The sequence below is a fragment of the Pseudomonas sp. GW821-FHT09C09 genome (genome assembly GCF_059418105.1).
On record NZ_JBWKPF010000006.1, the window covers coordinates 1 to 111780 of the forward strand.

113 protein-coding genes and 1 pseudogene are annotated in these 111780 nt (G+C 61.2%); 55 read left to right on the top strand and 59 right to left on the bottom strand.

Annotated features, from left to right (window positions below):
• Window positions 1-141: 141 nt before the first annotated feature.
• The 3 genes from hglS to AC07NR_RS19670 all read right to left on the bottom strand — a co-directional run bounded on the left by hglS (window position 142) and on the right by AC07NR_RS19670 (window position 4042).
• Window positions 142-1521 carry a 2-oxoadipate dioxygenase/decarboxylase HglS gene (gene hglS, locus AC07NR_RS19660; protein WP_495079217.1) on the bottom strand — a complete coding sequence of 460 codons (1380 nt, stop codon included), beginning with the start codon at window positions 1519-1521 and terminating at the stop codon, window positions 142-144.
• A 111-nt stretch (window positions 1522-1632) separates the two neighbouring features.
• On the bottom strand, window positions 1633-2571 hold the full coding sequence (locus AC07NR_RS19665) for an alpha/beta fold hydrolase (RefSeq protein WP_265815039.1): 939 nt from the start codon (window positions 2569-2571) through the stop codon (window positions 1633-1635).
• 16 nt (window positions 2572-2587) lie between these two features.
• Window positions 2588-4042, bottom strand: coding sequence for a flavin-containing monooxygenase (locus AC07NR_RS19670; protein WP_305837916.1), 1455 nt, complete (start codon window positions 4040-4042; stop codon window positions 2588-2590).
• A 185-nt stretch (window positions 4043-4227) separates the two neighbouring features.
• Between AC07NR_RS19670 and AC07NR_RS19675 the strand changes: the two genes are divergently transcribed.
• Together AC07NR_RS19675 and AC07NR_RS19680 are read left to right on the top strand one after the other, a co-directional pair.
• Window positions 4228-5301: a diguanylate cyclase gene (locus AC07NR_RS19675; protein WP_495079218.1), complete on the top strand. Its 1074-nt coding sequence runs from the start codon at window positions 4228-4230 to the stop codon at window positions 5299-5301.
• Between the two features lie 84 nt (window positions 5302-5385).
• Window positions 5386-6621, top strand: a complete 1236-nt coding sequence (locus AC07NR_RS19680; protein WP_495079219.1) for a M20/M25/M40 family metallo-hydrolase — start codon at window positions 5386-5388, stop codon at window positions 6619-6621.
• An 88-nt stretch (window positions 6622-6709) separates the two neighbouring features.
• On the opposite strand, the gene AC07NR_RS19685 is transcribed toward AC07NR_RS19680, so the two are convergent.
• The 8 genes from AC07NR_RS19685 to AC07NR_RS19720 all read right to left on the bottom strand — a co-directional run bounded on the left by AC07NR_RS19685 (window position 6710) and on the right by AC07NR_RS19720 (window position 14967).
• Window positions 6710-7579, bottom strand: a complete 870-nt coding sequence (locus AC07NR_RS19685) for an isocitrate lyase/PEP mutase family protein (protein ID WP_085708719.1) — start codon at window positions 7577-7579, stop codon at window positions 6710-6712.
• A gap of 160 nt (window positions 7580-7739) precedes the next feature.
• Window positions 7740-8774, bottom strand: a complete 1035-nt coding sequence (astA, locus tag AC07NR_RS19690; protein ID WP_495079220.1) for an arginine N-succinyltransferase — start codon at window positions 8772-8774, stop codon at window positions 7740-7742.
• Window positions 8775-8829: 55 nt separating this feature from the next.
• Complete coding sequence (locus AC07NR_RS19695) at window positions 8830-9846, bottom strand: arginine N-succinyltransferase (RefSeq protein WP_248738895.1); 1017 nt, start codon at window positions 9844-9846, stop codon at window positions 8830-8832.
• A 118-nt stretch (window positions 9847-9964) separates the two neighbouring features.
• Complete coding sequence (locus tag AC07NR_RS19700; protein WP_085708716.1) at window positions 9965-11314, bottom strand: APC family permease; 1350 nt, start codon at window positions 11312-11314, stop codon at window positions 9965-9967.
• Window positions 11315-11401: 87 nt separating this feature from the next.
• The gene (locus AC07NR_RS19705; protein WP_495079221.1) at window positions 11402-12154 is read right to left on the bottom strand and encodes an N-formylglutamate amidohydrolase; all 753 of its coding nucleotides are present in this window, start codon (window positions 12152-12154) and stop codon (window positions 11402-11404) included.
• Window positions 12138-13469 carry a type I glutamate--ammonia ligase gene (locus AC07NR_RS19710; protein WP_248738898.1) on the bottom strand — a complete coding sequence of 444 codons (1332 nt, stop codon included), beginning with the start codon at window positions 13467-13469 and terminating at the stop codon, window positions 12138-12140. Before AC07NR_RS19710 ends, AC07NR_RS19705 begins: the two co-directional genes overlap by 17 nt.
• Entirely contained in the window at window positions 13466-14110 is a 645-nt protein-coding gene (locus tag AC07NR_RS19715) for a cysteine hydrolase family protein (protein ID WP_114882193.1), read from the bottom strand. The genes AC07NR_RS19710 and AC07NR_RS19715 overlap by 4 nt, the downstream gene beginning before the upstream one ends.
• Window positions 14111-14112: 2 nt before the next feature.
• Window positions 14113-14967: a MurR/RpiR family transcriptional regulator gene (locus tag AC07NR_RS19720; RefSeq protein ID WP_085708712.1), complete on the bottom strand. Its 855-nt coding sequence runs from the start codon at window positions 14965-14967 to the stop codon at window positions 14113-14115.
• Window positions 14968-15286: 319 nt separating this feature from the next.
• On the opposite strand from AC07NR_RS19720, the gene AC07NR_RS19725 reads away from it, so the two are divergent.
• The gene (locus AC07NR_RS19725; RefSeq protein WP_305837901.1) at window positions 15287-15859 is read left to right on the top strand and encodes a histidine phosphatase family protein; all 573 of its coding nucleotides are present in this window, start codon (window positions 15287-15289) and stop codon (window positions 15857-15859) included.
• Window positions 15856-16611 carry a precorrin-6A synthase (deacetylating) gene (gene cobF, locus AC07NR_RS19730; protein ID WP_495079222.1) on the top strand — a complete coding sequence of 252 codons (756 nt, stop codon included), beginning with the start codon at window positions 15856-15858 and terminating at the stop codon, window positions 16609-16611. Before AC07NR_RS19725 ends, cobF begins: the two co-directional genes overlap by 4 nt.
• Here cobF and ftrA read toward each other — a convergent pair.
• Window positions 16580-17569: a transcriptional regulator FtrA gene (gene ftrA / locus AC07NR_RS19735; protein WP_495079223.1), complete on the bottom strand. Its 990-nt coding sequence runs from the start codon at window positions 17567-17569 to the stop codon at window positions 16580-16582. The genes cobF and ftrA overlap by 32 nt on opposite strands.
• Before the next feature lie 101 nt (window positions 17570-17670).
• Between ftrA and AC07NR_RS19740 the strand changes: the two genes are divergently transcribed.
• The 4 genes from AC07NR_RS19740 to AC07NR_RS19755 all read left to right on the top strand — a co-directional run bounded on the left by AC07NR_RS19740 (window position 17671) and on the right by AC07NR_RS19755 (window position 21163).
• Entirely contained in the window at window positions 17671-18105 is a 435-nt protein-coding gene (locus AC07NR_RS19740) for a rhodanese-like domain-containing protein (protein WP_248738903.1), read from the top strand.
• Window positions 18106-18360: 255 nt separating this feature from the next.
• Window positions 18361-19140: an ABC transporter substrate-binding protein gene (locus AC07NR_RS19745; protein ID WP_495079224.1), complete on the top strand. Its 780-nt coding sequence runs from the start codon at window positions 18361-18363 to the stop codon at window positions 19138-19140.
• Window positions 19141-19266: 126 nt separating this feature from the next.
• Window positions 19267-20379: a succinylglutamate desuccinylase/aspartoacylase family protein gene (locus AC07NR_RS19750; protein ID WP_305837893.1), complete on the top strand. Its 1113-nt coding sequence runs from the start codon at window positions 19267-19269 to the stop codon at window positions 20377-20379.
• 67 nt (window positions 20380-20446) lie between these two features.
• Window positions 20447-21163, top strand: coding sequence for an alpha/beta hydrolase (locus AC07NR_RS19755; RefSeq protein ID WP_495079225.1), 717 nt, complete (start codon window positions 20447-20449; stop codon window positions 21161-21163).
• A gap of 3 nt (window positions 21164-21166) precedes the next feature.
• On the opposite strand, the gene AC07NR_RS19760 is transcribed toward AC07NR_RS19755, so the two are convergent.
• Window positions 21167-21733, bottom strand: a complete 567-nt coding sequence (locus tag AC07NR_RS19760) for a DcrB/PsbP domain-containing protein (RefSeq protein ID WP_085708705.1) — start codon at window positions 21731-21733, stop codon at window positions 21167-21169.
• 86 nt (window positions 21734-21819) lie between these two features.
• The gene (locus AC07NR_RS19765) at window positions 21820-22593 is read right to left on the bottom strand and encodes a hypothetical protein (RefSeq protein ID WP_495079226.1); all 774 of its coding nucleotides are present in this window, start codon (window positions 22591-22593) and stop codon (window positions 21820-21822) included.
• Window positions 22594-22740: 147 nt separating this feature from the next.
• Between AC07NR_RS19765 and AC07NR_RS19770 the strand changes: the two genes are divergently transcribed.
• On the top strand, window positions 22741-23280 hold the full coding sequence (locus AC07NR_RS19770; RefSeq protein WP_495079227.1) for a chalcone isomerase family protein: 540 nt from the start codon (window positions 22741-22743) through the stop codon (window positions 23278-23280).
• Between the two features lie 76 nt (window positions 23281-23356).
• Window positions 23357-24676: an Nramp family divalent metal transporter gene (locus AC07NR_RS19775; protein ID WP_192560396.1), complete on the top strand. Its 1320-nt coding sequence runs from the start codon at window positions 23357-23359 to the stop codon at window positions 24674-24676.
• Here the strand turns inward: AC07NR_RS19775 and AC07NR_RS19780 are convergent.
• Window positions 24673-25566, bottom strand: coding sequence for a LysR family transcriptional regulator (locus AC07NR_RS19780; protein WP_495079391.1), 894 nt, complete (start codon window positions 25564-25566; stop codon window positions 24673-24675). The two genes, AC07NR_RS19775 and AC07NR_RS19780, sit on opposite strands and share 4 nt — an antisense overlap.
• A 114-nt stretch (window positions 25567-25680) precedes the next feature.
• Here AC07NR_RS19780 and AC07NR_RS19785 point away from each other — a divergent pair, with 114 nt between their 5' ends.
• Window positions 25681-26283 (top strand): NADPH-dependent F420 reductase, encoded by a 603-nt coding sequence (locus tag AC07NR_RS19785; protein WP_495079228.1) that lies wholly within the window; start codon window positions 25681-25683, stop codon window positions 26281-26283.
• Between the two features lie 107 nt (window positions 26284-26390).
• On the opposite strand, the gene AC07NR_RS19790 is transcribed toward AC07NR_RS19785, so the two are convergent.
• The 3 genes from AC07NR_RS19790 to AC07NR_RS19800 are packed head-to-tail and all read right to left on the bottom strand — an operon-like array spanning window position 26391 to window position 28972.
• Entirely contained in the window at window positions 26391-27572 is a 1182-nt protein-coding gene (locus tag AC07NR_RS19790; RefSeq protein ID WP_085733159.1) for an acetyl-CoA C-acetyltransferase, read from the bottom strand.
• Between the two features lie 11 nt (window positions 27573-27583).
• Window positions 27584-28249, bottom strand: a complete 666-nt coding sequence (locus AC07NR_RS19795; protein ID WP_085613539.1) for a CoA transferase subunit B — start codon at window positions 28247-28249, stop codon at window positions 27584-27586.
• A 24-nt stretch (window positions 28250-28273) separates the two neighbouring features.
• Window positions 28274-28972 (bottom strand): CoA transferase subunit A, encoded by a 699-nt coding sequence (locus AC07NR_RS19800; protein WP_085708698.1) that lies wholly within the window; start codon window positions 28970-28972, stop codon window positions 28274-28276.
• A gap of 221 nt (window positions 28973-29193) precedes the next feature.
• On the opposite strand from AC07NR_RS19800, the gene AC07NR_RS19805 reads away from it, so the two are divergent.
• A complete protein-coding gene (locus tag AC07NR_RS19805; protein ID WP_085708697.1) occupies window positions 29194-30072 on the top strand; it encodes a LysR family transcriptional regulator in 879 nt (292 codons plus the stop codon).
• On the opposite strand, the gene AC07NR_RS19810 is transcribed toward AC07NR_RS19805, so the two are convergent.
• Window positions 30056-30904, bottom strand: coding sequence for an NAD-dependent protein deacetylase (locus tag AC07NR_RS19810; RefSeq protein ID WP_495079229.1), 849 nt, complete (start codon window positions 30902-30904; stop codon window positions 30056-30058). The genes AC07NR_RS19805 and AC07NR_RS19810 overlap by 17 nt on opposite strands.
• A gap of 80 nt (window positions 30905-30984) precedes the next feature.
• Complete coding sequence (locus tag AC07NR_RS19815; protein WP_169429810.1) at window positions 30985-32031, bottom strand: class I SAM-dependent methyltransferase; 1047 nt, start codon at window positions 32029-32031, stop codon at window positions 30985-30987.
• Between the two features lie 1323 nt (window positions 32032-33354).
• Here AC07NR_RS19815 and AC07NR_RS19820 point away from each other — a divergent pair.
• Together AC07NR_RS19820 and AC07NR_RS19825 are read left to right on the top strand one after the other, a co-directional pair.
• Window positions 33355-34194, top strand: a complete 840-nt coding sequence (locus tag AC07NR_RS19820) for an HvfB family MNIO-type RiPP peptide maturase (protein ID WP_495079230.1) — start codon at window positions 33355-33357, stop codon at window positions 34192-34194.
• The gene (locus AC07NR_RS19825; RefSeq protein ID WP_495079231.1) at window positions 34187-34936 is read left to right on the top strand and encodes an HvfC family RiPP maturation protein; all 750 of its coding nucleotides are present in this window, start codon (window positions 34187-34189) and stop codon (window positions 34934-34936) included. The genes AC07NR_RS19820 and AC07NR_RS19825 overlap by 8 nt, the downstream gene beginning before the upstream one ends.
• A 60-nt stretch (window positions 34937-34996) precedes the next feature.
• On the opposite strand, the gene AC07NR_RS19830 is transcribed toward AC07NR_RS19825, so the two are convergent.
• Both AC07NR_RS19830 and AC07NR_RS19835 read right to left on the bottom strand, forming a co-directional pair.
• Window positions 34997-36304 carry an ATP-binding protein gene (locus AC07NR_RS19830; protein WP_495079232.1) on the bottom strand — a complete coding sequence of 436 codons (1308 nt, stop codon included), beginning with the start codon at window positions 36302-36304 and terminating at the stop codon, window positions 34997-34999.
• Window positions 36301-37041 carry a response regulator gene (locus AC07NR_RS19835; protein ID WP_085708690.1) on the bottom strand — a complete coding sequence of 247 codons (741 nt, stop codon included), beginning with the start codon at window positions 37039-37041 and terminating at the stop codon, window positions 36301-36303. The genes AC07NR_RS19830 and AC07NR_RS19835 overlap by 4 nt, the downstream gene beginning before the upstream one ends.
• Window positions 37042-37349: 308 nt before the next feature.
• On the opposite strand from AC07NR_RS19835, the gene AC07NR_RS19840 reads away from it, so the two are divergent.
• The 3 genes from AC07NR_RS19840 (at window position 37350) to AC07NR_RS19850 (ending at window position 39232) form a co-directional block, all read left to right on the top strand.
• Complete coding sequence (locus AC07NR_RS19840; protein WP_085708689.1) at window positions 37350-37610, top strand: DUF2790 domain-containing protein; 261 nt, start codon at window positions 37350-37352, stop codon at window positions 37608-37610.
• A gap of 32 nt (window positions 37611-37642) precedes the next feature.
• Window positions 37643-37939, top strand: a complete 297-nt coding sequence (locus tag AC07NR_RS19845) for a hypothetical protein (RefSeq protein ID WP_085708688.1) — start codon at window positions 37643-37645, stop codon at window positions 37937-37939.
• Window positions 37940-38017: 78 nt separating this feature from the next.
• Window positions 38018-39232, top strand: coding sequence for a cytochrome c biogenesis protein DipZ (locus AC07NR_RS19850; RefSeq protein WP_495079233.1), 1215 nt, complete (start codon window positions 38018-38020; stop codon window positions 39230-39232).
• Window positions 39233-39250: 18 nt separating this feature from the next.
• Here the strand turns inward: AC07NR_RS19850 and AC07NR_RS19855 are convergent, their stop codons facing one another.
• Window positions 39251-39712: a GNAT family N-acetyltransferase gene (locus tag AC07NR_RS19855; protein WP_495079234.1), complete on the bottom strand. Its 462-nt coding sequence runs from the start codon at window positions 39710-39712 to the stop codon at window positions 39251-39253.
• Window positions 39713-39940: 228 nt separating this feature from the next.
• Here AC07NR_RS19855 and AC07NR_RS19860 point away from each other — a divergent pair, with 228 nt between their 5' ends.
• Both AC07NR_RS19860 and AC07NR_RS19865 read left to right on the top strand, forming a co-directional pair.
• Window positions 39941-40213: a DUF4242 domain-containing protein gene (locus AC07NR_RS19860; protein WP_085708685.1), complete on the top strand. Its 273-nt coding sequence runs from the start codon at window positions 39941-39943 to the stop codon at window positions 40211-40213.
• A gap of 33 nt (window positions 40214-40246) precedes the next feature.
• Window positions 40247-41059, top strand: a complete 813-nt coding sequence (locus AC07NR_RS19865; protein ID WP_495079235.1) for a class I SAM-dependent methyltransferase — start codon at window positions 40247-40249, stop codon at window positions 41057-41059.
• Window positions 41060-41163: 104 nt separating this feature from the next.
• Here the strand turns inward: AC07NR_RS19865 and pcsA are convergent, their stop codons facing one another.
• Window positions 41164-41886 carry a phosphatidylcholine synthase gene (gene pcsA, locus AC07NR_RS19870; protein ID WP_085708683.1) on the bottom strand — a complete coding sequence of 241 codons (723 nt, stop codon included), beginning with the start codon at window positions 41884-41886 and terminating at the stop codon, window positions 41164-41166.
• 259 nt (window positions 41887-42145) lie between these two features.
• Here pcsA and AC07NR_RS19875 point away from each other — a divergent pair, with 259 nt between their 5' ends.
• Complete coding sequence (locus tag AC07NR_RS19875; protein WP_495079236.1) at window positions 42146-42889, top strand: tellurite resistance TerB family protein; 744 nt, start codon at window positions 42146-42148, stop codon at window positions 42887-42889.
• Window positions 42890-43011: 122 nt separating this feature from the next.
• Complete coding sequence (ligD, locus tag AC07NR_RS19880) at window positions 43012-45576, top strand: DNA ligase D (protein WP_495079237.1); 2565 nt, start codon at window positions 43012-43014, stop codon at window positions 45574-45576.
• Here ligD and AC07NR_RS19885 read toward each other — a convergent pair whose 3' ends face one another.
• Both AC07NR_RS19885 and AC07NR_RS19890 read right to left on the bottom strand, forming a co-directional pair.
• Window positions 45577-45978 carry a hypothetical protein gene (locus AC07NR_RS19885; RefSeq protein ID WP_495079238.1) on the bottom strand — a complete coding sequence of 134 codons (402 nt, stop codon included), beginning with the start codon at window positions 45976-45978 and terminating at the stop codon, window positions 45577-45579.
• Between the two features lie 114 nt (window positions 45979-46092).
• Entirely contained in the window at window positions 46093-46407 is a 315-nt protein-coding gene (locus AC07NR_RS19890; protein ID WP_114882220.1) for a DUF2388 domain-containing protein, read from the bottom strand.
• A gap of 247 nt (window positions 46408-46654) precedes the next feature.
• Here AC07NR_RS19890 and AC07NR_RS19895 point away from each other — a divergent pair.
• The 4 genes and pseudogenes from AC07NR_RS19895 to AC07NR_RS19910 form a co-directional block, all read left to right on the top strand.
• A pseudogene (locus tag AC07NR_RS19895) lies at window positions 46655-47413 on the top strand (MCP four helix bundle domain-containing protein); the annotation flags it as partial.
• Window positions 47414-47542: 129 nt separating this feature from the next.
• The gene (locus AC07NR_RS19900) at window positions 47543-48268 is read left to right on the top strand and encodes a methyl-accepting chemotaxis protein (protein ID WP_371856525.1); all 726 of its coding nucleotides are present in this window, start codon (window positions 47543-47545) and stop codon (window positions 48266-48268) included.
• Between the two features lie 470 nt (window positions 48269-48738).
• The gene (gene mqo / locus AC07NR_RS19905; protein WP_085708677.1) at window positions 48739-50388 is read left to right on the top strand and encodes a malate dehydrogenase (quinone); all 1650 of its coding nucleotides are present in this window, start codon (window positions 48739-48741) and stop codon (window positions 50386-50388) included.
• Window positions 50389-50551: 163 nt separating this feature from the next.
• Window positions 50552-51103, top strand: a complete 552-nt coding sequence (locus AC07NR_RS19910) for a hypothetical protein (protein ID WP_495079239.1) — start codon at window positions 50552-50554, stop codon at window positions 51101-51103.
• Between the two features lie 92 nt (window positions 51104-51195).
• Here AC07NR_RS19910 and AC07NR_RS19915 read toward each other — a convergent pair whose 3' ends face one another.
• Window positions 51196-51624 carry a nuclear transport factor 2 family protein gene (locus tag AC07NR_RS19915; RefSeq protein ID WP_495079240.1) on the bottom strand — a complete coding sequence of 143 codons (429 nt, stop codon included), beginning with the start codon at window positions 51622-51624 and terminating at the stop codon, window positions 51196-51198.
• Between the two features lie 452 nt (window positions 51625-52076).
• On the opposite strand from AC07NR_RS19915, the gene AC07NR_RS19920 reads away from it, so the two are divergent.
• Together AC07NR_RS19920 and AC07NR_RS19925 are read left to right on the top strand one after the other, a co-directional pair.
• Entirely contained in the window at window positions 52077-53288 is a 1212-nt protein-coding gene (locus tag AC07NR_RS19920; protein ID WP_495079241.1) for a helix-turn-helix domain-containing protein, read from the top strand.
• Window positions 53289-53319: 31 nt separating this feature from the next.
• Window positions 53320-53952, top strand: a complete 633-nt coding sequence (locus AC07NR_RS19925) for a Vgb family protein (protein ID WP_305837845.1) — start codon at window positions 53320-53322, stop codon at window positions 53950-53952.
• A gap of 1 nt (window position 53953) precedes the next feature.
• Here AC07NR_RS19925 and AC07NR_RS19930 read toward each other — a convergent pair whose 3' ends face one another.
• Both AC07NR_RS19930 and AC07NR_RS19935 read right to left on the bottom strand, forming a co-directional pair.
• A complete protein-coding gene (locus tag AC07NR_RS19930) occupies window positions 53954-54820 on the bottom strand; it encodes a CAP domain-containing protein (protein WP_305837843.1) in 867 nt (288 codons plus the stop codon).
• 140 nt (window positions 54821-54960) lie between these two features.
• Window positions 54961-55731: an alpha/beta hydrolase gene (locus AC07NR_RS19935; protein WP_495079242.1), complete on the bottom strand. Its 771-nt coding sequence runs from the start codon at window positions 55729-55731 to the stop codon at window positions 54961-54963.
• 112 nt (window positions 55732-55843) lie between these two features.
• On the opposite strand from AC07NR_RS19935, the gene AC07NR_RS19940 reads away from it, so the two are divergent.
• A complete protein-coding gene (locus AC07NR_RS19940) occupies window positions 55844-56788 on the top strand; it encodes an aldo/keto reductase (protein ID WP_495079243.1) in 945 nt (314 codons plus the stop codon).
• A gap of 9 nt (window positions 56789-56797) precedes the next feature.
• Here AC07NR_RS19940 and AC07NR_RS19945 read toward each other — a convergent pair whose 3' ends face one another.
• A complete protein-coding gene (locus AC07NR_RS19945; protein WP_305837837.1) occupies window positions 56798-57694 on the bottom strand; it encodes a LysR family transcriptional regulator in 897 nt (298 codons plus the stop codon).
• A gap of 148 nt (window positions 57695-57842) precedes the next feature.
• On the opposite strand from AC07NR_RS19945, the gene AC07NR_RS19950 reads away from it, so the two are divergent.
• Both AC07NR_RS19950 and AC07NR_RS19955 read left to right on the top strand, forming a co-directional pair.
• Entirely contained in the window at window positions 57843-58868 is a 1026-nt protein-coding gene (locus AC07NR_RS19950) for a zinc-dependent alcohol dehydrogenase family protein (protein WP_305837835.1), read from the top strand.
• A 192-nt stretch (window positions 58869-59060) separates the two neighbouring features.
• Complete coding sequence (locus tag AC07NR_RS19955) at window positions 59061-60257, top strand: MFS transporter (protein WP_085708668.1); 1197 nt, start codon at window positions 59061-59063, stop codon at window positions 60255-60257.
• Here AC07NR_RS19955 and AC07NR_RS19960 read toward each other — a convergent pair.
• Complete coding sequence (locus tag AC07NR_RS19960) at window positions 60254-61147, bottom strand: LysR family transcriptional regulator (RefSeq protein ID WP_495079244.1); 894 nt, start codon at window positions 61145-61147, stop codon at window positions 60254-60256. The two genes, AC07NR_RS19955 and AC07NR_RS19960, sit on opposite strands and share 4 nt — an antisense overlap.
• A 114-nt stretch (window positions 61148-61261) precedes the next feature.
• Between AC07NR_RS19960 and AC07NR_RS19965 the strand changes: the two genes are divergently transcribed.
• From AC07NR_RS19965 to AC07NR_RS19975, 3 genes are all read left to right on the top strand, one after another.
• Window positions 61262-62662, top strand: a complete 1401-nt coding sequence (locus AC07NR_RS19965) for an amidohydrolase family protein (protein ID WP_495079245.1) — start codon at window positions 61262-61264, stop codon at window positions 62660-62662.
• A gap of 13 nt (window positions 62663-62675) precedes the next feature.
• Window positions 62676-63155 carry a DMT family transporter gene (locus AC07NR_RS19970; protein WP_305837830.1) on the top strand — a complete coding sequence of 160 codons (480 nt, stop codon included), beginning with the start codon at window positions 62676-62678 and terminating at the stop codon, window positions 63153-63155.
• Between the two features lie 69 nt (window positions 63156-63224).
• Window positions 63225-64469 (top strand): OprD family porin, encoded by a 1245-nt coding sequence (locus AC07NR_RS19975; RefSeq protein ID WP_305837919.1) that lies wholly within the window; start codon window positions 63225-63227, stop codon window positions 64467-64469.
• A gap of 43 nt (window positions 64470-64512) precedes the next feature.
• On the opposite strand, the gene paoC is transcribed toward AC07NR_RS19975, so the two are convergent.
• From paoC to paoA, 3 genes are read right to left on the bottom strand one after another with little or no spacing between them, the layout of a single operon-like run.
• Window positions 64513-66711: an aldehyde oxidoreductase molybdenum-binding subunit PaoC gene (gene paoC / locus AC07NR_RS19980; protein ID WP_495079246.1), complete on the bottom strand. Its 2199-nt coding sequence runs from the start codon at window positions 66709-66711 to the stop codon at window positions 64513-64515.
• Window positions 66708-67664, bottom strand: coding sequence for an FAD binding domain-containing protein (locus AC07NR_RS19985; protein WP_495079247.1), 957 nt, complete (start codon window positions 67662-67664; stop codon window positions 66708-66710). Before AC07NR_RS19985 ends, paoC begins: the two co-directional genes overlap by 4 nt.
• Entirely contained in the window at window positions 67661-68302 is a 642-nt protein-coding gene (gene paoA, locus AC07NR_RS19990) for an aldehyde dehydrogenase iron-sulfur subunit PaoA (protein WP_085708662.1), read from the bottom strand. The genes AC07NR_RS19985 and paoA overlap by 4 nt, the downstream gene beginning before the upstream one ends.
• 283 nt (window positions 68303-68585) lie before the next feature.
• On the opposite strand from paoA, the gene AC07NR_RS19995 reads away from it, so the two are divergent.
• Complete coding sequence (locus tag AC07NR_RS19995; RefSeq protein WP_085708661.1) at window positions 68586-68795, top strand: hypothetical protein; 210 nt, start codon at window positions 68586-68588, stop codon at window positions 68793-68795.
• A gap of 42 nt (window positions 68796-68837) precedes the next feature.
• Here the strand turns inward: AC07NR_RS19995 and AC07NR_RS20000 are convergent, their stop codons facing one another.
• Window positions 68838-69110 carry a hypothetical protein gene (locus tag AC07NR_RS20000; RefSeq protein ID WP_096822863.1) on the bottom strand — a complete coding sequence of 91 codons (273 nt, stop codon included), beginning with the start codon at window positions 69108-69110 and terminating at the stop codon, window positions 68838-68840.
• A gap of 230 nt (window positions 69111-69340) precedes the next feature.
• Here AC07NR_RS20000 and AC07NR_RS20005 point away from each other — a divergent pair, with 230 nt between their 5' ends.
• On the top strand, window positions 69341-70405 hold the full coding sequence (locus AC07NR_RS20005; protein ID WP_495079248.1) for a hypothetical protein: 1065 nt from the start codon (window positions 69341-69343) through the stop codon (window positions 70403-70405).
• Between the two features lie 18 nt (window positions 70406-70423).
• On the top strand, window positions 70424-70777 hold the full coding sequence (locus AC07NR_RS20010) for a DUF1428 domain-containing protein (RefSeq protein ID WP_085708658.1): 354 nt from the start codon (window positions 70424-70426) through the stop codon (window positions 70775-70777).
• A 15-nt stretch (window positions 70778-70792) separates the two neighbouring features.
• Here the strand turns inward: AC07NR_RS20010 and AC07NR_RS20015 are convergent, their stop codons facing one another.
• Window positions 70793-70987, bottom strand: a complete 195-nt coding sequence (locus AC07NR_RS20015; RefSeq protein WP_007957125.1) for a hypothetical protein — start codon at window positions 70985-70987, stop codon at window positions 70793-70795.
• 107 nt (window positions 70988-71094) lie between these two features.
• Here AC07NR_RS20015 and thpR point away from each other — a divergent pair, with 107 nt between their 5' ends.
• On the top strand, window positions 71095-71634 hold the full coding sequence (gene thpR, locus AC07NR_RS20020) for an RNA 2',3'-cyclic phosphodiesterase (RefSeq protein ID WP_495079249.1): 540 nt from the start codon (window positions 71095-71097) through the stop codon (window positions 71632-71634).
• A gap of 124 nt (window positions 71635-71758) precedes the next feature.
• Here thpR and AC07NR_RS20025 read toward each other — a convergent pair whose 3' ends face one another.
• The 5 genes from AC07NR_RS20025 to AC07NR_RS20045 form a co-directional block, all read right to left on the bottom strand.
• Window positions 71759-72856, bottom strand: coding sequence for a polyamine ABC transporter substrate-binding protein (locus AC07NR_RS20025; RefSeq protein WP_085708656.1), 1098 nt, complete (start codon window positions 72854-72856; stop codon window positions 71759-71761).
• Window positions 72857-72958: 102 nt separating this feature from the next.
• Entirely contained in the window at window positions 72959-73843 is an 885-nt protein-coding gene (locus tag AC07NR_RS20030; RefSeq protein ID WP_085708655.1) for an ABC transporter permease subunit, read from the bottom strand.
• Window positions 73840-74721 carry an ABC transporter permease subunit gene (locus AC07NR_RS20035; RefSeq protein ID WP_371321054.1) on the bottom strand — a complete coding sequence of 294 codons (882 nt, stop codon included), beginning with the start codon at window positions 74719-74721 and terminating at the stop codon, window positions 73840-73842. The genes AC07NR_RS20030 and AC07NR_RS20035 overlap by 4 nt, the downstream gene beginning before the upstream one ends.
• A 29-nt stretch (window positions 74722-74750) precedes the next feature.
• The gene (potA, locus tag AC07NR_RS20040) at window positions 74751-75893 is read right to left on the bottom strand and encodes a polyamine ABC transporter ATP-binding protein (protein WP_007957110.1); all 1143 of its coding nucleotides are present in this window, start codon (window positions 75891-75893) and stop codon (window positions 74751-74753) included.
• A 220-nt stretch (window positions 75894-76113) separates the two neighbouring features.
• On the bottom strand, window positions 76114-76875 hold the full coding sequence (locus tag AC07NR_RS20045; RefSeq protein ID WP_114882239.1) for a gamma-glutamyl-gamma-aminobutyrate hydrolase family protein: 762 nt from the start codon (window positions 76873-76875) through the stop codon (window positions 76114-76116).
• Window positions 76876-77157: 282 nt separating this feature from the next.
• Between AC07NR_RS20045 and AC07NR_RS20050 the strand changes: the two genes are divergently transcribed.
• From AC07NR_RS20050 to AC07NR_RS20070, 5 genes are all read left to right on the top strand, one after another.
• Entirely contained in the window at window positions 77158-78534 is a 1377-nt protein-coding gene (locus tag AC07NR_RS20050) for a glutamine synthetase family protein (RefSeq protein WP_085708652.1), read from the top strand.
• Window positions 78535-78612: 78 nt separating this feature from the next.
• Window positions 78613-80103 carry an aldehyde dehydrogenase gene (locus tag AC07NR_RS20055; RefSeq protein ID WP_495079250.1) on the top strand — a complete coding sequence of 497 codons (1491 nt, stop codon included), beginning with the start codon at window positions 78613-78615 and terminating at the stop codon, window positions 80101-80103.
• A 52-nt stretch (window positions 80104-80155) separates the two neighbouring features.
• Window positions 80156-81439: an NAD(P)/FAD-dependent oxidoreductase gene (locus AC07NR_RS20060; protein ID WP_085686396.1), complete on the top strand. Its 1284-nt coding sequence runs from the start codon at window positions 80156-80158 to the stop codon at window positions 81437-81439.
• A 205-nt stretch (window positions 81440-81644) separates the two neighbouring features.
• Entirely contained in the window at window positions 81645-82193 is a 549-nt protein-coding gene (locus tag AC07NR_RS20065; protein WP_011333561.1) for a cupin domain-containing protein, read from the top strand.
• A 329-nt stretch (window positions 82194-82522) separates the two neighbouring features.
• Entirely contained in the window at window positions 82523-83578 is a 1056-nt protein-coding gene (locus AC07NR_RS20070; protein WP_495079251.1) for a PD-(D/E)XK nuclease domain-containing protein, read from the top strand.
• Between the two features lie 89 nt (window positions 83579-83667).
• On the opposite strand, the gene AC07NR_RS20075 is transcribed toward AC07NR_RS20070, so the two are convergent.
• From AC07NR_RS20075 to AC07NR_RS20085, 3 genes are all read right to left on the bottom strand, one after another.
• On the bottom strand, window positions 83668-83955 hold the full coding sequence (locus tag AC07NR_RS20075; protein ID WP_495079252.1) for a fructose-bisphosphate aldolase: 288 nt from the start codon (window positions 83953-83955) through the stop codon (window positions 83668-83670).
• A gap of 602 nt (window positions 83956-84557) precedes the next feature.
• A complete protein-coding gene (locus AC07NR_RS20080) occupies window positions 84558-84920 on the bottom strand; it encodes a hypothetical protein (protein ID WP_248738939.1) in 363 nt (120 codons plus the stop codon).
• A gap of 258 nt (window positions 84921-85178) precedes the next feature.
• Entirely contained in the window at window positions 85179-85460 is a 282-nt protein-coding gene (locus AC07NR_RS20085) for a fructose-bisphosphate aldolase (protein ID WP_248738940.1), read from the bottom strand.
• Window positions 85461-86050: 590 nt separating this feature from the next.
• On the opposite strand from AC07NR_RS20085, the gene AC07NR_RS20090 reads away from it, so the two are divergent.
• The 5 genes from AC07NR_RS20090 to AC07NR_RS20110 all read left to right on the top strand — a co-directional run bounded on the left by AC07NR_RS20090 (window position 86051) and on the right by AC07NR_RS20110 (window position 89629).
• The gene (locus AC07NR_RS20090; RefSeq protein WP_248738941.1) at window positions 86051-86476 is read left to right on the top strand and encodes a hypothetical protein; all 426 of its coding nucleotides are present in this window, start codon (window positions 86051-86053) and stop codon (window positions 86474-86476) included.
• Window positions 86477-86676: 200 nt separating this feature from the next.
• Window positions 86677-87066: a hypothetical protein gene (locus tag AC07NR_RS20095; protein WP_495079253.1), complete on the top strand. Its 390-nt coding sequence runs from the start codon at window positions 86677-86679 to the stop codon at window positions 87064-87066.
• A gap of 15 nt (window positions 87067-87081) precedes the next feature.
• A complete protein-coding gene (locus AC07NR_RS20100; RefSeq protein WP_495079254.1) occupies window positions 87082-87504 on the top strand; it encodes an HD domain-containing protein in 423 nt (140 codons plus the stop codon).
• Window positions 87505-87532: 28 nt separating this feature from the next.
• Window positions 87533-88552 carry an AbrB family transcriptional regulator gene (locus AC07NR_RS20105; RefSeq protein WP_495079255.1) on the top strand — a complete coding sequence of 340 codons (1020 nt, stop codon included), beginning with the start codon at window positions 87533-87535 and terminating at the stop codon, window positions 88550-88552.
• 291 nt (window positions 88553-88843) lie between these two features.
• A complete protein-coding gene (locus tag AC07NR_RS20110; protein WP_134827296.1) occupies window positions 88844-89629 on the top strand; it encodes a DeoR/GlpR family DNA-binding transcription regulator in 786 nt (261 codons plus the stop codon).
• A 51-nt stretch (window positions 89630-89680) separates the two neighbouring features.
• Here AC07NR_RS20110 and AC07NR_RS20115 read toward each other — a convergent pair whose 3' ends face one another.
• The 8 genes from AC07NR_RS20115 to AC07NR_RS20150 form a co-directional block, all read right to left on the bottom strand.
• Complete coding sequence (locus AC07NR_RS20115) at window positions 89681-90964, bottom strand: NAD(P)/FAD-dependent oxidoreductase (RefSeq protein ID WP_495079256.1); 1284 nt, start codon at window positions 90962-90964, stop codon at window positions 89681-89683.
• A gap of 34 nt (window positions 90965-90998) precedes the next feature.
• Window positions 90999-92363, bottom strand: a complete 1365-nt coding sequence (locus AC07NR_RS20120; RefSeq protein ID WP_085708642.1) for a glutamine synthetase family protein — start codon at window positions 92361-92363, stop codon at window positions 90999-91001.
• Between the two features lie 422 nt (window positions 92364-92785).
• Entirely contained in the window at window positions 92786-94132 is a 1347-nt protein-coding gene (gene chrA, locus AC07NR_RS20125; protein ID WP_423205371.1) for a chromate efflux transporter, read from the bottom strand.
• A gap of 71 nt (window positions 94133-94203) precedes the next feature.
• Window positions 94204-94665 (bottom strand): molybdopterin synthase catalytic subunit MoaE, encoded by a 462-nt coding sequence (gene moaE, locus AC07NR_RS20130; RefSeq protein ID WP_423205372.1) that lies wholly within the window; start codon window positions 94663-94665, stop codon window positions 94204-94206.
• A 3-nt stretch (window positions 94666-94668) separates the two neighbouring features.
• Window positions 94669-94920 (bottom strand): MoaD/ThiS family protein, encoded by a 252-nt coding sequence (locus AC07NR_RS20135; RefSeq protein ID WP_423205373.1) that lies wholly within the window; start codon window positions 94918-94920, stop codon window positions 94669-94671.
• Complete coding sequence (gene moaC, locus AC07NR_RS20140; protein WP_085698780.1) at window positions 94917-95402, bottom strand: cyclic pyranopterin monophosphate synthase MoaC; 486 nt, start codon at window positions 95400-95402, stop codon at window positions 94917-94919. The genes AC07NR_RS20135 and moaC overlap by 4 nt, the downstream gene beginning before the upstream one ends.
• Window positions 95399-96241 carry a formate dehydrogenase accessory sulfurtransferase FdhD gene (gene fdhD / locus AC07NR_RS20145; protein ID WP_423205374.1) on the bottom strand — a complete coding sequence of 281 codons (843 nt, stop codon included), beginning with the start codon at window positions 96239-96241 and terminating at the stop codon, window positions 95399-95401. The genes moaC and fdhD overlap by 4 nt, the downstream gene beginning before the upstream one ends.
• Window positions 96242-96349: 108 nt before the next feature.
• Window positions 96350-97249 (bottom strand): LysR family transcriptional regulator, encoded by a 900-nt coding sequence (locus AC07NR_RS20150; protein ID WP_085708636.1) that lies wholly within the window; start codon window positions 97247-97249, stop codon window positions 96350-96352.
• Between the two features lie 298 nt (window positions 97250-97547).
• On the opposite strand from AC07NR_RS20150, the gene moaB reads away from it, so the two are divergent.
• Complete coding sequence (gene moaB / locus AC07NR_RS20155) at window positions 97548-98087, top strand: molybdenum cofactor biosynthesis protein B (protein ID WP_085733108.1); 540 nt, start codon at window positions 97548-97550, stop codon at window positions 98085-98087.
• Complete coding sequence (locus AC07NR_RS20160) at window positions 98084-99289, top strand: molybdopterin molybdotransferase MoeA (protein ID WP_495079257.1); 1206 nt, start codon at window positions 98084-98086, stop codon at window positions 99287-99289. Before moaB ends, AC07NR_RS20160 begins: the two co-directional genes overlap by 4 nt.
• A 6-nt stretch (window positions 99290-99295) precedes the next feature.
• Here the strand turns inward: AC07NR_RS20160 and AC07NR_RS20165 are convergent, their stop codons facing one another.
• A complete protein-coding gene (locus AC07NR_RS20165; protein ID WP_495079258.1) occupies window positions 99296-100093 on the bottom strand; it encodes a MipA/OmpV family protein in 798 nt (265 codons plus the stop codon).
• A gap of 100 nt (window positions 100094-100193) precedes the next feature.
• Entirely contained in the window at window positions 100194-100682 is a 489-nt protein-coding gene (locus tag AC07NR_RS20170; protein ID WP_495079259.1) for a GFA family protein, read from the bottom strand.
• A gap of 209 nt (window positions 100683-100891) precedes the next feature.
• Between AC07NR_RS20170 and AC07NR_RS20175 the strand changes: the two genes are divergently transcribed.
• The 3 genes from AC07NR_RS20175 (at window position 100892) to AC07NR_RS20185 (ending at window position 104091) form a co-directional block, all read left to right on the top strand.
• Complete coding sequence (locus AC07NR_RS20175; protein ID WP_495079260.1) at window positions 100892-101776, top strand: LysR substrate-binding domain-containing protein; 885 nt, start codon at window positions 100892-100894, stop codon at window positions 101774-101776.
• A 99-nt stretch (window positions 101777-101875) separates the two neighbouring features.
• Window positions 101876-102991 (top strand): agmatine deiminase, encoded by a 1116-nt coding sequence (gene aguA, locus AC07NR_RS20180; RefSeq protein WP_248738954.1) that lies wholly within the window; start codon window positions 101876-101878, stop codon window positions 102989-102991.
• Between the two features lie 2 nt (window positions 102992-102993).
• Window positions 102994-104091, top strand: coding sequence for an extracellular solute-binding protein (locus tag AC07NR_RS20185; RefSeq protein ID WP_495079261.1), 1098 nt, complete (start codon window positions 102994-102996; stop codon window positions 104089-104091).
• Window positions 104092-104104: 13 nt separating this feature from the next.
• Here the strand turns inward: AC07NR_RS20185 and AC07NR_RS20190 are convergent, their stop codons facing one another.
• From AC07NR_RS20190 to AC07NR_RS20200, 3 genes are read right to left on the bottom strand one after another with little or no spacing between them, the layout of a single operon-like run.
• Entirely contained in the window at window positions 104105-104731 is a 627-nt protein-coding gene (locus AC07NR_RS20190; RefSeq protein WP_495079262.1) for a DNA-3-methyladenine glycosylase family protein, read from the bottom strand.
• Between the two features lie 3 nt (window positions 104732-104734).
• Window positions 104735-105532 (bottom strand): isocitrate lyase/PEP mutase family protein, encoded by a 798-nt coding sequence (locus AC07NR_RS20195; protein WP_495079263.1) that lies wholly within the window; start codon window positions 105530-105532, stop codon window positions 104735-104737.
• A 22-nt stretch (window positions 105533-105554) separates the two neighbouring features.
• Window positions 105555-106637 carry a bifunctional transcriptional activator/DNA repair enzyme AdaA gene (locus AC07NR_RS20200; RefSeq protein WP_495079264.1) on the bottom strand — a complete coding sequence of 361 codons (1083 nt, stop codon included), beginning with the start codon at window positions 106635-106637 and terminating at the stop codon, window positions 105555-105557.
• 109 nt (window positions 106638-106746) lie between these two features.
• On the opposite strand from AC07NR_RS20200, the gene AC07NR_RS20205 reads away from it, so the two are divergent.
• Window positions 106747-107160: a VOC family protein gene (locus tag AC07NR_RS20205; protein ID WP_493091688.1), complete on the top strand. Its 414-nt coding sequence runs from the start codon at window positions 106747-106749 to the stop codon at window positions 107158-107160.
• Here AC07NR_RS20205 and AC07NR_RS20210 read toward each other — a convergent pair.
• Window positions 107157-107777 (bottom strand): LysE family translocator, encoded by a 621-nt coding sequence (locus AC07NR_RS20210; protein ID WP_114882264.1) that lies wholly within the window; start codon window positions 107775-107777, stop codon window positions 107157-107159. The genes AC07NR_RS20205 and AC07NR_RS20210 overlap by 4 nt on opposite strands.
• Window positions 107778-108050: 273 nt before the next feature.
• Between AC07NR_RS20210 and AC07NR_RS20215 the strand changes: the two genes are divergently transcribed.
• Window positions 108051-108656, top strand: coding sequence for a biliverdin-producing heme oxygenase (locus tag AC07NR_RS20215; RefSeq protein WP_423205383.1), 606 nt, complete (start codon window positions 108051-108053; stop codon window positions 108654-108656).
• Window positions 108653-110890 (top strand): ATP-binding protein, encoded by a 2238-nt coding sequence (locus tag AC07NR_RS20220; RefSeq protein ID WP_495079265.1) that lies wholly within the window; start codon window positions 108653-108655, stop codon window positions 110888-110890. Before AC07NR_RS20215 ends, AC07NR_RS20220 begins: the two co-directional genes overlap by 4 nt.
• Here AC07NR_RS20220 and AC07NR_RS20225 read toward each other — a convergent pair.
• Entirely contained in the window at window positions 110868-111653 is a 786-nt protein-coding gene (locus AC07NR_RS20225; protein ID WP_495079266.1) for a type 1 glutamine amidotransferase domain-containing protein, read from the bottom strand. The genes AC07NR_RS20220 and AC07NR_RS20225 overlap by 23 nt on opposite strands.
• Window positions 111654-111780 lie beyond the last annotated feature (127 nt).

Consider the following 111780-nt stretch of genomic DNA (forward strand, 5'->3'; position numbering starts at 1 on the left):
AAGTTGCGCAGTACTGCGCAACTTCTTGCGCACTTGGCTGCAGCCCTTGATGTGCAAGGGCTGCAGCGATTCTGATGGGGTTTTTATTACGGGGAACTGCGCAACTTCTTGCGCAGTATGGCCAAGTGCTGCCTCGTCGCGTTATCGGGCAAGTGCCTTCAAACATTCCTCGATCGAACGCCGTTGAGTCTCTGCATACAAGCCCAGTTCATCGATGGTCGAACGTCCCAGCGACAGTTCGAACGACTGCCGGTTGGAGTGCTCGCCATAGTGCGTCTGCGCGGCGTCCCCCAGGTTCGACTGAAAAATCCCCGCCGCACTCACCGGCAGGAAATCTTCGTACACCAGCGGTTCGGCTTTCACATAGCCGTTGCGCAACAAAGCTTGCAGCGAAACCTCAGCGGGACGACCCGCCGCCAGCCCTTTGTCTGTCAGGAAATAACGGAAGTACGCCAATTCCTGCTCGCGCATGCCATCGAGGCTGTCAGGGAATTCGCTGAAGTGCCGGGTCATCAGCGCGTTGTAGCGTGAGGCATTGGCTTCGTTGGGAAAATCGCCCAATTCATCCCGCGCCGCATTCAGTAGACGGTCATACAACGCCCGGCCCTTGGGTGTCAGCGCCGCACCGCGTTGCTCGATTTCGCCAAACCGGGCGCTGTGGCTGCCGCGGGTTTGCGTCTGGTCGGTAAAGGCGATCGGCTCGTCCAGCGCCTTGAAACTGGTCTGGCGCAGGAGGATCGGATGCTGCCGGCGTGGTGGCCCTTCAATCACCGCTTTGGGCGTGATGCCATGCAGCGGCATCTGCGCCTGAACGATGTCGATGTCCAGGGTGCGCGGAGTCAGGTGGTTGATGTGCGGGCCCTTGAAGGCCACGACATCGGCGATCAGACGATGTTGGGCGCTGAGGGTCTGATACTGCGCGGCGGTGACGGTGGCGCTGTGGTGCCAGCGAAAAGTCTCCAGCGCCTGCAGGACAAATTCCCCGGCTTCGGATTCATTCAGCCCGCCAGCCGATTCGGCCAGCTCGATCAGGCGCAGCACGGCCGGGGTGAAGATCGAACGCTGATCCAGCACCGATTGAGCAAAGGCTCGCAGCTCAGGATCTTCGATCAATTCCAGTCTAAGCAACGAAGTGAACACCCGGAACGGGCTGACCTGCAGCGCATCTTCATGCACCGCGCGAAACGCCGTGGAATGCACCGGCACCCCGGCAGGCGTCAGGTCGTAATAACCCACGGGCTGCATGCCCATCACCGCAAACAGACGGGCGAGGGTGGCCAGTTCGGCGGCGGTGCCGACGCGGATCGCGCCATGGCGCTCCATGTCCAGCCGTTCGATTTCGCCGGTGCTGTGCAGTTGACTGGCGATCTGCGGTTCGCGGGCCAGCACTTCGCGGTTGGTCTGCTCCACCAGTTCCATCAGTGCGCCGTACAGCGGCACTTCTTCGCGGTACATGTCGGACATCGCTTTGGAGAAGCGTTGGCGGATCAGGTCGGGGCTGACGAACGGCTGCACGGTCATGAAAAAAATTCCTGGCACGGTCACGTAAAGGATGGAGGAAAAGATCGCAGCCTTCGCCGGCGCGGGCAAACGAAGAATCCTACGAACTTCATTCTGCCAACGACTGACCGTTTACCTGTCTGCGCGTGAGTTTTCCCCCAGGAACTCCCGATACAAACGCGCCGTGTTCGACGGCTGCTCGACCATCGGCATGTGCCCGACGCCATCCCACACATCCACCCGCAGATTGGCGATGCCCTTGCTCCACACCGGCACACTGCTGACATCGATCAACCGGTCCTTGCGGCCCCAGAGCAACAGCGCCGGGCATTTGATGTCCGGCAACTTCGGTTCCATCGGCGGACTTGCGCGAAAGTCCCGGAAGATCTCTTCCAGTTCGTCCCGTTGTTGCTCGTAGCGCTGGGCAATGGCGTCGAGTACCAGACCGGGCACCCACGGCGGCGAGGCCATGGTCATCGCATAGAAGTGTCGGAATTCTTCCCGGGAGTTGATCAGGAACGGATTGTGCCCACGAGCCAGGTGACGCTCCATGTCGCTGGCCTCGGGCGCGGTGACGCCGGCCGGGTCGATCAGCGCCACCGAAGCGATGCGATCCGGGTAGGTCGCTGCCAGCCACGCGGCGATGTAACCGCCCATGGAGTTGCCGATCACGTGGACCTTCTCGACGCCGCAGACGTCGAGCAACTGGATCATTCGTTTGGCCTGAACCGGAATGTCGTAGCCACCACCGGCCTTGAAGCCGGTTTCGCCGTGACCGGCCAGGTCCGGGATGATCACCCGGTACTGCCCGACAAAGTGCCGGGCGAAACGCAGCCACAGGTTCTTTTCGGCGCTGTAGCCGTGCAGCATCAGAATGCTGCTCGACGCCTCGTAAGGCCCGCCTTGCCAGGTCGACACCGTCATTTCGGCGATCGGCACTTCAATCTTGTGCAACCGGTACAGCCTGGCCTCCAAAGCTGCGCTCAGGTCGTAGAGCCAGTGACCGACCGCCGGGTAGCTCAACCAGCTCCAGGCCACGAAAACTGCGAGGGCGACAAACAGCAAAAGCATCGTGGGTCTTCCTTGTTCAAGACAGTATGTGGTCGGCCGGTTTCAGCGCCCGGGTCAAGCGGTGATAGCTGAAACTGAATCCGGGGAACATCGCGATCACATGACCGCTCCTGCTTTGATACCAACTGTGGCAGCCGCCGGTTTTCCAGACCGTGCGTTCCATTTCCCGATGAATCATCTGAGTGTAGGTACGTTCTGCTTCGGGGCGAACTTCGATGCTGCGCAGACCTTTGGCCTGTACGGTGCGGATGCAGTCGAGGATGTAGTTCATCTGCGATTCGATGATGAACAGCGCCGAGGTGTGACCGATGCCGGTGTTGGGCCCGGTGACGATAAACAGGTTGGGAAAGTCCGGCAGGCTGGTGCCGAGGTAGGCGCGTGGGTATTGCGCCCAGACATCGCGCAGTTTTACGCCGTTTTTTCCGCTGACCGGGTAGGAAATCACGCCATCGGTGGCGTCGTAACCGGTCGACCAGACAATCAGATCAACGTCGATGTGCTGGCCATCCGTGGTGACGATGCCGGTTTCATCAAGCGCGGCGATACCTTGTTCGCGGCTGTGCAAGGTGACGTTGGGCCGGGTCAGCGCCGGATAATAGGTGTTGGAGAGCAATACCCGTTTGCAGCCGATGGTGAAGTCCGGCGTCAGTTTTTTCCGCAACTCGGGGTCGGTCACCTGGCGTTTGAGAAATTTCAGCGCCTGGTTCTGCACCATGTGAATCGCCGGTTTCGAATATTTGAAGGCGATGATCCGGGTTTCGAACTGCCAGTAGATCAGCCAGCGCAGCAGCTTCCAGGCCGGTTTCAGCCCCAGCAGCCAGCGCTGGAAACGTCCGAATTTTCGGTCGGGGCGCGGCAGCACCCAATGGGGGGTGCGCTGAAAGACGTGCAAGTGCGCGACATCCGGTGCAATCGTCGGAATCACCTGCACGGCACTGGCACCGCTGCCGACGATCGCCACGCGTTTACCGCGATAGTCGTAGCTGTGATCCCAATTGTTTGTATGAAAGGTCTTGCCTTGAAAACGATCCCGACCGGGGAAGTGTGGGACGACCGGTTGACTCAGCGGCCCGGTGGCATTGATCACGAACTGCGCGTAATAGATGCCCTTGGCGCCGGTGTGTACGGCCCAGCGTTTTTCGTTTTCATCCCACTCGATGTGCTCGACATTGGCTTGCAGCTCCACCCGCTCGCGCAGGCCGAAACGCTCGATGACGTGTTCGGTGTAGCGATGCAGTTCGGCCTGTCCGGCGAACATCTGCGTCCATGGGTAGGGTGCGAACGACAGCGAATACAGAGGCGATGGCACGTCCACCGCCGCGCCGGGGTAGGTGTTCTGGCACCAGGTGCCGCCGAAAAAGTCCCGCCGCTCCAGCAAGCGAAAATCGTCGACGCCGGCCTTGAGCAAATTGACCGCAGCGCACTGGCCGCCAAATCCGCTGCCGATGATCAACACTTGATAGGTCTGCATGGGCCTCCTTCTTAGAGTCTTTTTTCCATTTTCCACCTTTCATGTATAGCCAATCATTTGCCTGCCGTGTGCCGGAAATGGCGGGCCGCGGGGTCGGAGACTGCCGGCCGCTGGCCGGTGATGGCTATTTAACGTTGCCCTGTTAGACTCCGAGCACATCCTTTTGCGGTGTACTCGAGGCCCTTATGGGAAGAACGGGAGGAAAGGGACTTTCACTGGCCAGGAGGCTTTACACATCGCGAACCCTGGGGCTGGTCCTGGGGCTTTTGTGCGTGAGCGTCGCGATGTATCCGCTCGATCCCCCCGCCTGGGTCTGGGCGCTGATGTTGTTCAACGGCCTGGTCTGGCCACACCTGGCGTATCAGTGGGCACGACGCTCGAAAGTCCCTTACCACGCCGAACACCGCAACTTGCTGATCGATGCCTTCCTTGGCGGCCTCTGGGTCGCGGCCATGCAATTCAATCCGCTGCCCAGTGCCACGACCATTTCGATGATGGCGATGAATAATGTCGCCATCGGCGGTCTGCGCTTTTTGCTCGCAGGGTCGGCGGCGCAGTTGCTGGGCGTCGGTGTCGGGCTGGTGGTGTTCGCCCCGGCCTTTATTCCGGCGACCACACCGGCACAGATGTATGCCTGTCTGCCGTTGTTGATGTTGTACCCGTTGGCGCTGGGCTGGATCTGCTTTCGTCAGGCCTACACCCTGGGCGTGCAGAAACGTGAATTGCTGGCCCTGAGCCGTACCGACAGCCTCACCGGACTGCTCAACCACGGCGCCTGGAAGGATCAACTGGACATCGAATTCCTGCGCTGCAAAGGCCAGCAAAAAGGCGCGGCGATTGCGCTGATCGACATCGATCACTTCAAGGCGATCAACGACACCTACGGCCATGTGGCGGGCGATATCGTCCTGCGCCAGTTGAGCAAGATGCTCAAGCAGAACCTGCGGATGGCGGACGTGGCCGGGCGTTACGGCGGCGACGAGTTTTGCGTGATCCTGCCGGACTTGCCGCTGTTCAATGCGGCGCAGGTGATGGAAGCCTTGCGCGAGCGTTTTTCCTTTCTGGTCTACGAGCAGAATCCGGCGTTGAAAGTCAGTCTGAGCATCGGCCTGGCCGCACTCGATCCGGCTCACGGCGATGCGACACGCTGGCTGAATGACGCTGACCAGGCGCTGTACGAGGCCAAGGCGACCGGGCGCAACCGGGTGATCTGTTGCAATGACGACAAGCCACGGCGCGAGGTGCTGGGTTCGGTTTGAACGGATGGGGTGTCGCATCCGGGATAGAGCCTTGCGGCGATGTCAGGTACGGTTCAGTACCCGACACGAAACAAGGATTGATTCATGACGTTCAAATTCCCTCGTTCTCTGCTGGCCGCCGGTCTCGGCCTGACCTTCTCTTTCGCAGCCGCTGACGCCTTTGCCGAACCACACAAACAGGTGCTGGCCGACGCCGAGCAATACAAACCCGAAGCCCTGAGACTGCTGGAGCGGCTGGTGAATATCGATTCCGGTTCCGGCGATGAAAAAGGCCTCAAGCAAGTCAGCGAAATCGCCATCGACGAGCTGAAAAAGCTTGGCGCGACTATTGAGTTGGTACCCAACACTCCTGAAAAAACCAACCACTTACTCGCCACGCTCAAAGGCACCGGCAAGGCCAAAATCCTGCTGATGGCGCACATGGACACGGTGTTCAAGGAAGGCTCCGCCGCCGAGCGTCCGTTCACGATCAAGGACGGCCGCGCCTATGGGCCGGGCGTGATGGACGACAAGGGCGGGATCGTCGCGGGCATCTACGCGCTGAAAATCCTCAAGAACCTCGACTTCAAGGACTACGCGCAAATCACGTTCCTGCTCGATGCCAGCGAGGAAACCGGCTCGGACGTCGCCACCGACCTGATCAAGAAAACCGCCAAACTCCACGATGTGACCCTCAACCTCGAACCGGGCCGTCCGGCCGATGGTCTGGTGGTGTGGCGCAAGGGCAGTGCCACCGCGTTGGTCGAAGTGAAGGGCAAAGCCGCCCACGCCGGCGTCGCACCGGAACTGGGGCGCAACGCGGCGATGGAAGCCGCGCATCAGATCCTGCAACTGGGCAAGCTCGGCGACGAAGCCAAGAAAACCACCATCAACTTCACTGTGCTCAAGGCTGGCGACCGCACCAACGTGATCCCGGATCAGGCCACGGCCAAGGCTGACGTGCGGGCGGCGGTGCCGGAAGAGTTCGACCGGATCGAGAAGGATCTGGCGCGGGTGTCGCAGGACAAGTTGATTCCCGATACCGAAGTGAAGACTTCGTTGCAACGCGGCTTGCCGCCGATGCCGCAGACGGCGGAGTCGGATCGTTTGATGGCGATGGCTCAGGGGATTTACGGCGAGATTGGCCGCAAGCTGACTGAAGAAGGCAGCGGCGGGGCGGCGGATGCCAGTTTGTCGGCCGGGGTGGGGACGCCGACGCTGGATGGGTTCGGGATTGTTGGCGGCAATATTCATACGCCGGAGGAGTATGCCGAGGTGGAGAGTGTGGCGCCGCGGATTTATCTGTTGTCGCGGATGATTATGGAGTTGGCGAAACACTAACGGCAGCTAGCGGTTTCGCGGCGGGCGCCATGCGAGTGGACTCGTAATGGCGTCGGGCCGCTCTGCCTCTTTGTAGCGTGGTGAGAGGTTACTCTTTGACGCTCATGTATTCCTTGGCCCAGAGGATGTATTCCTCAGGCTGGGTGTAGGTGTGAGTCAGTTCGGTGGCGCTCAGGTCCGAGGCCTGGGTGAAGATCTGGCGCTGTTCGCGCAGGCTGTCATAAGTGGCCTTGATCGCCGCGAAGTAAGCACCGTGGCCGTCGATGGTCACGCGCACACCCAGCTCGGCCAGACGTTTGTCGTCGCGCAGCGCCGGGTTGCCGTAGGTGACCAGCATCAGCGGGACGGTCAGGTGTTCGGCGATCTGCTCGAGCTGATCGAAGTCCTGGATGCCGACCATGCAGATACCGTCAGCGCCGGCGGCCTGGTAATGCTTGGTGCGGCTGATGATTTCCTGGTTCGGCAGGATGCCGGCGTTGGTCCGGGCGATGATCGCCATTTCCGAGTCGACCCGGGCTTCCAGTGCCGCGCGGATCTTGCCGACGCCTTCGGCGACGGTGATCAGGTCAGTGGATTTACGGCCGAATTGTGCTGGCAGCAGGGTGTCTTCGATGGTCAGTGCGGCGACGCCCGCGCGTTCCAGTTCGACGATGGTGCGCATCACGTTGAGCGCGTTGCCGTAGCCGTGGTCGGCGTCGGCGATCACCGGCAACTGGGCGACGCGGCCGATACGGGTGGCCTGCTCGGCGAATTCGCTGAGGGTGATCAGGGCAAAGTCCGGGGCGCCCAGCACCTGCAACGAGGCGACCGAGCCGCCGAGAATCCCTACTTCAAAACCCAGGTCAGCGGCGATGCGGGCAGACATCGGATCGAACACCGAGGCGGTGTGATAGCAGGTGTCGGAAGCCAGCAGCTGACGGAAGTTACGGCGCAAATCTTGATGAGAAAGCCTGGTCATACGAGTTCCACCAATACAAAGGAATGGAAAGGCTTGAGCAAAGGTGTCAACGCCGAAGGTGAAAAGGCTATCACGCCAATGGGTCAAGGATCATGACGAATTAACGAGGAAGTTAACCAGGAAAAACCTGTTCAGACTTTCTTGTAGCAGGCAGAGGCACTCAGGCCGCCACCGCCTGCTGCTGTTGATTGGGCAGCGGCACTGCCCGCACCGAGTTGCCCGGCTGCAACTGCAGGCGTTTGGCGGTGAGGCGGTCGATCACCAGACTGCTGCCGACCCGGCGGCCCGCAGCGACGGTGATGCGGCAGTTTTCCAGACGGCGGTTGTGGATCAGCCACAGTGGCGCCTGATCATCCGGCGCGCCAATGCTCAGGGTCAGTTCCAGGCTGTCGCGTACCGTGCGGATACTGCGGATCGGCGCCTCGATCACCGGGCCACCGTCAAAGATGTCGATGTAACCTTTGTGAGCGAAACCCTCGGACTGGAGGATTTTCAGCGCCGGCTCGGTGTTGGGGTGGGCCTGGCCGATCACGGCCTGAGCCTGTTCGGTGAGCAGGCAGGTGTACAGCGGCTGGCGTGGCATCAGTTCGGCGATGAACGACTTGTTGCCCAGCCCGGACAAATGGTCGGCATGGCTGAAGTCCATCTGGAAGAAGTGCCGGCCCAGACTGTCCCAGAACGGCGAACAGCCTTGCTCGTCGGCACTGCCTCGCAGTTCGGCGATCATCTTTTCGCCGAACAGGTGCGGGAACTCGGCGACAAACAGCAAGCGCCCCAGCGACAGCAGACGCCCATTGCTGCCGTGACGCTGGTCGTGGCGCAGGAAGAGCGAGCACAGTTCCGATTGGCCGGTCAGTTCATTGTTGAGGAACAGGGTCGGGATCTGCCGCTGGATGCCCAGATCCGGTGCCGAACTGACGGTCAGCCCAACCCGATAGTTGTACCAGGGCTCGCGCAGGCCGACGGCCCCCGCCAGGGCGCTGACCCCGACCACTCGCTGCTCGTCGTCTTCAAGCACAAACAGATAATCGGCATCGGCCCGCTCGACCTGCTCGGCGAAGGCGCGCTGCGCCCAGCGTACCCGGTGGGCCAGGCGATCTTCGTTGGCGGGCAGGGTGGTGAACCCCGGCCCGGCCTGTTGCACCAGCGTCATCAACGCTGGCAGGTCGCTGACTTGGACCGGACGGACAATCATGCTGCAACTCCTTTTGCGCGCCTGCTCGGGCACTGTCGTTGGGTGAGGGCGCGGTTCACAGGGCAATCACCCGGATCGAGTCGCCAGCGCCGACGTTCAGCGCCGCACATATCGCCGGGGTCAGCGCCAGGGGCTGACCGGGCTGGTAATCCAGCTCGGCGACCACCGACCTGAAGCCGTGCAGTGCGTCGTTGCTCACGAGATAACGACCGCGGGCGTCGATCAGAGGTTCCTCTTTAACCGTTGCGATCTGGCTCTGCACGATCGAGCGGATGTTGGCGGTGCGCGCGTACAAGGTCGGTCCGGCATCGAACAAATCGATGTAGCTGTTGGTTTCAAAGCCTTCGCGCTCAAGGATGTCGAACGCTTCCTGACCGTCCGGGTGGATGCGGCCGATGCACTCCTGCGCCGCCAGCGGCAGCATCGGCACGTAGATCGGGTATTGCGGCATCAGTTCGGCGAGAAACGTACGGCTCTGCAAGCCGCACAGGCGCTCGGCCTCGACGTAGGGCAGGTCGAAGAAATGTTTTCCCAGCGCATCCCAGAACGGCGAGTGGCCCTGAGCGTCGCTGTAGCCGACGATTTCGGTAATCACCGCTTCGGCAAAACGTGACGCATGGGCGGCGATGAACAGCAGGCGCGCCCGTGACAGCAACTCGGAAAACGGCGTGCGCACCAGCGCTGCGTCGATGTGAAAACCGCGCAGCAGCGTGTGACCGCTGAGGTCGTGACACAGCGACAGCGCCGGAACGCCATGTTCGATGTTCAGTTCCCGCGAAGCGCTGGTGAAGTGGCGGTTGCGCAGGCTGTAGAACGGCTCGTTATGGCCGGCCGTGGCGAGAATTTCCGAGCAGCCGACCAGGCGACGGCTGTCCAGATCTTCCAGCACGAAAAAGTAATTCTCCGGGCCCTGGGCCGCGACATTCGTGTCGAACGAGGCGCAGGACGCGACGATCTTTTCGCCCAGGTGCTGGCTGTCATCCGGCAGGGACGTGACGCCCACCAGGCTGTCGCGAGCCAGTTGTTGCAATTGAGGCAGGTCGTTTGGCTCGACTGGACGTAAGACCAGCATGGATGCACTCCTGTATCAAAAGGTTCGGCCCATTCGCCGAACCTGACTATCACTGTCGGTTTCCACGCGTTAAAGCGGCGGTCGCCTGAATTCTTGTCAGACGCCGCCCTTTTTCTTGTCAGCCATTGCTCGGGTCAGGCAGCGCGGTACTGGCGCCGAGCTTGTTCAGGAAGAACAGGTACACCAGACCCAAGGCGATCCAGATCAGGCCGAGCTTCTGCGCATCGACGCCCATGTTGTACATGATGGCCGCGACGATGCCGAAGCCGATCACCGGGCAGATCAGGTGACGGATCACCTGGCCGGACTTCTGTCGGCGCCAGTAGTAATTGATCACGGTCAGGTGCAGCAGCATGAAGCCGCTCAAGGCGCCGAAGTTGACCAGCGAGGTCAGGGTGTCCACCGAGTTGATGAACAGGTAACAGATCACCAGCGACAGCACGGCCACCAGATAAATGCTCAGGTAAGGCGTGTTGTGTTTCGGGTGAACCTTGGCCAGCACTTTCGGTAGCTTGCCGTCGCGGGCCATGCCGAACAGCAGGCGCGAGACCGCCGCTTGCGAAGTGATCGCCACCGCCACGCCCCAGGCCAGAGCCGTGGCCACGCCGGTCAGGGTCGCGAGCCAGCTGCCGGCAGCGATTTCGGCGATTTCATAGAACGCGGTGTCGGCGGACTTGAAGCCCATGCCGGCGGCCAGATCGGTGGCGATCCAGGTCTGTACGACGAAGATCGCGCCCATCACCACCAGGGTGATCAACGCCGCTTTGCCGACGCTGCGGCCCGGATCGCCCTTGATCTCTTCGGCAAGCGTGGAGATCGCATCGAAACCGAGGAAGGACAGCACCGCAATCGACACGGCTTGCATCAGCAGGGCGAAATTGAAGGTTTCCGGGTGATACAGCGGCGCCAGGGTCAACTGGCCGTTGCCGCCACCGTTGTGCAGGGCGTTCCAGGCGTAGAACAGGAAAATCCCCAACACAACCAGCTGCGCCAGCAGGAACAGGATGTTCATACGGGCGGTGAAGGTGATGCCGCGCAGGTTGACGAAGGTCGCGCTGACGAGAAAGGCGAGGATGAATCCGACTTTCGGGATGTCCGGATACAAGTGGTTGAGCGCCATCGCCGCATAGACGTAGAGCAGCGGCGGAATCAGCAGGTAGTCGAGCAGCATCAGCCAGCCGGCGAGGAAGCCGACGTGTTGATTCAGGCCCCGTTGCGCGTATGAATAAACCGAGCCGGCAATCGGAAAGGCCCGGGCCATGCTGCCGTAGCTCAGCGCGGTGAAAACCATTGCCACCATGCCGATAATGTACGCCAGAGGCACCATCCCCGGTGCCTCGGCGTTGACGTAGCCATACACGCCGAACGGGGCGATGGGGATCATGAAGATCATCCCGTACACCACCAGGTCGGTCAGTGTCAGGCTACGTTTCAACTCCTGTTTGTAGCCGAACTCTTCTATTTCCATGAAGCGCAACTCCTTGTCAGCCAATCGGTCGTTTTAGTTGTTATGTCGGTCCGTCGTTTACAGCGTCAGCAGTGTTTACAGCAATGTTCAAAGCAGTGGAGCCAGATGATTTGCCCAGCGGGAAACCGCTTCCGGGCTGCGCAGCAGGTCGTTGCGCACCTCGATCAATACCGATTCGAGGCCTCGGGCATCGCCGTGCACCGGCACGGTCATATCGCCCAGCGGGTCGATTTTGTACGGCTGGTTGCCGGCGACTTTCAGCGGATGCTGACCGAGCCCGTCGAGCAGGCGCTGGGCGTATGCCTTGGCCTGACCGAACAGCACGCCGGCTTCCAGCTCACGCGGCTGGCCGTAATAGATCGGGGTGAAACTGTGAATCCCCACCACCCGCACTGGCCGGCCTTCGGCCAGACGTTCGTCGATCAGTTGTTGCAGCCGGGTGTGAAACGGCTTGAACAGGCACTGGCGACGGTATTCGCGGGTGGCTTCGTCGAGCTCGCGATTGCCCGGCACCTGGTAGATTTCGCTCTGCGCCGGAATGCTGTCCGGGGCATGGCGTGGCCGGTTGAGGTCGATCAACAGTCGCGAATAATTGGCACTCAACAGCGTGGCGCCGATCTTTTCCGACAGTTGTTCGGCCAGCTCCAGCGCACCGATGTCCCAGGCAATGTGTTCACGCGCAGCCGTGTCATCCAGTCCCAGATTGTTCAGGGCATCGGGGATGTAGCGGCTGGCGTGTTCGCACACCAGAATCAGCGGGTGCGTCGAATCTTCACGGGTCAGGTTGTAGACCGGTCGGGTGTACAACCCAAGCTCGGCGGATTCAGTACAGGCGTGCATAGTGCTCACACAGGTCAGCGGGCGAGAGCTGTTCCGTCAGCGCCAGTTCCTCGGTTTTAAGGGCGAAATACGTGTCGAGCAACGGTGCCGGCAGCGCTGCCATCAGCGCTTCGCTGCGACGCAGGCAATCCAGTGCCTGAGCCAAAGAGGCGGGCAGGGCGACGATGCCCCGCGCCTCGCGTTGTTCGTCGTTGAGTGCATCGGGGATTTCATCGGTGATTGCGTTCAGCGCCAGACGCTGTTCGATGCCCAGGCGTCCGGCGATCAGCAGCGCAGCCATCGCCAGGTGCGGCGAGGCGGTGGCGTCCATGGCGCGGAATTCCAGGTTGTACTGCTTCGCCACGGGTTTGTTGCCCAGGCTCACGGTCGGGCAGATGCGCAGCGCCGCTTCGCGGTTCTGTTGGCCCAGACAGGCGTAGGACGCGCTCCAGTGATGCGGTTGCAAACGCTCGTACGACACTGGTGTCGGTGCGGTGAACGCACACAGTGCCGGCAAGTAATGCAACACGCCCGCCGCCCAGTGCTGGCCCAGCGTGGACAAACCATTGCTGGTGCCGGCGTCGTAGAGCATCGGCTGCCCGGCCAGATCAAGCAGACTGACGTGCAGGTGCACGCCGTTGCACACTGCGTCGGCGGCGGTCTTCGGCGCGAAGCTCAAGTCCAGGCCCATCTGCCGGGCGATTTCACGGGTGATTTCGCGCACGTTCACCGCTCGATCCGCCGCCGCGACACCCAGAGTCGGTCGGCAGGTGATTTCGTATTGGTGCTTGCCGTATTCAGGCAGGAACATTTCCGGCTCGACACCGCCGGCGCGCAATGCGCTGAGCAGCCAGCCGCCGAATTCAGCGCCTTGGCGCTGGGATTCGAGAGAAAACGCCAGGTGTTCGGCAAACCCGGCGTGCAGGTTGAATTCGTGTTCGAACGCGGCGTTGACCTGTAACCCGAGCTGATCGCGATAACGCTCGATTTCATCGCTCAGCAGTGTGCGCGGGCAGGCGCCCCACGGGCGGCCGTCGGTCTCGCGGATGTCGCCGTGGATGAAGTCCAGCGCCGGGGCGGCGGCGTCCGGGCCGTTGCCCACCGTGACGCGGCTGGCGAGGTCGGGAATCAGCCGCAGATCGCCGTAGGCGCCCCACGGGTTGGTCGAAGCGATGATGTCCTGCGGCGTCAAAGCGCTGTTGGCCGGCACCCAACCGCAACCGGCCGCTTGATAGTGCTCCAGCTCATCACTGGGAAACGAACGGCCCCGGGTGATGCCGATAAGGTCGGTGGTGACGATGGTGGTCATCGGTAACGGCGACAGGCGCTCGCTCATGGCTGCATCTCCCGCAGACGACCGAGGACGGTATCGGTGTCGGTGATCCAGCAGTAGCCCTTGATCGCGTTCAGGCAGGCATCGTGGCGTGCCTCGGTGTAGGTCGCGCAGGCGTCCGCCACAAGGGTGACCAGATAGCCACGGTCGGCGGCGTCGCGCACGGCCATGTCCACACATTGGTCGGTGACGATACCGGCGATGATCAGATGACGGGTTTCAAGGTTGCGCAGCACGTAGTCGATGTTGGTCGAGTTGAAGACCCCGGAGGAGGTCTTCGGCAGCACGATTTCGTTTTCTGCCGGGGTCAGTTCGGCGATGACCTGTGCCTGCGGGCTGCCCTTGGGCAGGTGCATGTCCGACAGTTTGTGATCCAGCGAGCGGTCGCGGCCGTCGGCGGTCAGGCTTTCGATCAGGGTGTGCAGCACATTCTGCCGTGCGTCGCGAAAGGCGTTGAGCAGACGCACCTGATTTGGCACCACTTGCGAGCGCGTGCGATTGAGGAAGTACGCGGCGTCCGGGCCTTCGAGGTGCGGGTCGAACTGCGGCTCGAGCCAGGCACGCTGCATGTCCACCAGCAACAGTGCGGTGTGGTCGGTGACAAACGGCAGGTCCCGCGGCGAGCGGTGGGGAAGGCTGAACATCCTTATTTATCCTCCAGCAAGTGGGTGTCGAAGTCGTTGCGCAGGGCGTCGATGCCTTCCAGGCGATCGGCCAGGTCCGGGCTGCGCAGGGTCAGGCAAGCGATCAGCGCTTCAACCTGGGCCAGCGCCGGGACCATGGTGTCGAACGGCGAAGCCGATTCCACCGGGGCGCTGATGATCATGTCGGCCAGTTCGCGCAGCGGCGAGGCGTAAATGTCGGTGAACAGCACGACGCGCGCATTGTTGTTCTTGGCCGCAGTGGCCACGCGCAGGGCCTGGGTCTGGTAGCGGCGATAGTCGAACACCAGCACCACGTCCTGGCGTTGCAGGTCGAACAGGCGATCCGGCAGTTGCGCGTTGTCCTCCAGCGCGAAACAGCCGGGGCGCAGCAGACGCAAGTGATTGAGCAGATAAGTGGCCATCAGGCTGCTGAAGCGCCCGCCGAAGCAGTAGACCTGATGGCGCGTATCGAGCAGCCATTGCGCGAGAATCCGCACGTCTTCGGGCTGGGTCAGGGCCTGGGTTTCCGCCAGCAGGTTGTGGCTGTGGGCCAGATAGTGGCTCCAGGCATCGTCCTGGTTCAGGTTCGAACGGGGTTGCAACAGCGTACGCGGCGAGCTCAGGCGATGGTCCATGTCGCTGAGCAGGGCATCCTGGAATTCGGCGTAACCGCCAAAACCGAGTTTTTTTACCAGACGCACGATGGTCGGATCGCTGACGCCGGCGTGTTCGGCCAGCCGCGCCATCGGGCCGAGCCCGTTGCGCGGGTACTGATCGAGCAAGGCCCGGACGACTTTGCGCTCTGAGGGCGTAAGGTCCAGGCCGGGATCAGTAATCAGGTCTCTGAGAGGGGGCATCCGGGCTCCTGCTGGATGGGTGTGTTGAATTCGCTTCACAATCCGTTAAAACAGTATTTATGTAACTGACGTTACATGTCTAGTGAATTTTCCGCAGCGTCCGTGAAGCCCCAAAATGGGGCGAGATGCCCGTGTAGCAAGGGCTACACGTCTGTCGATCGATCTTGTAGTCCATTGCCCATTGTTGCGTCAGACATTGGCGCTTTGTTGAGGGTGGTCAATTGAATGGTGTTGCCCTGAACCCTCCGGTTTACGGCACAATTGCTGCCCTGTCGGCACTTCGCCGGGTGTTTTTTACCTTCTGACCGAGTGACGCATTGTGCAAGCCACCCGTTTGACCTTGATTTGCCATGCCAGAACCGTCTCACAGAAATTGGCGCGTTTTCCTACGAACGAAGCTGTTGAAGAAAGCGCTGTAGCGTCTGACTCGCTGGCCGCTCGGTTCGAGATGTCACGCCGTTTGATTTGTGGCCCGGAATTGCGCACGCGTCAGACGGCTCAATGGTTCGGTGATGATGCGCAGGTTGATGAGGCCTTGCGCGATTGCGACTGGGGGCGCTGGCACGGGCAATCGATCAAGGACCTGCAGCGAAATGAACTCGAAGCGCTGCAAGCCTGGCTCGAAGATCCCGACGCCGCGCCCCATGGCGGGGAATCGGTGGCGCAACTCGGCGAGCGGGTGGCCGCATGGCTGGCGACCCTGCAAACCACGCCGGGTCATGTCGTGGCCGTCACGCATCCGTTCATCATTCGGGCAGCGCTGATGCAGGTCATGCAGGGCCAGGCCTTCCACAGCATCGATGTCGAGCCGTTGGCGGTGGTCGAGTTGAGTTTCTTCGGACGCTGGCGGCTACGCTTGTCCGGCATCGATACTGGAGGAGACCGATCATGAAGCGATTGCTGGTCATCGGCATTGGCGCCGGCAACCCCGACTACATCACGATGCAGGCGGTGAAGGCGCTCAATCAGGTGGACGTGTTTTTCCTGATGGACAAGGGCCAGAGCAAGGACAAGCTGATCGACCTGCGTCGCGAAATCTGCGAACGCTACATCACTGATCCTGCGTACCGTTTCGCCGAAGCCCACAGCCCGGAGCGCGAGCGCGGCGATGTGGACTACAGCGCCAGCGTCGATGATCTGAATCGCGCCAAGCAGCAAACCTTCGAACGCCTGATCAATGACGAATTGGCTGACGGGCAGTGCGGCGGTTTTCTGGTGTGGGGCGATCCGGCGTTGTACGACAGTACGATTCGCATCCTTCAGGCAATCCTGGCCTCGGGGCGATGCGCATTCGAATTCGACGTGATCCCCGGCATCACTAGCGTTCAGGCCCTGGCGGCGCAGCACAAAGTGCCGCTGAACACCATCGGCCACTCGATTGAAATCACCACCGGCCGACGCCTGGCGGCGGGGCAGGTGAGTGATACCGACAGCCTGGTGGTGATGCTCGATGCGGAAGATTCCTACCATCGGGTGGCGGATCAGCAGACCGAGATCTACTGGGGCGCCTACCTCGGCACGCCGGATGAAATCCTTATCAGCGGCAAACTCAGTGATGTTGCCGATGAGATCGAGCGAGTACGCAAGGCCGCGCGGGCCGAGCATGGCTGGATCATGGACACCTATCTGTTGCGCAAGCCTTGACCTCGCGACCAAAGCGCTCGCGATACACCGATGGCGGAACCCCGACCACGCTGCGAAACGCCACGCGAAAGCTTTCCACCGAGCGATAACCACAGCGCAGTGCGATCTGCTCGGTGTTCTGCGGCGTGCTTTCCAGCAATTCCCGGGCCCGGGCCAGACGCTCGTGTTGCAGCCAGGCCTTGGGTGACTGGCCGCTGGCCTCGGTGAATTTGCGCAGGAAGGTGCGTTCGCTCATCGCCGCTTCGCTGGCCAGGTCGCGCACTTCCAGCGGTTCGTGCAGGCGCTCGCGGGCCCACTGCATCACGCGCGACAAATCACTGCGTGGCGTCGGACTCACCGGTGTCGGAATGAATTGTGCCTGACCGCCGGTGCGCTGCGGCGACATCACCAGCCGCCGCGCCACCGAGTTGGCCACCTGAGTACCGAAGTCCCGCGCCACCAGATGCAGGCAGGCGTCGATCCCCGCCGCGCTGCCGGCCGAAGTGATCAACTGACCTGAATCGACGTAAAGCACGTCCGGGTCGACATCAATGGCCGGGAAGCGCTCGGCCAGTTCCGAGGTGTAGCGCCAGTGGGTGGTGGCGCCATGCCCATCGAGCAGCCCGCTGGCTGCCAAAACAAACACGCCCGAGCAGATCGACAGCAACCGGGCACCGCGCGAGTGCGCATCATGCAATGCTTCGAGCAAGGCTTCCGGCACCGGCGCGCTGCGGTCACGCCAGCCGGGAATGATGATGGTGCGCGCCTGCGCCAACAGCTCCAGACCGCCGTCGGCCAGCACCTGAATCCCGCCCATGGCGCGCATCGGGCCTTGATCCACCGCTGCAATGCAGTGCGCGTACCACGGGAAATCGAACTCCGGCCGGGCGAGGCCGAAGATCTCCACGGCGATGCCGAACTCGAATGTACACAGGCCGTCGTAGGCCAGTATCGCGACCAATCCAGGTGAATCAGGCATTTGGCGGAAACTTCCCGGTGAGTGTCTTGTGCGCCACTGTAGCGGTAAGCGGCGGCTCGATAAAGTCTGTTCATCCCACACAGATAAAGGAGTGATTCAACATGCCAAGCCTGGTTCGCGAAATTCCTGCCGCCCCGTCGGCGATTGCCCTGATGCACTTCAGCAACCGTCTGACCTTTGAAACCGATTGTTCTGATGTCTTCAACAGCCAGGAGGCCGGCGAGATGGATTTCGTGCTGGTGGACGTGCGCGGGCCGCTGGCCTTCGAGCGCGGCCATGTGCCGGGGGCAATTAACATTCCCGGGCGTTTGCTGACGGCGGAAGGGCTGGTGGACTACTCGAAAAACACACTTTTCGTGGTGTATTGCGCGGGTCCCCACTGCAACGGCGCCAACAAGGCCGCCGTGAAGCTGGCAGCGCTGGGTTATCCGGTCAAGGAGATGATCGGCGGGGTGACCGGCTGGCTGGATGAAGGCTTTCAGTTGAGTGTCGAGACACAACGGGTCGCCACCGCGCCAATCGCTTGCGACTGCTGATAACCAGAGGGTTGCCGCCCTCGGCGGCAACTTTTAATGGCTTTGTCCTACAACCCTTGCACCGCTCTGGCGCACACTTTTCCTACGTGATGGCACTCGCCGATTTTCTGTAAGTATTTGTCGCTTAAACACAATTTGCCCCGTGCGCGCCGCCATAGACTGCCGGCCACTTCGGTTTCTTTGCGCTCCATAGCCCAAGGCCGAACCTGACAATCGAAAGCTGCCAATAAAAGCCTCCGCACACGGGAGTAATAAATGAAAAAGCTGGTTATGTTCGGTGCCCTGGCACTGTCGATGTTGTCCCTGACCGCCGTGGCCGAAGACGCCAAGCCGATCCGTATCGGTATCGAAGCCGGTTACCCGCCATTCTCGATGAAAACCCCTGACGGCAAACTGGCCGGTTTCGACGTGGACATCGGTGATGCGCTGTGTGAGCAGATGAAAGTCAAATGCACTTGGGTCGAGCAGGAATTCGACGGCCTGATCCCGGCGCTGAAAGTGAAGAAGATCGACGCGATCCTGTCCTCGATGACCATCACTGACGACCGCAAGAAAAACGTCGATTTCACCATCAAGTACTACCACACCCCGGCGCGCTTCGTGATGAAGGCAGGCTCCGGCGTGAAAGACCCGCTGATCGAACTCAAAGGCAAGAAAGTCGGCGTGCTACGCGCCAGTACCCACGACCGCTACGCCACCGAAGTGCTGGTACCGGCCGGCATCGAGCTGGTGCGTTACGGCTCGCAGCAGGAAGCCAACCTGGACATGGTCTCCGGTCGTATCGACGCGATGCTGGCCGACTCGGTCAACCTGAGCGACGGCTTCCTGAAAACCGACGCCGGCAAAGGCTTCGAATTCGTCGGCCCGACCTACGAAGACGCCAAATACTTCGGCGGTGGCGCCGGTATTGCCGTGCGTAAAGGCGATACCGAGCTGGCAGAGAAATTCAACACCGCCATCAACGAAATCCGCGCCAACGGCAAGTACAAGCAAGTGCAGGACAAGTACTTCGACTTTGACGTTTACGGCCATTAATACGCCGTAGAAAAAGTGGCCCCGTTCATTCGGTGGCCACTTTTTTTTCGCCTGTGATTTATCCTGTCAGCACATTTTCAATGCAGCCGCTGTCTGGCAGCGACTACAGAATTTCCGGAGTTCCCCATGCAACGCATCGATCATGTTCTGCCCTGGAGCCACCTGGGCAGCGAACGCTCCCTCAGCGTCTTCCGTTACGGCGCCGGCCCGCGCAAGGTCTACATCCAGGCCAGCCTGCACGCCGATGAGCTGCCGGGGATGCGCACCGCGTGGGAACTGAAAAAACGCCTGGCCGAGCTGGAAAGCAACGGTCAGTTGCAAGGCGTGATCGAACTGGTGCCGGTGGCCAACCCGATCGGTCTCGATCAACACCTGCAAGGCAGCCACATGGGCCGCTTCGAACTGGCGAGCGGCAAGAACTTCAACCGCTCCTTCGTCGAACTCAGCGCCCCGGTGGCCGCGCGCATCGGCAATCAGTTGGGTAACGACACCGAGGCCAACATCCGCCTGATCCGCCAGACCATGGGCGAAGTGCTCGACGAACTGCCGGCCCCGGCCTCGCAACTGGAAGCGCTGCATCGCCTGCTGCTGCGCCACGCCTGTGAGGCCGACGTCACGCTGGACCTGCATTGCGATTTCGACGCCGCGATTCACATCTACGCGCTGCCGCAACACTGGCCGCAGTGGCAATCCCTGGCCGCGCGCCTGAAGGCTGGTGTGGCGCTGTTGTGTGAAGACTCCGGCGGCAGTTCGTTCGACGAGTCGTGCTCCACGCCGTGGTTGCGTCTGGCTCGGATGTTCCCGGGCGCGGCGATTCCACCGGCCAACCTCGCCACCACCCTGGAACTGGGCAGCATGGGCGACACCCGGGTCGATCAGGCCCAGGCCAATTGCGAAGCGATTCTGGGGTTCCTCGCCGAGCAGGGATTCATCAGCGGCGAATGGCCGAAAGCGCCGGACGAATGCTGTGAAGGCATGCCGTTCGAAGGCACCGAATACCTGTTCGCCCCACACCACGGCGTGGTGAGCTTCCTGCGCAATGCCGGTGAATGGGTCGAGCGCGGTGATGCGCTGTTCGAAGTGGTCGATCCATTGAAGGATCGCGTGACCACCGTACGCGCCGGCACCAGCGGCGTGTTGTTTGCCATCGACCGTGGACGCTACACCCAGCCGGGCACCTGGCAGGCGAAAGTGGCGGGGCGCGAGCCGATTCGCGCGGGCAAGCTGATCAACGACTGATGACCCCAACTTCCGGATCACAGTGTTAGGCTCTGCCCCGAACCCTGCACTGTGTGAAGGAAGGCTTATGTTGAAGGTGTTTGCTCTGTTGACCCTGCTGGCGTCCAGCGCCGTCCATGCTCAAACCTCGCTGCAAACCGATCTGCCACTGAACTACCTGGCCCAGGTTCACCCGGACGCCGAACAGCGTCCGCTGGTGGTGTTCCTGCACGGCTACGGCAGTAACGAAGCCGATCTGATCGGCATGAAATTTCAGCTGCCCAAGCAGTACAACTACCTGTCGGTGCAGGCGCCGATGGCGTTGGGGGAAGGGCGTTTCCAGTGGTTTCGCAAGAAGGGTGACGGTGCCTACAACGGCGAGACCGATGATCTGAAGGATGCCAGCCAGAAGCTGCGGGCCTTTATCGCTGCGGCGGCGCAGAAATATCACGCGCAACCGGACAAGGTGTACCTGATCGGTTTCAGTCAGGGCGCGATGATGACTTACGAGGTGGGTCTGCGACAGCCGGCGGCGATCGGTGGCATCGCCGCATTGAGCGGGCGGGTGTTGCCGGTGCTCAAGGGTGAGCTGAAGTCAGCGCAACAGCATCCGCCGCTGGAGATCTTCATCGGCCATGGCACGGCGGATGACCGCGTGCCTTACAGTGGCGCCACGGCCGCCAAAGATCTGGTGGAGAAGCTGGATTACAAACCGCAATTTCATGCCTATCCCGGCGTCGGCCACAGCATCAGTGCGGCCGAGCTTCAGGATTTGAACGACTGGTTGCAGCGACTCAATCCCTGAGCATCACTTTTCCTTGAGGATGGTTTTCACCAGGGCATCGTGACCGCTCTTGTCGCTGGCCCGGGAAATCACCTGGACCAGCGCCATGTGCGTGCCGGAGCCTGCGATCAGCGTGGTATTGAGGGTCTGGCCGCCGCCCTGGGTCGCGGTGCTGTCCACCTGACGCAGGCCGAGGCCGTTGCCTTTCTGGGTCAGGCTCTTTTCGCTGAGCTTGTTGAAGTCCGGCAGCGCCTTGCGCTGGGCGTCGATGAAATCGGACACGGTGCCGTCGAGAAACGCACTGTCGTTGTCCTTGACGTTGTTGCCTTCGGGAATCTGGTTTTCGGCGGTGATGACCACCGTTTTGGTGGCGTCGTTGGTGAACATCGTGCCCTTGGCACCGGTCGGGCCGGCCGGCAGCGGGTCGCCGACAAAGCCTTTGGGCAGGACAAAACTGAGCTTGCCGTCGAGCATCGAGACTTTCTCGGTGACAGCCTTCTCTTTGGCCTTGGCTGCCTGAGCATCGAGGGCGCCGAAACCGGCCACCGCCGCCAGCAACAGGACGACGGCTTTCTTGCTAAGCAATGACATTCGAATCTCCGAGGGATGGTCGCGCTTGGGCGGCGATCATCCCACGGAGCACACCCGCCACTCCAGAGCGGTTTGTCCGGGCGGGTTCAGTTTGTCGATGGCGCAGGCGCCGGTTTGGCCAGCAATTGCCGGGTGACGCCCAGCATCGCCACCGAAACGGCCACCGCCACCACGAAGCCGCCGAAACCGAGACTTGGAACAGTCAGCGCCAACACCAGACAAAACGCCGAAAACGAATACATCCCCGTGGCCGTTGCCCGTAACAATGCAGCGGTAAACGCTGGCCCCCGCGTCTGCTGGGAAAACACCGCCATCACGCTGCCCAGCACCGGGAACACCGCGAGCAATCCGCTCCAGCGCTCGCCGACGGTGCTGGCCAGCATCGTCACCAGCAGCGTCAACGCCGCGCCGGCAATCATCCGCCAGACCAGTTTGTCCGACTTCGGCGCCGGGCCACCGACCACCGGTTGCACCTTGGGGAACAAGTACGGGGCGGCAAGGAGGGCGGTCGCAGCGGCGGCGATGGAGAAGGGCAACGACGCCGGAATCAGCGACAGTATCAACGCCAGCACGGCCCAGACCGATAAAGAAACTACCAATGCCAGCGGCCAGTTCGCCCGCTGCGCCACCTGCGCATAAGTGACGCAAAACGCGATCATCGCAAACATGGCCGACAGCGCCGCGACCGCCGATTGCGCCGCAAACGCCGGGCCTTGCTCGATGGCGAGGAAAAACAGAATCGGCCCAACCACCACCGGCAACCCCGACAGCCACCCGGCCACGCTTGGCCCCCAACGCTTGCCGGCCAGGGAAATCAGCAGCAGGAAACCGGGAATCAGCAGCAGTTTGAGGATCAGCACGCAGGTCTCTCCATCGGGTCAATGAGGGCCACGTTAGCATTGTCGTTAATGGATTGCTGTAAATGCATGCAATAAATGTATACAAAGTGCCGGGCGTGATCGCCGACTATGCTCTGACTATCAGGGTTTACCGGAGTCGATGCCGCGATGAGAAGAACACCGAAGGTGTTGCGTGGATGCTGCGGAATCGGCTTGTGGGCGCTGCTGCTGACGCCGACCTGGGCCAGTTGGCAGGACGCGGTGCCCGGCGCGCAGATCATCGGCACCGGGGATTTCAGCGTATTCGGTTTCGATATTTATAACGCTCGGCTGTGGAGTGCCGCGCGTCCGCTGGCCGATGGTCAGCCCTTCGCCCTGGAATTGATCTACCGGCGCAACGTGTCGCGCGAAGATCTGGTGAAGGCCAGTGTCGATGAGATCAAACGCCTGGCCGGTTCGTCCATCAGCCCGGCGCAATTGGCGGTGTGGCAAGCGCAGATGCAGCAATCGTTTGTCGATGTGCAGGCCGGCACGCGGATTACCGGAGTGTATCTGCCGGGGCAGGGGGCGCGGTTCTTTGTCGGCCAACAGTTGCAGCACGAGATTGATGACCCGCTGTTCGCCCGGGCATTTTTCAACATCTGGCTGGATCCACGCACGCGCAATCCCGAATTGCGTCAGCAATTGCTCGGCACTGCCAAACCCTGAGCGCAGCACATCGGCGCTTGGGCACGTCGACTGAAACGTCTAAGCTGCGTCTTTCGACTTGTTTCTGGATGTGTGCGTGAAATTCAGTTTGCCCAAAATCGCCACGGCGCCGTTCTGCCCGCCGGAAGTGGCTGGCAGCGTCCCGGTTGATCCGAATGCCTCGTTCTTCAAACGCGTGCTGCGTTTTGCCGGCCCGGGTTTGCTGGTGTCGATCGGCTACATGGACCCGGGCAACTGGGCCACCGCCATCGAGGCCGGTTCGCGCTTCGGCTACAGCCTGTTGTTCGTGGTGTTGCTGGCGAGTCTGGCGGGCATGGTCGTGCAATGCCTGTGCTCGCGATTGGGCATCGCCACCGGGCGCGACCTGGCGCAGTTGTCCCGCGAACGCTACAGCACCCCGACGGCGCGGTTGCAATGGGTGCTGGCGGAAATCTCGATCATCGCCACCGACCTTGCGGAAGTGCTCGGCTGTGCGCTGGCGTTTCACTTGCTGCTGGGTTGCTCGCTGACGTTCGGCATCGCCCTCACGGCGTTCGATACATTGCTGGTGCTGGCCCTGCAGAACCGTGGTTTCCGCAGGCTGGAAGCGATCATGCTGGTACTGGTGGGCACCATCGGCGTGTGCTTTTTCGTTGAACTGCTGCTGATCAAACCGTACTGGCCGGACGTCGCCCAAGGCTTCAAACCGTCGCTGTCGGCGATCAGTGATGCGGCGCCGCTGTACCTGGCCATCGGCATCCTCGGCGCCACGGTGATGCCGCACAATTTGTACCTGCACACCTCGATCGTACAAACGCGGTTGATCGGCCAGGATCTGGCGAGCAAGCAGGACGCGGTAAACCTGGCGCGCATCGACACCATTGGCTCGCTGGCACTGGCGTTGCTGGTCAACGCGGCGATCCTGATTCTCGCGGCGGCAGCGTTCCATCAAACCGGGCATTCCGATGTGGTGGACATCCAGGACGCTTACCACTTGCTCGATCCGCTGGTGGGCGGCGCGCTGGCCAGTGTGCTGTTCGGCGTGGCGCTGCTGGCGTCGGGGCAGAGTTCGACGTTCACCGGCACCATCGCCGGGCAGGTGATCATGGAAGGCTATCTGAACCTACGGATTCCCTGCTGGCAACGGCGCCTGATTACCCGTGGGCTGGCGCTGATCCCGGCGTTCATCGGGGTGTGGCTGATGGGCGACGGCGCGGTGGGCAAGTTGCTGGTGCTGAGTCAGGTGGTGTTGAGCCTGCAATTGCCGTTTGCCCTGTATCCGCTGATTCGCATGACCAACGACAAACAGCTGATGGGGCCGTTTGTGAACCGGTTGCCGACCCGGGTTCTGGCGTGGGGGTTGTTTGTGGTGATCAGTGGGGCGAATGCCTGGCTGATTCTGCAGCTGGCTGCCTAACGGCCGAAGGCATCCACCACAAAGTCAATGAACACCCGGGTCTTGGCCGGCATCAAGGTGCGACTCGGGTAGTACAGCGATATCGCCCCGGCATCGCACTGCCAGTCGGGCAGCAGCCGCACCAGTTCGCCGCGCTCGATTTGCACGCTGACATCGGGCAACACCAGCATCGTCACGCCGAGCCCCAGCAGCGCAGCCTTGCGCATGGCCATCGGATCGTTCAGCACAATATTCGGATTGAGCAGGGCGCTGGCCTGTTCGCCAGAATCGTTATGCATCTGCCATTGGCGAATACGCCCTGTGCGCAGGCCACGCATGACAATGCCCTGATGGTCGGCGAGGTCTGTCGGATGCCGGGGCAGGGTGCGTCCGGCCAGATAGGCCGGTGAGGCCACTGCCAATATTTCAGCGGAGGCCAGTCGCCGGGAAACCACACCGGGCGTCAGCTCGAATCCGCCGCCAATCGCCACGTCGTAGCCCTCGGCGATCAGATCCACCTGACGATTTTCGAAGTGCCATTCCGGGCGGATCAACGGATAGCGCGCCAGAAACTCCGGCAGCAGCGGCAGCATGTGATCGATGCCGAACGTCGGCGGCAGGCTGATCTTGAGCACACCCGCCGGCTCGCCGCGCTCGGTTGCCACCGTTGCAATCGCTGCCTGCAAGGCGTCGAGGTTGCCGCCGATGCTCGCCAGAAAACCTTCACCGGCCTCGGTCAGCGACAGCTTGCGGGTCGAGCGCTGAAACAGCCGCACGCCAAGGTTGCGTTCAAGAATCGCCACGTTGCGGCTGACCGCTGCCGGTGTCAGCGCCAGCAACCGTGCGGCGGCGGAGAAGCTGCCGGTCTCGGCGCTGCGGACGAAGGATTCAAGGTTGGCAAGAGTTTCCATGGTTTCGGCCTGATAGCGATGCTTGAAGATCATTCAAGGCATTACCGACTAATCAAGTGGGAATGGCAAGCGCAAGATTCGTTTCGAGTCTTACCAAACCATCTGGAGAACACCATGAGCACTATCGGAATCATCGGCGCTGGCGCCATCGGTTCAGCGTTTGCCAAAGCCTTGTCGCGTCAGGGCATCCCGTTGGTCATCGCCAATAGTCGCGGGCCGGAGACCTTGGCTGATCTGGTCGCAGAACTCGGCCCGACCGCCCGCGCCGTTACCCGTGAAGAAGCCGCTGCCCAGGACATCGTACTGGTCGCGGTGAACTGGTCGAAACTGCCGACGGCGCTGGCCGGGCTGCCGGACTTCGGCGGTCGGATCGTCATCGACGCCAACAACTCGATTGAAGCGCCGTCGTTCAAACCGGTGGATCTGCAGGGGCGGCCGTCCAGCGAAGTGTTCGCTGAATGGGTGCCGGGTGCGCGGGTGGTCAAGGCGTTCAACCACTTGCTGGCGCGTTTGCTGGAAGCGGATCCGGCGTCGGAGGGCGGCAAGCGCGTGTTGTTTCTGTCCGGGGATGACACGCAGGCCAAGGCTGAAGTGGGTGCGCTGATCGATCAGCTCGGCTTCTTCGGGATCGACCTGGGCGAGTTGAGCGTGGGTGCGCGCCTGGTGCAGTTCCCGGGCGGGCCGTTGCCGGTGCTGAATCTGGTGAAGTTCGCCTGACGCTCAGGCAAAAAAATACCCGGTGCGACGTGAGTCGTACCGGGTTTTGTTGCCAACGGGCAGTGGATGTCGTGGATCCGCCGCCCGCCGTTGAACCTCTTTTGCGTTTAAGCGCGTTCCAGCGCCAGCGCCACGCCTTGACCGCCGCCGATGCACAGGGTCGCCAGACCCTTTTTCGCATCACGCTTGATCATTTCGTGCAATAGGGTCACCAGCACACGGCAGCCCGATGCACCGATCGGGTGACCGAGGGCGATGGCACCGCCGTTGACGTTGACCTTGTCCAGATCCCATTGCAGATCCTTGGCCACTGCCAGGGATTGCGCGGCGAAGGCTTCGTTGGCTTCGATCAGGTCGAGCTGGCCGATGTTCCAGCCGGCCTTGTCCAGGCAGCGGCGAGTGGCGGACACCGGGCCGATGCCCATGATCGCCGGGTCGACGCCCGCGTTGGCGTAGGCGGCGATTTTCGCCAGTACCGGCAGGCCCAGGGCCTTGGCTTTTTCGGCGCTCATCAGAATGACCGCGGCGGCGCCGTCGTTCAGCGACGAAGCGTTGCCGGCGGTGACGCTGCCGTCCTTCTTGAACGCTGGACGCAGTTTGGCCAGGGATTCGGCAGTGGTGTCGCCCCGTGGCTGCTCGTCGACCTTGAACGCCACCGGATCGCCTTTGCGCTGCGGGATCAGGATCGGGGTGATTTCATCGACAAAACGGCCGGCCTCGATGGCGGCAGCGGCTTTCTGCTGAGAAGCAGCGGCGAAGGCGTCCTGTTGCTCGCGGCTGATCTCGTACTTCTCGACCAGATTCTCGGCGGTGATACCCATGTGGTAATCGTTGAACGCGTCCCACAGGCCATCGCTGATCATGGTGTCGACGATTTGCGCGTGACCCATGCGCAGACCGGTGCGCGCGCCGGGCATCACATAGTTGGCCAGGCTCATGTTTTCCTGGCCGCCGGCGATGATCACGTCTGCGTCGCCGCAACGGATCGCCTGGGCGCCGAGGTGCAGGGCCTTGAGGCCCGAGCCGCAGACCTTGTTCAGGGTCATGGCCGGTACGGCGTGGGGCAGGCCGGCCTTGATCGCCGACTGGCGCGCCGGGTTCTGGCCGGCGCCGGCGGTCAGCACCTGGCCCATGATCACTTCATCGACCTGAGCACCGTCCAGACCGGTCTGCTCAAGCAACTGGCGGATGACCGCTGCGCCCAGATCCACGGCGGAAACGGTGGCCAGCGAACCCTGGAAACTGCCGATCGCGGTACGCGTGGCGGCAACAATGACGACGTCTTGCATTTTCGAATTCCTCACTCGGCAGCGAACTGCATTTCCGGTACGTGATCCGGGACGATCAGTTTACCAGCGGTTTTGGCGACGATTTCCTCGACGCTGACGCCAGGTGCGCGTTCCTTGAGGACAAAAGCGCCATTTTCGATTTCCAGGTAGGCAAGGTCAGTCAGCACACGCTTGATGCAACCGGCGCCGGTCAGCGGCAGGCTGCACTGGCTCAGCAGTTTGGACTCACCGTCCTTGGACGCGTGGGTCATGATGACGATGATGTTGTCGGCGCCGGCCACCAGGTCCATCGCGCCACCCATGCCCTTGACCAGTTTGCCGGGGATCATCCACGAGGCGATGTTGCCTTGCACGTCCACTTCGAAGGCGCCGAGCACGGTCAGGTCGACATGACCGCCACGGATCATCGCGAAGGACTCGGCGGAGTTGAAAATCGAAGCGCCGATGCGCGCCGTCACGGTCTGTTTGCCGGCGTTGATCATGTCGGCGTCGATGGTGTCCTCAGTCGGGAAAGGGCCCATGCCGAGCAGGCCGTTTTCCGATTGCAGCATGACTTCCATGCCTTCAGGGATGTAGTTGGCGACCAGGGTCGGGATGCCGATGCCGAGGTTCACGTAGTAGCCGTCCTGCATTTCGCGGGCGACGCGTTGAGCCATTTGTTCGCGGGAAAGTGCCATGTTCTTGTTCTCCGTCAGCCTGGATTATTTGCGGATGGTGCGTTGTTCGATGCGTTTTTCGAACGTGCCGCAAATGACCCGGTCGACGTAGATGCCGGGGGTGTGGATCTGCGACGGATCCAGTTCGCCGGGTTCGACGATTTCTTCGACTTCGACCACGGTGATCTTGCCGGCGGTGGCGGCCAGCGGGTTGAAGTTCTGGGCTGTGTGGCGATAGATGACATTGCCGAAGTGGTCGGCTTTCCAGCCTTTGACGATGGCGAAGTCACCGGTGATGGACTCTTCCATCAGGTACTTGCGACCGTGGAATTCACGCACTTCCTTGCCTTCGGCGACCGGGGTGCCGACGCCGGTGGCAGTGAAGAACGCAGGGATGCCGGCACCGCCTGCGCGCATTTTTTCGGCGAGGGTGCCTTGCGGGGTCAGCACGACTTCGATGTCGCCTTTGAGCAGTTGCTCTTCGAACAGTTTGTTTTCGCCGACGTAGGAGGCGACCACCTTGCGGATCTGGCGGTCGGTCAGCAGCACGCCGAGGCCGAAGCCATCCACGCCGCAGTTGTTGGAGACGACGGTGAGGTCGCGGGTGCCTTTACGCTTGATCTCGGCGATCAGGTTTTCCGGAATGCCGCACAGGCCGAAGCCGCCGGCGATTACGGTCATGCCGTTTTCAAGGCCCGCCATGGCTTCCTCGTAGGAATACACGCGCTTGTCGAAACCTGCCATATGCACCTCTTTTATTGTTTGTCGGGCGGCTGGCTAGCCGAGTGACTGGAGTGTCTCGCTGGTGGATATATTTGTTAAGTTGATTTTTAAGGTTGATTGATTGATAAAGCTCAATAGTTGGTTTGGTTCTCTGTTCCCACGCGGGAGCGTGGGCAGGATCAAGAAATGCTCGCCGTCGTCGGCGGGTGGATGTTCAGCTTAGCCGTTGGAGCGACACGATCATGACCATCAAGCAGATTCGCGCCTTTCTCGCGGTGGCCCAGAGCCTGAGTTTCGCCGTGGCCTGCGAGCGCCTGCACCTGTCGCAGTCTGCGCTGAGCCTGACCATCAAGGCGTTGGAGGAGGGACTGGGCGGGCGCCTGTTCAGCCGTAACACGCGCAACGTGGCGCTGACCCCGGAAGGGGAATCGCTGCTGCCGCTGGCCCGGCGTCTGATCGCCGACTGGGACAACGCCGAGGACGAAATGCGCCAGCGCTTCAGCCTGCAACGGGGGCGAGTGACGCTGGCGGCGATGCCGTCGTTTGCCGGCAACCTGCTGCCGCCGATCCTCAAGACCTTCCGCGCGCGTTATCCGAACGTCAACGTAACGGTCAACGACGTGATCAACGAGCAGGTGCTGGAAATGGTCCGCGATCGTCAAGTCGAACTCGGCGTGGCGTTCGAGCCGTTGCAGAACACTTCGCTGACCTTCACACCTCTTTATAAGGATCGCTTCGTCGCGGTAGTGCCACAGGATTCGCCGCTGGCCCGGCGCACCGATATCGACTGGCAGACCTTGCTGCAGGAACCGTTCATCACCCTGCAACGCCCCTCGACGGTACGGGTGATGCTCGAGGAACACCTGCAGGCCCGGGGCATGAAGCTGCCGGTGGAATTCGAAAGCCATCAACTGGCGACGGTCGGGCGGATGGTTGCCAGTGGACTGGGCGTCAGCGCGGTGCCGGCGTTGTGTGCCGAGCAGATGCGCGAACTGGGGGCGCGGTGTCTGACGTTGCATGAGCCGGTGGTGGAGCGGGCGATTGGCGTGTTGACTGATTCCGGGAATGAATTGTCGGCGGCGGCGCAGGCGTTGTTCGACATCCTCAAGGCTGAGCATTGAGGCGTTGTGTCAGTAGCGGCAACAGCTGTTCGCAAGACGCCTCGATCTTCAAATCCAGCAACTCATCCGCCCGTGTCTTCCCCAGATTGATCGCAATCAACGGCTTGCCCCGATCCGCAATCACCCGGCACAGGCGAAACGCCGAATACGCCATCAACGACGACCCGACCACCAGCATCCCGGCAGCATTCTCCGCTGCCGCCATGGCTCGCGCCGCCGTCGGTTGCGCCACGTTCTCGCCAAAAAACACCACATCCGGCTTCATCCGTTCGCCTTCGCAATGAGGACAATGCGGCACCTGAAAACGCGCCTCGAAAGCCGGGTCGAGCAGGGTATCGCCGTCCGGCGCCTGCACCGCATCGACACCTGCCAGATACGGATTCTGCGTCTCCATCAGTTGCTGAATCGAATCCCGCTCGCTGCGCAAACCGCAATCCAGACACAGCACCCGATGCAGGCTGCCGTGCAGTTCGATGACATCGTGGCTGCCGGCCTGATCGTGCAGGGTGTCGACATTCTGGGTGATCAATCCACCGATCCGCCCATGACTTTGCAGGCTGGCCAGCGCCTCGTGCGCGGCATTCGGCTGCGCCTGGCGCACACGGGGCCAGCCGAGCATCGCCCGGGCCCAGTAGCGACGGCGTGACTCGGGCGCCGACAGAAATTCCTGATACATCATCGGCTGCCGGCCCCGGCGCACGCCGTTGGTGTCGCGGTAATCCGGGATGCCGGACGGCGTGCTGATGCCGGCGCCGGTCAGCACCACGAAATCGCCGTCGGCCATGGCCTGTTGCAGGTAATCGAGATGTTCGTGGAGGGGGCGGTCGAGCATGGTCAGCGCTCCGCAGGCTGTGAGTGCCTTGCAGGTTAGCACTGCCGGGCGCCTCTTATGGAGGCGCCCGGTAACAACGTCTACTTGCGTGCCTCCAGAATCAGGTTGAACGGCGTCTGCGTCGCCCGCCGGAACTGCTTGAATCCGGCTTCACTGAACACTTTGCGCAAACGCATCTCGCCGGCTTGCGCACCGAGCCCCAGACCCACTTCCTGGGACAGCGAGTTCGGCGTGCAGATGAACGTCGACGCGGCATAGAACAGTCGCCCGACCGGGTTGATGTTGTCGTCCAGCGTGTCGTTGGCAAAGGGTTCGACCAACAGCACCGTGCCGTCGTCCTTCAGGCAGTCGTAGGCATGCCGCGCCGCGCCGACCGGATCGCCCATGTCGTGCAGGCAGTCGAAGTAGCAGATCAGGTCGTAGTCATCGCCGGGAAAGCTTTTCGCCGTGCCCTGGAAAAACCGCGCCCGGCTGCTCACTCCGCCTTCTTCTGCTCGCTGGGTAGCGACACTTACCGATGGCGCGTGATAGTCGAAACCGACGAAACGCGAGTTGGGATAGGCCTGGGCCATGATCACCGTGGAGGCGCCATGACCACAGCCGACATCGGCGACCTTGGCGCCGTCTTCGAGTTTGGCCACCACGCCCTCCAGCGCCGGCAGCCATTCGGCGATCAAATGCCCTTTGTAACCGGGGCGGAAGAACCGTTCGGTGCCGGTGAACATGCACGGATGGTGATCGCCCCAGGGCAAGGCACCATTGCCGCGCATGGCTTTGACCAGTTTGTCCTTGTCGTGGAAAAACGACGCCACCACGCCGAGGCCGCCGGCCACATAGACCGGCGAATCTTCCTTGGCCAGGGCCATGGCCTGTTCTTCCGGCAGGCGGAATTTGCCGTCCAGGTGTTCCATGTAGCCGGAGGCCGCGTGGGCGCTGAGCCATTCGCGGACCAGTCGGGTGTTGCAGGCGGTTTTTTCGGCGAGGGTTTCCGGGGAGATCGGCTGGCTGTCGGCCATGGCCTTATACAAGCCAAGTTCTTCGCCGACGATGACATTGGCCAGCATCGCCGCGCCGCCCATGTCGTTGACCAGTTTGCCCATGAACTCGTTGAGTCTGGCCTCGTCCATGTCATGTGCTCCTGTCAAGGATCACAGTCCGGTGGTGATGGGGGTCGAGGCATTCACCACCGGGCGGTGGTCGTGGAAACGGGCAGGGCGCTGGCGGCGTCCTGCGTCCCCCTCGACTGGGTAATGATTGAGTCTAGTCGGTGTTGGTGCTGGCGGGAGTGGGCTGCGTGATTTTCGAGCCTTGTATCGCGGTGGTGCGTTCTCCCACGTTAGCGTGGGCTCCCGAATTTTCCGCCGACGGTTCCTGTCCTGTGCGAGACGATGCGACTCAGGGCGATTTCGCTTTTTGAGCCAAGTCAGAGCACCGGCCCATGCCCGTCAGGAGCAAACGACGGGCGAAAAAAAACCGCCTTGCGGGCGGTTTTTTAGCAAGCCTCAGATTGCGGCTGAGGCTTAGTGCGTCTCACCGGAAGCACTGGCGTGGGGGCATGTTATTGAGCTTTTCCTATCCTTGCAATGTAATTTTTACCCGCCATGAGTAGGTGTATTAGAGATCACTCGGCAGTGATTTCAGTACCTGATGTCGGAGAGCAATGCTGACAGAAATAACGCTTTACAAAAGATGCGCTTATTTCATTCGAGAATCACTGGGCCGAAACTTATGACCGGCGATTACAGGTTAACATGCTCGCGCTCACACCCTGGTGCAGCGGTAGGGTTCGGCTGGTGGCCTAACGGTTTCACGCCCTCTGACACGGTTTTGCATCCGTGCCGGAATGATGGTTCGGAGGGATTTCAACCGGCCGCCTCACCGGAAGTACTGGCGTGTTCTTCCGAAGGCACGCGTGATCCGGTAAGTGCGCTGGAGGTTTGGCCCCCAACCCTGGAGGCCAAAACGTATGAAGCTTTTGGTGCGTACGTTGAGCCTCGTATGGAGATTGTTGAAAGCGTTTCGCTTTTACGAGTTCCTGCGAGACCACTTTGACGACCTGAAGTAACGGTCGTTGATGTGGGAAAAGCCCGTGTCAGTTTTGGCTGATGCGGGCTTTTTTTTGGTTTCTCTAATCTGTCAAAAATAGTAATTCAATCAGCTGATTCTCTTGCGAAGGTAGGCAATTTCGTCGGCATCTGTAGGTGTCATCCGGAAACTCTGAACTCTTCGGCCTGTCAGGAACCGGGGCGAGCTTCGAACGTCGCCTGTTCGGTAGTAGGCATGCCGTTAAGGAAGAGGGCAGCGGCTCTGTATCCCATTGTGTACAGGCTCGTCGCCGATACAAAAACCGCCATTTCCCGCGCATCGCCCACACAGCAGCGATACACCCTCCGGTTTAACTGAGCCTCTTGGCCGCCACTGTCGGCGGCTCCTTTGCAGAGGTCTTGCCCATGCAGATTCCCCACCCCACCTTGCAGGCCAGCGTCGGGCTCGGCCTGCGTCGCGGCCTGATGAAGGATCTTCAAGCCGCCCGCACCGGCGATTTCGACTTTCTCGAAGTCGCCCCGGAAAACTGGATCGGCGTCGGCGGTGCCCACGGTGCCGCGCTGCGTGAACTGGCCGAGCGTTATCCGTTGTCCTGTCACGGCCTTTCGTTGTCGCTCGGCGGGTCGGCGCCGCTGGACATCGACTTCCTTCGGGAAGTCCGGGTGTTTCTCGATCGTTACAACGTGCCGCTGTACAGCGAACACTTGAGCTATTGCAGCGACGACGGTCACCTCTATGACCTGCTGCCGCTGCCATTCACCGAAGAGGCGGTGCACCACGTTGCCGCGCGGATCCGTCAGGCCCAGGACATCCTCGGCCGGCGCCTGGCAGTGGAAAACGTTTCCTATTACGCCGCTCCCCGGCAGGACATGGACGAGGTGACCTTCACCAATGCCGTGCTGCGCGAGGCCGATTGCGACCTGCTACTGGACGTTAACAACGTGTACGTCAACTCGATCAACCACGGCTTCGACCCGCAGACGTTTCTGGCCGGGATCGAACCGGGCCGGGTGGTCGGAATGCACGTCGCCGGGCATTTCGACGAGTCCGACACGCTGAAAATCGACACCCACGGCGCCTCTGTGAAACCGGTGGTCTGGGCGCTGCTGGCAGACGCCTATGCACGCTTTGGTGCGCAGCCGACGCTGCTCGAACGCGACTTCAACTTCCCGGCCTTCTCTGAACTGGTGGCCGAGTTGCAGACCATTCGCCGCTTGCAGCATCAAGGAGGCCAGCGTGGATAACCTTGAGCAGCAACAATGTGCCCTGACGCGCTACCTGCGCGACCCCGAGAACCAGACGCCCCCGGTCGACATGAATGCGGCGCGGGTCAACGTCTATCGTGATCTGGTGTTCAACAATGTCTCGCAACTGTTGGGCGGGACCTTTCCGGTGCTGATCCGGATCATCGGTCAGGATCGCTGGCGCACATTGATTCGCGGCTTCCTGCGGGACTACCGGGCACAGACGCCGAAATTCGGTGAGATCGCCGAGGAGTTCGTCGGTTACCTCGCCTCGGAACCCGCCGTGTTGAGCACGGGAGAGTGGCCGGCGTTTCTGGTGGAACTGGCGCATTACGAGTGGGTGGAAATGGTGTTGCAGCAGTCCGACGCCGAACCGCTGCCGGCCAGTGATCCCGCGTTGTTGCTGGAGCGGCCATTGCAGGTTTCGGCGCTGGCCTGGCCATTGGCGTACGCGTGGCCGGTGCAGATCCTCAGCCCTGAATATCAGCCGTCCACGCCACCGGCCCAGCCAACGTTGTTGCTGGTGCGGCGCGCGGCGGATTTCAGTGTGAAGTTTTCCGAGCTGAGTCCGTTGGCGTGGCGGTTGTTGCAGCGGGTTGGGGAGTTCCCGTTGCTGAGCGGTCGTGAGCAACTGGAGGGACTGGCGATGGAGGCGGGTTTGCCGGGAACTGCGTCATTCATGGACAGCGGACTGGCGTTGTTGCAGCAGATGCATGAGGACGGTGTGATCGGAATCAATTGATTCCACCAACAAAAAAAAGACCCGGGGAATACGATGGTTCCCCGGGTCTTTTTGTTTATCTCAGGCCTGAAGCGGCAGCTTCAGTTCAGCGCACAATCCGCCACCTTCACGGTTGCTCAAGTTCAGCGAACCACCCAGCGCCATCGCCAGTTGCTGGGCAATCGCCAGACCCAGGCCGGTGCCGCCGGTGCTGCGGTTGCGCGAGTTCTCCACGCGATAGAACGGCTCCATTACCTGTGCCAGTTCTTCTTCGGCGATGCCCGGTCCGCGATCCATCACCTTGATCGACAGGCCGGTCTTGTCCCGTTGGATCAACAGCTCGGCAGCGCCGGCAAACTTCAGCGCGTTGTCGGTCAGGTTGACCAGCACCCGGCGCAGGGCATGGGGGCGGGTGTCGATGACCGCTTCACTCTTGCCGCTCAATTGCACCTCTTTGCCCATGTCCTGGTAGTCGAACACCAGGCTGTCGAGGAAGGAATCGAGGTTGGTGCGCCGGCTTTCTTCGGTCGAACCGTGGATGCTGCGCGCATAGGCCACGCCTTCACGCACCAGATGCTCCATCTCGCCGAGGTCGCTCCACAGTTTGTCCTTTTCCGCCGAATCATCCATGAACTCCGCCCGCAGTTTCATCCGGGTGATCGGGGTTTGCAGGTCGTGGGAAATCGCTGCCAGCAACTGCATGCGCTCTTTCAGATACGCGGCAATCCGCGCCTGCATGGTGTTGAACGCACGGGCGGCGTAGGCCACTTCGTTCGGGCCGTGTTCATCCAGATTGATCGGATGGGCGTTGGGATCAAGGGTTTCCACCGCGTTGGCCAGACGGGTAAGGGGACGGATGGCGATGCGCACCGCCAGCCAGGTGCAGGCAATCATCAGCGCCAGTTGCCCCAGCAGCACCACCGGCAGCCATGGCGACAGCGGCACCATTGAAGGTCGCACGTCGATGGTCACCGGGCTGCCGTCGCTCAGGCGCAAATGACCCTGAAAGTGCTTTTTCGGCCCCGGAATGTCGGTGAAAGTCAGCGGATAGGCTTCGCCGATGGCGTCGGTGATCGAGGTGACCGCGATCGGCACTTCGCCTGCGCCGATCGGTGTACCCGGTTCGCCTTCGCTGAGCAGGTAGCCGTAGTTGGGCCGGGCCAGACGTTCGAGCCACATCGGACGTTCTTCGGCCGGTAGTCGGTCGAGGATCGCGATCGAGGTCGAAACGTCGGTTTCCAGGTTGCCGAGCATGGTGTTCTTCGCGCTTTCGTAGCGCTCGTAATACTGCGCTCCGAACGACAGGGCTTGAGCCAGGATCAGGCCGATCAGAAAAATCAGCGACAACCGCGAGGCGAGGGTGCGCGGCCAGTGCAACGCAACCTTCATGCCGGGGCTCCGAGGATTTCCACCGGCAGCGAGAACACATAACCCTCGCTGCGCACGGTCTTGATGTAGGCCGGCTCGCGGGCGTCGTCGAGCAGACGCTGGCGCAGACGACTGACCAGCAGGTCGATGGAGCGGTCGAACAGATCGGCGTCGCGGCCCTGGGTCAGGTTGAGCAGTTGATCGCGGCTCAATACCCGCTGCGGATGATCGAGGAACACTCGCAGCAAGCGATATTCCGCACCGCTCAAGGCTACCATGGTGCCGTCGGTGTCCAGCAGATGCCGGGCCGAGGTATCGAGCTGCCAGCGACCGAAGGCCAGCAAGCGACCGCTCTCGGTGACCACCAGATTGGGCGGCAGCATGCGCGTGCGGCGCAACACGGCGTTGATCCGCGCCAGCAGCTCGCGGGCGGCAAAGGGTTTGGTCAGGTAATCGTCGGCGCCCATTTCCAGGCCGATGATGCGGTCGGTCTCATCATTGCGTGCGGTGAGCATCAAGACCGGCGTGGCCTTGTGTTTGCCGGCGCGCAGTTCGCGGCACAGCAGCAGGCCGTCATCGCCGGGCATCATGATGTCGAGCACGATCAGGTCGACGGTGTTGGCTTCCAGAAAACTGCGCATCTGCCGGCCATCGGCGACCACCGTGGTGCGCAGGCCGTTCTTTTTCAGGTAATTGCCAACCAGTTCGCGAATCTCGCGGTCGTCATCGACGATGAGAATGTGATCGACATGATCCATGGAGCCAAACCTCTATCAAGTGGGGGAATGTCTCGCAGTCTATAGAGCCCGCGCGGGCTCGCCTGCCTGCCTTTGTATTGCAGTGTATCTGCCGCAACGACGGATACATGTGGACGCAAAATCAGGATTTTTTCAGGGTTTTGTATCGCTGTGTATCCCCCGGCGGGCGAGATACGTAGCGATTTATACCGGCCGTTTTCCGACACAGACGGGATACCTCGCGAGCTTTAAATGAGCTCCATCGAGGCACACCACAGCGCCTCGGCTCAATCAACCGATCTACCCATTGAAGCCCTGAGGAAAACGCCATGACCAACAAATCCGTAATCGCCGCTTGCCTGTTCGCTGCCCTGAACATCTGCACCCTGTCGGCCCGCGCCGAAGCCGTTGCCCCGCAAACCTACACCTACGGCACACATCTGGATATCCAGAAAGTGATCTCGATGAAAGAAGACAAATCGATGACCTGCGGCATCGTCGACGCCCGCATGACCTACCTCGATTCGGCCGGTCAGACCCGCGTGCTCGACTACAGCAAATTCGCCGACGGCTGCGACAACCAGAACTGATCCGCCACCCACTGACTTAAAGGAAGATTGCCATGAACAACGTATCGCGTTTCCTGACCGCCATTGCCTTCTCTTTTGCCGGTGTCGCGGCTCACGCCAACAGCGCCGTCGAGCAGAGCAGCTGCGCCGGCAGCACCTGCTTCCAGCTGAGCCCGGTAGCCAAGCAGGGCAGCGATGCCTTGATTGCCGCCGACGGCGCCAGCCATACGCCGCAGGGGCAGATGGTCGCGGCAGACGGCTCCAGTCATACACCGCAAGGGCAGATGGTTGCCGAAAACGGCGCCAGCCGGACCCCGCAGAGCCAATGGCTGGACAGCCAGAACGCCTGAGCCTCCGTGCGTGTCTGCCGGTGAACGGCAGACACCTCTTTTATCGGCAGACCGCCCATCCTTCAAGAGGTGAACCTCATGTTCCTTATCGCTTTCCTGGGCGGTCTGTTGACTGTCCTCAGCCCCTGCATCCTGCCGGTGGTGCCGTTTCTGTTTGCCGGCGCCGACCGCACTCGCTCTTCGATCCTGCTGACCCTCGGCGGCATGGCCCTGACCTTCGCCCTGATCTCCAGCCTCGCGGTGGTCAGCAGCGAGTGGGTGATCCAGGCCAACAACACCGGCCGACACATCGCGCTGATCGTGATGGTGCTGTTTGCGCTGTCGCTGATTTCCGCACGCATCGGTGACTGGCTGGCGCGGCCGTTCGTGTTGCTCGGCAATCGCCTGGATCCGGACACTCGCAAGAAGGCTGGCCCCATGGGTTCAGTGATGATCGGCGTGGCCACCGGTCTGTTGTGGGCGCCGTGCGCCGGCCCGATTCTCGGTGTGATCCTCACCGGTGCCATGCTGCAAGGCGCCAGTGCCCAGACCAGCCTGTTGCTGCTGGCCTACGGCGCGGGCAGTGCGTTGTCGCTGGGGACGCTGATTTTCGCCGGTCGCGGCCTGGTCAACCGGCTGAAACCGTCGATCCCGTTCACGGGCTGGTTCCGTCGTGGCGCAGGTGTCGCCGTGCTGGCGGCGGCGGTGGTGATTTCCACCGGTGCCGATCGAACCCTGCTGGCCGGTACATCGTCCGAGGGCGTCGCCAGTGTCGAGAAAAACGTGTTGGAAAACGCGCCGAAAGTGATCGACTACTTCATCAGCAAAGTGCGGGCGGATTCGACGGCGGACGAGCAGGGCAAAGGCGCGATGCCGTCTCTGACCGGCGCAGTGCAATGGCTGAACTCACCGGAACTGAGCGCCGAATCCCTGCGCGGCAAAGTGGTGCTGGTGGACTTCTGGACCTACGACTGCATCAACTGCCAGCACACGCTGCCATACGTGAAGGACTGGGAGAAAAAGTACGGCAAGGACGGCCTGGTGGTGATCGGCGTGCACACCCCGGAATACGGTTACGAACGGATCATCGACAACGTCAAGGATCAGGTGAAGAAACTCGGCATCACCTATCCGGTAGCCATCGACAACAACTACGCGATCTGGCGCAACTTCGACAACCAGTACTGGCCGGCGCACTACCTGATCGATGCCAAGGGGCAGGTGCGTTACACCCACTTTGGCGAGGGTCGTTATGAGGCTCAGGAGCAGATGATTCAGCAACTGCTCAAAGAGGCCAAGGCACCGGCAGCCTGAACCGCGGACATCAATGGCTCACAGGTCGCGCACCATGAGCCATTGTTCGTTGTCCCAGGCCTGAAAACGTTCCATTACTGTCCAGCCGCGTTTGGCGTAGTAATCGTGCTTGTTCTGCGTATGCAGGTAGAAGCGCGGCAGGCCTTGTTTCCTGGCTTCCTCGGCAATGCCTTCGATCAGTTTTTCTGCCAGACCCTGCCCGCGAGATTCCGGACTGACCATCACACACGCCAGCCAGGGTCCCAGATCCGGTCGTTGCGCAAGATCTGCACGCGCCAGTGCCGCGCCACCGAGCAGACGCTCGCCATCCAGTGTGATCAGGCAGCGCCAGTCACCATTGGTTTGTCCTTCGGCAAACTCCCGTTGCCATTCGGTCAGTGGCTGATCGGCGTATTCGTAGTGAAACTGCCGGTGGATCCACTCGGCGTAAGTGTCGCTGTGCTGCATGTGGTCGGCGAGCCATACGAGGCGCAATGACATGTTCGGATTCCATTCACGGGGCGGGATTTCATAAGAGCCGATCCCCCTGCGTATTGGCAACCCCGGGCAGTGTTTCGAGGGCTTTACAAAATCCCGCCACTCATCGGCGAAGTCCCGGTTTACGGGGCTCTCCAGACGATTGGCAAGGACGCCGCACAGTCTCGGGACGATAGTGAAAGAGCAGGGCTGTATCCGTCCTGTCACTGATAAAAAGAAAGCGAGGTTGCCATGCCGAAATTCGTGATTGAACGCGAGATTCCAGGGGCCGGAAACCTGTCGGAGCAAGAACTCAAGGCGGTATCGCAAACGTCCTGTCAGGTGTTGCGTGAACTCGGGCCGCAGGTGCAATGGCTGCAGAGTTACGTCACCGCCGACAAAATCTACTGTGTGTACATCGCCCCTGATGAGGAACTGGTGCGCGAGCACGCGCGGCTGGGCGGGTTCCCGGCTAACAGCGTGTCCCGGGTGATGAGTGTCATCGACCCGACCACCGCCGAGTGACGCCTGATCAAGCCTGTCTTGGAGCACCTGTTGATGAGCACCCCCATCGATCTCAATGCCCTCAAGGAACGTCAGAAAGTCGCGTGGGCCAGCGGCGACTATGCCGTGATCGGCACCACCTTGCAGATCGTCGGTGAAAACCTCGCCGAAGCCTGCGATTTGCGCTGCGATGAAGAAGTGCTGGATGTTGCCGCCGGCAATGGCAATGCCACGCTGGCGGCGGCGCGTCGGGGTTGTCGGGTGTTGTCCACCGATTATGTCGCGGCGTTGCTGGAGCGCGGCCAGGATCGGGCGCGGGCCGAACATCTGGATGTGACCTTTCAGGTGGCCGATGCCGAAGCGCTGCCGTTTGCCGACGCCAGCTTTGATGCGGTGCTGTCGACTTTCGGGGTGATGTTCGCCCCGGATCAGGCCAAGGCTGCGCAGGAGCTGGCCCGGGTCTGCCGCCGGGGCGGGCGGATCGGTCTGGCCAACTGGACCCCCGAAGGCTTCGTCGGCCAGATGTTCAAGACCCTTGGCCGTCATCTGCCACCCCCGGCCGGCGCGCAACCGCCGTCGAACTGGGGCGCGGAAGCCTGGCTGCATTCGCAGTTCGATGAGCGTCAGTTCCTGATGCAGGTGACTCGCCGCCACTTCAATTTCCGTTATCGCTCGGCGGCACACTTCATCGACATCTTCCGCCACTGGTACGGGCCGGTGCACAAGGCATTCGCGGCGCTGCCGCCAGAGAGCGGGCAGGCACTGGAAGGGGATCTGACGCAACTGATTGACGGGCTGAACCGGGCCGGGCCGGGTTCGTTGGTGGTGCCGAGCGAGTATCTGGAGGTGGTCATAACCAAACGTTGAGCGCACACCCATGTGGGAGCGAGCTTGCTCGCGAATGCAGACTGACATTCAACATGTTTGTTGACTGACAGCATTCGCGAGCAAGCTCGCTCCCACAGGTTCTTCTACTTCAGATGGGCACTGTCAAACCACTCCAGCGCCGTGCGCCAGATGCAGATGCCGAGGAAATACGCCGACGCCAGCAACCACAAACCCATCACCAGCGGGTTGATGACCGGGTGGTTGAGCACCAGCGACAGGCTGCACAACAGCCAGATCGCCGTCACCGCAATATTGATTGGCATGAACCGGCGCACGCGGAACGGGTGCAGGAATTTCATCCGGGTGATGGTCAGCAGCGCCAGGCCGATCACGGTCAGGAAGGTGATCCACGGCCCCGGGGCAATGATGTAAAGGCACAGCGCAACCACGTTCCACGCGGCGGGGAAACCGACGAAGTAGTTGTCCTTGCTCTTCATGTTGACGTTGCAGAAGCAGAACAGCGACGACACCAGAATCAGCGACACCGTCAGCAACAGGGTGTAGTCGGGCAGGGGAATGTAGCGATAGATGAACAGCGCCGGAATGAACACGTAAGTCAGGTAATCGATCACCAGATCGAGGATCGAACCGTCGAAACTCGGCAGCACCGACTGCACGTTGACCTTGCGCGCAAGCGCCCCGTCGAGTCCGTCGACGATCAGCGCGACGCCCAGCCACATCAGGCAATGGGTCGGCTGGTTTTCCAGCAGGGCGAGGGTGGCGAGGAAGGCGGTGACCACGCCGGTCGCGGTGAAACCATGGGCGCCCCAGGCTTTGAGCCTGGCAATGTGGACGGTCGATATCACAGGGGCGTTCTCCAGAAAGTGAAGCAAGCCGGGAATCACACTTGAGCAACAAGGGTGGCGGCCAACCGGGTCGGGTTTGCAGCTATCGACCGGTCGGGCCGGGATAAGGTTCATCCTTCATGAATCTTAGCTGGCCGGGAAAATTTTTCGACGCCGATATCGCTTCACCGCAGCAGCGTCAGCCAAACGGTGCTGGCGCAACCCGTGCGCAGGTCTATTGTTGCCTGACGCCGTTACGCTTTTGCCTGAGGATGACGTCATGAACACCAGTGATCTGCTCGAACAACTGCTGCGAGGCCAGGCCTCGGCGGGACAACAAAGTGGCGCCTCGGCCGGCGATGGCCTGGGCGGGCTCGGCGGTTTGCTGGGCGGCCTGCTCGGTGGCGGTGGCACCAGCGGCGGCGGTGCACCTGCCGGCGGACTCGGTGGCCTTGGTGGGCTGCTCGGCGGATTGCTCGGTGGCGGAGGGTTGGGTGGTGGGGCATTGGGCGGTGGAACGCAGAGTCGCTCCGGCGGCACCAACTACGCGGCTTTGGCCTCGCTGGGCATGATGGCGTTCCAGGCCTATCAGGCCTGGCAACGCAGTCAGGCGTCGGCGGCACCGCAGCAGACACCGCAAACCGCGGACCTGCTGGCCGGCCCGCAAGTCGAGGAGCACAGCCACGCGGTGCTGCGCGCACTGATCGCGGCGGCCAAGGCCGACGGGCGGATCGACGACTCGGAGAAGCAGCTGATCGGCAGCGAAATCGGCCGCCACACCGACGACCCCAATCTGCAGCAATGGCTGGACGCCGAAGTCGCCAAACCCCTCGATGCCCGCGAAGTCGCGCAAGCGGCGAACAACGATCCGGCGGTGGCCGCCGAAATGTATATCGCCAGCGTGATGCTGGTGGATGACCAGCAGGATGCCGAACGCAATTACCTGGATGAACTGGCGGGGGCCTTGCAGATCGATCCCGAGTTACAGGTGCATCTGGAACAACAGGCCAAGGGCACCGCCTGAAACCCCTCAACACCCGGGCCCCGGACGTTTCCATCCGTCCGGGGCTTTTTTACGTCGATTGAATTTTTCCGGGCAGGCGTCGCTCTTCTGCATAACAGCACCAGACTGCAGCCGGAGCCGCCATGAACAGGAACCTCGACGACTACAACCGCATGCGCGACTTCTCGGCGACCTCGGAACCGGCAGCGGTCAAGCGTCGGAGCAAGAAGGCTGGCACCGAACACGCGTTGCAGTTCTGCATCCAGAAGCACGACGCCTCGCACCTGCATTACGACTTTCGCCTGGAGCTGGACGGTGCGCTCAAGAGCTGGGCGGTGCCCAAGGGCCCGTCGCTGGACCCCAAGGTCAAGCGCCTGGCAGTGCATGTCGAAGACCATCCGCTGGATTACGCGACCTTCGAAGGCAACATCCCTGAGGGACATTACGGCGCCGGGGATGTAATCGTCTGGGATCGTGGCGTGTGGATTCCGCTGGAAGACCCGCAGAAGGCCTACGCCAAGGGCAAGCTCAAGTTCGAGCTGCAAGGCGAGAAGCTCGGCGGGGTGTGGAATCTGGTGCGTACCCATATGCCGGGAAAACAGGAACAGTGGTTTCTGATCAAGCACCAGGACAGCGCCGCCCGGCCCCAAAGCAATTACGACGTGCTGGTCGCCGAGCCGGACAGCGTGCTCAGCGAGCGCACCCTTGTCGACAAACCGAAGCTCGACGCCAGACAGGTCAAACCGCTGAAACAGCCAGCGCGCAAACCAGCCTCGGGCAAGCTTGTCGGTGCGCACAAGGCGCGAATCCCCGCCCAGTTGAAACCGCAATTGGCCACGCTGGTGGACAGTGCTCCGGCAGGGGACTGGAGTTACGAAATCAAATTCGACGGCTACCGGATCATGGCGCGCATCGATCATCAAACGGTGCAACTGTTCACCCGTAACGGCCATGACTGGACGCACAAACTGCCCGAGCAGGCCCAGGCACTGTCGGCGCTGGGGCTGGAGTCGGCGTGGCTTGACGGTGAAGTGGTGGTTGCCAATGAAAACGGCATTCCTGATTTTCAGGCATTGCAGAACGCGTTCGACGAAAGCCGCAGCAGCGACATTCTTTATTACCTGTTCGACCTGCCTTACCTCAACGGTGTCGACCTGCGCGAAGTCCCGGTGGAAGAGCGGCGCGCGGCGCTGGCCACGATATTGAAGGCGCACAAGAGTCCGTTGCTGCGTTTCTCCGAAGCCTTCGACGAAACCCCGGAGGCCTTGCTCAACAGTGCCTGCCAGATGCAGATGGAAGGCTTGATCGGCAAACGTCTCGGCTCGCCCTATGTGTCACGGCGCAGCAGTGACTGGATCAAGCTCAAGTGCAAACATCGTCAGGAATTCGTGATCGTTGGTTACACCGATCCGAAAGGTTCGCGCAGTGCCTTTGGTGCTTTGTTGCTGGGACTGCACGATCGCGACAGCGGCGAGTTGCGTTATGCCGGGAAGGTTGGCACGGGCTTCAACGAGGCCACCCTGAAAACAGTGCTAGCCCGGCTGAAACCGTTGCGGGCGAAGAAGACTGCGCTGGTCAACCCGCCCAGTGGTTTCGAGGCCAAGGGTGTGCACTGGCTCAAGCCGAACCTGCTGGCGGAGGTGGCGTTTGCCGAAATGACTCGGGAGGGGGCGGTGCGCCATGCCGTATTCCATGGTTTGCGCGATGACAAATCGGCTCTGGAGATTACGGAGGAGCAAGCGAAACCGATGAAAACTTCAGCCGCGAAAACCCCGGCGAAAAAAACGCCACCCGCCGCCAAGGCGCCGTCTCAAACCGGGATGGTCAGCGGCAAGGTCAGAATCACTCATCCGGACCGGGTGATCGACGCCAGCAGCGGCACCGCCAAGAGGCAACTGGCCGAGTATTACGCCAGCGTTGCCGAATGGATCCTGCCGCAGCTCAAGGATCGCCCCGTGGCGCTGGTGCGGGCGCCGGATGGCATCGCTGGCGAACTGTTCTTCCAGAAGAACGCCGAACACTTGGCGATCCCCGGCATCCGCAAGCTGGACAAGGAACTGACCGGCCAACCGATGATGTTGATCAACAACGCCGAGTCGCTGATTGGTGCGGTGCAGATGAGCACCGTCGAACTGCACACCTGGAACGCCACCACGGTGGATCTGGAAAAACCCGACCGCTTCGTTCTCGACCTCGACCCGGATCCGGCGCTGCCCTGGAAAAGCATGGTCGAAGCCACCGCCCTGACCCTGACCGTACTGGATGAACTCGGTTTGCGGGCATTCCTCAAGACCAGCGGCGGCAAGGGCATTCATCTGGTGGTGCCGCTGATTCGCAAGCACGGTTGGGACGAGGTCAAGGATTTCAGCCATGCCATCGTCAGTCACATGGCCAAACAGTTGCCGGAGCGGTTTTCGGCGGTGTCCGGACCGAAGAATCGTGTGGGGCGGATCTTCATCGATTACCTGCGCAACGGGCTCGGCGCCACCACGATTTGTGCTTACGCGGCGCGGACTCGGAAAGGGCTGCCGGTTTCGGTGCCGCTGTTTGTCGATGAGGTGAAGGCGATCAAGGGCGGCAATCATTGGAATATTCATAACGTCCACGAACGTCTGGCGGATGTCGGCGATGAACCCTGGGCGGACATGAAGAAAACCCGCCAGAGCATCACCGCCGAGATGCGCAATCGGGTCGGATTGAAAACGTGATCAGGCGTCGCGCAGCAAGTCGTGGGCGTTGAGCAGTTCGAAGGCGATCTCGGGGTGTTTTTCCAGCCCGCGGCGAATGGCGGCCGGGATCGCCTGACGAGTCTTGCGGCACATCCCCGGCAGTTCATCGATTTCGATGCTAATGCCACGCATGGTCCGCACTTCGTTGAAGCCCGGCGCGATGGCCATGCGAATCCCCAACTGCTCGAACATCCGCTGTTGCAGGCGTTCGAGGTCAGCCAGGCTTTGCAGGTTTTCCAGGCGTTCGAGCAGGCGCTTTTCCTCCTGCCGCGTGAGCAAGAGTATGCGCAGATCCGCGCCGGGCATTTCCAGCAACGGATCGCGCCCGCAGATGCAGGCGCCGGGCGGGCAGGGGGAGCGAAGTGGGGCGGCAATCGTCATGGCCTCCATCATAGAGGCCGTTCGACGGTTTTGCCCATGGTCGCCCGGCTGCCGTCCATCGGCAGAACGCAGAGGTGGCAAATCCGTCAGCCACCGTCGTCGAGCGTGCGGCTGTTATTGCGACAGGCCTTCGTAGTGGACCAGGATCGCATTGGCCAGCTCTTCATCGCTGGCGTTCAAGCCCGGGTTTTCCTGACGAACCTGTTGCAGCGCCGACTCCAGATACGCGCCACGGATGGCACCGCCGCTGGCGACGAATGCGGACAGGTCGTCACGGGCCGGAATCACCATTTTGTGATCCTTGAAGGTGGAATACAGCGACGCTGAAACACCGGCCGAAGTGGCGACATCCCCCGCATCCACGCGGGCGAAGGCCGAGCCAAAAGGCAGGCAGAGCACAAGAGACGAAACGAGTAATAAACGACGCATGACGGTGTTCCTCCAGCAGCGTAAAGCGAAAAGGAAGTACCACATAATGTGAGAGGTGCGGCGTGGCTCGGGAGTTCCATGCGCCGGAACAAGTTCTCGGGGCTGCAAACCGATAACTGCCGCACAGAATTCTTTTTTAGCGGATGTGACGACATACCTTGAGACGCTCTAACCCGGCGGGTTCGCGGAAATAGGCTTAACTGAAGCGTTGAAAGCGCTGTGCGGCGCGACCAGGGAGGAAATCACCGTGTCGATCAAACTGCGTTTGGTGCTGCTGATTGCGACCAGCCTGCTGACGGCGCTGATCGTGAGCCTGGTCAGCTATGTCGGCAATCAGCGCATGGCGTCGGCAGTCAGTGCCAACGCCGTCAGCATGAGCGCGCTGCGCAATCACATGGAAGCCGACATGATGCACGACGCCCTGCGCGCCGATGTCTACTCGGCCATGCTGGTGGGGCTGGGCAAAAGCACCGGTACGGCGGACGAAGTGCGCAGTTCTGTCGAAGAGCACGCCGGGCATTTTCGCGAGGTGTTGGGCGAAAACCTGAAACTGCCGCTCGACACCACGATCCGGGCCGCGCTGGAGCAGATCAAGCCAAGCCTCGACACTTACATCAACGCGGGCGAGCGGATTGTCGGGCTGGCGCTGGACAACCCCGACACGGCACAACAGGAACTCGGCACCTTCAACGCTGCGTTCAGCCAGCTCGAAGAACAGATGGCGTCTTTGAGCGAACTGATCGAAACCAACACCCGGCAAACCAGCCAGGGCACCGAAGCGGCGATCCGCAACGCCAACATCGCCCTGGGCATCGTGCTGATCGCCAGCCTGTTGCTGTTGTTGGTGCAGGGTCGCTGGGTGATCCTGAGCATCACCGGCCCGCTGAAAACCGCCAGCCGCATCGCTGAAAGCATCGCTCATGGCAACCTCAGCGAACCGATCGCCGAGCCCTCCGGAAAAGACGAAGCCAGCACGCTGATCCGCACGCTGGCGACCATGCAGCGGGATCTGCGGGACATGATCGACGTGGTGCGGCGCAATGCCCATGGTGTCAGCGGCATGAGCGAGCAACTGAGCCATGGTTGCCATCGGGTGGCCGACAGCAGCCAGCAACAAAGCACCGCCGCCGGCACCATGGCCGCTGCCGCGAGCCAGATGACCGCCAGCATCGAGGAAATCACCCGCCACGCCGAGCGGGCCCTGAGCATGGCGAATCAGGCCGAGTCACTGGCCAAGAACGGCGGGCAGGTGATCCATCAAGTGGTCAGCGACATGGACGACATCGCCCGCTCCGCCCAGCAGTCGGCACAGGTGATCCGCACGCTGGATCATGAGTCCGAAGGCATCTTCAACATCATCCAGGTGATCAAGAGCATCGCCGACCAGACCAACCTGCTGGCGCTCAATGCGGCCATCGAGGCGGCCCGGGCCGGCGAGCAGGGCAGGGGTTTTGCCGTGGTCGCCGATGAAGTGCGCAGTCTGGCCGCCCGCACTAGCGCCTCGACCCAGGAAATCGCCGCGATGGTCGCGCGCATCCAGAACAGCACCCGTGAGGCGGTCAGCAGCATGGAGGCGGGTGTGGCTCAGGTCGACAAGGGCATGGCCGTCACCGCCGACGTCGAACGGGCCATTCGCGAAATCCTCGACGCCACCCTGAACACCACGCAACTGGTCAACGACATCACCCGCACTATTGGCGAACAGAGCCAGGCCAGCAACGAAATCGCCCATCAGGTGGAGATGATCGCGGGCATGTCGGAAGGCAACAGCAAGGTGATCGGCGAGACGGCGAATACGACGGACGAGTTGTCGAATCTGGCGGGGCGGCTGGCGCAGTCGGTGGATCGATTCAGGCTGTGAGGCGGGTGCCGTCAACCTCATTTGTAACAACTGCAAGGCCGCAGGCGAGCGGGGAAAAGGCGATCAAATGCCTGAAAGGCTTCAGCCAGAGGCACTGCCGGGGTCATGTTCGGCGATTGGCCGCCGATAAGTCTCTGGGCGGATAAAGACCATCAAGTCGGGAACAGACGCGCGGGTTTGCCCTGACGTGATATTCTTCGCGCCACTTGGTTTGACCTAATTCAGTCTGGCGCGCTTTTTGGCGAGCCGACCGAACCCCTGTCGCTCAAGTAGCTGAAGCCAATAATGATAAAAAGTCAGTTCAGAAGGGACATATAACTGAGGTCGACGCAGCCTGTCGGCCTTGTGTGCCCACCCGTCAAAATTGAAGTGTGCCGGAACCCGCGACGCTGGCCTGAGTGTCGCGAAAAAAGGGGAACGCATGCGCACAACAGCGGCGGGCGGAAGGCGTTTTATCATAGGTGCAACAGATGTTTAAAAAAGTGAACACAGCCTTGCTGGGGCTGGCTTTGGCGATGGGGATGTCTTCCGCCAATGCCGCAGAAGCAAAGAAAGTCGACGTCCTGCTGATCGGCGGCGGCATCATGAGCACCACCCTGGGTGTGTGGATCAATGAGCTGGAACCGAGCTGGTCGATGGAAATGGTCGAGCGCCTCGACGGCGTCGCCCTGGAAAGCTCCAACGGCTGGAACAACGCCGGTACCGGTCACTCCGCCCTGGCCGAGCTGAACTACACCCCGGAAGACGACAAGGGCAACGTAACGATCCCGAAAGCCGTCGAGATCAACGAAGCGTTCCAGGTTTCCCGTCAGTTCTGGGCCTGGCAGGTTCAGCAAGGCGTTCTGAAGAACCCTCGCTCGTTCATCAACACCACTCCGCACATGAGCTTCGTGTGGGGCGATGACAACATCAAGTTCCTGAAAAAGCGCTACGAAGCTTTGCAGGCGAGCCCACTGTTCGCCGGCATGCAGTACTCCGAAGACCCGGCTGTGATCAAGAAGTGGGTCCCGCTGATGATGGAAGGGCGTGACCCGAACCAGAAAATCGCGGCCACCTGGAGCCCGCTGGGTACCGACATGAACTTCGGCGAAATCACCCGTCAGTTCGCCGGTTACCTGCAGACCAAGCCTAACTTCGATCTGAAACTGTCGAGCGAAGTACAGGACATCACCAAGAACGCCGACGGCACCTGGCGCGTCAGCTACAAGAACCTGAAAGACGGCACCAAGACTGAAACCGACGCCAAGTTCGTGTTCATCGGCGCCGGCGGCGGTGCCCTGCACCTGCTGCAGAAGTCCGGTATCGAAGAAGCCAAGGAATACGCTGGCTTCCCGGTAGGCGGCTCGTTCCTGGTGACCGATAACCCGGCCATCGCCGAGCAGCACCTGGCCAAGGCCTACGGTAAGGCTTCGGTTGGCGCGCCTCCGATGTCCGTTCCGCACCTGGACACCCGTGTCCTGGACGGCAAGCGCGTCATCCTGTTTGGCCCGTTCGCGACTTTCAGCACCAAGTTCCTGAAAGAAGGTTCGTACCTGGACCTGCTGACCAGCACCACCACCCACAACATCTGGCCTATGACCAAGGTCGGCATCAAGGAATACCCGCTGGTCGAGTACCTGGCCGGTCAACTGATGCTGTCGGATGAAGACCGCATGAACGCGCTGAAGGAATACTTCCCGAACGCGAAAGCTGAAGACTGGCGCCTGTGGCAAGCCGGCCAGCGCGTGCAGATCATCAAGCGTGATGAAGCCGCTGGCGGCGTGCTGAAACTGGGCACCGAAATCGTTGCTTCGAAAGACGGCTCCATCGCCGGTCTGCTGGGCGCATCCCCAGGCGCATCGACCGCTGCACCGATCATGCTGAGCGTGCTGCAGAAAGTCTTCAAGGACAAGGTCGCTACCCCTGAGTGGCAAGCCAAGCTGCACCAGATCGTTCCAAGCTACGGCACCCAGCTGAACAACGATCCAGCCAAAGTGGCTGAAGAGTGGGCCTACACCGCCAAGATCCTGCAACTGCCAACGCCGCCGGCGATTGGCCAGGCTGCACCTGCGGCGGCACCTGCTTCGGCTGAAAAGCCACAGGCTCCGAAGGAAAGCGCTGCACGTGACATGGCTCTGTAATTAGACGCCTGACACACGAAGCCCACTGAACCGGTGACGGTCAGTGGGCTTTTTTGTGTGACGAAGCGAACATTATTTGGATCTGACTGGTATCTTGTGGCGGCTATAAACTTACTCAAAATGGTCGCACTGAATTTAGTAACTCAATGGATAAGGGAATATTATGGATAAAGCAACTACTGTGACAGATTTGGATTTCAAGGGTGCGTTCTCTTTATTTTGTACTTTTCTAGTTGTGCTGTGCATCGCAGCATGGGGGGTGCAACAGTTCGCTTTTGAGACAAAAATTTTTGGCGTTGAACTCACCAAACACCTTTCTGACATGATGTCAGAGCATGAGGCCGGAAAAAGCATGTTTGCTCTTTCTATTTATGCATTGGCTGTTTCTTACTTGAGTTTTTTTCTTTCTCTGAAATTCAGGGTGTCAGAAGGTTTTAATCGTTACGTTGTTCTTGTTCCGACAAATTTTTTGATCAGCCTAGTGTTTGTGGAAATGGCGGTAACTCTGAGCGTTATCCTCATGGTGCCCAAAGGTCCAATCCCTGTTTGGTCCGCGCTGCTTTATCTCGGGGGCAAAAACCTTGCTCTTGCGGTGTTTCTAATGTCTTCACTAGCAGTGATTAATAAAGACTTTTCAAAGCTTGCAAACGGGGTTGTTAAATTTTTCGTGTCTGCACTTCTTGCAGTTTTGTACTTCTGGGCATTGACGTGGTAATTATGCGGTCTCAGTCCTAACAGATGTAATAAAGCGCCCCGTTTGTAAACTGGCGAGCGGGGCGCTACCGCTATTTAAAATGGAATAACGCACTAGGCCTTGGCGGTAGCCAGATAGTCTCCAAGACGCCGCCCCATTTCCTCCCCCAACGCCTGCAACCCGCTCAGTGGCCGCACCATCACTTCGAACTCGACAATCTTTCCGTGCTCATCGAAGCGGATCATGTCGATGCCTTTCAGCTCTTTCGCCCCGACCTTCGCGCTGAATTCCAGCACCACGTTCAAGCCATCCGCCGTCGCCAGTTCACGGTGATATTTGAAGTCTTCGAACACGTTGAACACGGTGTTGAGGATCATCGAGACCACCGGTGCGCCGGGGTAAGGCGTGTGGGCCATCGGCGAGCGGAACACGGCTTGCGGATCCAGCAAGTTGGGCAGGGCCTTCAGGTCGCCTGTACGGATCATGTCGTGCCAGCGGTTCAGGGATTCGGCGGCGTTGGGGTGCAGGTTCAGTTCGGACATGGTTTTACTCCTGTATTTTTGTTGTTCTTTGCGCGGCGCCCATGACTCTAGATCAAAGCGGCGCAATGGAAACCCTCTGTACCGGTCTGAATATCGACACATGCGCGGGCCGAATCCATCTGATCCGCTTTTTCCTGTTGAATCTGCATCTGTAACCGTCTCAGCCATAGGCCCAAAATAACCTTGCCGTTCGGCCATACGCGACGCGCTTCATTCCGAAGCGCCCGGTGCGCCGGACATTCAGTATTCAGGAGGCCTTCATGGCTAAGATGGCGTTTTTCCTCGGCGGCTTTCTCGTGTTGACCATCATGATCGGTGTTCTGGCCACGATTTCACCGGTCTGAGCTGTCCCGCGTCAGTCGGTTTTTCGCAGGCCGAGACTGGTGCCTGCACAGGATCTGGACTAAACCGGGGTATCCCTTCACTGGAGTACCCACCGTGGCGCCTGTGTCATGGACTCGCTGATCAACGCCGCCGGCCGCGCCCTGGCGGCGGGTGATCCGTTGGCGGCGCTGAATTTCGTGGCTCTGCGTGAAGATCCACCGGCCCTGGCCTTGCGCGGAATTGCCATGGCCCAGCTCGGCGACATGGCGCGGGCCAAGGCCTTGCTGCAGCGCGCGGTAAAAGCGTTCGGCGCCAATGAGCCCTTGTCCCGGGCGCGCTGCGTGGTGGCCGAGGCCGAAGTGGCGCTGGCGGCGCGGGATCTGGGCTGGCCGGTGCAGGCGCTGGAGGCGGCGCGGCAGGTCTTGCAGGATCACGGTGACCGTCTCAATGCGGCACACGCGCGCTATCTGCAGATTCGTCGGTTGTTGTTGATCGGGCAGCTGAATGAGGCTGACGCGCTGCTCGATGAACAGGACCCTGCACCGTTACCCCCGGCCTTGCGCGCCGCCCATGAACTGATGTCAGCCGGGATCGCGCTGCGGCGTGTGCAGGCGCACAAGGCGCAATCGGCACTGAAACGTGCGCAACGGGCGGCGCGGCTGGCCGATATTCCGGCGCTGCTGGCGGAGATCGAACACGCCCGGCAAAACCTCGCCGCTCCCGCCGCCCGATTGCGCATTGCCGGTGACGTGAAAACGGTCACGCTCGCACAGGTCGAAGCCTTGTTTGCGTCTGCGACGCTGGTGGTGGATGCCTGTCGCTACAGCGTACGCGGTTCCGGCATGACGGTGTCGCTGGCAACCCGACCGGTGTTGTTCAATCTGCTGCAACTGCTCGCTGAAGCCTGGCCCGGGGATGTTCCGCGAGAGACGCTGATCGCCAGGGCCTTTCGTTTGAAACTCGATGATGAATCCCACCGCGTCCGTTTGCGGGTCGAGATCGGCCGGCTGCGCGCCGCACTGAAACCGTTGGCCGGAATCAACGCGACTTCCCGTGGCTACGCGCTGGTCGCGCAAGACGTGGCGCTCCTGACGTTACCCCTCGAAGACAAGCACGCAGCACTGCTGGCCCTGCTCGCCGACGGCGAGGCGTGGTCGAGTTCGGCACTGGCGCTTGCGCTGGGCAGCAGTCAGCGCCAGATACAACGGGCCCTGGAAACCCTGGCCGCGCAAGGCAAGGTCCAGGCATTCGGTGTCGGTCGTGCATGTCGCTGGCTGACCCCGCCGGTGCCGGGTTTCGCGACGATCTTGTTACTCCCGGTGTCGTTGGGTAATGGCTAGGCTGGACTCACCACTCAACGAGGCAACCGGCATGAAACAGGCAAATGCAGAAATCCTTCGTGAATATGGACCGTTCGAAGGCATCCACGGCGTCCATGGTGTGACCTTCGATGGCCAGCAGGTCTGGTTCGCCAGCGACGGCCAGCTCAATGCGCTGGACCCGGCCAGCGGCGAAACCGTGCGCACGATCAAGGTCGGTGCGGATGGCGGTACCGCGTTCGACGGCAAGCATCTGTATCAGATTGCCGACCGGCGTATCCACAAGATCGATCCGGCTACCGGCAAAGTGCTCCATACCATCGCGGCTCCCGGCGGTGGTGGCGATTCGGGCATGGCCTGGGCCGAGGGCACGTTGTGGGTCGGACAGTATCGCGAGCGCAAGATCCATCAGATCGACCCGGAAACCGGCAAGATTCTTCGCACGCTGGAGTCCAACCGTTTTGTCACCGGCGTGACCTGGGTTGACGGTGCGCTGTGGCATGGGACGTGGGAGGGCGATGAAAGCGAGATCCGGCGTGTCGATCCGGGCAACGGCGAGGTGCTGGAAAGCCTCGCGTTGCCCAGCGGCATCGGCGTTTCGGGGCTGGAAGCCGATGGCGGTGAACGCTTCTACTGTGGCGGCGGGGATACCAGCAGTGTACGGGCGGTGCGCCGGCCGAAGTGAGTCAGGGCGCGCCGAACAGCATCGTCCAGTACACACCGTTGTCACTGCGGGCATCACTGGCAAAACCGGCGCCGACCTGGGTGAACATCGGGTTCATCAGGTTGGCGCAATGTCCCGGGCTGGCGAGCCAGCCGGCCATCGCGCTGCCGGGAGAGCTTTGCCCGGCGGCGATGTTCTCGCCGATCTGCCGCCCACGGTAACCGGCGGATCGGGCACGGTCGGCCGGCATGTCGCCGTCCGGGTCCTGGTGAGCGAAGTAGTTGCCGTAGGCCATGGCCTTGCTGTGGCCCTGGGCAGCTGCGCCGAGGGACGGGTTCCAGCTCAAGGGCCGGGCGGCGGCGAAACGCTGGCGTCCGCACATCCGGGGCCGGGCGCGGGCCGCGTTGACTTGCGCCAGCAGGGCCTTGCCGACGCTGCGGTTGTCGCCCACGCGACTGTCGATCACCGGCCGCGCCAACACCACTTGCCATTCACTGCGGGCGCGGCTGATGCCGATGTCGGCGTACTGCGCGTCGATCAGTGCGCTGCAATGTTCGTCCTGCAATTGATCGAACGCCTCTTCGGCATCCTCGGCCCCGACAATGCGGATGCTGCGCACGGCCACCGCCGCATAACCGGAAGACTTCAACTGCTCGCGCAACCCGCCGCCGTAGCCATAGCCGATGGGCAACGCAATATTCTGCTTCAGCGCCAGCGGCGCCAGGCGTTGTGCCGCACGCCGGTCACAGCGTTGCGGATGGGCGCGCAGGTCATTGATGGCGGCCGCCAGTTGTCGTTCCGCGCCGGCATGGGCGGAGGGGGCGAGCAAAGGAGAGAGGATCAACAGGCACAGCGATACGAAGCGAGACGAACGAACGGCGTGGCGCATGGGACGCAGGACTCTGAAAAAAGACAGCGCTGACAGGGAGTTAACCGCGAATGCGGCGCGAGTAGGACTGGCCTTTCTACACTTGGTTCACGGGGCGCCCATGGCTTTGTCCGGACGCCGACGAACTGCGCAGTGGCCGCTCACCGGTTCAACACTTCCTTCATCCATTGCAGGTATTGCGGGCGCTCGGAAATCGAATTGTGCGTCGCCTCCGGCACCTCTTTCAGGGTCGCCACGCCATCCGGGAAATTGCGCAGCAGACGTTCACTGCTGCCCCGTAGCACCACCTCGTCATCTCTCGCCGCCAGCAGCAGGGTCGGCGCGCGGATATGCTCGGCGTATTTACCCGATTCGTAACGCTCCTTGAGTAGCCATTTCACCGGCACCCACGGGTAATGCCGGACGGCGAGTTCCTGGAGGCTATTGAAAGGCGTGACCAGAATCAGCCGGGTCACCGGCCGCTGACTGGCCAGCCGCACCGCGACGCCGGATCCAAGGCTGCGCCCGATCAGCGCAATCTGCGGATGCCTGGAAAACACCTGATCGAACAACCCCAGGGCGTCCCGGGCAATCGCCTCTTCGGACGGCGAACCGCCGCTGCCGCCAAAACCGCGATAGTGCAGCAGGTAAATCGCGTAGTCGGGAAAGGCCTCGGCAAAGGCCGGCAGATTGCGCGAAACGTCCTCTGCATTGCCGCCGAAGTAGATCAACGCCCGCGCCCCGGAATGCTCGCGGACACTGACGCGGATGTCCGCATCGGGCATGGTCAGGGTCATCCGCGATTCCGCCGAATCCATTGAGTCCGACTGCGGAAAATAGATCAGCGAGCGCTGGAACACGAACAGCGCTGCACACAGGATCAGGTACAGGGCCAGCAGCAAAGCGACGAGTGACATCAGGATTCTGGACATTCGACTAACTTTAACGGGGCGTGAGGGTTCGCCCATGCAGTGTAGTTGAGCCTTCCCCGGTGACCGCCGCCGCACACAAGGTGCAACAGATCCACCCGACAGAGAAGCCAGCATGAGCCACACTGAGGGCTATTCCCGCCGCCGTCTGCTCGAGCTGGCAGCGGGGATAACGACCGTTTTCACGTTTGACCGGGCGTTGGCTGCCGCCACGTCGTCGAGTGCCCCAGGAGGCCAGACCATGCAGACCCGCGCCATCCCTTCCAGCTCCGAGTTGCTGCCGTTGGTAGGGCTGGGCACCTATCGCGGCTTCGACGTCGCTCCCGGCGAACCGGCCTATAAACAATTGCCGGCGGTGCTCGACGAGTTGTTCAGGAAGGGCGGCACGCTGATCGACAGCTCACCGATGTATGGCCGCGCCGAAGAAACCACCGGCGAGCTGTTGTCGATTCACGAACCCCGTTCACCGGCGTTTCTGGCGACCAAGGTGTGGATCCGCGGGCGCGAGGAGGGCATCGCGCAGATGGAAAACTCCTTTCGCCTGCTGCGCACCGACCGCATCGACCTGATGCAGATCCATAACCTGCTGGACTGGCAGACTCATCTGCCGACCCTGCGCGAATGGAAGGCGCAGGGCCGCATCCGCTACATCGGCATCACCCATTACACGCCCTCGGCCTACGAGGAAGTGGAAGCCGTGTTGAAGGCCGAACCGCTCGACTTCCTGCAAATCAATTACGCCCTCGATGACCGTGGCGTGGAAAAACGCATCCTGCCGTTGTGTCGCGAACGCGGGGTGGCGGTGATCTGCAATCGGCCGTTTGGCGGCGGCGGGCTGCTCGCACGGCTCAAAGGCAAGCCGCTGCCGGGCTGGGTGTCGGACGTGCAGGTGAACAGTTGGCCGCAGCTGGCGCTGAAGTTTTTGCTCTCGAACACGGCGGTGACTTGCGTGATCCCCGGCACCGGCAATCCGCGTTACATGGCCGATAATGCCGGCGCCGGGTTCGGGCCGATGCTGACGGATGCGCAGCGGCAGCAGTTGATTGCGTTGTTTGGTTGAACGCTCAATTCAAACCAGACGTTGCTCAGGAAACAGATGCTCCTTGAGGAAGTCGATGAACACCCGCAGTTTCAACTGCGGGTGTTTGCCCGAGGGCCACATGATCCGGTAGACCCCGGTTTCCACACAGTCCGGTAGTACGCGCTGCAGACGACCGTCAGCCAAGGCCTCGCCAACGCAGAAGTCCGGCAAATAGGCGATTCCCAAGCCTTGCAGAGCAAAGCAGATGCGCGCTTCGAGGTTGTTGCAGACCATCGAAGTCGGCACTTGCAGATCGACTTCCTGGCCGGCTTCGCGCAACGGCCAGACCTGCAGTTTGCCGGTGTTGGGAAAACGAAACTGAATGCACGCATGGCTCAGCAGGTCGGTGGCTTGTTGCGGCACACCATGGGCATGAAAGTATTCCGGGGCGCCGACCAGGATCATCCGATAGCTGCCGATCAGGCGCGACGTGAGGCTGGAGTCCGGGACATCGCCGGCACGCAACACTGCGTCGTAGCCTTCCTCGATCACATCGACGCGACGGTCATCGAACGTCAGGTCAAGGTCCACCGCCGGATAGGTTTTCTTGAAGCGGGCCAGCACCGGCAGGAACGGTTCGCCCACCAGCGGCAGGCTGATTTTCAGGCGACCGCGCGGAGTCGCGTTGGTCTGGGAAAACTCGACTTCCGCCGCTTCTATCTCGGCGAGGATGCGCAGGCTGCGTTGCAGAAACCGGGTGCCGTCTTCGGTCAAGGTGACGCTACGCGTGCTGCGGTTGAACAGGCGCACACCAAAGCGTTCTTCCAGGCGGGCGATGCTTTTGCCGATGGCCGACGCCGATACACCCAGCAGACGCCCGCTGGCGACAAAGCTGCGGGTTTCCGCCACTGAAACAAACACGTTCAACGCAGTCAGGCTGTCCATCACGACTCTCGAATTCACCGAAGGCGATCAATTTACCTTAGTCATTGCGGAACAAAACGTCCGCATATAACGGAGTGGCGACCTACTTAATCGGCACGGGGCATGGCTTCTATCATCGGCGCCACAGTCCTCCACCGAGTTCATCGCCATGTCCGACACAATGCAGCGCTGGGAAATTTCCGCTTTCGGCCTCGACAACCTCGACCGCATCCAGGCCCCGATTCCGGCCCCGAAAGCCGGAGAAATTCTGGTCAAAATCGACGCCGTCTCACTCAATTATCGCGACACCCAAGTGGCAGAAAACGGCATGACCGCCGCGCTGAGGTTTCCCTTCACGCCAGCGTCGGACATGGCCGGCACCGTGGTGGCGGTCGGTGAGGGCGTGACCCGCTTCCAGATCGGCGAGAAAGTCATCTCCACCTACATTACCAACTGGATCGACGGCAATCCCAAGACCTGGGCCGAGATGCCGACCCAGGGCGGGCCGATTCCGGGCATGCTGGCCCGGTACGTCGCGACGCCGGCTGACTGGTGTGTGCGGGCGCCGAAGCACCTCAGTGCGGTCGAGGCCAGTACCTTGCCGATTGCCGCGTTGACCGCGTGGATGGCCCTGATCGAACTGGGCCACCTGCATGCCGGGCAAACCGTGGTGGTGCAGGGCACTGGCGGTGTATCGCTGTTCGCCGTGCAACTGGCGGCGGCCAGCGGTGCGAAGGTCATCGTCACCAGCAGCAGCGACGCCAAGATTGATCAGGCCATTGCGCTGGGTGCCAACCATGGCATCAATCGCACCACCACACCCGACTGGCACACCGCTGTGCTGGAGCTGACCGGTGGACGCGGTGCCGATCACATTCTGGAGATGGCCGGCGGCGACAACCTCGGGCGTTCGCTGCAGGCGGTGGTTCCCGGCGGCCGGGTGTCGATCATCGGCCTGCTCGACTCCGACGAACTGCGCACACCGATCATGCCGTTGCTCGGTAGCCGCGCATCGATCGTCGCTGTAGCGGTCGGGCCGCGCAGAGCGCTGGAGGATCTGGTGCGGATGGTCGATCACCACGGCATCAAACCGGTGATCGATGCGACCTATACCTTCGATCAGGTGCCCGAGGCGTTCGCCCATCTCAATCGCGGGGCGTTCGGCAAGGTTGTGGTCGATTTCAACAAATCCTGAGTACGACACCACTCAACTGTGGGAGCGGGCTTGCTCGCGAAGAGGGAGTGTCAGTCGGCAACAATGTCGCTGACCCACCGCATTCGCGGGCAAGCCCGCTCCCACAGGGTTTGTGTAATGGCCGTTATCAAGTGCCTGCTACAGGGTTTTGTATTGCCAGGTAGATTTTCTTTCCTGATGTGATGAGTGTTTATGAATCGTTCCCCCCATCCCATGTCCGTCATGCCCTTCATCATTCTCGGGCTGTTCGGTCTGTACACCCTGGAACTCGGCGTGGTCGGCATCCTGCCGCTGATCGTCGAACGCTTCGGCGTCAGCGTCGCCCAGGCCGGGCTTTTGATGAGCCTGTTCGCGTTTATCGTGGCGTTGTCCGGTCCGTTTCTGGTGTTGCTGTTTTCGCGTTTCGACCGTAAGAAAGTGTTGGTCGGCGCGCTGCTGTGTTTTTCCGTCAGCAGCGTGTTCTCGGCCTACGCGCCGAACTATTCGACACTGATGGCGCTGCGGATCGTTCCGGCGATGCTGCATCCGGTGTTCTTCTCGGCGGCGTTCGCCGCTGCGATTTCGCTGTACCCCAAGGAGCGCGCCACCCACGCGACGACGGTGGCCTTCATCGGCACCACGCTTGGGCTGGTGTTCGGCGTGCCAATCACCGCGTGGGTCGCCGGGCGTTTTTCCTATGAGGCGTCGATCCTGTTCTGCGCCGTGGCGACCTTGCTGGCCGGGCTCGGCCTGTTGCTCAGGCTGCCTCGGCAAACGGCTGCGCCAGAGAGCTTCGCCAGCCAGTTGTCGATTCTGAAAAAACCTGCGGTATGGCTGGCGATCATCGCCACTGTGCTGGTGTTCACCACCAAGTTTGCGGTGTACAGCTACGCCGCCGAGTACCTGAAAAACCAGACCGGTCTGGACGGTGAAACCATCAGTTTTCTGTTGGTGATCTTTGGGGTGGGCGGGGTGCTGGGCAACCTGCTGGCCGGTCGCATGTTGGCGACGCATCTGGTGGCGACGGCTTTGCTGTTTCCGATCCTGCTGAGCATCGCCTACCTGATTCTGGCCACGTTCGGCAGCGCATCGCTTGGCTCGATGCTGTTGATCGTTCTGCTGTGGGGCGCGATTCACACCAGCGGCATGATCATCACTCAGATGTGGCTGACCAGCGCCGCGCCCGAAGCGCATTCGTTCGCCACCAGCCTGTATGTCTCGGCGGCGAATGCCGGGATCGCCCTCGGTTCGTGGATCGGCGGGGTATTCATCGACACCTGGGGCCTGCCGGGCACGATCTGGTGCGGGTTGCTGTTTGCGCTGTTGTCGTTGCTCACGATTGGCGCCAGGGCGATGTTCTACGGCGGTCACCAAAAGCGCCCCGACCTGCGCGGTGCAAGCGCCGCTTAGTGCGCCTTGCGCAAGGCGGCGATGAAGGCCTGCAGCGCCGACGACATCTGTCGGTTGCTCGGGTAATACAGGTAGAACGCGGGGAAGGGTGTCGACCACTCTTCCAGCAGCGCCACCAGTGCGCCGCTGTCCAGTTCATCCTTGATCCATTCACGGATCCACACCGTGATGCCCAGTCCATCCAGCGCCGATTGCATGGCAACGGCGCAGTCACTCACCACCAGTGAGCCCTTCACGCTCAACTCGAACGGCAGACCGTCGCGGAAAAACCGCCATTTGTACAAACCGGTTTCGCCGGAGCGGCGCCAGTTCACGCAGCGATGGTCCAGCAGATCGGCCGGTTCTTGCGGATGGCGCTTTCCCTCAAGGTACTGCGGCGAGGCGATGGCGATCTGGGTCAGGGGTTCGCTGAGTTTGAGTGCGACCATGTCTTGCTCGATGAACTCACCGAGACGAATCGCCGCGTCGTAACCCTGGGCGACGATGTCGGCGGTGCTGTCGTCGGTGGTCAGTTCGAGCTTGATGTCCGGGTAGGCGGCCTGGAACGACGGCAGGATCGGCTGGATGAAGTGCAGCATCGCCACCTGCGGCGCGCAGATGCGCAGGGTGCCGACCGGCGTGTCGCGGTAATTGTTGAGCTGTTCCAGCGCCGCATCCAGGTCGGCAAAGATCTCGCCCAGGCGTTCGAACAACCGGGTTCCGGCCTCGGTGGTCGAAACACTGCGTGTGGTGCGATTGAGCAGGCGCACACCCAGGCGTTCTTCCAGACCCTTGATGGTCTGGCTCAGCGCCGACGGCGAAACCCCCAGCGATTGCGCCGCGCGGGAGAAATTAAGCTCCCGTGCTACGGCAAAAAACGCCCTGAGATGACCGAACTCTTGATCGCGCATTATGTATATCCAGCTTCACAATGTGTGTAGGTGTTTGGGCATTCTAAATAAAGGTTCCCGGTCAGACAATGCGGCTACAGGCCAATGTGCCGACCGCTACCGAGGAGCCACCCCATGTCTTTCAATGCTCATTTCGATGTTCTGACTTCTGCGCTCGAACCGCTGCCCGATGACCGGCGACTGTTGCTGATCAAGGGCGGAACCCTCGTTACCCAGGACGAACGCCTGGGCAACTTCATCGAAGGCGACGTGCTGATCCGTGGCACCGAAATCGTCGAGGTCGGCAGCGACCTGTCCGCACCGGACGCCGAGGTGATCGACGCCAAAGGCATGATCGTGATTCCCGGCATGGTCGATACCCACCGGCATGCCTGGGAAGGTCAGTTGCGCCGGATCAATCCGAACTCGCCGACCCTGGAAGACTACTGCAACGCCACGCATTTCTCGTTCGCCAAATACTACCGCCCGCAAGACATGTACGTCGGCAACCTGCTGACCGCGCTTGGTGCGATCAACGCCGGCATCACCACCATCATCGACAACTCGCACAACGCCCGCAGCGGTGCTCACTCGGACGCGGCCATCGATGCCCTGACCGACGCCGGCATCCGCGCCGTGCATGCGCCGGGCGCGCCGTTGTCGGGGGAGTGGGAATCCACGCAATGGCCGGGCGACTTGCGACGCCTGAAAGACAAATACGCCAGATCGTCCGATTCGCTGGTGACCCTGGCGATGATGGCGCAGCTCGACCGTGAACAATGGGCGGTCGCCCGTGAGCTTGGTCTGAGCATCGTCACCGAGTTCTTCGGTGCCGGCATGGCCGCCGAGCTGGATGAATTGCACGAAGAAGGGCTGCTCGGCCCGGACAACATTTTCAACCACTGCACCTGCCTGCCGGATCACGGCTGGTCGATCCTGCGCCACGCCGGGGTCAAGGTGAACGTCTGCCCGCGCTCCGATGCGCACTATGGCCTGGAAGACGGGGTTTTCGCCTGGCAGAAAGCCGTCGATCACGGCATGCAACCGGGCCTGAGCGTCGACAACGAAAGCTCTTACGGCGGTGACATGTTCGGCGAAATGCGCGTGGCGTTTTACCTGCAACGGGCTGCCGCACACAGCGCGCGATTCCACGGTCAGCCGGCGCCGGAACTGGTCAGCGCCGCGCAACTGCTCAAGGCTGCGACTCTCGATGGCGCCGCGTGTGCCGGCCTCGATGCGCGCATCGGCAGCATCACCCCCGGCAAACAGGCCGACATCGTGCTGATCCGCACCGACAACCTCAGCGTCTATCCGTCGAACAATGCCCTCGGCACGGTGGTGCATGCCGCCGAACGTGGCGACATCGACACCGTGATCATCGCCGGGCGCATCCGCAAACAGGCGGGAGTGGTGCTGGGCGTGGATCGCGAGCAACTGAACCGGGCCACCGAAGAGTCGCGTAGCTACCTGTTCAACGCGGCCGGCTACAGCCCTGATCCCTTCGCGGAGCATTTCGCCCCGCTGCATACCCACTGAGAGGTGCACGGTCATGATCCTGATTTCCTTTGCCCTGGCCTTGCTGGCCGGTGTGGCGATTGCCGTGCAAGCGGCGGTCAACAGTCAGTTGGCCGGGGCCATGACCGGCAACACCCTGGCGGCGGCGTTCTACTCGTTTCTCAGCGGCATGCTGGTGCTTGGTGCACTGGCGTGGATGCGCGGCGGACTGGGCGATGCGTTGAGTGTGATTCCGGCGCAACCGGGTTGGCGTCTGGTCGGTGGCGTACTCGGTGCCGGGGCGATTTTCTGCACCGTGTGGCTGGCGCCGCGCATCGGCTTGGCGAATCTGCTGGTGCTGGTGATTGCCGGGCAACTGCTGTCGTCGGTAGCCATCGATCACTTCGGCTGGCTCGGCGCAGTGGTACGGCCGGCGGCGTCGATCAAGATCGCCGGCGCCGTGGTGGTACTGCTGGGCGTGGCGCTGACGCTGTTTGGTGAGCGGTTGATTGCGATGCTCGCCAAGGCTTTTTGACCTGCTCCCTCAGATCCTTTCGCCACTCATTTCATAGGTGTCGCCGTGACTGCATTCATTCATTTGGGGATGCGCAATGGACTGTCGACCCTGGCCGGTACGCTGCTGCTGGCAAGCTTGAGCCATGGAGCCCGGGCGGATTTTCTGGCGGACTCCCACGCCTCGTTCGAAACCCGCAACGTCTACTTCAACCGTGACTTTCGTGACGGGTCGTCGACTCTTCAGTCGAAGCGCGAGGAATGGGCCCAGGGCCTGATGTTCAGGTTCGAGTCCGGTTATACGCCGGGCGTCGTGGGTTTCGGTGTCGATCTGCTGGGCATGGTTGGCGTGCGTCTTGATTCCAGCCCGGATCGCGCCGGCAGCGGTTTGTTGCCGGTGCGCAGCGACGGTCGTGCAGCCAGCGAGTACGGCAAGCTTGGGGTGACGGCGAAGGTGAAGTTTTCAAAAACCGAATTGAAGGCAGGTTCGTTGTTTCCCGTGCTGCCGACACTGCGCCCGCAGGACGGCATGATTCTGCCGCAAACCTTTCGCGGCGCCCTGATGACGTCGCAGGATTTGCCCGGTGTGGTGCTGACGGCGGGGCAGCTTGATCGGGTCAAGGGGCGCAACGATACGAGCTATGAACCGATTGCCCTGAACAACAAGAACAACCGTTTCGTGACCAATGCCCAAGGCGCGCACCTGAATCTTGCGGGTGTCGACCGTCAGGTGAACGAGCACCTCAAAGTCAGTTATCACTATGCATCGTTGAGCGATGTCTACAATCAGCACTTCATCGGCCTTACCGATACACGACCGATGGCCGGTGGAACGGTAAGCAGCGATCTGCGGTTTTTCTCCAGCGAAAGCCAGGGCGCGGCCAAGGCCGGGAAGATTCACAACCAGTCACTGAACAGCATGGTCGGCTATGCCGCCGGTGGGCATAAAGTCAGTGTCGGTTATCAGGCGATGTTCGGTGAAAGTGCATTTCCCTATGTCGAAGGCAGCGATGCCTATTTGGTTAACTACGCACAGATCGGCGATTTCGCCGAAGCCAAAGAACGCTCCTGGCAGGTGCGATATGACTTCGATTTCGAGCGCCTGGGCATTCCGGGCCTGACCTTCATGAGCCGCTACATTGATGCCGATCACGCTCAGGTGGCGGGCAAGACCGGGCAGGAATGGGAGCGCAACACTGAAGTGAAATACGTGATTCAAAGCGGCACGTTCAAGGACGTTGCCTTGCGCGTGCGCAACGCGACTTATCGCTCGTCGTTCAGCCGCGATGCCGACGAAACACGGATCCTGATCACCTACACCAAAGCCCTCTGGTGAAGTCACTCGACCCCTTGTACCCCATGCTAGTGCGCTAGCAGATTCAGATCATCGGCGGCAGCGAATCCAGTATCTTGTCCAAGGTAATCGGATACTCCCGCACCCGCGCTCCAGTGGCGTTGTAGATCGCATTCGCCACCGCCGCGCTGACCCCGCAGATGCCCAGTTCGCCCACGCCCTTGGCCTTCATCGGCGAAGAGATCGGGTCGGTTTCATCGAGGAAGATCACCTCCTGATGCGGGATGTCCGCGTGTACCGGCACCTCGTAGCCTGCCAGATCATGGTTGACGAAAAAGCCCAGGCGCTTGTCCACCGCCAACTCTTCCATCAACGCCGCCCCGACGCCCATGGTCATCGCGCCGATCACCTGGCTGCGGGCGGCTTTCGGGTTGAGAATCCGCCCGGCAGCGCAGACCGCGAGCATGCGTCGCACGCGCACTTCGCCGGTGGCGGCATCGACCGCGACTTCAACGAAATGCGCACCGAACGTCGACTGCTGATACTGCTTGGCGAGGTCGGCGAATTCGATGCTGTCCTCGGCTTCAACCGCCCCGTTTTGCGCGGCGTTGCGCAACGGCACCTGTTTGTTGCCGAGCTGCACCTGGCCATCGGCGAACACTGCGTCACCCTCGGTCATGCCCAGTTTTGCCGTCACCGCTTCACGCAGTTTCATGCATGCGGCATAGACCCCGGCGGTCGAGCAATTGGCACCGAACTGGCCACCGGAGCCGGACGACACCGGAAAACTCGAATCCCCCAGATGCACCACCACATCCTCCAGGCCCACGCCCATCATTTCGGCGGCAGTCTGGGCGATGATCGTGTAGCTGCCGGTGCCGATATCGGTCATGTCGGTTTCCACGGTGATCTTGCCGTCACGCTCCAGCCGAACTCTTGCTCCGGATTTCACCAGCAGGTTGTTGCGAATCGCCGCCGCCACGCCCATGCCGATCAGCCAGCGACCTTCGCGACGGGTGCCGGGCGTGGTGTTGCGCTTGTCCCAGCCGAAGTGTTCGGCGCCGGTTTGCAGGCATTCGATCAGGCGTCGCTGGGAGAAGGATCGCTCGGTTTTTACCGGATCGACCTGGGTGTCGTTGAGGATGCGGAACTGGATCGGGTCGAGTTTGAGCTTTTCCGCCATCTCGTCCATGGCGATCTCCAGCACCATCAAACCGGGTGTTTCGCCGGGGGCGCGCATGGCGTTGCCTTCGGGCAGATCCAGCGGTGCGAGGCGCATCCTCACCAGACGATTTTCCCCGGCGTAGAGCAACTGGCTCGGCTGCGCGGCGACTTCGACCTTGCCCTCGGCCAGGTTGCCCGACCAGCCTTCGTGGGCGATGGCGGTGAGTTTGCCGTCCGCCGTGGCGCCCATGCGGATGCGCTGGATGGTGGCCGGGCGGTGGGTGGTGTTGTTGGCGATTTGCGGGCGGGCGAGGGCGACTTTCACCGGGCGGTTGGCCAGGCGCGCGCCGAGTGCGGCGAGGATCGAGTCGGCGCGGATGAACAGCTTGCCGCCGAAACCGCCGCCGATGTAGGGCGAAATCAATCGCACTTTCTCTTTGGGCAGGCCGAGGGTGGTGGCGATGTCACCGACGCTCCAGGCGATCATCTGGTTCGAGGTCCACAGGGTCAGTTGATCGCCTTGCCACGCGGCGAGGGTCGCGTGGGGTTCCATCATCGCGTGGGACTGGTCCGGGGTGCTGTAGGTCTGGTCGAACTGCACGGGGGCGGCGGCGAAGGCCGCGGTGAAATCGCCGTGTTTGACGTCCGGCAGTTCTTCCTTAGGCTCCTTGCCCTGATCGCGTACGGCGGCCAGATCGAACTGGCCTTTATCCGTCGCGTACTCGACATGCACAAGCTGTGCGGCGGCCCGTGCCTGTTCGAAGGTTTCGGCGACCACCAGCGCCACTGCCTGGTGATAGTGTTGCACCTCGGGCCCGGCGAGCAGATGCGCGGCGTTGTATTTGCCCTTGCCGAGTTTGCCGGCATTGGCGGCGGTGACAATGGCCAGCACACCGGGGGCGGCGTGGGCCTCGTCCAGATCCATGCGGGTGATGCGACCCTTGGCGATGGCCGCACCGACCATGACGCCGTAAGCCTGATTTTTCACTGCTTCATGTTGTTCGTAAGCGTAAGGGGCCTGACCGCTGGTCTTCAGCGGGCCTTCGATGCGGTCGGTGGGTTTGCCGATGACCTTCAACTGGTCAATCGGATTGGTCGCGGCGGGCGTGTCGAATTTCATGCTTCGTCCCTCGCTTGGGCCAGCACCGAGGCGAGCGTGCGTTCCACCAGCGTTACCTTGAACTGGTTGTCATGGGTAGGCGTGGCGCCGTCTAGCAGGCATGCGCTGACGGCTTTCGCGCCTTGGGGCAGCAGCGCTTCTGCGGCTTCTAAACGCCAGGGTTTCGGCGCGATGCCTCCAACGGCGACGCGGCCGCTGCCGTCCTTTTGCAGGATCAACCCGACAGATACCAGCGCAAACGCGTAGGACGAACGGTCCCGCACCTTGTGATAGACGTGGGTGCCGCCAACCGGGGCGGGCAGGGTAACGCCGGTGATCAATTCGCCGGGCGTAAGCGCGGTTTCGATGTGCGGCGTATTGCCGGGCAAAGCGTGGAAATCGGCCATGGCGATGCGCCGGGTGCTGCCATCGGCTTTGAGGGTTTCAATCTGCGCATCCAGCGCACGCAGGGCAATCGCCATGTCGCTCGGGTGCGTGGCAATGCACGCGTCGCTGACACCGATGATTCCCAGTTGGCGGGTGACCCCGCCAATCGCCGCGCAACCACTGCCGGGATTGCGTTTGTTGCAGGCCTGGTTGGTGTCGTAGAAGTACGGGCAGCGGGTGCGTTGCAACAGGTTGCCGGCGGTGGTTGCCATGTTGCGCAACTGCCCCGAGGCCCCGGCCAGCAGGGCCCGGGAGAGCAGGGCGTAGTCTTTGCGCACACGCGGGTCGGCGGCCAGGTCGGTGTTGCGCACCAGTGCGCCGATGCGCAAGCCGCCGTCGTCGGTCGCTTCGATCTGGTCGAGGCCCAGGTGATTGACGTCGATCAGCTGCGGCGGCGTTTCGATGTCGAGCTTCATCAAGTCCAGCAGGTTGGTGCCGCCGGCGATAAACCGCGCACCATCCATTTGCCCCGCTTGGGCAGCGGCTGCGGCGGGGGAGTCGGCGCGACTGTAATTGAACGCTCTCATGCCGAGACCTCCGCGACTTCGCTGATGGCTTCGATGATGTTGGAGTAGGCGCCGCAACGGCAGATGTTGCCGCTCATGCGTTCCTGCAATTCGCTGGCGATCAGTTGCGGCGGCTCGGTCAGGCTGGGGCTGGCGTGACTGGGAATGCCGTCGCGGATTTCCTTGAGCACGGCTACCGCCGAGCAGATCTGCCCCGGCGTGCAATAGCCGCACTGATAACCGTCATGCTTGATGAACGCGGCCTGCATCGGATGCAGGTGGTCCGGCATGCCGAGGCCTTCGATGGTGGTGACCTTGGCGCCGTCCTGCATCACGGCCAGGGTCAGGCATGAGTTGATCCGCCGGCCATCGACGATCACTGTGCAGGCGCCGCACTGGCCGTGGTCGCAGCCTTTTTTGCTGCCGGTCAGGTGCAGGTGTTCGCGCAGGGCGTCGAGCAGTGTGGTGCGGGTGTCGATATCAAGGGCCTGCGGCGTGCCGTTGACTTCAAGCGTCACTTTGCTCATGGCCGGTTGCTCCAGACTGGCCGCGTAGGCCTTGAGGCTGATGAAGGGCGGCAGCGCAAACGCTGTTGCTGTCACGGCGCCGAGAATCAGGAACCGGCGTCGGGACATCCCCGATGGCGGATGATCGTTCATGGCTGGGCTTCCTCTGATCAGGTCGGCGGGTCGCGAATGACCCGCATGTGCACGCCGGCGTGGTTGCCAGTCTTGGTCTGTTCTAGGAGTGACCGCGGGGGAGAGGAAAAGGTTTTGTCGGATTTTTGCCCGGACTTCAGGCCCACCACGTAGAGGCTATCGAGGCGATCAACGGTCATGGGCCGTCAGTGAATCATCGGTGTTTTCCCCGGTCGAAACCGCGGCTGCGCGCGTTGCGCTGACCACTTCCGTCGTCAAGACCTTGGTTTTAGGGAAATTCTGAATGATGCGTGCAACGAGCCTGTTGCTGACTGTTTCTGCCGCCGTACTGCTGGGCGGTTGTGTGGCGGATTTTGATGATGACTATCGCCATGGCCGGCATTACGACCGCGATCATGGCCGTTATTACGACCATGACCGGCGTTGGGATGATCGCGACTACGACCGGCGCGACGGGCGTCGCTATCATCGCGGCGATAACGACGACCAGTAATGGGCAAAAAGGGGCGTTCCCTCACGGGAACACCCCTTGGCATTAAAAATGAGCGTTCGCCCGGACGCTGGATCGCGCAGGCACGGAGGCCTCGATGTCCAGCAAATGGGTGGCGAGTATGTCGCTCAGAAAACGGAACTGATCGTTGAGACCCACCACTTCATTGCTGAAGTGATTGCTCGCGGCGGGCATCAGCAGATCTTCGAAATCTTCGTTGAACACCAGTGGCTGTGTCTTCAGCGACACCACGTGCTGGTCGTAATAGTTGTTGCCGAAGACCGGGAAGCTCACGGCGAGGGTGACGGTATGACTCATGATGTGAACTCCTCGTGGTGTGTGTCTCGGATGGGTGAATCCTGCGCCGGACGCGTCTGATGCGGAAGGCAATCGTCGTAATGGTGAACATCGACGTCAGTGATGGTTGGAACAAAAGCTGAAATCCCGCGCCCGGATCGAGGATCGATACAACCGGACAAACGGCTGAAACCCGCACCTATACTCAAGTCGTTACCTCCAGATCTGACCCACCAAAGGACACCGCCACCGTGAACCTGCGTGCGCTGATCGTCGCCGCACTGATGTTGCTGGCCGGTTGCGCGAGTTCGGCGCGGGGCCCGGCGAGCGCGCCGGCGGTGGTGGTTTCGCCGGCCACCTGGCAGCAGATCGACCGGGATATCGTTGTGGCTTCCCGGCAGTCCACCGAACAGGTCAAGGCTTTTGCCCGCGGTTCGATGGAACATTGGCGCATTCGCGTCTACGAGCAAACTGAAGAAAAATTCATCCCGTGGTTCAGCAGCTACTGGACCCAGGAATGGTTGTCGATGAAGGTCAGCTGGTACACCCTCAGCGCCGGGGGGGAGCAGGATGCTTCGTCCAAGCGCCTGGCCGCCTATTTACTGGAGCAATATCAGGAGCGAGTGCTGGTGCCCGTGGCTCAGGAGATCGACCCGGACGCGATCCTCGCCCAGTCCACCGCGTTCTACGCGCAACTGATGGCGCAGCAGATGCCGGTCATCGCCCAGCGCTACGGCGTACCCGTCGCCCAGCTCAACGGGCATTTGCAGAAAATCCCCGCCATCGCCCTCGGGCCGCCGCCGGCCCGGGATGCCTCGCTGTATCAGGTCGTCAGCACCGAGCCTTTGAACACCTTGCCGGCCTATGCCGCGCTGATCGACAAGATCCACACCGAAGGCGGGGCCAAGGGCATCGCCTCGACCGATGCCGGCATGGCCCCGGTGGCCAAGCGTGCCAGCCAGCGCATGGAAGCGGAGATGGCCCCTCGGGGCGCGGCCAGCGCGGTGGCGGCTGCGGCAGGCAAACTCGTCGGTGGGGTGATCTCGGTCGGCGTGGCGGGCATCCGCGCCATCCTTCAGGCCAATGATCGCCCGGACAGCGAAGCGCTGATCCGCAGCAGCCTGGGCAACACGTTCGACAAGGCCTGGCTGAAACTGGTGCAGAACCCGACGACCGGCGTGATGGCCGGTACGCTGCATATGGCGGCGCAGGTCGAAGGCAACCTCGGGGGAGCAGAGGAACCGTCGGTCGGATTGGGCGCCACACCTGTCGAATGGCATACGCCTGAGTCGACTACTCAGCAGATCAATCCCTAAACCCGCAGGAGCACGACTATGGCTTACATCGATGTTTTTGTCGCACCCGTTCCGAACGCCAATCGCGAACAGTACAAAAAACACTGCGAAATCGCCGAGAAATTGTTCAAGGAATACGGCGCTCTGGAGGTGGTTCAAGGCTGGGGCGATGACGTGCCGGACGGCAAGGTCACCTCATTTCCGATGGCGGTGAAACTCAAGGAAGGCGAAACCGTGTCGGCCGGCTGGCTGGTCTGGCCGGACAAGGCCACCCGCGACGCAGGCATGGGCAAAATGATGGAAGACCCGCGCATGCAGCCGGACGTCAATCCAATGCCGTTCGATGGGATGCGGATGATCTTCGGCGGCTTCAAGAACATTCTCGAGTCTTGAGGCAGAACAGCCGGATCACTCCGCCGACGGGGTGATCCGGCAGCCTTTGCGGTTGCGAATCTGCTCGTCCGTCGGCCGCTCGCGCACGAATTCGAAACGCGGTTCTCCCTCGCTGTAATGCACCAGCCAGCCCCACTCCAGTTCGCTTTCATCCTGCCCGGGATTCGGCGGTCGGGCCCACCAGGGTTCTTTGCTGAGGATCTCGCGCATGGTGTCCTCCGGTTGATGGCAATCGTTGAACTATAAACCCCAGGCCGAGAGTCGCCAGAAACGGGCGTGTAGAATCCAGGGATCTCGACGAACGAAGGAGCGTGGCCATGACGGACGAAACACGCGGGGATCAACCGTTCAAGCGGCTGTTCTTTGCCCTGGACTGCCCGCCGGCACAGCGCAAGGCGATTGCCCAGTGGCGCAGTGAACTGGGTTTGCGTACCGGCAAACCGGTGCCAGCGGACAACTTTCACCTGACGCTGCTGTTTCTTGGTGCGGTGCCGTTGGCGCAGATTGGTGAAGTCTGTGAGGCGGCAGCGAAAGTGCGCACGCCGGGCGAGGCGCTGAGGATTTCGCTGGATCGATTGCAGGTCTGGCATCGCGCCGGGGTGTTGTCGCTGGCACCGGAGCAGGCACCGCAGGGATTGTTGCGACTGGTTTACGGACTGGAGCAGGCGATGCTGCCGTTCGGTTTTGAAGAGGCGACGCGTGAGTATCGTCCGCACCTGACGCTGGCCCGGGACTATCGGGCACCGGAACCGGAATCCGCCACGCCGCCAGAGTTCTTCCTGAGGGCTGAACGCTTTGCGCTGTTCGAATCCCACAAGGGCCGTTATCGAATTGTTCAGGATTGGCCGCTGACCTGAGCCCACAAAAAAAGGCGCCCGAGGGCGCCTGAATTCACCTGAACCGAGGGAGGCCAGGTGAGGCCGTTCAGAGCGAGGGTGCAGCGGTGGTAAGGCGCTGCGTGAACGGGAAATCGATGTGTGTTTACTTGCCGAGTTTTACGCGGGTCCAGCCCCGGGTCATGATCCGTTGCGTGGCAATCGGTTGATCCGGCACCGCGTACAGCGTGGCCATCACTTCCTGCGACGGGTATGAGCCCGGATCGTTGCGGATCGCTTCGTCCACCAGGGGCGTGGCGGCGGCGTTGGCGTTACTGTAGCCGTTGCTGTTGGTGATCTCGGCGATGATGTCCGGACGCATCAGGAAGTCCATGAACAGGTACGCGTTCTCGACGTTCGCCGCATCGCGCGGGATGGCGACCATGTCGTAGAAGCTGCCGGCACCTTCCTTGGGAATGCTGTAGTCGATCACCACGTTGTTGCCCGATTCCACCGCGCGGGCCTTGGCCTGCAACACGTCACCGGAGTAACCGACCGCCACGCAGATGTTGCCGTTGGCCAGGTCCGAGATGTATTTCGAGGAATGGAAGTACGCCACGTTCGGGCGAATCTTCATGAACAGCGCTTCGGCTTCTTTGATGTGCGCGGTGTCCTTGTCGTTCACCGGATAGCCCAGGTAGTGCAGGGCGGCCGGGATCATTTCGGTCGGCGAGTCGAGGAAACTGATGCCGCAAGCCTTGAGCTTCTCGGCGTTCTCCGGTTTGAACAGCAGGTCCCAGGAGTTGGTCGGCGCGTTTTTGCCGAGCACTTCCTTGACCTTGGCCGGGTTGAAACCGATGCCGATCGAGCCCCACATGTACGGGAACGCGTGAGCGTTGCCCGGATCACTGGCGGAGGCGTTTTTCAGCAGCACCGGGTTGAGATTCTTCCAGTTCGGCAGCTTCGATTTGTCCAGGGTCTGGTAGACCCCGGCCTTGATCTGCTTGGCCAGGAAACTGTTGGACGGCACCACGATGTCGTAGCCGGACTTGCCCGCGAGCAGACGCGCTTCGAGGGTTTCGTTGCTGTCGAACACATCGTAGGTCACGCGGATGCCGGTCTCGTCCTCGAACTTCTTGACGGTGTCCGGGGCGATGTAGTCCGACCAGTTGTAAACGCGCAGCACCTTGTCGTTGGCCTGGGCGCCCGTGGCGATTGCGCCCAATAAGGACAGTGTCAGCAGAGTCCTGCCAAACATTTTCATCGGTACAACTCCATTCTTTTTATTCAAAAGCTTTATTCAAAAACACAAAGCGGAATTTCAGTGAATCGGTGGCGGGGGAGAGGCTCCCGCGCCACCCGGTACTCAGGCCGTCGCTGCCACTCGTTGAGGTTGCGGCTGCTGCCACGATTCGTTGGCGGTCTGATCCATCGCTTCCTGAATCGCACGCTTGCGGTTGGCTTCTGCCTTGCGGCCGAAGTACCAGACCAGGAAGGTCACCAGCGACACCGCCAGCAGAATCAAACTGGCCACGGCGTTGATCTCGGGCTTCACGCCCAGACGCACGGCCGAGAACACTTCCATCGGCAGGGTGGTGGAACCCGGCCCCGACACGAAGCTCGCCAGCACCAGGTCATCCAGCGACAGGGCGAACGACATCATGCCGCCCGCCGCCAGCGACGGCGCGATCATCGGGATGGTGATCAGGAAAAACACCTTGAACGGTTTCGCGCCCAGATCCATCGCCGCTTCCTCGATCGACAGGTCCAGCTCACGCAAGCGGGCGGAGACTACCACCGCCACATAAGCGGCACAAAACGTGGTGTGGGCGATCCAGATCGTGACGATGCCACGCTCCTGGGGCCAGCCGATCAGTTGCGCCATGGCCACGAACAGCAGCAACAGCGACAGACCGGTGATCACCTCAGGCATAACGAGCGGCGCGGTCACCAGACCACCGAACAATGTACGACCCTTGAAGCGTGTCACGCGGGTCAGCACGAATGCGGCGAGGGTGCCCAGTGCCACTGCGGCGACAGCGGTGTAGCAGGCGATTTCCAGCGAGCGCACCACCGAGCCCATCAGTTGCGTGTTGTCGAGCAGGCCGACATACCACTTCACCGACCAGCCGCCCCAGACCGTCACCAGTTTCGAGGCGTTGAACGAGTAGATCACCAGAATCAGCATCGGCAGATAGATGAACATCAGGCCGAAGATCAGCATGAACTTTGAAAATCCGAAGCGTTTCATCCCCGTCCCTCCATCTCTTTGGCCTGGCTGCGGTTGAACAGCAGGATCGGCACAATCAGGATCAACAGCATCACCACCGCCAGGGCGGACGCCACCGGCCAGTCGCGGTTATTGAAGAACTCTTGCCACAGCACGCGACCGATCATCAGGGTCTCCGGGCCACCCAGCAGTTCCGGAATCACGAACTCGCCCACCACCGGAATGAACACCAGCATGCAGCCGGCGATGATGCCGTTCTTGGCCAGCGGCACGGTGATTTTCCAGAAGTTGTTGAAGTTGCTCGAACCCAGATCCTGCGCGGCTTCCAGCAGGCTGCCGTCGTGCTTCACCAGGTTGGCGTAGAGCGGCAGCACCATGAATGGCAGATAGGCGTAAACCACACCGATATACACGGCCGTGTTGGTGTTGAGGATCTCGATCGGGTGATCGGTGAGCCCGGTCCACATCAGGAACGCGTTGAGCAGACCGTTGTTGCTGAGGATGCCCATCCACGCGTAAACGCGGATCAGGATCGCGGTCCAGGTCGGCATCATGATCAACAGCAGCAGGACGTTTTGCGCTTCCTTGCTGGCCTTGGTGATCGCGTAAGCCATCGGGAAACCGATCACCAGGCACATCATCGTGCTCAGTGCCGCGACCTTCAGCGAACCGAGGTAGGCCGACAGGTACAGCTCGTCTTCGCCGAGCATGGTGTAGTTGCCGATGTTCAGGAACAGCTGGAATTTCTGTTCGGCGTAGGTGTAGATCTCCGAGTACGGCGGGATCGACAACGCGGCTTCCGAGAAGCTGATCTTCATCACCAGGAAAAACGGCAGCATGAAGAACAGGAACAGCCAGATGAACGGGATGCCGATGACGAACTTTCGCCCACTGGGCACCAGGCGCAGGAATTGCTGATTGAAGGTTCTCATGAGCGCAGTACCACGCCGCTGTCGTCTTCCCACCAGACGTAGACCTTGTCGTCCCAGGTCGGACGCGCGCCACGGCGTTCGGCGTTGGCCATGAACGACTGGACGATCTTGCCGCTCGGCAATTCGACGTAGAACACCGAGTGGCCGCCGAGGTAGGCGATGTCATGTACCTTGCCTTCGGACCAGTTGTAGCGGGTCTCCGGCTTGATCGTGCTGACGAGCATTTTTTCCGGGCGGATCGCGTAGGTGATCGACTTGTCCTGCACCGAGGTGCTGACGCCATGACCGACGTAGATCTTTTGCTGCAAGTCCGGGCTGTGAATGATCGCGTGACCTTCAAGGTCCTCGACCACCGTGCCGTCGAAGGCGTTCACGTTGCCGATGAATTCGCAGACCATGCGGCTGACCGGTGCTTCATAGATGTCGACCGGGCTGCCGATCTGGGCGATCCAGCCCAGGTGCATGATCGCGATGCGCTCGGCCATGGTCATGGCCTCTTCCTGGTCGTGGGTCACCATCACGCAGGTCACGCCGACGCGTTCGATGATTTCCACCAGTTCCAGCTGCATTTGCGAGCGCAGCTTTTTATCCAGCGCGCCCATCGGTTCGTCGAGCAGCAACAGCTTCGGACGCTTGGCCAGGGAGCGGGCGAGGGCCACGCGCTGACGCTGACCGCCGGACAGTTGATGCGGGCGGCGCTTGGCGTATTGGGTCATGTGGACGAGGCGCAGCATCTCTTCGACGCGGGCGTCGATTTCGCTGGCCGGCAAACGGTCCTGCTTGAGGCCGAAGGCGATGTTCTGCGCCACGGTCATGTGCGGGAACAGAGCGTAGGACTGGAACATCATGTTGATCGGCCGCTCGTACGGCGGCATGTCGGTGATGTCGACACCGTCGAGCAGAATGCGTCCTTCAGTCGGCCGCTCGAAACCGGCGAGCATGCGCAGCAGGGTCGATTTGCCCGAGCCGGAGCCGCCGAGCAGGGCGAAGATTTCGCCCTGATGGATCTCCAGGGACACGTCGTCCACAGCGGTGGTTTCGTCGAACTTTTTGGTGACTCGATCGACTTTCACCAGAACCTTTTTCGGTTGCTGATGACCTTCAAGAGCCTTCCTGTAAGTGCTGGAGGCGTTTGCCATGTGAAACTCCCAACAGGTTTCAGTCGCCGGGCCAACGCGGCCTGGCTTAAGAGTGGATTGCAGACCCGCACCGTGCGGGTTGTTCGGCGCCGCCGTCCTGGCTGCCGGGTGGTGCTTTTTGTTTTCGCGGTGTGTTGCTGATCGCGGATGACGGATGCGCAAGCGCGCAGCCGCCGACCCCGCGGGGGGCAGTAAATGGTTTTGCAATCGTTGGGTGGCGTCAGCGCTGGTTGCGTCGCGCCGCACGCTGGCGGCAAGCCTCGCCGAATGCCTGGAAAATCCGCAGGTAGTTCGGGTTGTCCAGCACCTGCCATTCCGGGTGCCATTGCACGCCGAGGGCAAAGGTCGGGCTGTGCTCCACCGAGACCGCCTCGATCAGGCCGTCCGGCGCCACGGCTTCGGCGCGCAGGCCGGGAGCGAGGCGGTCGATGCCCTGACTGTGAATCGAGTTGACCTGGAATTCACCCGGCAGCTCCAGCGCTTCGAACACGCCGCCGGGCAGTACCGACACGGCATGAGCCGGGGCGTATTGCACGGCGACATCCGGGCTGTCGGCTTCGCGGTGATCGAGCATGCCCGGCAGCTCATGCACCTTCTGGTGCAGGCTGCCGCCAAACGCCACGTTCATTTCCTGGAAACCCCGGCAGATGCCGAGTACCGGAACGCCCGCCGCGATGGCTGCACGCAATAGAGGAAGGGTAGTGGCATCCCGTGCCGGATCGTGATCCGTGCCGGGAGCGCTGGCCGGGCCCTGATAGTGGAAGGGTTCCACATTGGACGGCGAGCCGGTCAGCAACAGACCGTCGAGCTGACCCAGCAGGTCTTCGATTTCAGTCAGTTTGCCAAGGGAAGGAATGACGACGGGCAACCCCAGCGCCGCAACGCTGACAGCGCGAACGTACTTGTCGCCGCTGATGTGGTAGGGGTGCAGGCCAATCTGTTTGACGCACGCAGTAACGCCGATCAATGGCTTGAATGCCATTTTTATTCACCTCGAAGTTTGACACTTGAACGAGCTTTTCCGGAGCTTAGCCTCGTTGATTTTAATTAACAACTCCCATGTAAAAAATTCTAAACGCCGTTCATCAAATCGTCACCAAGACCGGGGCTCTGGCGCCTGCGTTGGCACGAGAGTGTTAAAAAAAGCCCGAAAAATAAACGCTGAACGGCCATGTGTTCGCTATTGACTTCACTTTGCCGTTCGGGTTGACTGGCTCCGCGAAACAGCAGTGAACATAATAATTAACAGCTAAATAGGTGCATCATGTCGGTCCCTCTGCGTGCCGTTCAACTCAACGAAGCAAACGCATTCCTTAAGAAACATCCTGAGGTTTTGTACGTCGACCTTCTGATTGCAGACATGAACGGTGTGGTGCGCGGCAAGCGCATCGAGCGCACCAGTCTTCATAAGGTTTACGAGAAAGGCATCAACTTGCCGGCCTCGCTTTTCGCCCTCGACATCAATGGCTCCACGGTGGAAAGCACCGGTCTGGGCCTGGACATCGGCGACGCCGACCGTATCTGCTACCCGATCCCGGGCACCCTGAGCATCGAGCCTTGGCAGAAGCGTCCGACCGCCCAACTGCTGATGACCATGCACGAGCTGGAAGGCGAGCCGTTCTTCGCCGACCCGCGTGAAGTGCTGGCCAACGTGGTGCGCAAATTCGACGAACTGGGCCTGACCATCTGCGCCGCGTTCGAACTCGAGTTCTACCTGATCGACCAGGACAACGTGAACGGCCGTCCGCAATCGCCACGTTCGCCGGTTTCGGGCAAGCGTCCGGTATCGACTCAGGTTTATCTGATCGACGATCTCGACGAATACGTCGACTGCCTGCAAGACATCCTCGAAGGCGCGAAAGAGCAGGGCATTCCTGCTGACGCCATCGTCAAGGAAAGCGCCCCGGCGCAGTTCGAAGTCAACCTGCACCATGTTTCCGATCCTGTTAAAGCGTGCGACTACGCCGTCCTGCTCAAGCGTCTGGTGAAGAACATCGCCTACGACCACGAGATGGACACCACCTTCATGGCCAAGCCGTATCCGGGCCAGGCGGGCAACGGTCTGCACGTACACATTTCGATTCTGGACAAGGAAGGCAACAACATCTTCGCCAGCGAGGATCCCGAGCAGAACGCCGCGCTGCGCCACGCGATCGGCGGTGTGCTGGAGACCCTGCCTGCGCAAATGGCCTTCCTGTGCCCGAACGTCAACTCGTACCGCCGCTTCGGCGCGCAGTTCTACGTACCGAACTCGCCGAGCTGGGGCATCGACAACCGCACCGTGGCCGTCCGCGTGCCGACCGGTTCGGCCGACGCCGTGCGCATCGAGCACCGGGTCGCCGGTGCCGACGCCAACCCGTACCTGCTGATGGCTTCCGTTCTGGCCGGTATTCACCACGGCCTGACCAACCAGATCGAGCCGGGCGCCCCGGTCGAAGGCAACAGCTACGAGCAGAACGAACAGAGCCTGCCGAACAACCTGCGCGACGCCCTGCGTGAGCTGGACGACAGCGAAGTCATGGCCCGCTACATCGACCCGATGTACATCGACGTGTTCGTCGCGTGCAAGGAAAGCGAGCTGGCCGAGTTCGAAAACTCGATCTCTGACCTTGAGTACAACTGGTATCTGCATACCGTCTGACGCTCAAGCGTCTACCTCGCAAGCACCGCCGCTCCCATGTGAGCGGCGGTCACCTCTTTCTCTGTGTGAGTCACCCCCATGACCATGACCCGCAACGACTGGGAACAACGCTTCCAGTCCCTGACCATCGAATCCCGTGCCTTCATCAACGGCGAATACCGCCCGGCCATCAGCGGCGACACCTTCGAATGCCTGAGCCCCGTCGACGGCCGTTTCCTGGCCTCCGTCGCCAGCACCGATGAAGCCGACGCCAACCTCGCCGTCGAAGTCGCGCGCCAGTCCTTCAATTCCGGCGTGTGGGCGAACAAGGCCCCGGCCGAGCGCAAGCGCATCCTGATCCGCTTCGCCGACCTGATCCTGCAACACCAGGAAGAACTGGCGCTGCTCGAAACCCTCGACATGGGTAAACCGATCAGCGACTCGATGAGCATCGACATCCCGGCGACCGCCAACGCGATCCGCTGGAGCGCCGAGGCCATCGACAAGATCTACGACGAAGTCGCCGCCACCCCGCACGATCAACTCGGCCTGGTGACTCGCGAACCAGCGGGCGTAGTCGCGGCCATCGTGCCGTGGAACTTCCCGCTGATCATGGCCAGCTGGAAATTCGCCCCGGCGCTGGCGGCAGGTAACTCGTTCATCCTCAAGCCTTCGGAAAAATCCCCGCTGACCGCGATCCGCATTGCGCAGCTCGCACTGGATGCCGGTATTCCGAAAGGCGTGTTCAACGTCCTGCCAGGCTTCGGCCACACCGTTGGCAAGGCGCTGGCGTTGCACATGGACGTCGACGTGCTGGCCTTCACCGGCTCCACGGCGATTGCCAAGCAACTGATGATTTATGCCGGCCAAAGCAACATGAAACGCGTCTGGCTCGAAGCAGGGGGCAAGAGCCCGAACGTGGTGTTTGCCGACGCACCGGACTTGCGCGCGGCAGCACAAGCGGCGGTCGGCGCCATTGCGTTCAACCAGGGCGAGGTCTGCACCGCGGGCTCGCGCCTGCTGGTGGAGCGCTCGATCCGCGAGCAATTCATCCCGCTGCTGGTGGAAGCGCTGCAAGCGTGGAAACCGGGGCACGCCCTGGATCCGGCCACCACCGTCGGAGCCGTGGTCGATCAGCGTCAACTGGACAACGTGCTGCGCTACATCAGCATCGGCCGGGAGCAGGGCGCCGAGCTGATCGCCGGCGGCCGCCGCACCCTCGAAGAAACCGGCGGCACCTACATCGAGCCGACGATTTTCGACGGCGTGACCAACGCCATGACGATCGCCAAGGAAGAAATCTTCGGCCCGGTGCTGTCGCTGATCACCTTCGACACCGTCGAGGAAGCGTTGCAGATCGCCAACGACAGCATCTTCGGCCTCGCCGCCGGGGTCTGGACCAGCAACCTGAGCAAGGCCCACACCTTCGCCCGTGGCCTGCGCGCCGGCAGCGTGTGGGTCAACCAGTACGACGGCGGCGACATGACCGCGCCGTTCGGTGGCTTCAAACAGTCGGGCAACGGTCGCGACAAATCGCTGCACGCGTTCGACAAGTACACCGAGCTGAAAGCGACCTGGATCAAGCTCTGACTCTTTTACAGCGGTGGTCGCCTGCAACCGGCGACCCTCGGAGAATAAAAAAATGAAACAACAACACGTGAACAGCTACTACGCCGCCACCCGCAACGAAGTGATCGATTTTCCGGTCCTCGAAGAGTCGGTGGAGTGCGATGTCTGCATCATCGGCGCCGGCTACACCGGCCTGTCCTCGGCACTGTTCCTGAGCGAAGCCGGCTACAAGGTGACGGTGCTGGAAGCGGCGAAAGTCGGCTACGGCGCCAGCGGTCGCAACGGCGGTCAACTGGTCAACTCCTACAGCCGCGACGTCGACGTGATCGAAGAGCGCTACGGCGACAAGACCGCCGAAATTCTCGGCAGCATGATCTTCGAAGGCGCCGACATCATCCGTTCGCGCATCAAGGAATACGACATCAAATGCGACTACCGCCCGGGCGGCATTTTCGCGGCGATGAACAACAAGCAGCTCAAGGGCCTCGCCGAGCAAAAGCGCAGCTGGGAACGTTACGGCAATAAAAATCTGAAGATGCTCGACGCTGCGGACATCCGCCGCGAAGTCGGCTCCGACGCCTACGTCGGCGGCCTGCTGGACATGCAGGGCGGCCACATCCATCCGCTGAACCTGGCCCTCGGTGAAGCTGCGGCCATCGTGCGTCTGGGCGGCAAGATCTACGAGCAGTCCGCTGCGGTGGAAATCAAGTACGGCGAGCCCAACGTCGTGCGCACCGCCAAAGGCCAGGTCCGCGCCAAGTACCTGTTGATCGCCGGCAACGCCTACCTGCCGCAAGGTCTCGACAACCGCGTGACGGCCAAGAGCATGCCGTGCGGCTCGCAGATCTGCGTCACCGAACCGTTGACCGAGAAACAGGCCCGCAGCCTGATCACCAACAACTACTGCGTCGAAGACTGCAACTACCTGCTCGACTACTACCGCCTCACCGCCGACAACCGTCTGCTCTACGGCGGCGGCGTGGTCTACGGCGCCCGTGAACCGGACGACATCGAAACCCTGATCCGCCCGAAGATCCTCAAGACCTTCCCGCAGCTCAAGGACGTTAAAATCGACTATCGCTGGACCGGCAACTTCCTGCTGACCATGTCGCGCATGCCGCAATTCGGCCGCATCGAGAAAAACGCCTACTACATGCAGGGCTACAGCGGCCATGGCGTCACTTGCTCGCACCTGGCCGGCAAACTGATCTCGGAAATGATCCGTGGCGACGCCGAACGCTTCGACGCCTTCGCCTCGCTGCCACACATGCCGATGATCGGCGGCCGCACCTTCTCGGCCCCGCTGACCGCCCTCGGCGCGGTGTATTACTCGCTGCGCGACCGTTTCGGCATCTGATTTACCTCGCCGGCGGCGCCCCCGAAAAGGGCGCTGCCGGCTTTTTCATGTGCCGTCCATCGAACCTGCTGAGCAACACCGACAAACGTGATTTAATAGCCGCCTTTCACGGTTCCGGGACACGGGAGCAACGTGATCCGCGCGCCTTGCGCGGCACCCGCCACCCACCCCCATTACCCTTAAGTCGTTCTCACATAAGGCTGTCATGGATACGGGTTCTCGACTCAAACTAGTACGCGAAAGCTACAAACTCTCCCAGCGCGAGCTGGCCCGGCGTAGCGGCGTGACCAATGCCACCATCTCCCTGATCGAACAGAATCGTGTCAGTCCTTCCGTCAGCTCACTGAAAAAGCTGCTCGAAGGCATCCCGATGTCCCTGGCCGACTTCTTCACCTTCGACCAGCCGCCCCGCGAACACCAATACGTCTTCCGCGCCAACGAACAACCCGACCTCGGCCGCCACGGCCTGCGCCTGCTCCTGATCGGCGCCTCGGTCCCAAGCCGCCAGATGCGCCTGCTGCGCGAGCAATACGCACCGGGCGCGAGCTCCGGGGAAGAGCCGATCGTTCACGCAGAAGGCGAGGAGTGCGGGTTGGTGACGCGCGGCACCGTGGAATTAACGGTGGACGGGCAGGTGAGCGTGTTGAGTGCGGGGGATGGGTATTACTTCCCGACGACGCTGCCGCACAAGTTCCGGAATATCGGGGCGGATGAGGCGGAGATTATCAGTGCGAATACGCCGGCGAATTTCTGAGTCTGATTTTTCGTAGCGCTTTCGAGTGATCTATAAAAAACCGCAGAAGTGCGGTTTTTTTGTGCCTGATTTTCAGTACCCCGTTTCGGTTCATGTGATAAATTTGGCGATGTCTATATGCCATCATTTAGGGCGAGAGTGAAGATAATCCCTAAGGCTCGCGATAGAGGCGCGTGATTTATTGCCCTCGTTGCTGCGGCTTCCACGTGTAAGGTCTTGAGAAAGTGGACGTGGCGATTGATTGAAATGAAAGCGACGAAAAGCTTCTTCACGGGTTTTCGGATTGTTGAGTCAGTGGGTTTTGATTGAATTTGTAATTGGGGTGAGTCTTGCTTGGGAAAATTGCTGGTTTGTTAGGGATCGTGAGTAAAGACAGATCAACTCCAGCTGTCATACTTAATACAAGGCGACTCAATCGTTTCTCGAAAGGTTTGTTGTGTTTTTCTTTTTTTCTGACGTTGATGGCCTATTCACTCTGGATTTATCCAGTATTTGAAGAGGTCGATATCACAAACTCGGCAGTGGTGGGTGTTGTGACTTCGAAGGAGTATCAATCGATCACGAATGGGCAGTTTGAAAAGCTCGCTTCTTATAATGAAGGGTCTTTAAGTGAAAATGATTTTGTAAGGTATGACCTTCATGGGGTTCAGGGTTTTAAAGGTGTAGTTGTAAAGTTTGACCTTAATCTTGTTCCTGTGTCGGGAGAAAGGTCTGGAGGAGGGCATAAATACAAGTATGAGAGTGCTTACAGGTTGAGTTTGAATTTTGTTCACCTGGTTGTGTTTTTGATCATTGAAGCCTGTATTTTGTTGTTTGGCTGGTACTTTCTTCTCTGGAAGCCGCCTGCGGCGCAGATTGAGTTTGAAGAAGATGTGTTAAGGAACTTTTTTGCTTTTGAAACAGATGAAAACGCCTCCGGCAACTTGAGTGTTGAAGAACGTATAGAGTTGCTTCTTCGGAGATTTCATCGTTTCGCGAAAGACTTGAGTGTACGCAAGCGTAATCGTCCGGCACTTCTGGTGGAGGATGAGTACGATGTTCAGTATCTGGTTTTCGCATTGTTGAGAATGTATTTTTCAAATGTCAAATCAGAGGACATCGCGCCAAACGTCCTGGGTGGAGGGTCAAGGGTAGACTTCTCGATTCCCGATGAGGAACTGGTGGTGGAAGTCAAAATGGCACGGGCGAGTATGACTGATCGCTCTCTTGGTGATGAGTTGATTCTTGATATCGCCAGGTATCAGTCGCACACGGCGTGCAAGACAATTATATTTTTTGTGTATGACCCGGACGGCCATATAAGAAATCCGGCTGCCTTGAAAAAGGAGTTTTGCGCGGCTTCGGATAAGTTGAAAGTCATTGTGGTGTTTGCTCCCGATTACTAAGTCTGCTTTGCAAGAGAAAAGGTGACGAAGTGAAAAGGGACTGAAAAGGTGACAGATTTATTTATGTGAATCTGTCACCTTCAAATGTTCTACCCAGGAACATCAAACCCTCGTTGCTCTATGACTCGGAACACATCACTTACGTCTTGCACCATGAGTCTGGCGATGGTTGTGACGGTGTTGATGTCGTGTTCGGCGTGGTCAGGTAAGTGAATGCAGGTCATCAGATCCAGATATTTGAGAACTGCGTTGAGGCGCTCACTTGCACATGCGTGCAGATCGCGCAATGGTGCATCGGCATCAATGAACAGGACGGGCAGGTCAGTGGCGGGGTGGGACATGTTCGCGTATTTGCGGAGCGATTTATCCATCGGCATAAGTAAAGCTTCCTCGTATCCGTGAGAAGAGCTACAGCCGTTCGCTGCGAGTCGAAGGGTGGTAGCCATGTGCGGGTTCGCAGACCGAGGATACGAGGAACCCGGCAGACCCGAAGATCTCCCACACACAGCCACCATTGCGCGGTTGTCGGACGCGATTGCGACCGCCACCGTTTTTGGGGGCGTCAGGTTACTACACGTATCGTCAGGGCTGCGAAACCCTGTCGCCAAATTCGTTCAGCGACAGACCCACTCTAGGCATCGACCTCCACCGTGACAATCAGGCCGTAGGACACAAAATCACCACGTCTGGCCAGAGAGTTCACCCCCGTTCGGCGGCACAACCGACGTAAATCAAGGGCTACGGAGTGCCAGGAAAAATGACTCGACGAATTTCGGCCTGCTTCGTATCCCATAGAGAGCAAGCTCGCTCACCACGCGCGGTCATTTCCTACAAAGTTTTCAGATCCAAAAATCCAGTCCTCATCCCCGCCCCGGAACTTTCCTGAAAGAAAAGGTGACAGATTTATTAAGAAGAAAAGGTGACAGATTTATTTGTATGGTGTTTTGTAGATCTGTCACCTTTAAGTTTCGTACTTTAACTACCATGTAAGGCTTTTGTTCTTGGCTTCAAAATTTTTCTTATACATCATCCATATAGTGCTGTAATTACACATGTCAATTTTCTCGCAGTAGTCATGAATTACTGCGTTCATTATTTTTCGATCAGTGGCTTTAGTCGCTTCTTTGAAGGAGTCAAGGTTCTTCTTTTCCATCATGCGAAGAGTGCTTTCCTGACACATGTCGATTTTTTCGCAGTAGTCCTTCCTCACCGTTGCGGTGATGGAATCAACGACCTGTTGTTTCTGTGCTTCTGAACCGTCGAAATCCATCGGATTGAGAATTGTCGCGGCGGTGCAAGAAAATGAGCTGAAGAGTGTGAGAATGAAGAGCAATTTTTTCATGGAGATATCCTTTCCTCGTCTACTGTTGCCGTGATTGTCGCTGATCAGGATCGAAGATCCTCAGTACACCGATCAATTGCCGGATGTCAGAGTGCCACTAAGTTTTTGTCAGTGGAAGACGTTGAGACCAAAGTCGCTAGCCGGCGGAGCCTCAGCCGATTTTGCGACTGAGTTTTCTACTCCGACCCATCCAAAGGACTAAAAAACCGCGATATCGCGGTTTTTTATGGCTTCAAAGGGGGGGGTAGAACGCCTGGATCAGGATTCAATTGCTCGTTGCCCAATTACTCGAAATACGTCCCTCACGTCCTGCACCAGGATTCTTGCGATCGTGGTGATGGTGCTGATGTCGTGTTCGGAATGGTCGGGGAGGCTGGTGCACGCCATGAGATCTAAATACTTGAGGACTGCCTCGAGGCGTTCGGATGCGCAGGCATGTAGGTCACTCAAGGGGGCTTCGGCATTAATCAGCAGGACAGGGTGATCCGAAGCCGGATAGGACATGTCAACGCAGTGGTAGAGCGATTTTTTGTTCGTCATGGTGCTAATCCTTTTAATGAGAAGAATTGCCACCGTCCTGCTGCGAAACAAAATGGGTGGCAGCTATGCGCGGGTTCGCAGACCGGAGGATTAACACCAAGACCCGGCAGACCCGAAGGTCTCCCACGCACAACCGCCATAAAATTTGCGCAGCCGGGAGTCGGCCGTGCCAGACGGAACAGGGTGTCAATCTTAAGGGCTGCGAAACCCTATCGCCAAATTCGTTCAGCGACAGACCCACTCTAGGCACCGCTCCCCACCGTCGCAATCAGCCTGTAGGACGCGAAATAGCCACGACTGGCCAGCGATTTTGCTCTAGTTCGGCTGCTCAGCAGGCGTAAATCAAGGGCTACAGAGTGTCAGAGGAAAATGACTTTCCGGGTTTAGGCCTGCTTCGCCGCCCAGCGGGAGCAAGCTCCCTCGCCACGGGTGGTGATTTCCTACGGGGTTTTCAGATTTCGATTTTCAAGCGTTCTTTTTCGTCTTGGAACTTTCCCCAAAACCGATGTCAATTTGATGGCGTGTCGCGACGCTCATTCATCGGCTCAAGCAGTGCCAGGCTGGTTCCTGGTCAACCATGGAAGTGTGTGATGAGACTATTACTCGCAATGTTGTTGATGTTGAGCGGCTATAGCTTTGCCAGTTGCGGCAACATTGATGACCACGATCAGCGTGCCTATTGCAATGCAAGGGAGAGCGGCAGCAGTTGCGGCAACATCGATAATCACGATCTGCGGGCGGCGTGTAATGCGGAGATGGGCGGCAGTTCCTGCGGCAACATTGACGACCATGACCAGCGCGCCTACTGCAACGCCAAAAAGAGCGGCAGCAGTTGCGGCAACATCGATGATCATGACCTGCGTGCACGGTGCAACGCAGAGCAGGGTGGCAGTTCCTGCGGCAATATTGATGACCACGACCAGCGTGCCTACTGCAATGCCACCACGGGCGGCAGTAGTTGCGGGAATATCGACAACCATGATTTGCGCGCGCGGTGTGAGGCGATGAAACGCTGATCCATCGGCCAACGCCAAGTGCAAAAAGGGACACCCAACGGTGTCCCTTTTTTGTGTGCGACTGAAACGGAATCCCCGGACCACCCAGTCAAACTTTTCACTTGCCACAACCCGGCTCATCGCCAAAGGTTTCCCCCATCCGCACCACGTCGTAGACTGCGAAACAAGTTGTAACGCCTCTCCCACGGACGGAACCGCGCATGATTCAGATCGGCCATCGCAACAACGCCCCCACGCCGCAGCACAAGACCCAGGATATCTACATCTTCAGCATCGACCTGTCCCGACCAGCGACACCGTTCTGTTTCGAGCAATCGATTGGCGGCGGGCATGTGGAGCAGGGCGGTGCGCGGTGGCTGGCGCTGGATGAGCTGGATGGCTGGCCCGGGGAGTGGCGCGAGCATCTGAAGAAGGCCAATTGTGCCTGGGTGGCCGAGTTGCTGGACGCGCATCCGGGGGAGAGTCAGGCTGATCTGGTCTCGTTGATTCTCCAGCGCTACGCCGAGCCGACGCAGCCGACCGGGCGTTTGCAGGCGATCGGGCGCTGGTTCAAGCGTCATTTCTATATTGGCGGCCGGTACGGCGTCTGACCCGAGGAAACGCCCATGACTCAGACTCTGGAACGCGCCATCGCCATTGCCGCCACGGCTCACGCCGGGCAGGTGGACAAGGGTGGTGCACCGTACATTTTGCATCCGCTGAAAGTCATGCTGCGCATGAGCAGCCTGGAAGAACGCATCGTCGCGGTGCTGCACGATGTGGTCGAAGACTGCGGCATCAGCCTGGAGGATTTGCGCAATGAAGGCTTCAGCGAAGAGGTTTTGTCGGCTATCGAATCGGTCACCAAAGTGCCCGGCGAATCCTACGAGGACTTCGTCGAGCGTGCGGCGCAGAACCCGATCGGGCGGGTGGTGAAACTCGCGGATCTGGAGGAGAACAGCGACCTGTCGCGGATTGCCTCGCCGAGCTGGGAGGATCTGGAGCGGATCGAAAAGTATCGGCGGGCGATTGGACGGTTGCGCGCCTGACGTCATTTGAATAGCCAGGAAGGCGACCATGAAATCCATTCTGTGTTTGTTAATTGCTGCCGGATTCGGCGCGCTATTGCAGTTCGAGGGCGTGCCCCACGGGTTGCTGCTGGGCTCGATCCTTGTCACCGCTCTTGCCGCTACCAAATTTGGCTTCGCGCCCAGGACCCCTTATGGCTTGGGTTACATCCAGGTCACCCTCGGTATCGCCACAGGCTTGATGTTCGAAGCCTGGGACAGTGCGACCGTCTCGACGATGTTGCCAAGCCTCGGCCTGTTGCTGCTGTGCCTGACAGTACAAGTGGCGCTGTCCGCCTGGTGGCTGGCGCGCGGGGCAGGGTGGAATCGCACCGACGCCTTGCTGGCGGTGTATCCGGGGGCGCTGGCGGCGGTGTTTGATTTGCTGGAATCGCATCAGGCATCGAGCAAGGTCATCATCGTGCACCTGATGCGTTTGCTGCTGATCACGGTGCTGGTGAGTCTGCTGATTCCCGGACAAGCAGCGGTCGCGGTGGCCGAGGTCGATCCGCTGTCCACGGGCATGGCGTTGACCGTGTTCTCGTTGATCATTTCGAGCGTGGTGGTCGGGCGATTGCTGCTGGCGATTGGCGTACCGGCGCCGTTCATGTTGACCGCAATCATCCTCACCGCTGTGTTCCTGAAATCGGGATGGCTGCACGGTTTTCACATGCCGGACTGGAGCCTGAATCTGGCGGCGTTGATTCTCGGTGTACGGATCGGCTCACGCTTCCAGGGCCTTGGACTCGCGGAACTGGGACGTCATGGCCGCACGGCACTGGTGTCGGTGGGTTTGATGATCCTGATCGCGGCGGGGTTTGCCGAAGTGGCGGCGCGGTTGCTGGGCAGTGATGCGTTGTCGCTGTGGCTGGCCTACATGCCGGGAGCAATCGAGACCATTGCCATCGTGGCGTTTGGTGGCGGGTTGAACGTGGTGTTTATCCTGACTCACCATCTGGTGCGGATGGTGCTGCTGCACTTTGCGCCGGCGTTGTTGGTGCAGGTGCGTCGGGCACGGGAAGAGGTTTGATAGTTTGTGCTCCCGAACCTGCTGTGCGGGAGCGTGCCACTGAATCACGCGTGTCCGAGGGCAATCGCAAACGACACCACGATCATGCACGCAAACGCAAAATTGAGATTCATGAGCTGTTCATCCTGAGCCTTATTAAAGTGGGGCCATTGTGAACAGGCTGAAAGCAAAGAAAAAATTCGGCTTCATGATTTCAATGATCGAAACAATTGATACCAGCCGGTTTGTGTTTGCCCAAGGCTTTAGTTAGTCTCGGTAAACCTGCAACTACAAGCACAAACAGGCAAAACCATGCACGATCACTCCGCTTCCGAGCTTCCCTCCCTGCGCCGGCAGAAAATCCTGCTGATCCTTGAACGTGACGGCAAGGTCATGGCCTCCGAGTTGAGCCAGCATTTTGCGGTGTCCGAAGACACCATCCGCCGCGATCTGGCCGAGCTGGACAATGCCGGGCTGGTGCAGCGAGTGCACGGCGGGGCGTTGCCGCGACCGAAGGATACCGGCAAGGATTACTTCACGCGGATCAGTGAAACCGACGAGGTGAAAACCAGCCTTGCGCAGTTGGCGGCGGGAAGGGTGAAGGACGGTCAGATCGTGCTGTTCGATTCCGGCACCACCACCTTGCAGATCGCCCGTTCGTTGCCCTCGGATATTTCGATCACCGCCGTGACCACGTCACCGATGACGGCGATCACCCTGGCTGAATACAAGGGGATCAAAGTGATTCTGGCGGGCGGCCAGCTGAATCTGGCGACGATGTCGGTCAGTGGCCACGAGACCGTGCGACTGCTGCAAAGTATCAAGGCTGACCTGTTGTTTACCGGGGTTTGCGCGATTCATCCGGAGGTGGGGTTGAGTTCGCTGTATTTCGATGAAGTGCCGGTGAAGCAGGCGTTGTTCGACAGTGCGGCGCAGGTGATTGCCGTGACCACCGCCGACAAGCTTGGGGCGGTGGAGCCGTTTGTGGTGGCGCCGTGCAGCCGGGTGCAGACGTTGATTACCGAGCGACATCTGGCGTCGGGGAGTGCCGAGGATTATCGGCGGTTGGGGATTGAAGTGGAGCAGTTGCAGGACTGACGTTTTGGAGCGAATCAAAAGGCCCCACCGCAAGCGATGGGGCCCGTTCAATCAGCGCAGTTTTTCCAGCATCTGGTAGTACCACATGCCCGCCGCCAGCATCGGATTCCCCAGCAGATCTCCCATAGGCACGCGAATGTGCGAACACGCGGCAAACGTGTCGAACTGCTGCATCTGCCCGGTGATCGCCCGGCTCATGATTTCGCCCATGATGTGGGTCGTGGCGATGCCGTGGCCGGAGTAGCCCTGGCAATACCAGACGTTGTCCGAAAGCTTGCCCAGTTGCGGAATGCGGTTGATGACGATGCCCATCGCGCAGCTCCACTGGTAATCGATCTTCACCCCTTTGAGCGCCGGGAAGGTCTGCTCGATGCACGGCCGCAGTTCGCCGGCGATGTCCCGTGAGTCCTTGCCGCTGTAGTTGGCGCCGCCGCCGAACAGCAGGCGGCCGTCGGCGGTGAGACGGTAGTAGTCGAGGACGAAACGGCAGTCGTACACCGCAAGGTCTTCGGGGTTGATCTGCTTTGCCAGATCGCCCAGCGGCTCGGTGGTGACGATGCCGCCCATGGCCGGGAAGATCTTGCCCTTGAGCTGGCCCGGCTCGAGCTTGTGGTAGACATCGCCGGCCAGCAGCACCTGATTGGCGTCGATTTGGCCGTGGGCCGTGCGTACGCCGGGGTTGTCGCCGTGAATGATCTCCAGCACTTCGCTGTTTTCGAAGATCAACGCGCCAAGGCTTTCCGCCGCCCGTGCTTCACCGATGCACAGGTTGAGCGGGTGCAAATGCATGTTGCGGGTGTTCTTGATCGCGCCGTGATAGAGGTCGCTTTGCAGCAGATCGCGCACCTGGCTGCGGTCGAGCAGGCTGACTTCATCGCCCATACCGCGACGTACGGCTTCGTCGTAATCGCTGCGCAAACCGGCCATGTGGCTCGGCTTGTAGGCGGCGTGCAGGTGGCCGTGTTTGAGGTCGCACTCGATTCCGTATTTCTCGACCCGCTGTTTGATGATTTCGTGGCCGCGCCAGCGCAGGTGCCAGATGAAGTCGTCGACCTCATCGCCCAAGGTGTTGCGCATCTGTTTGCGCATCGCGCCGTCGCCGGACAGGCTGCCGGTGACCTGACCGCCATTGCGCCCGGTAGCGCCCCAGCCGATCTTGTGGCTTTCGACGATGGCGACTTTCAAGCCTTTTTCGGCCAGTTCGACAGCGGTGGCGACGCCGGTGAAACCGCCGCCGATGATCACCACATCGACCTTGTGCCGGCCTTGCAGGGTCGGGTAGTCGGTGTCGCGGTTGAAGGTGGCGGTGTAGTAGGAATTGCTGCGTTCAGTCATGTCGGTATCCAAGGCAAAAAGAGGAAAAAAAAGATCAGGCTTCGGTCAGATACCAGCGCCAGTCCTGCTCACCCACTTCGGCCATGAACTGCCGGTATTCCGCACGCTTCACTGCCAGATACACCCCGAGAAATTCCTGCCCCAGCGCATCACGCGCCCAGGCCGATTTTTCCAGTGCCGTGAGTGAGGTCAGCCAGTCGGTCGGCAGCAATTCCTTCGCCTGCGCATAGCCATTGCCTTGCACCGGTTCGCCCGGATCGATGTCTTCTTTTATGCCGCGATGAATGCCCGCGAGAATCGCCGCAGCCGCCAGATACGGGTTGGCATCGGCGCCGCAGATGCGGTGTTCGATGTGCCGGGTATTGGCCGGGCCGCCGGGCACGCGCAGGCTGACGGTGCGGTTGTCGACGCCCCAGGTCGGCGCCAGCGGCGCGTAGCTGTTGGCCTGGAAGCGACGGTAGGAGTTGGCGTTGGGGCAGAACAGCAGCAGCGAATCGAGCAACGAGGCGAGCATCCCGCCAATCGCCGTGCGCAGCAGCGGGGTGCCCGCCGGATCTTCGGAAGCAAACAGATTGCGCCCCTCGGCATCGGCGAGGCTGACGTGCATGTGCATGCCGGTGCCCGCCAGATCATCGAAGGGTTTGGCCATGAACGTTGCCTGCATCCCGTGCTTGTGCGCCACGGCTTTGACCAGCCGTTTGTAGCGCACGGCCTGGTCCATCGCCTCCAGCGCATCGCCGTGTTCGAGGGTGATTTCCACCTGGCCCGGCGCGTATTCCGAGATCGCAGTACGCGCCGGAATGCCGTGCAGTTTGCAGGCGCTGTAGAGGTCAGCGAGGAACGGTTCGATCTGCTCCAGCTCACGCAAACCGTAGACCTGGGTGTGCCTCGGTCGACCGCCGTCGGCATCCAGCGCCGGTTGCGGGCGGCCGTTGTGATCGCGTTTGGCGTCAAGCAGATAGAACTCCAGCTCGCAGGCCATCACCGGGTGATAACCCTCGGCCTTGAGGGCGTCGATGACCTTGATCAGCAGGTGACGCGGATCGGCAATGCTCGCGGGCATGCCTTGTTCGGGATGCATGCTGACCTGCACCGCTGCGGTCGGAATCTGCCGCCACGGCAGGCGCACCAGGCTGCCTTCCAGCGGGTAAGCGCGGCAGTCGATGTCGCCGACGTCCCACACCAGACCGGAATTTTCCACGTCCTCGCCGTGCACGGTCAGGCCGAGGATGGTGCTTGGCAGCGGGCGCCCGCTTTCGTACACGGCGAGCAGTTCTTCGCGGTGCAACAACTTGCCGCGGGGTACGCCGTTGGCGTCGAGGATGAACAGCTCGATCATGTCGATGTCGGGGTTCTGATCCAGAAAATTGCGTGCGTCTTCAATGGCTGCGAATTTCATAATCAATCACTCACGATGGCGCCGCACAGGCGCGCAGATTCGGGCCGGACGCAGCTCGGCAATAGGCGCGCGCGTCCTGGCAGGGATATCGAAAAAAGAGGGGGGCTGTCGCGGTTTTTAACGGCGCGATCAGACGGGCAGGCAGATATCCGGCGGGCGTGCGGAGTGACGCAGCTTGGAACGGCTCAGGGCCATGGGGAGATTGACGATGCGATTCATGCGCGGCCCCTGTGAAGGAGGGCGCACAGTGCAGAGACGTTCAACGATTCTGATTGTTGTAGTGACGTGCTCATGACGCGTGTTTCCGTTGGCGGAAAACGTCGGCGGCGGGAGTGTCCCGCCATGCCGGTGTGGCTGGATAGTAAGGGGGAAGTCCGGGATAAGTAAACGCCTGATTCCGATGCGCGCGGCATGCCACCGGTTCAGCGCAACAGATGAAACCCCAGCCCGACGAGGGCGCAAACGATCAACACCTCGATCACGCCACGCTTGAAAACAAACAGCCCGAGGGTGGCGGCGAGGGCGAGCAGCAGCGCAAAAAAGTCAGGCTGTGCGGCAAAACCCTTGGGCCAGAACACGTGGTAAGCAAAGAAACATGCCAGATTGAGGATCACCCCAACCACGGCTGCGGTGATCGCCGTCAGCGGTGCGGTTAACTTCAGTTCGTTGTGGGTTGACTCCACCAACGGCCCGCCGGCGAGGATGAACAGGAACGAGGGGAGGAAGGTGAACCAGGTCACCAGTGTCGCGGCCAGCGCACCGGCGGCAAACGCATGTTCCGCACCGAACGTCGGTTGCACGTAAGCCCCGACAAACCCGACGAATGCCACCACCATGATCAGCGGCCCCGGCGTGGTTTCGCCCAGCGCCAGCCCGTCGATCATCTGCGTCGGCGTCAGCCAGCCGTAATGCCCGACCGCACCCTGATACACATAGGGCAGCACCGCATAAGCGCCGCCGAACGTCAGCAGCGCCGCTTTGGTGAAGAACCAGCCCATCTGGGTGAAGGTGCCGCCCCAGCCGAACAATGCTGTCAGCAGTGCCATCGGCAGACACCACAGCAACGCGCCGATCAGTACCAGACGCAACAGCCTCGGAAGGCTGAACCGCGCATGCTCGGGCGCAGGCGTGTCGTCATCGATCAGCGCCGGGCCGAAAGACTTTTCGCTGCCGCGATGACCGTCATTGTTGAACCGCTGAGGCGCCCAGCGTCCGCCGAAATAACCGATCACTGCCGCACCGAGCACGATCAGCGGAAACGGCACGTTGAAGGCAAAAATCGCCACGAACGCCGCTCCGGCAATTGCCCACAACCAGCCATTTTTCAAGGCCCGGGAGCCGATGCGATGGGCCGCGTGCAGCACAATCGCGGTCACCGCCGGTTTGATTCCATAAAACACCCCGGCCACCACCGGTACGTCGCCAAACGCGATGTACACCCAGGACAGGGCAATCAGGATCAGCAGCGACGGCAGCACAAACAATGCGCCCGCCAACACACCGCCACGGGTTCGGTGCAGCAGCCAGCCGATGTAGGTCGCCAGTTGCTGGGCCTCGGGGCCGGGCAGCAACATGCAGTAGTTGAGCGCGTGCAGGAAGCGCCGCTCGGAAATCCAGCGCCGGCGCTCCACCAGTTCCTGATGCATGATCGCGATCTGCCCGGCGGGGCCGCCGAAACCGATGCAGCCGAGTTTGAGCCAGAAGGGCCAGGCCTGACGCAGGCTGACAGGCTGGGGGCGGGGCAAGTCCTCTGGGGGCGTTGTGCTCAAATGCGGCTCCACGGTCCAATCGGTGCGAGCCGCTATCTAATCAGGCTTTTGTTGCAGCCGACAGTGCCCCGTCAGGCATGCGCCAGACTCCAGCGAAACGCCGCATTCTGATCACTCTCCCGCGCTTCGACCCAATGTGCCCCCTCAGGCGTGGTCTCGCGCTTCCAGAACGGCGCACGGGTCTTCAGCACATCCATGATGAACGCGCAGGCCTCAAACGCCGCATGCCGATGCTTGCTGCTGACGCCGACAAACACGATCGGCTCGGTCACTGACAGCGCGCCGACCCTATGCACGATCTCCACCGCCAGCAGCGGCCAGCGCTCGCGGGCCTGTTCGGCGATCTGCTCCAAGGCCTTTTCGGTCATACCCGGATAGTGTTCCAGAAACAGCTCCGTCACCGACTGCCCGACGTTCAGGTCCCGCACATAACCAATGAAATTCACCACCGCGCCCACCCGTGGATTGCGCGCATGCAGATCCGCAATCAACTGACCGGCATCGAAGCTTTTGCGCTGAACTCGAACCCCCATGGTTCAACCTCCCGTGACCGGCGGGAAAAACGCGATCTCGTCGAAATCCTCGATCGCCTGATCCGGCTGACACAACTCCTGATTCACCGCACACATCAGGTTGCCGGCGCCGAGCACTTCGCGCCATAAGTCGCCACGCTGCATCAACATTTGCCGCACGTCCTCGACACAAACGAGGGTGTCGCTGGCCGGAATCTTTTCACCACCCAGATTGAGCCGGTCACGGTAGCTGGCGAAGTAGTTGATCAGAATCATTGCGGGTTCTCCCATTGAAAGTGGCCGGAGCGGCCGCCCTGTTTGCTCAGCAGACGGATGTCGCCGATGACCATCGCCCGGTCCACCGCTTTGCACATGTCGTAGATCGTTAAAGCGGCGACGCTGGCGGCGGTCAGGGCTTCGAGTTCGACGCCGGTCTGGCCGGTGAGGCGGCAGGTGCTGGTGATCTGCACGCGGTCCGGTTCGCAGGCCTTGAGTTCGACGTGGATCGAGCTGAGCAGCAGCGCATGACACAGCGGAATCAACTCGTGGGTGCGCTTGGCCGCCTGAATCCCGGCGATCCGCGCCACTGCGAACACGTCGCCCTTGGGGTGGCCGTTGGACTGGATCATTTGCAGCGTTTCCGGGCGCATCTGCACCCAGGCCTGGGCGGTGGCTTCGCGGCGCGTCGCGGCCTTGTCGCTGACGTCGACCATGTTGGCGCGGCCCTGATCGTCGAGGTGGGTGAGGGTGTCGCTCATTCGGTTGGCTCCTGGATCGGGCTGTAGATTCGGGGGGCGTTGCGGTGCGGGACGTGGATCAGGTTCAAGCGGTGCTTGAGTGCCCAGCGCACGGTCAGCGCGGTGGGGGCGGACAGGCTGACGAGGGTGCCGAGGCGGGCGCGCACGGCTTTGTGGATCAGTTCAAGACTGCAACGGCTGGTGACCACGACGAAGCCCTGACGCGCATCGAGGCCTTCGAACTGCAGGGCGCCGATCAATTTGTCGAGGGCGTTGTGGCGGCCGATGTCTTCGCGGCACAGGAGCGCTTCGCCGTCGGCGTCGAAGTACAACGCCGCGTGCAGGGCGCCGCTGCTGCGGGCCAGTTGCTGGGCCTGTTCGATGCGCTGGCGGATGCCGTCGAAATGCCCGGCAGGTGGCAACGGTGTCGGGGTCAGGATTTCCAGTTGCGGCAGGGCCTGCTCCAGCGCTTCCACGCCGCAGAGCCCGCAACCGCTGGTGCCCGCCATCTGCCGGCGATGATCTTTCAGGGCCCAGAATGCGCGGCTGGAAATCTGCACGTCGGCCTGGCAGGCCTGGTCAAAGTGAGTCAGGCGGATGTCGTGGATATCGTCGAGGCTGTCGACGATGGCGTTGCTCAGGCTGAAGCCGCGAATGAAGTCTTCGATGTTGCCCGGCGAGACCATCATCACCGCCTGATTCAGGCCGTTGTAGCTGATGGCCAGTGCGATTTCCGCCGCGAGGGCCGCGTGGGACAGTGGCGCGTCGTCGAGGTATTCGCGATAAGCCACTTGCGCCGGTTGTGGCGCGGGGGCGTTGGCATCGCCCGTTTCGATGGTTGGTTCAACCTGGCACAGCATCCTGAAAATCCCCGAAGCGCTGAAGTGGGTTCAGGCTACGGGGCAGGGAAAAGTGCGTCCAATCGCTTGTTCCGATGCAGTGATTGGATTGGTCGATCACTGAAGGCGTTAAACGGCAGGCGCCTCGATCCCGAACATTTTGCGCGCCTCGGCAAAGCACTTCTCGGCAATCGCCGAACGCGGTTCGGTCTTGCGCATCACCAGCCCCAACGGTGCGAGCACGCTGGCGTCCGGCAAATTGATGAAGGCCAGGTGTTCGATCGGTTCTTCCAGACCGCTGTCCAGCGGCATGATCGAGCAGCAGAAACCCTGGTGAATCGCCTGCAACAGTTGATAGGTCGAATCGCTTTCCATGATCGGCTGCGGATTCAGCCCGCGACTGCGGAAGCTCAGGTCAATTGATTTTCGATAATGCATGCCGGTGGTGATCATCCCCAGCGGCAGTTCGGCGGCGTCTTCCCAGCTCATTTCCGGGCCTTCGAAATGGAAGTGGCGGGTGTCGTAAAGCAGACCGACGCGGGTCTCGCCGATCTCGAAGAACTCGAAATAGTTAGGGTTGACGTGGTCCAGATAACACACGCCAAGATCCAGCTGATTGTTGCCCAGACCCTCGATGATCTCGTCCGAACTCAGGGACGACAGGCTGTATTTCAGCTCGGGAAATATCCCCGACAACCCCTGAATGTAATTGACCGGATTGAAGTTGCTCAGCGGCACCAGCCCCAGACGCAGGCTGCCGACCAGTTGCCCGCGACAGGCGGCTGCTTCGGCGAACAGCCCATCGTGGGCGGCCAGCAGGGTGCGGGCCCAGGCCAGTACGCGCTCGCCGGCCTGGGTGAAACCCTCGAAGCGCTGGCCGCGATTGACCAGCACCAGATCCAGCTCGTCTTCCAGATTGCGCAGGCGCATCGACAGGGTCGGCTGGGTGATGTGGCAGCGCGCGGCGGCCTGGCCGAAGTGGCGGGTTTCGTCCAGCGCAATCAGGAACTTGAGTTGTTTGATGTCCACGATGGCACCTGCTCGAAGGGAAATTTGGATTGAGTATTGACGCAGATGCGTACGGCGCACGAAAAGCGCAGGCGGCGACGATCCCACTGATCGCGTTTTACGTCCAATCGGAAGCGTTGAAGAGGCTATCGAGGGATTCAATCATGGCCGGTTTTATTGGCTCGATCAGTGAGCGCCGCCCGATAAAAAACAGCCGATAGAGCGGCTCGATAATGTGGTTGGTTAGAGTGATTAGACAGTCCTGATAAGTGGCACTTAGGCTCTGGCCCAATTGAATTGGCGAAGGCCGGAGAGTGCCATGAGTGTTAAAGCGGATGCCCTGTTTGTTCCCTTGAATATTGCCGTGCTGACGGTCAGCGATACCCGCGACTACGCCAGCGATACCTCCGGCCAGTTGCTGGTCAGCCGCCTGCTCGAAGCCGGTCACACCTTGAGTGAACGCAACCTGCTCAAGGACGATTTGTACAAGATCCGCGCTCAGGTCGCGCAGTGGATTGCCGACGACGGCATTCAAGTGGTGCTGATCACCGGCGGCACCGGTTTCACTGGCCGCGACAGCACCCCGGAAGCGGTGGCGTGTTTGCTGGACAAACAGATCGACGGTTTCGGCGAACTGTTCCGCGCCATTTCGATTCTCGACATCGGCACCTCGACCGTCCAAAGCCGTGCGCTGGCGGGCTTGTCCAATGGCACGTTGGTGTGCTGCCTGCCGGGTTCCACCGGCGCGTGCCGCACGGCGTGGGAAGGCATCCTCGCCGAGCAACTGGATAACCGTCATCGCCCGTGCAACTTCGTCCCGCACCTCAAACCGGTGCAAGCCTGCGGGCCACGGGGATGAGCAAGCCCGGATTGATGCCGGTCGAGGACGCACTCGACCAGTTGCTGGCAATGGCCAACGAACAACGCCTGCCGGACAGCGAACCGGTGCCGCTCAATGAGGCGCGCGGCCGAGTGCTGGCCAGCGATCTGGTCGCCACCCTCGACCTGCCGCCATGGCCGAACAGCGCCATGGACGGTTACGCGTTGAACCTCGCTGATCTGCACCGCCAGCCGTTGAGCGTGTCGCAACGGGTCTACGCCGGGCTGGCGCCGGACGCCTTGCTGCCCGGCACCTGCGCGCGGATCTTCACTGGCGCACCGTTACCCAATGGCGCCAATTGCGTGGAAATGCAGGAAAACGTCGAGGTACTGGAGGACGGTCGCGTGCGGTTTCTGCAACCGCTGAAAGTCGGCCAGAACATCCGCGCCCAGGGCCAGGAAAACCGCGTCGGCGACACGCTGCTGCGCGCCGGTAAACGCCTCGGCCCGTTCGAACTGGCGGTGGCGGCGGGGCAGGGCATGACCCATTTGCCGGCGGTCCGTCGTCCCCGTGTGGCATTGCTGTCGACCGGTGACGAACTGGTGGAACCGGGCCAGCCCCTGCGTCCCGGCAGCATCTACAACAGTAATCGCACCTTGCTCGACCACTGGTTGCGTGAGCTGGGTTGCGAGGTGATCGACGCCGGGATTCTTCCCGATCGCCCGGCGCAGACCCGGCTCAAACTTGAGCAACTGCAAGTGGCGGCCGATCTGATTCTGACCACCGGCGGCGTGTCTGCCGGCGATGCCGATTGCCTCGGCCAGGTGTTGCGCGACAACGGCAAACCGCTGCTGTGGAAGCTCGCGATCAAACCCGGCAAACCGCTGACGGTCGGGCATTTCGGCACCGTGCCGGTGATCGGTCTGCCGGGCAATCCGACCTCGGCACTGGTGACCTTCGGCCTATTGGCGCGCCCTTACCTGTTGCGCATTCAAGGCGTGGAAGAGGTGATGCCGCTGAGCTTCACCGTCAACGCCGGATTCGACTGGCCGAAGCCCGGCAGCCGCCGCGAGTACCTGCGGGTGCGTCTGGAAGGCGGGCAGGCGGTGCTGTATCCGAACCAGAGTTCCGGCGTTCTCCTCGGCGCGACCTGGGCCGACGGACTGGTGGAAATCCCGGAGAACAGCACGTTGCGAATGGGCGATCCGCTGCGCTTCATTCCGTTCAGCGAGCTGTTCTGAGGGCGATCAAAAAGTGTAGACCACTTGCCCGGCAAGGGACGTCTGCAGCCGACGCTCGACAATCGGGCTGTCGGCGGCTTCGTGGTTCAGGTACTGCACCGCCAGAACCGTGGAGACGCTCCATTGTTTGTCCAGCGGCAATGACCACGTCAGGTCCGCGCCACGGCTGATCAACCCGGCCCGGGCCTTGTACGCCCGGAACTGGCTGCGCGAGGCCTGGGCATCGCTGACGCCGTACCAGGTGCGCATGTAGTTGCTGTCGCCGAACTGGCTGTTGAGGCCGCCGGTGACCTTGCCGAAACGTCCTTCGTAGAGCGGCGCGCTGATGCTCAGCTTGAGGCGGTTCCAGGACGAGCCGGTGTCGTGGTCATCGTCGTTCTTTTCCAGCGCATGTTCGAAACTCGCGCCGAGAATGAGCGGGCCGAGGTGGTACGTCCCGTCGAGCCCGATCACCGGGCGCGACTTGATCGAGCCCATGCCGTTGAGTTCGTCCGAGCCCTTGTAGCCGGTCTTGCGATCCTTGCGCACGTCGCTGGCGCCGATGTAGACGCTTAGGCCGAAATCCTCTTCATCGAAACCCCAGCCCAGACCTCGGCTGCTGTCGAGGAACACGCCGTAAGGGCTGACGATTTCAACACCCACCAACGGCGCCACCACCCGTTCATCACTGCCGCTGTAACGCGGAGCGCTGGCGGCCCCGGCGCGCAACGTGGTGTGCCAGTCTTCGGCGCGCAGTGAGTCGCCGGGCAGCAACAGGCAAAGGGAGGTCAGGGACAGCGAGAACGTACGCAACGAAACCGGCATGGGGCACCCGATGAGGAATTTGGATGCGCCATGCTAGGCGGGTGCCGTTCGGCAATCTTTGGCAGCTTTGTCGGGAAACTGTCAAAGACTGTGAAGGCGGCTAACGGGTCAATTTCAGCCGTTCGTGCCATTGGGCAATGGATTCTTCGGGGTAGACCTCGAATTGCCGGTCCTTCGCGCTCGCCTGCACTTCGACCCATGGCGCTTTCGAGCCGAGCATCAGGTGGGTGTGTTCCGGCGGCACCGGCAACGGTGTGTCGATGGCCGAGGCGAACGGGTGGATCAGCTCCGGCCATTCCGGGCTGAACAGCCACAGTCCGCTGCCGCACAGCGAGCAGAAGTGTCGTTCGGCGGTGCTGCGGTGGGCGCGTTTGTCGCCATCGTCTTTCATCTTCGCGTGGTAGATCGTGATGTGTTTGCGACCGCGCACCTTGAGGCTGGCCGCGTCGCCGCCGAGGTTGATCGCATAGCCGCCACCGCCCTGGGTCTTGCGGCAGATCGAGCAATAGCAGCGCTGATAAGGGTAGGGGTGGGCGCTGTCGAGGGTGAATGAAACCGCGCCGCAGTGGCAGGAGCCTTCGAGGTGCATGGTGGCCTCCGGTTTGGCGTTGTCGATGCGGTTCAGCCTAGAAGAGATGTCGCGTCTGTGCCGCCGCTATCGCGAGCAAGCTCGCTCCCACACTTGAAACACGGTCCAACTGTGGGAGCGAGCCTGCTCGCGATAAACGATTACGCGGTGCAACTGGACGCCCACGAAAAGCCCGGTCAGCATGTCCGCAAAAAAAGGGACCCAAACCCATGCGCCGACTACCTTCTCTGGCCGCCCTGCGAACCTTCGAATGCGCCGCCCGCCATGCGCATTTCGGCAGGGCTGCCGCCGAGCTGTGCGTCACCGACAGCGCTGTCAGTCATCAGATCCGCCAGCTCGAAGAGCAACTGGGCGTGTCGTTGTTCATCCGCGAGGGCCGGCAGATTCGCCCGACCATCGCCGCCGGGCGCCTGATGCAAAGCCTGCAACAGGCTTTCGAACTGATCGGCGAGGCCTGCGACGAGTTGCGCGATCCGTCCTCGCTCGCCGTTCTGCGGCTAGCAGTCACGGCAGAACTCGCGCAGAAGTGGCTGATGAACCGTCTCACCGATTTCTACGCGCGTTATCCGCACATCACCTTGCACCTCTACGAACAGCCGATCGACGCTACGGCGCCCGGCGAAGACATCGATCTGGCGATCACCTACGGAACCGGTCCGATGGACAGCAGCGCGTACTTCGTCCGCCCGTTGCCGGCGCTGCAGTTCTTCCCGGTGTGCAGCCCCGGCCTGTTCAACCAGGGCAACCTGAAAACCCCGAAGGACCTGGCCCGCCATTGCCTGCTGCACGACGATCAGGACGGCAAAACCTGGACCGCGTGGCTGACCAGCCATGCCGGCGACTTGCGCCCGGAGCGCCAGTTGTATTTCGCCCATGCCGGCCTGGCGCTGGAAGCCGCCGCGCAAGGGCAGGGCGTGGCGATGGGCGACAACCTCACGGCGCAGGAAGATCTGCAGAGCGGCCGTCTGGTGCGACCGTTCACTTCCAACATGACCGCACTCGGCCAATACGCGCTGGTCTGCGAGCGGGTGCGCCTGGAGCGTCCGGCGGTGGCGCAGATGCTGGAATGGTTCAACGATCAGCTGGCGGATTGATGAGTTGAATTCAACTGTTCCGAAATAATCATCGTTGGCGGGCCGACCGCTCGCGACCGTAGCCTGAGGTCATTCCCATCCCGATGACGAGGTTTGACCATGGCACGTTTGCTCGACACCACCCCGAAACAGGACGGCTTCCGTCTGCCCGGCGAATTCGAAGCCAAGTCCGGATGCTGGCTCGGCTGGCCTGAGCGCACCGACGTCTGGCGCAATGGCGCCAAGCCAGCGCAGAAAGTCTGGGTGGAGATCGTCACCGCGATCTCCCACAGCGAACCGGTGACGGTCTGCGCTTCGGCCTCCCAGTTCGCCACTGCCCGCCGCCAGTTGCCGCCGCAAGTGCGCGTGGTGGAGATGACCTGCAATGACACCTGGTTCCGCGACAGCGGCCCTTGCTTCGTGGTCAACGACCGGAGCGGTGAAGTGCGTGGCGTCGATTTCGAATTCAACGCCTACGGCGGCCTCGATGGCGGGCTCTATTACCCGTGGGACAAGGACGACCAGATCGCCAGCAAGATCCTCGAAATCGAACGTTTCGACCGTTATCGCGCACCGTTGATTGCCGAACTCGGCGGCATCCAGAGTGACGGCCAGGGCAGCATCCTCACCACCGAGCAGTGCCTGCTCAACCGCAATCGCAACCAGCATCTGGGCAAGGACGAAGTAACCCGCCGACTCACCGATTACCTCGGCGCCGAGCAAGTGATCTGGCTGCCGCGCGGTTGCAAGTTCGACGAAACCGACGGCCACGTCGACGACCTCGCGTGCTTCGTGCGCCCCGGCGAAGTGGTGCTGCAATGGACCGACAATCGTGACGATCCGCAGTGGGAAATCTATCAGGAGGCCTACGACATCCTGCGCAGTACCCGCGACAGCCGTGGCCGCGAACTGATCGTGCACAAGCTGCCGCAACCGGACGTGCTGGAGTGGACCGCCGAAGAAGCCGAAGGCCTCGATCAGCAGGACAGCACCCACACCCGTCAGGCCGGTACCAAAATCTGTGCCTCGTACATCAACTACTACGCCGGCAACAGCTCGATCGTGGTGCCGCTGTTCGGTGATCGCAACGACCAGGTGGCGCTGGCGACCCTCGCCGAACTGTTCCCGCAGCACAAGATCGTCGGCATCGAAAACTCCCGGGAAATCCTGCTCGGTGGCGGCAACGTCGCGTGCATCACCATGCCGCAATACGCCGGCCAGAAAAAAGGAGCCTGAGCATGGGCCTGCACAAACTGAGTAAAGCGTTATTGCTGGTGCTTGCACCCCTGTGTGTGCAGGCCGCCGAGCCGGCGAAACCGGTGGTCAACCTGTACATCTGGGGCGAGTACCTGGCCCCGGATACCCTGAAGAATTTCGAGGCGAAAACCGGGACTCGGGTGGTCGCCGATCACTTCGATTCGCTGGAAACCGTCGAGACCAAACTGCTCACCGGCCGCAGCGGCTACGACCTGGTGCTGACGGCCGGCCAGCACCTGTCGCGGGCCATCGAGAGCGGCGCGATCCAGACGCTGAACAAGCAGCAGCTTCCGCACTTTGCCGGAGTCGGTGAAGAGTTCCGTCAGCACATGGCGGTGTTCGATCCGGGCAACCGCTACGCCGGGATTTACGCCTGGGGCACCACCGGTGTCGGCTATCAGGAGGAGGCCGTGAAGCAGCGCCTGCCGGAGGCGCCACGGGACAGCTGGGCGATGCTGTTCGATCCGGCCGTGGTGTCGAAATTCGCCGATTGCGGGGTGAGCCTGCTCAACGATCCGAACGAAGTGTTCGCGGCAGTCATGAAGTACATGGGCCTGGACATCAATCGCCAGAGCCTCGATGACCTGAAACTCGCCGAACAGCAACTGGCGAAGATCCGCCCGTACATCCGCTACTTCGACAACGACCTGAACATCAGCGACCTGGCCAACGGCAACACCTGCGTGGCGATGTCGTGGAACGGCAACGTTGCCATCGCGGCGGGCCAGGCCGAAGCGGCGAAAAAACCGTTCAAGTTGAATTACCGGATTCCGAAGGAAGGCACGCTGATCTGGTTCGATGCGATGGTCATTCCCAAGGATGCACCGCATCCCGAGGCTGGACTGGCGCTGATGGATTACTTGATGACGCCTGAGGTGATCGCGCCGATCACCGATACGATTCACTACGCCAATGCGATCACGGCGGCGGACGGGTTGATTGATCCGGCGATTCGTAATGATCCGGGGACGTATCCGCCGGAGGCGGTGAGGGCTTCGTTGTATAGCAAGAATGATAATGGGAAGGCGTTTAATCGGGCGTTGGTGCGGGCGTTCAGTCGGTTGAAGTCAGGCCTGTGAAAGCCGCCCTCACTTACGTTGAGGGCGCTTTTGGCACCCGCCATAAATACCAGGCCGCAACGGTGCGAAACGGACTCCACCCCAACCCGATCTCAATCATCTGCTTACGCGTCGGCTGCACCTCCAACCCCTTCAACCGCCGATACCCTTCGCGCACACCAAAGTCATCCGCCGGCAGAATATCCGGGCGCTCCAGGCTGTAGATCAGCAACATCTCTACAGTCCAGCGCCCAACCCCGCGCAAACTGACCAACCGCTCGATCAGCGCCTCATCCTCCATCTCCAGCGCAGTCGAGTAATCCGGCACTACGCCGTCCAGCGTCGCCTGGGCAATCCCCTGAATCGTCGCAATCTTGCCGGCGGAAAACCCGCAACTGCGCATCTGATCGAACCCCGTCGCCAGAATCTGCTCCGGACGCGGAAACGTCTGCCCGGGAAACAACCCCACCAGCCGCCCGACAATCGCGTCGCCCGCCTTGGCGTGCAGTTGCTGATAGGCGATTGCCCGCACCAGCGACTCATAAGGATCCCGCGCCGGGTGCGGCTGATGCAGGCAAGGGCCGACCGCAGCGATGTGGCGCTGCCAGTCGGCGTCGAGGCTGGCCAGAAACTCGCTGGCCGGTTGATAAGGACCGGGCATGGCTTACTTCAGCAAACCGTTGACTTCACCATAGGTGAAGGCCTTGAGGTCATGGGTGTCGAGCTTGCCGCTGGCGAGAAAGCTTTTCACCAGCGAACCCATGGCGCCGTACATGAATTCGGCGATGCCGGAGCCGGCGCTCAAGCGGCGTACACCGAGGGTTTTCAGTTCGTCGGGCGAGGGCAGGCCGGCGAAGCCCAGGACGTTGACCGGCAAAGTCGTGCCTTTGCAGATGGCTTCGATTTCGTAGGCGGACGTCACGCCGGCAGCGAACAAACCATCAGCCCCGGCTGCCTGATACAGCGCGGCGCGGTGCAGGGTTTCGGCAACGCGATCCTCGGCCGGCACCAGACTTTTGAGGTAAACGTCGGTGCGGGCATTGATGAACAGCTTCACATCGCGCTTGTCGGAGACTTGCCGCGCGACTTCAATCTTGCGCGCCAGCAGTTCCGGCGTGCCGCTGCCGTCTTCGATATTGATCCCGACCGCGCCGGCGGCGACAACCGCATCGATCACTTCGGCAACCCGGTCGAGGTCATCGGAATAACCGGCCTCAATGTCCACGCTCAGCGGCACCTTGATGACACGGGCAATCGACTCCACGGTGCTGATCAAACGCTCCAGCGGCAGCGTGTTGCCATCCGGGTAACCATGGGCCCAGGCCACCGCGGCGCTGCTGGTGGCGACCGCTTTGCCGCCGAGTTGCTCGACCAGTCGCGCGCCGGTGGCGTCGGCAACGTTGGTCAGGATCAGCAGGCCATCGTGGTGCAACTGGTGAAACGGTGTGTCGAGCGCGTTCATCGAAATCCCTTCTTGTCGTCGTTCAGAAAGCCAGCGGTTGCGTCATTTGCACGGCAGCGTTTTCCAGTCTGAGCAGAAACGCCTTGCGCGGTTGCCCACCACCATAGCCGGTCAGCGAGCCGTCCGCACCGATCACCCGATGGCACGGCACGACAATCGACAGCCGATTGTGCCCGTTGGCCAGACCCACCGCGCGACTGGCGCCGGGTTTGCCCAGCCGCGCCGCGATGGTGCCGTAAGTGCTGGTGTGGCCGTAGGGGATCTGCCGCAGTTCGGCCCAGACCTGACGGGCAAACTCGCTGCCGGGCAGATGCAATGGCACGCTGAATTCGCTCAGCTTGCCGGCGAAGTACAGCGCCAGTTCGTTTTCGATCTGCTGCAAATGCGCGTTGTGTCCCGGCGCGACCACGTAGCCGTAGCGGTTTTGCAGTTCTTCGACTTCCCGGGTCAGCGCCGGGCGGTCGAGAAACTCCAGCAGCACCAGCCCACGTCGCTCGGCCATGGCGATCATCGGCCCCAGCGGCGTTGTCAGGCGGGTGAACAGCAGCGGCTCGCTGGCCGCCGCACGGCCCGGCGTGATGTGGAACGACTTCTGAAATGCGTCGCGAAAACCGCTGAGGGATTCATAACCGGAATCGAACGCCGCGTGGTCGATGGAGGTGCCTTGTTTGATCCCGCCCAAGGCTACGCCGAGCCGACGGGTACGCAGCCACGCATGGAAGGTCATACCGAAATGCTGCTTGAACCAGCGCCGCAGCTTCAGTGGTTCGATGCCTTCGGCGAGCAATTGTGCGTCGCTCCAGCGCAGCTCCGGATCGGCGTCCACGGCTTTCAATAGCCGTTGCACCCAGTCCGGGGCGATGGCGGCGGCGTCCAGCGGCTTGCAGCGCAAACAGGCGCGATAGCCGGCGGACAGGCAGTCGTCAGCGTGGGCGAAGAACTCGACGTTTTCCGGTTTCGGCTTGCGCGCCGTGCAGGTCGGGCGGCAGAAGATCCCGGTGGTTTTCACGGCCGTGAAGAACACGCCTTCATAGGCAGTGTCGCTTGCGAGCATGGCGCGAACCATTTCGGCGTGAGGGGGCAGGACAGCGGTCTGTATGTTCATGGGCCGAGGATAAAACCAGTTATTCGATGGCTCCACCGAAAAATCGACAGTGAATTTTCGGGCCGCTGCACTACAGTGATCGGGTCGCTACAACTCGGGAAATGAAGGTATGCCACCGTTCACGATTCACCACATCGATCACATCGTGCTGCGCGTTGCCGATCTGCAACGCAGCATTGATTTCTACGACCGGGTCTTCGGCGCCGAAGTGGTCAAGCGCAACGAAAAGTTCGGTCTGGTGCACCTGCGCGCCGGTACGTCGATGATCGATCTGGTCGACCTTGACGGCGAAATCGGCCGTAAGGGCGGCGCCGCTGCCGGCAGCGAACGGCGCAATGTCGATCACTTTTGCCTGCGCATCGAGCCGTTCGATGAAGAGGCATTGGTCAGCCATTTGCAATCCTGCGGTCTGACCGTCGACAAGGCCGCCACCCGTTTCGGTGCCGAGGGCAACGGCCTGTCGCTGTACTGCTTTGATCCGGACGGCAACCAGGTCGAACTCAAAGGCCCGTCCGAAGCCTAGGCGCGCTTGGCCATCAGCAACACCGAAGCCGCTGCCGACAACAGCCCCGCGCAGCAGCGATTGAAGATCCGTTTGCCGCGCGGCTCGGCGAACCAGCGACGCATGTGCAGGCCCATGTAGGCGTAGGCGCTGATGGCGATCCATTCCAGCAGCAGGAACAGCACGCCCAGCAGCATGAACTGCGGGGTGATGGCGCGGTTCGGGTCGACGAATTGCGGCAAGAAAGCGGTGAAGATCAGGATTGCCTTCGGATTACCCGCTGCCACCAGGAATTCCTGACGCGCCAGTGCCAGCAGGCCGCTCGCCGGCGCGGTAATGGCGTCTTCAGCGGCAGGATTCGCCCGCCACAGCTGCCACGCCAGATACAGAAGATACCCTGCGCCGACAATCTTGATCCCGTAGAACAACAACTCGGATGTTTGCAGCACCACCGCCAGCCCCGCCGCCGCGAGAGCGATCATCCCGGCGAACGCCAGTAGCCGACCGACCCCGGCCACGCAGGCGCGACGATAGCCATAGCGGGTGGCGTTGCTGACCGACAGCAGGTTGTTCGGGCCGGGTGCCATGTTCAAGGCGAAACAGGCGGGCAGAAACAGGGAAAGGGTGGCGAGATCCATGGCACGGGCTCCGGTGGCGGGACGGCTATTTTTATCACGCTGGCGGCAGGCCGGAACCGTACAGTCAGGCTGCGGAGTCGCGGTACAGCGATGGTCGGGTGTGAATCCGTTCGAACTTTCTTCCGCCCCGTCAACTCTGAAACCGTCACAGGGTGATGAATCCGCCAGAAAAAATTATCTGCCGGGTCAGAAAGGACAATTGCCGTGTAAGCTTTCGCGCCACGCGTTTCCATTCCCCCATGGCCCCAGGCGGCCCACTGTACGAGCGACTACATGCAAGCAAAGGCCCGCGAGGTTCATGTACCACCGGTATTGCAGGACCTGCGAGCCGGTACCGCCGAACTGCACATCGCACTGGAAAAACGCCTTCCTTTCTTCTCCGATACCCTTGATCTGCACGCTTTCGAGCGATTGATGCGCGCCTACTACGGCTTTTACCAGCCATTGGAAGCCGCAATGCAGGACAGCGGCGCGATCCCCGCCGATTTCGATCTGGTTTCGCGCCTCAAGGCGCCGACCCTGCATCGCGATCTGCAAGCGTTGGGCGCAAATCCAGAGGCTTTTTCAATCTGCCGCCAGTTGCCCGTCATCGACTCCGCCGCTGCAGGTCTGGGCGTGCTGTACGTGCTCGAAGGCGCGACCCTCGGCGGGCAGATCCTGCGCCGGGAAATCGCCACACGGTTGAGCCTTGGCGCAGACAACGGCGCGGCATTTCTGGACATCTACGGCGCCGCCACCGGCCGGCGCTGGCGCGATTTCATCGAATACCTGGGCAGCCGCCCGATGGACGCCGACGAGCGTGAAGCCGTCGTGGCGGCCGCCCACACCACATTCAGCTGTTTCGAGCGCTGGCTCGAAAGCCAGGAGGTTCTGGTATGACCCCGCAAGACAAAGAAGCCTTTGAAGAGTTGCTGGCCAACTGCGCCGACGAGCCGATCCGCTTTCCCGGCGCGATCCAGCCCCACGGTCTGCTGTTGACCCTGAGCGAGCCCGAGCTTTCGATCATCCAGATCAGCGCCAACGTCGAGACCTTGCTTGCACGCCCGGCACAGGAACTGATCGGCCAGCCGCTGCAAAGCCTGATCGGCGATGCCCACGCCGCGCAGGTTCGCGAGGCCTTGCAGCAACCGACCCTGTCCGACGCGCCGCCGCTGCACTTTCGCCTCAACGGCACCGCGTTCGAAGGCTTGCTGCATCGGCATCAGGATGTGCTGATCCTGGAGCTGGAAATCCACGTCGAAAACTTCCAGCCGCGCAACGTCGCCGGCACTGAAACCCACCTGGGGCGGATGCTCGCGCGCCTGCAAAAGGCCCAGAGCCTGCAGGCGCTGTACGACATCAGCGTCAAGGAAATCCAGGCCATGACCGGTTACGACCGGGTGCTTATCTATCGCTTCGAAGAGGAGGGCCACGGTCAGGTCATCGCCGAAGCGTCCGACCCGTCGATGGAAGTTTTCAACGGCTTGTTCTTCCCGGCCTCGGACATCCCCGAGCAGGCCCGGGAGCTGTACCGCACCAACTGGCTGCGGATCATTCCGAATGCCGACTACCAACCGGTGCCGCTGGTGCCCAAGTTGCGCCCGGACACCCAGACCCCGCTGGACCTGAGCTTCGCCACGCTGCGCAGCGTGTCGCCGATTCACTGCCAGTACATGAAGAACATGGGCGTGCTGTCTTCGATGAGCATTTCCCTGCTCAAGGGCGACAAACTCTGGGGCCTGATCAGTTGCGGCAACCGTCAGCCGTTGCACGTGCCCCACGAATTGCGCACGGCGTGCCAGACCATCGGCCAGGTGCTGTCGTTGCAGATCAGTGCGATGGAAGCGCTGGAAGTCAGCCGTCAACGGGAGGAAAAGGTCGAAGCGCTGGCGTTGCTTAATCAGGCGATGATCGATTCGCCGCAGAACGTCTTCGATGGCCTGGCCAACCAGCCGCAGGTCCTGATGGCGCTGGCCAATGCCGGTGGCATCGCGATCATCGAAGACAAGCAATTGCACCGTTACGGCAATTGCCCGGAGCCAGACGAGATTCGTGCCTTGCACAAGTGGCTGCAGGAGCGCGGCGAGCCGGTGTTTGCCAGTCATCACCTGGCCAGCGTTTATCCGCCGGCCGCGCAGTATCAGCAGGTCGCCAGCGGCGTGCTCGCCATGAGCCTGCCCAAACCGGTGGACAACGGCGTGCTGTGGTTCCGCCCCGAAGTCAAAGAGAACATCAACTGGAGTGGCGACCCGCGCAAGCCGCTGGACCTGGAAAACTCCGACGCCGGCCTGCGTCTGCGCCCGCGTACTTCGTTCGAAATCTGGAAGGTCGAGATGGCCGGGATCTCCACCAAATGGAGCCACGGCGATCTGTTTGCCGCCAACGACCTGCGCCGTTCGGCGCTGGAAAACGACCTGGCCCGCCAGGTGCGCCGCGAGCAGGAAGCGGTGCGCGCCCGCGATGAGCTGGTGGCGGTGGTTTCCCACGATCTGCGCAATCCGATGACGGTCATTTCGATGCTGTGCGGCATGATGCAAAAGGCTTTCAGCTCGGACGGCCCGCACACTTCGCGGCGCATCTCCACCGCCATCGACACCATGCAGCAAGCCGCCGGGCGCATGAACACGCTGCTGGAAGACTTGCTCGACACTTCGAAAATCGACGCCGGCCGCTACACCATCGCGCCGCAGAAACTCGATGTCGCACAGATGTTCGAAGAGGCGCAGTCACTGCTCGCGCCGCTGGCGCTGGACAAGGACATCAGCATCTCGTTCGAGGCCGATCCCGATCTGAGCATCCATGCCGACCCGGAGCGACTGTTTCAGGTGCTGTCGAATCTGGTCGGCAATGCGATCAAGTTCACCCCGCGTCTGGGCACGGTTGATGTGTATGCCAAATCGGTTGGTGACGACATCGTCTTCACGGTGCGCGACAGCGGCGAAGGCATTCCCAAGGATCACTTGCCGCATGTATTCGACCGTTACTGGACGGTGAAGGAAGGCAACCCGAACGGCACCGGGCTGGGCCTGTACATCACGCAGGGGATCGTCGAAGCCCATGGCGGGCGGATCGTGGCCGAGAGCGAGCCGGGGCAGGGCAGTGAATTCCGCTTCACTGTGCCTCGTCTGGACTGAGTACCGGTTCGCGTCGGGTGGCCTGCAACAGGGCCACCCATTCGGCGGCGAATCGATGGCAGTCGCCGGGCCAGCGCGCCGTGAGCAGGTTGCCGTCGCGCACCACAAAACCGATTTGCGGGTTTTCTGCCTGGTCGCGTTTGGCAATGAGCGGGCCGCGTATGAAGTCGGCCTTGTTGGCCAGTGCGGTTTTCACTTCTGCCTCGACCGTCTGTTTGTAGGTGCGGTAGTAGCGCCCCAGCCACGCAGCGGTCATCAGCCACGCCGGCAGCTCCATGGTTGCCGCGAGCAATGCCGTAACCTTGCGCCCGAACAACACCGAACGCCCGGTGTCGGGGTCGAGCGTGCGGGCCAGCAACAACACGCCATGACACACCGCTGCCACGGGTTTTTCGGCCTTGAAAAATTGCAGGGCGATCTGCTGGGCCTGTGTGGACTCCAGGAGCGTACGCATCCCTTTGGCATGACCACCGGGAATCAGCAGACCTTCAAATTGATTCGTGTCGACATCGGCATACGCCAGTGGCTGCCTGAACTCCTCGGACTCGATCATTTTCGCGTAACTGTCCAGATCGGCTTTGCGCGTCATCAGCATCGAACTCAACAGGCCGAAGCCGATGTCCACCAACCGTGGATCGGCATGAGCGGGCAAGCCTTGGGGGGTGGCAAAACGCACTTCGATGCCCGCATCGCGCATGGCCTGCCAGGGCACGCTGCTTTCGGTGGGGTCGTAATCGGCGGCTGGCAACAGAATCAGAATCATCGAGGGCGACTTCCTGGTCGAGAGTGGTCACTGACGTAGAGCGTAGTGGGTCTGCGCGTGTGGGGGTAATTTCGTTCAATACCCAAGGGCAGGGCGCTGGTTACCTTGAGCGCCTTGTTCCTCGATT

Coding starts and splice junctions, on each gene's coding strand:
- AC07NR_RS19835 (WP_085708690.1), bottom strand. CDS start 37,041: ATGGATCATGTCGATCACATTCTCATCGTCGATGACGACCGCGAGATT.
- astA (WP_495079220.1), bottom strand. CDS start 8,774: ATGATTGTCCGTCCGGTCCAAGTCAGCGACCTGCCAGCGTTGATGACG.
- AC07NR_RS20175 (WP_495079260.1), top strand. CDS start 100,892: ATGCGCCGACTACCTTCTCTGGCCGCCCTGCGAACCTTCGAATGCGCC.
- AC07NR_RS20165 (WP_495079258.1), bottom strand. CDS start 100,093: ATGCCGGTTTCGTTGCGTACGTTCTCGCTGTCCCTGACCTCCCTTTGC.
- AC07NR_RS20095 (WP_495079253.1), top strand. CDS start 86,677: ATGATTCAGATCGGCCATCGCAACAACGCCCCCACGCCGCAGCACAAG.
- AC07NR_RS19960 (WP_495079244.1), bottom strand. CDS start 61,147: ATGCGCGATCAAGAGTTCGGTCATCTCAGGGCGTTTTTTGCCGTAGCA.
- AC07NR_RS20190 (WP_495079262.1), bottom strand. CDS start 104,731: ATGCCCGGTCCTTATCAACCGGCCAGCGAGTTTCTGGCCAGCCTCGAC.
- AC07NR_RS19810 (WP_495079229.1), bottom strand. CDS start 30,904: ATGCTCGACCGCCCCCTCCACGAACATCTCGATTACCTGCAACAGGCC.
- AC07NR_RS20105 (WP_495079255.1), top strand. CDS start 87,533: ATGAAATCCATTCTGTGTTTGTTAATTGCTGCCGGATTCGGCGCGCTA.
- AC07NR_RS20075 (WP_495079252.1), bottom strand. CDS start 83,955: ATGCCGATGGATAAATCGCTCCGCAAATACGCGAACATGTCCCACCCC.
- AC07NR_RS19995 (WP_085708661.1), top strand. CDS start 68,586: ATGATGCGTGCAACGAGCCTGTTGCTGACTGTTTCTGCCGCCGTACTG.
- AC07NR_RS19720 (WP_085708712.1), bottom strand. CDS start 14,967: ATGCCCCCTCTCAGAGACCTGATTACTGATCCCGGCCTGGACCTTACG.
- AC07NR_RS19840 (WP_085708689.1), top strand. CDS start 37,350: ATGACCAACAAATCCGTAATCGCCGCTTGCCTGTTCGCTGCCCTGAAC.
- AC07NR_RS20045 (WP_114882239.1), bottom strand. CDS start 76,875: ATGGCATTCAAGCCATTGATCGGCGTTACTGCGTGCGTCAAACAGATT.
- AC07NR_RS20080 (WP_248738939.1), bottom strand. CDS start 84,920: ATGAAAAAATTGCTCTTCATTCTCACACTCTTCAGCTCATTTTCTTGC.
- AC07NR_RS20065 (WP_011333561.1), top strand. CDS start 81,645: ATGGATACGGGTTCTCGACTCAAACTAGTACGCGAAAGCTACAAACTC.
- AC07NR_RS19805 (WP_085708697.1), top strand. CDS start 29,194: ATGACCATCAAGCAGATTCGCGCCTTTCTCGCGGTGGCCCAGAGCCTG.
- AC07NR_RS19885 (WP_495079238.1), bottom strand. CDS start 45,978: ATGACGATTGCCGCCCCACTTCGCTCCCCCTGCCCGCCCGGCGCCTGC.
- AC07NR_RS20185 (WP_495079261.1), top strand. CDS start 102,994: ATGGGCCTGCACAAACTGAGTAAAGCGTTATTGCTGGTGCTTGCACCC.
- AC07NR_RS19780 (WP_495079391.1), bottom strand. CDS start 25,566: ATGGAAACTCTTGCCAACCTTGAATCCTTCGTCCGCAGCGCCGAGACC.
- mqo (WP_085708677.1), top strand. CDS start 48,739: ATGTTTAAAAAAGTGAACACAGCCTTGCTGGGGCTGGCTTTGGCGATG.
- AC07NR_RS20220 (WP_495079265.1), top strand. CDS start 108,653: ATGACCCCGCAAGACAAAGAAGCCTTTGAAGAGTTGCTGGCCAACTGC.
- moaC (WP_085698780.1), bottom strand. CDS start 95,402: ATGAGCGACACCCTCACCCACCTCGACGATCAGGGCCGCGCCAACATG.
- AC07NR_RS19715 (WP_114882193.1), bottom strand. CDS start 14,110: ATGTTCAGCCTTCCCCACCGCTCGCCGCGGGACCTGCCGTTTGTCACC.
- AC07NR_RS19670 (WP_305837916.1), bottom strand. CDS start 4,042: ATGCAGACCTATCAAGTGTTGATCATCGGCAGCGGATTTGGCGGCCAG.
- AC07NR_RS20030 (WP_085708655.1), bottom strand. CDS start 73,843: ATGAAACGCTTCGGATTTTCAAAGTTCATGCTGATCTTCGGCCTGATG.
- AC07NR_RS19900 (WP_371856525.1), top strand. CDS start 47,543: ATGGCCGCTGCCGCGAGCCAGATGACCGCCAGCATCGAGGAAATCACC.
- AC07NR_RS20115 (WP_495079256.1), bottom strand. CDS start 90,964: ATGACTGAACGCAGCAATTCCTACTACACCGCCACCTTCAACCGCGAC.
- AC07NR_RS19750 (WP_305837893.1), top strand. CDS start 19,267: ATGCAACGCATCGATCATGTTCTGCCCTGGAGCCACCTGGGCAGCGAA.
- AC07NR_RS19865 (WP_495079235.1), top strand. CDS start 40,247: ATGAGCACCCCCATCGATCTCAATGCCCTCAAGGAACGTCAGAAAGTC.
- AC07NR_RS20085 (WP_248738940.1), bottom strand. CDS start 85,460: ATGACGAACAAAAAATCGCTCTACCACTGCGTTGACATGTCCTATCCG.
- AC07NR_RS19855 (WP_495079234.1), bottom strand. CDS start 39,712: ATGTCATTGCGCCTCGTATGGCTCGCCGACCACATGCAGCACAGCGAC.
- AC07NR_RS20195 (WP_495079263.1), bottom strand. CDS start 105,532: ATGAACGCGCTCGACACACCGTTTCACCAGTTGCACCACGATGGCCTG.
- AC07NR_RS19845 (WP_085708688.1), top strand. CDS start 37,643: ATGAACAACGTATCGCGTTTCCTGACCGCCATTGCCTTCTCTTTTGCC.
- AC07NR_RS20170 (WP_495079259.1), bottom strand. CDS start 100,682: ATGCACCTCGAAGGCTCCTGCCACTGCGGCGCGGTTTCATTCACCCTC.
- AC07NR_RS20135 (WP_423205373.1), bottom strand. CDS start 94,920: ATGATTCTGATCAACTACTTCGCCAGCTACCGTGACCGGCTCAATCTG.
- AC07NR_RS20025 (WP_085708656.1), bottom strand. CDS start 72,856: ATGAAAATGTTTGGCAGGACTCTGCTGACACTGTCCTTATTGGGCGCA.
- AC07NR_RS19740 (WP_248738903.1), top strand. CDS start 17,671: ATGCCAAGCCTGGTTCGCGAAATTCCTGCCGCCCCGTCGGCGATTGCC.
- fdhD (WP_423205374.1), bottom strand. CDS start 96,241: ATGCTGTGCCAGGTTGAACCAACCATCGAAACGGGCGATGCCAACGCC.
- AC07NR_RS19930 (WP_305837843.1), bottom strand. CDS start 54,820: ATGCGCCACGCCGTTCGTTCGTCTCGCTTCGTATCGCTGTGCCTGTTG.
- AC07NR_RS19975 (WP_305837919.1), top strand. CDS start 63,225: ATGCGCAATGGACTGTCGACCCTGGCCGGTACGCTGCTGCTGGCAAGC.
- AC07NR_RS20000 (WP_096822863.1), bottom strand. CDS start 69,110: ATGAGTCATACCGTCACCCTCGCCGTGAGCTTCCCGGTCTTCGGCAAC.
- AC07NR_RS19790 (WP_085733159.1), bottom strand. CDS start 27,572: ATGCAAGACGTCGTCATTGTTGCCGCCACGCGTACCGCGATCGGCAGT.
- AC07NR_RS20100 (WP_495079254.1), top strand. CDS start 87,082: ATGACTCAGACTCTGGAACGCGCCATCGCCATTGCCGCCACGGCTCAC.
- AC07NR_RS19940 (WP_495079243.1), top strand. CDS start 55,844: ATGAGCCACACTGAGGGCTATTCCCGCCGCCGTCTGCTCGAGCTGGCA.
- AC07NR_RS19950 (WP_305837835.1), top strand. CDS start 57,843: ATGTCCGACACAATGCAGCGCTGGGAAATTTCCGCTTTCGGCCTCGAC.
- AC07NR_RS19830 (WP_495079232.1), bottom strand. CDS start 36,304: ATGAAGGTTGCGTTGCACTGGCCGCGCACCCTCGCCTCGCGGTTGTCG.
- AC07NR_RS19945 (WP_305837837.1), bottom strand. CDS start 57,694: ATGGACAGCCTGACTGCGTTGAACGTGTTTGTTTCAGTGGCGGAAACC.
- AC07NR_RS19785 (WP_495079228.1), top strand. CDS start 25,681: ATGAGCACTATCGGAATCATCGGCGCTGGCGCCATCGGTTCAGCGTTT.
- cobF (WP_495079222.1), top strand. CDS start 15,856: ATGAAGCGATTGCTGGTCATCGGCATTGGCGCCGGCAACCCCGACTAC.
- AC07NR_RS20060 (WP_085686396.1), top strand. CDS start 80,156: ATGAAACAACAACACGTGAACAGCTACTACGCCGCCACCCGCAACGAA.
- AC07NR_RS19680 (WP_495079219.1), top strand. CDS start 5,386: ATGACGTTCAAATTCCCTCGTTCTCTGCTGGCCGCCGGTCTCGGCCTG.
- AC07NR_RS19935 (WP_495079242.1), bottom strand. CDS start 55,731: ATGTCCAGAATCCTGATGTCACTCGTCGCTTTGCTGCTGGCCCTGTAC.
- AC07NR_RS19965 (WP_495079245.1), top strand. CDS start 61,262: ATGTCTTTCAATGCTCATTTCGATGTTCTGACTTCTGCGCTCGAACCG.
- AC07NR_RS20200 (WP_495079264.1), bottom strand. CDS start 106,637: ATGAACATACAGACCGCTGTCCTGCCCCCTCACGCCGAAATGGTTCGC.
- AC07NR_RS19770 (WP_495079227.1), top strand. CDS start 22,741: ATGAGAAGAACACCGAAGGTGTTGCGTGGATGCTGCGGAATCGGCTTG.
- AC07NR_RS19665 (WP_265815039.1), bottom strand. CDS start 2,571: ATGCTTTTGCTGTTTGTCGCCCTCGCAGTTTTCGTGGCCTGGAGCTGG.
- AC07NR_RS20055 (WP_495079250.1), top strand. CDS start 78,613: ATGACCATGACCCGCAACGACTGGGAACAACGCTTCCAGTCCCTGACC.
- AC07NR_RS19910 (WP_495079239.1), top strand. CDS start 50,552: ATGGATAAAGCAACTACTGTGACAGATTTGGATTTCAAGGGTGCGTTC.
- AC07NR_RS19695 (WP_248738895.1), bottom strand. CDS start 9,846: ATGCTGGTCTTACGTCCAGTCGAGCCAAACGACCTGCCTCAATTGCAA.
- AC07NR_RS20210 (WP_114882264.1), bottom strand. CDS start 107,777: ATGGATCTCGCCACCCTTTCCCTGTTTCTGCCCGCCTGTTTCGCCTTG.
- ligD (WP_495079237.1), top strand. CDS start 43,012: ATGAACAGGAACCTCGACGACTACAACCGCATGCGCGACTTCTCGGCG.
- AC07NR_RS20110 (WP_134827296.1), top strand. CDS start 88,844: ATGCACGATCACTCCGCTTCCGAGCTTCCCTCCCTGCGCCGGCAGAAA.
- AC07NR_RS19705 (WP_495079221.1), bottom strand. CDS start 12,154: ATGCACGCCTGTACTGAATCCGCCGAGCTTGGGTTGTACACCCGACCG.
- aguA (WP_248738954.1), top strand. CDS start 101,876: ATGGCACGTTTGCTCGACACCACCCCGAAACAGGACGGCTTCCGTCTG.
- AC07NR_RS19685 (WP_085708719.1), bottom strand. CDS start 7,579: ATGACCAGGCTTTCTCATCAAGATTTGCGCCGTAACTTCCGTCAGCTG.
- paoC (WP_495079246.1), bottom strand. CDS start 66,711: ATGAAATTCGACACGCCCGCCGCGACCAATCCGATTGACCAGTTGAAG.
- AC07NR_RS19970 (WP_305837830.1), top strand. CDS start 62,676: ATGATCCTGATTTCCTTTGCCCTGGCCTTGCTGGCCGGTGTGGCGATT.
- hglS (WP_495079217.1), bottom strand. CDS start 1,521: ATGACCGTGCAGCCGTTCGTCAGCCCCGACCTGATCCGCCAACGCTTC.
- AC07NR_RS19850 (WP_495079233.1), top strand. CDS start 38,018: ATGTTCCTTATCGCTTTCCTGGGCGGTCTGTTGACTGTCCTCAGCCCC.
- AC07NR_RS20120 (WP_085708642.1), bottom strand. CDS start 92,363: ATGAAATTCGCAGCCATTGAAGACGCACGCAATTTTCTGGATCAGAAC.
- AC07NR_RS20010 (WP_085708658.1), top strand. CDS start 70,424: ATGGCTTACATCGATGTTTTTGTCGCACCCGTTCCGAACGCCAATCGC.
- paoA (WP_085708662.1), bottom strand. CDS start 68,302: ATGAACGATCATCCGCCATCGGGGATGTCCCGACGCCGGTTCCTGATT.
- AC07NR_RS20050 (WP_085708652.1), top strand. CDS start 77,158: ATGTCGGTCCCTCTGCGTGCCGTTCAACTCAACGAAGCAAACGCATTC.
- AC07NR_RS19745 (WP_495079224.1), top strand. CDS start 18,361: ATGAAAAAGCTGGTTATGTTCGGTGCCCTGGCACTGTCGATGTTGTCC.
- thpR (WP_495079249.1), top strand. CDS start 71,095: ATGACGGACGAAACACGCGGGGATCAACCGTTCAAGCGGCTGTTCTTT.
- AC07NR_RS19875 (WP_495079236.1), top strand. CDS start 42,146: ATGAACACCAGTGATCTGCTCGAACAACTGCTGCGAGGCCAGGCCTCG.
- AC07NR_RS19815 (WP_169429810.1), bottom strand. CDS start 32,031: ATGGACGAGGCCAGACTCAACGAGTTCATGGGCAAACTGGTCAACGAC.
- AC07NR_RS19675 (WP_495079218.1), top strand. CDS start 4,228: ATGGGAAGAACGGGAGGAAAGGGACTTTCACTGGCCAGGAGGCTTTAC.
- AC07NR_RS19800 (WP_085708698.1), bottom strand. CDS start 28,972: ATGGCAGGTTTCGACAAGCGCGTGTATTCCTACGAGGAAGCCATGGCG.
- AC07NR_RS19955 (WP_085708668.1), top strand. CDS start 59,061: ATGAATCGTTCCCCCCATCCCATGTCCGTCATGCCCTTCATCATTCTC.
- AC07NR_RS20205 (WP_493091688.1), top strand. CDS start 106,747: ATGCCACCGTTCACGATTCACCACATCGATCACATCGTGCTGCGCGTT.
- AC07NR_RS20215 (WP_423205383.1), top strand. CDS start 108,051: ATGCAAGCAAAGGCCCGCGAGGTTCATGTACCACCGGTATTGCAGGAC.
- AC07NR_RS20225 (WP_495079266.1), bottom strand. CDS start 111,653: ATGATTCTGATTCTGTTGCCAGCCGCCGATTACGACCCCACCGAAAGC.
- AC07NR_RS20090 (WP_248738941.1), top strand. CDS start 86,051: ATGAGACTATTACTCGCAATGTTGTTGATGTTGAGCGGCTATAGCTTT.
- moaB (WP_085733108.1), top strand. CDS start 97,548: ATGAGTGTTAAAGCGGATGCCCTGTTTGTTCCCTTGAATATTGCCGTG.
- AC07NR_RS19820 (WP_495079230.1), top strand. CDS start 33,355: ATGCAGATTCCCCACCCCACCTTGCAGGCCAGCGTCGGGCTCGGCCTG.
- AC07NR_RS19710 (WP_248738898.1), bottom strand. CDS start 13,469: ATGAGCGAGCGCCTGTCGCCGTTACCGATGACCACCATCGTCACCACC.
- AC07NR_RS19795 (WP_085613539.1), bottom strand. CDS start 28,249: ATGGCACTTTCCCGCGAACAAATGGCTCAACGCGTCGCCCGCGAAATG.
- AC07NR_RS19760 (WP_085708705.1), bottom strand. CDS start 21,733: ATGTCATTGCTTAGCAAGAAAGCCGTCGTCCTGTTGCTGGCGGCGGTG.
- AC07NR_RS19890 (WP_114882220.1), bottom strand. CDS start 46,407: ATGCGTCGTTTATTACTCGTTTCGTCTCTTGTGCTCTGCCTGCCTTTT.
- moaE (WP_423205372.1), bottom strand. CDS start 94,665: ATGGGGGTTCGAGTTCAGCGCAAAAGCTTCGATGCCGGTCAGTTGATT.
- ftrA (WP_495079223.1), bottom strand. CDS start 17,569: ATGCCTGATTCACCTGGATTGGTCGCGATACTGGCCTACGACGGCCTG.
- AC07NR_RS19700 (WP_085708716.1), bottom strand. CDS start 11,314: ATGGAAATAGAAGAGTTCGGCTACAAACAGGAGTTGAAACGTAGCCTG.
- AC07NR_RS19985 (WP_495079247.1), bottom strand. CDS start 67,664: ATGAGAGCGTTCAATTACAGTCGCGCCGACTCCCCCGCCGCAGCCGCT.
- AC07NR_RS20015 (WP_007957125.1), bottom strand. CDS start 70,987: ATGCGCGAGATCCTCAGCAAAGAACCCTGGTGGGCCCGACCGCCGAAT.
- AC07NR_RS19915 (WP_495079240.1), bottom strand. CDS start 51,624: ATGTCCGAACTGAACCTGCACCCCAACGCCGCCGAATCCCTGAACCGC.
- potA (WP_007957110.1), bottom strand. CDS start 75,893: ATGGCAAACGCCTCCAGCACTTACAGGAAGGCTCTTGAAGGTCATCAG.
- AC07NR_RS19920 (WP_495079241.1), top strand. CDS start 52,077: ATGGACTCGCTGATCAACGCCGCCGGCCGCGCCCTGGCGGCGGGTGAT.
- AC07NR_RS19860 (WP_085708685.1), top strand. CDS start 39,941: ATGCCGAAATTCGTGATTGAACGCGAGATTCCAGGGGCCGGAAACCTG.
- AC07NR_RS19755 (WP_495079225.1), top strand. CDS start 20,447: ATGTTGAAGGTGTTTGCTCTGTTGACCCTGCTGGCGTCCAGCGCCGTC.
- AC07NR_RS20160 (WP_495079257.1), top strand. CDS start 98,084: ATGAGCAAGCCCGGATTGATGCCGGTCGAGGACGCACTCGACCAGTTG.
- AC07NR_RS19925 (WP_305837845.1), top strand. CDS start 53,320: ATGAAACAGGCAAATGCAGAAATCCTTCGTGAATATGGACCGTTCGAA.